The organism is Devosia sp. GW821-FHT12F11 (assembly GCF_058806655.1).
Genome location: NZ_JBXAPX010000007.1, coordinates 220,979 through 334,903, shown reverse-complemented (window position 1 = coordinate 334,903; position 113,925 = coordinate 220,979). Strand labels below are relative to the sequence as shown.

Genomic DNA, 113,925 nt, shown 5'->3' with positions numbered 1-113,925 from the left:
AGCTACGAATACGAGCCGGACGAGGAAGCGATCCTCGAGGATCTGCTGCCGCGCAACATCTCGGTGCAGATCTTCCGGGCACTGCTCGAGAACAACGCTTCGTTCTTCGGCGCGCAGATGAGCGCCATGGACAACGCGACGCGCAACGCCGGCGAGATGATCAAGAAGCTGACGCTGGTCTACAACCGGCAGCGCCAGGCCCAGATCACCAAAGAACTCATCGAAATCATTTCGGGCGCGGAAGCGCTCTAGCAGGAACGAGGTAAATCATGGCCCGCGCAGCAACTGCAGCAAAAGCCCCGGCGACCGACAAGGCTCCCGCCGCCAAGAAAGCCCCGGCCCGCAAGGCCGCGAGCACTCCCGCAGCAGCCGTGGCCGCCGGTACGCCGGTGGGCAAGGTTTCGCAGGTGATCGGCGCCGTGGTGGACGTGACCTTCGAGGGTCACCTGCCGGCGATCCTGAACGCGCTCGAGACCGACAATAACGGCAACCGCCTGGTCCTCGAAGTGGCGCAGCACCTCGGCGAGAACGCCGTGCGCACCATCGCCATGGACACCACCGAAGGCCTGGTCCGCGGTGCCGTGGTGGTCGACACCGGTGCGGCGATCTCGGTGCCGGTCGGCGACGAGACGCTGGGCCGCATCATGAACGTGATCGGCGAACCGGTGGACGAAGCCGGCCCGGTGGTGACCAAGTCGCGCCGCGCCATCCACCAGGATGCGCCTTCGTTCACCGAGCAGGCCTCGGAAGCACAGATCCTCGTCACCGGCATCAAGGTCGTGGACCTGATCGCCCCCTATGCACGCGGCGGCAAGATCGGCCTGTTCGGCGGCGCCGGCGTGGGCAAGACCGTGCTGATCCAGGAGCTGATCAACAACGTCGCCAAGGCGCACGGTGGTTACTCGGTGTTCGCCGGCGTGGGTGAGCGCACCCGCGAGGGCAACGACCTCTACCACGAAATGATCGAATCGGGCGTGAACAAGGACCCGCACGAGAACAACGGCTCGACCGCCGGTTCGAAGTGCGCCCTGGTGTTCGGCCAGATGAACGAGCCCCCGGGGGCGCGTGCCCGCGTGGCGCTCAGCGGCCTTACCGTCGCCGAGCACTTCCGCGACGAAGGCCAGGACGTGCTGTTCTTCGTCGACAACATCTTCCGCTTCACCCAGGCGGGCGCCGAAATGTCGGCTCTGCTCGGCCGTATTCCGTCGGCGGTGGGGTACCAGCCGACGCTCGCCACCGACATGGGCGCGCTGCAGGAACGCATCACCACCACCAACAAGGGCTCGATCACTTCGGTGCAGGCGATTTACGTGCCGGCCGACGACTTGACCGACCCGGCGCCGGCGACTTCGTTCGCGCACCTTGACTCGACGACGACGCTGAACCGCGCCATCTCCGAGAAGGGCATCTACCCGGCCGTGGACCCGCTGGACTCCACCTCGCGCATGCTCTCGGCCAACATCGTCGGCGAAGAGCACTACAACACCGCTCGCCAGGTGCAGCAGATCCTGCAGCGCTACAAGGCGCTCCAGGACATCATCGCGATCCTGGGCATGGACGAGCTTTCCGAAGAGGACAAGCTGACCGTGGCGCGCGCCCGTAAGGTCGAACGCTTCATGAGCCAGCCGTTCCACGTGGCCGAGGCCTTCACCGGTACTCCGGGCGTGTTCGTGCAGCTCGAAGACACCATCAAGGGGTTCAAGGACCTCGTCGATGGCAAGTACGACCACCTGCCGGAAGCCGCGTTCTACATGGTCGGCACCATGGAAGACGCGGTCAAGAAGGCCCAGAAGCTGGCCGCCGCGGCCTAAGCTCATCTGACGAACTCGGGTTCGCCTTCGGGCGGACCCAGCTCAACCCAAAGGCAGGACCATGGCCGAAGGCACCAAACTCGAAATCGTCTCGCCCGAGCGGCTGCTGCTGTCGGAGACCGTGAAGTCGGTGACCGTGCCGGGCGCCGATGGCTATTTCACCGTGCTGGGCGACCACGCGCCGCTGATGACCACGCTGAAGCCGGGCTTCGTGACCGTCGTTCGCAATGACGGGATCAGCCACGTCTACTACGTGCGCGGCGGCTTTGCCGACATCTCGCCCGAAGGGCTGACCATCCTCGCCGAAGAGGCGCAGGATATCGCCGAGTTCGACCGCGCCAAGATCGAGGGGTTGATCGCCGCCGGGCTCACCGCCCAGCAGGCCGCGAATACAGCCGATGAAGAAATGCGCCTGCAGGAAGAGATCGACGGCTGGCGGAACCTCCTGCTCGACGCTGCGGTGGGCACGGGTTCGACCGCGCACTAAGCGGTGCAGGAACGCAAGTTTTGACGGGCGTCCTTCGGGGCGCCCGTTTTGTTTTTGAGGGCATGATCTCCCGCTCCAACTCGGTGTCATCCCTGCGAAAGCAGGGACCCATTCATCCACTTGCGCTGCGGCGCCGGACGAGGGCAAGGCCCTCGCCGTGGGGTCCCTGCTTTCGCAGGGATGACAGCCGGTGGTGGGGCGGGGTTCGAGGGTCCACTCGACACCTCAGGATGGGCCCCGGCCTTCGCCGGGGTGACACCGTGGGGGCGGAGGAACCGGGATCAGGCACAGCCGGATCACGCTGGCATTGCCTAAATGCGCAACCGGAAGCAATTCACCATCCCTTAAGGCAAACTGCGTAATTGTCGATATCGGGAATGCAGCAAGACTAACCGCGCCGGGGCCAGGACAGCCGCGGCCAGTTGTGGAGCCGCGCCCAAGTGATCCCCAGCAAAACGAGGCCGGTCACCGGAAGCAATTCCGGACGCGCTCAGTCATTGCCGCAAGTCGTCCACAACGTCGTCCACTCCAGAAGCAGAGCGAGCGCAGACCAATGAAGATCCGGACCCGCCTTTTCCTTATCGTTGCCATGATGGGCCTGGTGGTCTCGGCGATCGGTGGCCTCGCCATGTATGTGACGGCATCGTTCACCGAGCGTACCGAGCAGCTCGAAGCTGCGTCGCAGCGGGCCTTCAACGGCGAGCACCTCAACCGGCTGGTGACCGCGGTGGTGATGGACGCGCGTGGCATCTATGCTTCGCCCAATGTCGAGAAGGCGGCGCCGTTCGCGGAAGGGCTGCTGAAGTCGCTCGACAAGATCGACGCGCACCTTGCCCAGTGGCAACCGCTGGTGCCGGCGGCCGACCGGCCGGCCTTCGACCAGGTGGTGGCACGCACGGCAGAGTTCCGGCAGTTCCGCGCCGAGACGGCGCGGCTCGCGACGATCGATCCGGCCGAGGCCAATGCGCAGGGCAATAACGACGCCAACCGCGCCAACCGCAAGGCCTACCAGGCCGAGATCGACGCGGTGGTGGAGAACGACCGAGCGCAGTTCGAGGCGATCAAGGCCGATATCGACGGCTTCGAAGCGCTGATCCTGCCGCTGGTGGCAGGCGCCACGCTGCTGGGGCTGCTCGCCGGCGTCGGCGCGGCGCTCTATGTCGGTACGCGCTATGTGTCGAACCCCCTGACCCGGGTGACTGAGACGATGGCGCGGATCGCCGAAGGCGACTTCGTCGACGTGCCCTATGCGGGCGAAAAGAACGAGATCGGCCAGATGGCGGCCGCGGTGCAGGTGTTCAAGGAGAACGGCATTCGCGTCGCCGAGATGAACGAGGACGAACGCAGCCGGCACGAGAAGGCGGCGGAGCGCGCCCAGATGATGCTGGCTTTCCAGAACGCCTTCGACGGCGTGGTGGCGGCGACGCTGAAAGGCGACCTGACGCAGCGCATCGATGCGCATTTCGCCGATGCCGACATCGAGCGCATCGCCAACAACTTCAACGGGCTGATGGATACGGTGGCGGGCGGGCTGAACGAGGCTGGCGACGTGCTCGAGGCGCTGGCCGAGGCCGACCTGACGCGGCGCATGGATGGCGCCTATGAAGGCGAGTTCGCGCGATTGAAGCACAACATCAACACGGTGGCCGAGAAGCTCACCGATATCGTGACGCAGCTGAAGAAGACCTCGTTCGACCTGAAGACGGCGACGGGCGAGATCCTGTCGGGCGCCAATGACCTTTCCGAGCGCACCACCAAGCAGGCGGCAACCATCGAGGAAACCTCGGCGGCGATGGAGCAACTGGCGACCACGGTGCTGGCCAATGCACAGCGCGCCGCAGGTGCGTCGGAGAATGCCGGGCAGGTGACGACAACGGCAGAAGCCGGCGGCGCGGTGATGCTGAGCGCCAATGCGGCGATGGGGCGGATCACCGAGAGCTCGGCCAAGATCTCCAACATCATCGGGCTGATCGACGACATCGCCTTCCAGACCAACCTGCTCGCCCTCAACGCCTCGGTGGAAGCAGCGCGGGCAGGCGATGCCGGCAAGGGTTTTGCGGTAGTGGCCGTGGAAGTGCGGCGCCTGGCGCAGTCTGCGGCGAGCGCATCGGCCGAAGTGAAGGCGCTGATCGAGCAATCGGCGAGCCAAGTGCAGGGCGGCTCGAAGCTGGTGGCGGAAGCCGCCGCAAAGCTCGAGCAGATGCTGGTGGCGGTGCGCGGCAACCGCGAGCTGCTGGAAGGCATTGCGCGCGACAGCCGCGAGCAGGCCTCGGCGATCGAGGAGGTCAATACCGCCGTCCGGCAGATGGACGAGATGACCCAGCACAACGCCGCGCTGGTCGAGCAGACCAATGCGGCGATCGAGCAGACCGAGGCACAGGCCAGCGAGCTCGACCGGATCGTCGCGGTGTTCACCGTCGACGGCAAGGCCGAGGCGGTCTCGCCAGTGGTGGAACTGCCGCCGCAACGCGGCATCAAGGCCCTGGAACAGCGGGTGAAGGCAGCGGCCAAAACCTACCTCAGCCGCGGCAACACCGCGATCAAGGCCGACGACTGGGCGGAGTTCTGAGCAGGTTCTGCTCCAGAAACTGCGCATTAACCATAAGCGCCTAAGCGTTTCTCATTGGGTCTGCGGCGCAGAGAACCAGGAGGTTCGAGATGGCGTTCGGTTTGGGTCGGCTGGGTCAGATGCTCAAAACGGGCATCCCCACCAGAATGGTGGTTATCGCGCTGGGCGTGGTGATCGTCGCCATCGGCGGCATCTACTCTGCGATGACCTTCATGGTGTCGCAGAGCTTCCAGGAAGCCTCCCGCGGCTCGGCCGCGATGATGAGTTCGCTGCGGGCGCACATGACCGCCGACATGCTGCATGACGGGCTGCGCGGCGTGGTGTTCCGGGCAATGTATTCCGGCATCACTTACGACGCGAACGGGGTGGCGGAAGCCGGCACCGAGATCGCCGAGTATGGCGGGGCGATGCGCGAAGCCGTGGCGGCGCAGGCCAGCCTCGACGTACCGCAATCGGTGAAGGAGGCGGCGGCCTCGGTTTCGGAACCGCTCAACGCCTACCTCGAATCGGCCGAGCACGTGGTGAGTTCGGTCGCCAGCGGCAACCTCGGCGGCGCCAAGGCGGCGCTGCCCGGCTTCAACGAGGCGTTCAAGGCGCTGGAAGGCCAGTTGAGTGGGGTGTCGGACGCGATCGAGGCGGCCAATACCACCCTGATGGCCCAAGCAACCCAGACGGCGCGGTTCAGCGATATCGCCAGCCTGGTGGGGCTCGGGATGATCGTGCTGCTCGCCGCGGTGACGCTGATCTTATCCAACGTCCTGTTCCTCAAGCCGCTGGCCGGCATGACGGCCGGGTTCAAGCGGCTGTCGGGCGGCGATCTTGAAGTCGAGGCGACGCGTGGCGGGGTGGTCACCGAGATGGCGATGCTCGGCCATGTGCTGGCCGACTTCCGCCAGGCGCTGGTCGGGCGGGCGCAGATGACGGCCCAGAACGATGCGGCGCAGGCGGTCGAGCGGGTGCGGCAGGAGAAGGGCAATCAACTGGGCGCGCTGCTGGCCGAATATACCGGGGCGGCGATGCGCGGTGACTTCAGCGGGCGGCTGCCGACCGATTTTGACGATGAAAGCCTCGCCGGCATCGCACGGGCCTTCAACGGGCTGTTCGACACGGTGGAGCGCGGGCTCAACGAAACCGGTGGGGTGCTGAATGCGCTCGCCAATACCGACCTGACCAAGCGGGTCGAAGGTCAGTACGAGGGGGCATTCCTTCGATTGAAGGACGACACCAACGCGGTGGGCGACCGGCTGGCCGCGGTGGTGAGCAACCTCAGGGCGACCTCGCGATCGCTCAAGGTCGCGACGGGCGAGATCCTCTCGGGCGCCAACGATCTCTCGGAGCGCACCACCAAGCAGGCGGCGACCATCGAGGAGACCTCGGCGGCGATGGAGCAACTGGCGGTGACGGTGCTCGAGAACGCCAAGCGGGCGGAGTCGGCGAGCAGCAATGCGGCCGATGTGTCGCGGACGGCCGAGCAGGGTGGCGCGGTGATGCGCGAGGCCGAGGCGGCGATGGAGCGGATCACCCAATCTTCGGCGAAGATCTCCAATATCATCGGGCTGATCGACGACATCGCGTTCCAGACCAACCTGCTGGCGCTCAACGCTTCGGTGGAAGCGGCGCGGGCGGGCGATGCGGGCAAGGGCTTCGCCGTGGTCGCGGTGGAAGTGCGGCGCCTGGCGCAATCGGCGGCGAGCGCCTCGAGCGAGGTGAAGGCGCTGATCGAGCAGTCGGGTACCGAAGTGGCCGGCGGATCGCGGCTGGTGGCGGAAGCCGCGAGCAAGCTCGGCGTGATGCTCGAGGGTGCGCGCACCAACTATGAGCTGTTGCAGGGGATTGCCGGCGAGAGCCGGGCGCAGGCTTCCTCGATCGAGGAAGTGAACGTTGCGGTGCGGACGCTCGATGAGATGACGCAGCACAATGCCGCGCTGGTCGAACAGACCAACGCGGCGATCGAGCAGACGGAATCGCAGGCGGGCGAGCTGGATCGGATCGTCGACATCTTCACCGTCGCCGAGACCGGTACGGCGCCGGCGGCGCCGAGGAGCGCCGCGCGGCAGGTCTATCTCAGCCAGGGCAACGCGGCGATCAGCACGGACTGGAATGAGTTCTAGGTTAACGGTCGATGGCCGCAGACTTCACCGAAGGGGCGCCACAAGGCGCCCTTTTTCATTTCTGCAGCGCGCAGCACAGGCAGATGCGGCCAGTTACGCATCACTGCGTATGTGGGCAGTAACTGCTCACGGAGGTGCGAAGGCGCACACCGTCATGGTGTACCGCGCGTTAATACGCATGCCCGGCTTGCAGGTTCCTCAAGCGGATATGCGGTGAAATCGCGCCGCATCCGCAGAAGCGGTTTTTGGGGGCAGAAGTCATGGGTCAGTCTATTTTCGCCGGGTTTGCCGGCGCTTCTCATTCCGATGATCGCAGCAAGGTCGAGGCGATCATGCGCAGCCAGGCGGTGATCGAGTTCAAGCTCGACGGCACCATCGTCACGGCGAATGCCAATTTCCTCGGCGCGACCGGCTATGCACTGGAGGAGATCCAGGGCAAGCACCACCGGCTGTTCGTCGATCCCGTCGAGGCGCAGGGGCTGGACTATGCCGAGTTCTGGCGCTCGCTGGGGGCGGGGCAGTACCAGGCGGGCGAGTATCGCCGCTTCGGCAAGGGTGGCCGGGAGATCTGGCTGCAGGCGAGCTATAATCCGATCCTCGACAAGGCAGGCAAACCGATCAAGGTGATCAAGTTCGCCTCCGATATTACCGAGCAGAAGAATCGCGCCGCCGACATGGCGGGGCAGGTGGCGGCGATCAGCCGCTCGCAGGCGGTGATCGAGTTCAGGCTCGACGGCACCATCCTCACCGCCAACGAGAACTTCCTCGCCACGCTGGGCTATCGGCTGGAAGAGATCCAGGGCCGGCATCACCGGATGTTTGTCGAGCCCGGCTACGGGGCGAGCGCCGAGTATGAGCAGTTCTGGGCCCGGCTGCGCGGCGGCGAGTTCATCGCGTCGGAGTTCAGGCGTTTCGGCAAGGGCGGCAAGGAGGTCTGGATCATGGCCTCCTACAATCCGGTCTTCGATGCTGCCGGCAAGCCGATGAAGGTGGTGAAGTTTGCGTCCGACATCACCGAGCGCAAGAAATCCGAGGCGATCATCGAGCTGCTGAAAACCTCGCTGGCGCGGATGGCCGACGGCGACCTGGGCGGGCGGGTGGATACCCAGTTCACCGGGCAATACGAGGGGTTGCGGCAGGCGTTCAACGCGTCGCTGGAGCGGATCACCGAGATCGTCACCTCGCTGCAGACCACCTCGCGGGCGCTGAAGACGGCAACCGGCGAAATCCTGTCGGGCGCCAATGATCTCAGCGAGCGCACCACCAAGCAGGCGGCGACGATCGAGGAGACTTCGGCGTCGATGGAGCAACTGGCCTCGACCGTGACCGAGAACGCCAAGCGGGCGGCGGATGCCTCGATCAAGGCGCAGGATGTCAGCAAGACGGCGACCGAAGGCGGCGCGGTGATGGAGAAGGCGACCGCGGCGATGGAGCGGATCACCACCTCGTCGGGCAAGATCTCCAACATTATCGGGATGATCGACGACATCGCCTTCCAGACCAACCTCCTTGCCCTCAACGCCTCAGTCGAAGCCGCGCGGGCCGGCGATGCCGGCAAGGGCTTTGCGGTGGTAGCGGTGGAGGTGCGGCGGCTGGCGCAGTCGGCAGCGAGCGCCTCATCGGAGGTGAAGGCGCTGATCGAGCAATCGGGTGCCGAAGTCGCCGGCGGCTCGAAGCTGGTGGCCGAGGCGGCGCAGAAGCTGGTCGCCATGCTGGAGACGGCGCGCGAGAGCTCGAACCTGATCGAAGGCATCGCCACCGCGAGCCGCGAACAGGCGGGCGCCATCGAGGAAGTGAGCTCGGCGGTGCGGGTGCTCGACGAGATGACGCAGCAGAACGCCGCGCTGGTCGAACAGACCAATGCGGCAATCGAGCAGACCGAGGGGCAGGCGACCGAACTCGACAAGATCGTCGACGTGTTCTCGATCGACGAGGGCGGATCGGCGATGTCGATGCCAGTCGAGCCGCGCCCCGGCAGCGTCAAGGCGCTGCAGCAGAAGGTGAAGGCGGCCGCCCGCAGCTATCTCAGCGAGGGCAACGCCGCGGTGGCGAGGGACTGGGCGGAGTTCTGAGGCTCTCCAGCATCGCTGATCATGGACCCCGGTCAGTGCCCGGGGTCTGGTCTTTCTCGCCAGACGCTGCTGCCTAATATTTTGGCATCGGAGCCATCGTGGTTGACCGTTCTTTAACGGCGGACTGCGCTGAATATGCGAGGAAGCACTATTCGGCAGGAGCCGTCCCCGCATGCGTATTCGTTCCCTCTCTCTCAAGGTTGCGCTGCTCGGCGGCGCGGCCCTTACAGCCGTGTTCGCCATCGGTATGACGCTGCTGGTGCAGCAGGTCGGCGGCACCATGGAGGCGCAGACGCGCCAGTTGCAGGCGGAGACCACTGAGGGGATCGCGGCGCAGGTTTCCACCGACCTGCTGCGCGGTGAGCGGGCGGCCGAGGGGATCGTGACGGCGCTGCAGGGGCTGCATACCGCAGGGGTGAAAGACCGCGCCGTGTATGACGCGACCATCCGGCAGTTCCTCGAGCGCAATCCGGGGCTGCTCGGCGCCTGGTCGGGCTGGGAGCCCAATGCGCTGGACGGCAATGACGCCGCCTCGGCGAACAAGCCCGGGCACGACGCGACCGGCCGCTATATCCCGTACTGGAACCGCGGTTCGGGTTCGGTGGTGCTGGAGGCGCTGACCGGCTACGACCAGCCGGGCGCCGGCGACTACTACCTGCAGCCCAAGGCGCTGGGGCGTGCTGTCGCCATCGAGCCCTACAACTACACGGTGGCCGGCAAGGACATGCTGATCATGTCGTTCGGCGCGCCGATCACCGACGGCGCGACCTACCTCGGCACCGGCGGCGTCGACCTGTCGCTGAGCGATATCAACACCCGGATGGCCGAGCTGAAGCCGTTCGGTACCGGCAATGTCGCGGTGGTCTCGGCCAAGGGCATCGTCGTCGCGCACCCCGACCCCCAGATGATCGGCAAGACGCTCGACGCGGCCGATCCGATGAGCAGCATTGTCACCGCAGCGCTGGCCGACAATACCGCCAAGGAAGCCGACAATGCCGATGTCAGGCAGACGGCGGCGCCGTTCAGCGTCGGCGGCACCGAAGATCGCTGGGTGGTGGTGACGAGCGTACCGCTGGCGACGCTGCAGGCGGCGGTCAACGAAGGCCGCACCACGATCATCCTCCTGTCGGCAATCTGCGTGCTGGCGGCCTGTGCGATCCTGTTCGGGCTGATCCGTCAACTGGTCGGCGGGCCGCTCGGGGCGATGGGCCGCACCGTCAAGGTGATGGCGGAAGGCGACTATTCGGTCAGCGTCCAGGGGACCGATCGTGTCGACGAGGTGGGCACGCTGGCGCGGGCGGTGGAAGTGTTCCGCGAGAACGGCAAGAAGGTCGCCGAAATGACCGAGGCCGAAGCCGTGCGCATCATCCGCGACCAGGAAGCGCGGGTGAAGATGATGGCCGAGCTGCAGCAGGCGTTCGGCGGCGTGGTGGACGCGGCGATCGAGGGCGACTTTTCGAAGCGCGTTGCGGCACAATTCCCCGATGCCGAGCTCAACGCGTTGGCGGGCAGCGTCAACTCGCTGGTCGAGACGGTGGACCGCGGGCTGAGCGAGACCGGCGAAGTGCTGTCGGCGCTGGCGCAGACCGACCTGACGCAGCGGGTGCTCGGCCAATATGGCGGCGCCTTCGCGCGGCTGAAGGACGATACCAACGCGGTGGCCGAGCGGCTGACCGAGATCGTCGGGCAGTTGAAGGGCACCTCGCGCTCGCTGAAGACGGCGACCGGCGAGATCCTCTCAGGCGCCAACGACCTCAGCGAACGCACCACCAAGCAGGCAGCGACCATCGAGGAGACCTCGGCGGCGATGGAGCAGCTGGCCTCGACCGTTACGGCCAACGCCGAGAACGCGCAGCAGGCGAGCCAGGCCTCCGGGCGGGTGACGCTGGCGGCCGAGCAGGGCGGCGGGGTGATGCAGGAAGCCAATGCGGCGATGGAGCGGATCACCACCTCATCGGGCAAGATTTCGAACATCATCGGGATGATCGACGACATCGCCTTCCAGACTAACCTGCTGGCGCTCAACGCCTCGGTTGAAGCGGCGCGGGCCGGCGATGCGGGCAAGGGGTTTGCGGTGGTGGCCGTCGAAGTGCGGCGGCTGGCGCAATCGGCTGCCGGGGCCTCCAGCGAAGTGAAGGCGCTGATCGAGCAGTCGGGCGGTGAAGTGAAGGCCGGCTCGCGGCTGGTGGCGGAGGCGGCCGAAAAGCTCGAGGCGATCCTCGTTGCAGCGCGCTCGTCGAACCAGCTGATGGAAAAGATCGCCCGCGACAGCCACGAGCAGGCCTCGGCGATCGAAGAGGTCAACACTGCGGTGCGCCAGATGGACGAGATGACCCAGCACAACGCGGCGCTGGTCGAACAAACCAACGCGGCGATCGAGCAGACCGAAGCGCAGGCCTCGGAACTCGACCGCATCGTCGAGGTGTTCCAGGTGACCGAGCAGGGGCATGGTGGGATGCGGCGGGCGGCTTAGTGACGTTGAGTGAGTAGCGAATAGTGGTCGGATCCACCTTTGCTACTCGCTACTCGCTCAGCCCAATGCCGCCGCCACCAGCGCCTTTGCGTGCAGGTCGGTCGTGTCGTAGGTCGGCAGCGGGCTGACGCTGTCGTCGATCAGCATGCCGATCTCGGTACAGCCGAGGATCACCGCTTCGGCGCCGCGGGCCTGCAGCCTTGTGATAGCGTCGACATAGATCCGGCGGGACTCGTTTCTGACGATGCCCAGGCAGAGTTCCTCGTAGATGATGCCATTGAGGTTGGTGATGCCGACGTCGGGCACCAGCACCTCGAGGCCGCGCTGCTCGAGGCCCTCGATGTAGAAGCGCTTCTCCATGGTGAAGCGGGTGCCGAGCAGCCCGACCTTCTCGATGCCGTCGGCGATGAGCGCATCGGCGGTCGGCGCCGCGATGTGGACGAAGGGCACGCTGAGCGCCGCGACGATCTGCGGGGCGCAGATATGCATGGTGTTGGTGGCGAGGCCGATGACCCCGGCACCCTGGGCTTCGAGCGAGCCGGCGATACCGGCGAGGATTTCACCGGCGCCATCCCAGTTGCCGGCGCGCTGCATCGCTTCGATCGGGGCAAAATCGACCGAGTGGACGATGACCGGGGCGGAGTGCAGGCCGCCCAGGCGGGCCGCCGTCTCGCGGTTGAGGATGGCGTAGTAATGAGCGGTAGATTCCCAGCTCATGCCGCCGATGAGGCCGATGGTTTTCATACCGACGCTTCTAGCGCGACGACCGCCCGACCGGGAGTCTCTGATTTGGCCGCGCTTCCCTGAAACCGCTCTACAGGCGCTTGCGGAACATCGCCACCCGCTTGGTCTCCTCGAAGCCCCAGGCGGCGTGGCTCTGAATGGATGCCGTGTTCCGCAGGTTGACGTCGGAACCGAGCTCCCGGTAGCCGCGGTCGCGAGCCCATTGCTCGGCGAGGGCGATGAAGGCCTGACCGAGGCCGGAGCGGCGATGGGCGGGATCGACGTAGATGCCTTCGACCCAGCCGACCGGTGCGGTGTCGCAGCCATCGCCCCTAAGGCGTTCGCCGACTTCGAGAAAGCCGATCAGGCTATTGCTGTCGAAAGCCCCGAAGGCAGCGAGCCGGCCACCAGAGCCGAGGATTTCGGTGATGTCGGCGTCGAAGCTGTGGCTGCCGTCGCGGGGCCACAGGGCGAGGCGAAGTTTCAGCCATTGCTGCCGGTCGGCTTCGCCGAGCAGGCGCAGCTCAGGCATGGCGGAGCTGTTCGGGGAGATCGGCGAACGCGTCGACGACCTTCAGATATGCCTCGCGCTTGAACGGCACGATGAGGTCCGGCAGGGTTTCGAGCTTCTCCCAGCGCCACTTGTCGAACTCGGCGGGGTGGCCGTCACCGGGGTTGGTGACGTCGATGTCGCTGTCCTTGCCGGTGAAGCGGAAGGCGAACCAGCGCTGGCGCTGGCCGCGATACTTGCCCTTAAGGGCGATGCCGAGAGCTTCGTCGGGCAGGTCGTAGTAGATCCATTCCGGCGCCTCGGCGACCAGTTCAGCGGCACGGATCGAGGTTTCCTCGAACAGTTCGCGCCAGGCGGCTTCGATCGGGGTCTCGCCTTTGTCGATGCCGCCCTGCGGCATCTGCCAGGGAGCGTTGACCTCGGTGCGGTCGGCGGAGCCATCGGGCATGCGGCGTCCGACGAACACCAGCCCCTCGGCGTTGAATACGGCGGCGCCGACGCAATCGCGGTAGGGCATCTCTTCGCGCTTTGGCCTGTCAGAGGGCTTGGGCATCAACTCTGTTCTCCCGCCATCAGGGCGCTGGCCGGCACGATCTCGATACCGCGCTCGCCGAGGCCCCTGGCCCACTCGGTAACCGCTTCGACCGAGACCGGCAAGGCGGAGATGATGCCGATGGCGTAGCCCTTGTCGCGGGCCTGTTGCTCGAGGTCGGAGAGGGCGGCGAGGATGGGGGCACGCGCCGGATTGGCGTCGATCATGGTGTTGACCCGACCGAAGGGGACGCGGTTGGCACGGGCGAGTTGCGGCGCAAGCGAGCGGTTGGATGAGCCATCGTCGAGATAACCGAGGCCACGCGCCCCGAGTTCCTCCATCATCGGGCCGAAATCGGCGCCCGAGGCGGTGAAGCGGGCGCCCATATTGTTGATCAGCCCGACATAGCCGGGGAAGCTGCTCATCACCTTGAAGAGCTTGGAAAGATTGTCGCGCGGCGCCTGGCCGGTGAGCAGGGTATCGGGGCCCGGGTCGTTCTCGGGATAGTCGAATGGCTCGAGCGGCACTTCGAGGAACAACTCGTGACCTTCGGCGCGGGCGGCGCCGACGGTGCGCTCGAGAGTCTTGCCATAGGGGGCGAAGGCCAGCGTCACCTCCTCGGGCAGCTTGCTGATGGCGTCGAGCGTGCCTTCGGTGTTGAGCCCGAGCCCGGAGACGACGATGGCGATCAACGGCTTGCCGCCGGAGGTGGCGGGCGTGTCGGACGGGCGCGAGTAGACATCGAAGGGGCGGATGCCGGTACCGGAGATGCGCGGGATGGCGCCGAACTCGGTTTCCTCGAGCATCTCGGGGTCGAGCGCCGCTGGATCGATCAGCGCGGTGTCGACCGGCTCCGCCACCGCCCCGGCGGGCGGCACCGGGAACATCTCGGGGTCGGCGGTGATGGTGACCTCGCCCGGCGGCACGGCGACGGCGCCGGCGACGCTGTTGGCGGGGGTGCTGCCGGCGATATCGACGGTGGCGCTGGGGCGACCGCCTTCGGGATCATCGACCAGCATGATGCGGGCGGTGACGCCGACGGCGATCAGCGCGACGAGGCCGAGAGCGATGCGAGTGACCGGGATGTGGCGGCGCGGCGGGGTGCCGCCGGCGGCGGCCTCGGCGGCCTTGGCTTGCCTCGCCTTGCGGCGAACGAGGGGCGCGCTGAGGTCGGTCATCGGGTCTGGCCTTCATCCCATGCTGCGAATGGCGACGCGGCCAAACCTGGCCCACGCCCCGGCGGGAATCGAACGGGGCGGCGAATCGCCACCCCGCATCAGGCTCATTGTGTGACGGGCAAAGGGTAAGGAAGCGTTAACCCTGCCGCTTGACGTCTTGTTAACCGGCCGCCTTGGGCGGGAAGGCTTCGTTGGTCTCGAGACCGTCGATCAGCTTGATGGCGTATTGCAGCTGATTGTCCTTTTCCTTCTCGGCGGGCACGTAGACCGAGGAACCGACCGTGGCCTTTTCCTCAGTGCCGCCACCGATTTCGCCCGGCAGTGCGGCTTCGCCGATGATCTCGTCGCGGCCCTTGAACTCCTCGGGGACATCCTGGGTGATGAGGATGTCGGGCTGAATGCCGGAGGCCTGGATCGAGCGGTTATTCGGGGTGTAGTAGCGCGCCGTGGTCAGCCGCATGGCGCCATCGGCGCCGAGCGGAATGATCGACTGCACCGAGCCCTTGCCGAACGAGCGGGTGCCCACGACCGTGGCGCGCTTGTGGTCCTGCAGCGCGCCGGCGACAATCTCGGCGGCAGAGGCGGAGCCACCATTGATCAGCACCACCATCGGCACGTCGGCGAGCTTCTGGTCGAGCGCATCGGGCTTGGCGTCGTAGCGGGCGCTTTCCTGCTCGATACGGCCGCGGGTCAGCACCACGGCGCCCTGCTTGAGGAAGGCATCGGAAACGAACACAGCCTGGTCGACGAGGCCGCCCGGGTTATTGCGCAGATCGAGGATGATGCCCTTGGGAGCCTTGCCGTCGCCGGCCTTGTAGATGTCGTCGATAGCCTTCTGCACGCCGACAAAGGCCTGCTCGGAGAAGCGGGCGAGACGGATGACGCCGACATCGCCTTCCATGGTCATGCGGGCGGCGCGGGTGGCGATGACGTCGCGGGTCAGCTCGAACTTCAGTGGCTCGGTGACGCCTTCCCGCACCACGGTGACGGTGATCTTGGTGCCAACCTGGCCGCGCATCTTCTCGACCGCCTGGTCGAGGGTGAGGCCCTGCACCTGGGTGCCGTCGAGCTCGACGATGAAATCGTTGGCGAGGATGCCGGCCTTGGCCGCCGGGGTGTCGTCGATGGGCGAGACGACCTTGATCACCCCGTCTTCCATCTGCACTTCGATGCCGAGGCCGCCGAACTGGCCGGAGGTATCCTCCTGCACGTCGGAATATTCGACCGGCTCCATATAGCCCGAATGCGGGTCGAGCGAAGTCAGCATGCCCTGCAGCGCCGCGTGGATGAGTTTGCGCTCATCGGGGGCTTCGACATACTCGGCGCGGATGCGGTCGAACACTTCGCCGAACAGGTCGAGATCGGAATACACCTCGTCGGCGCTGCGCGGGGCACTGGCGGGAGCCGTGGCATCAGTGGCGGGCGTCTGGTCCTGCGCGATCAGCGGTGCACAGGCGAGGCCGAGCGTGAACACGGCAGCCATCGAAGCGACTATGCGGAGGGGCGTCAAGCGCATCAAATTCTATCCACTCTGGGTTGGAACAGAAGCCACCGACCACCATCCCGTGGGGTCGACGGGCTCGTTGTTCTTTCGCATTTCAATATAGAGGGTCGGACGGGAGACACCAGCACTGGTCGCGACGGTACGGCCAATTGTCTGTGATCCCATGGTGCCGACGGGTTCTCCCATCATCACGAACTGGCCGATCTGCACATCGACCTTGGCCAGCCCGGCCAGGAGGATCGTGTAATCCTGACCGGCATTGAGGATGACGATTTGGCCATAATTGAGGTAGTCGCCCTGGAACATCACCCAGCCATCGGCAGGTGAGACCACCTGGGCGTCGGCCCGGGTGACCACCGAGAGGCCGCGCGAGATGCCGCCGAAGCCGTCACCGGCGCCATAGTCGATGACCGTGACGCCGCTCGAGGGCATGGTGAGGAAGCCCTTGGCCTGGGCAAACGGCACGGCCGGCTCGGTGCGATCGGTGTTGGCGAGGGCGAGGCGGACGGTGTCCTTGTCGAGCGTCGGGGTGCTGCCGCCGGCGTTCGCCGTGGCAGTCGCCTCGGCGGCGGTAGCGACAGCGGCGGCGCGCTTCTGCAGGTCATCGATCAGCTGCTTCAGCGAAGTGGCCTTGTCGGCCAGCGCCTGGGCCTCCTCCTCTTCCGCGGCCAGCGCGGTGGTGGCGCGGTTCTCGTTCTCCTTGCGCGCGGCAATCAGGGTGCCGATGCGGAGCTGCTCTTCCTCGAGGATCTGGAGATTCGCCTCGAGCTTGCCCTGCTGCTCGAGCGCGTCGGCCTTGATCTTGCCGAGCTCGGTCAGGTCGGACATCACGGTGTCGGCCTTCTTCTGCAGCTCGGGCATGATGGCAGAGAGCAGGATGGCGGAGCGGGCCGAGCCCAGCGCGTCGGAGGGATTGACGATCAGGGCGGGGGGCGGGTTGCGCGAAATCCGCTCGAGCGCGGCGAGCACGTTGGAAATGTTTTCGTCGGCGCCGTCGAGGCGGCCGCGGACTTCGAGCTCCTCTACGATTAGTTCGCCGAGCTTGTCTTCAAGCGCGACGATATCGGCCTCGGCGCGCTTCACCCGCTCGGCCGCGGCGATCAGGGCGGCGTTCTGCTTGGTGCGATCGCCCTGCATGTCGGCGATCTCTTTTTTCAGCGCGTCGGCGCGCTCCTTGGTGACGGAGATCGAAGCCTCGATCTCGTCGAGCGCCTGCTGCTGGGCGGCCATCTCGGGATCGGTGGGCTGACCGGATGTCGCCATGGTGGGCGCCGTGGTATCGACGGCGGGGCGGAGATTGAGGTCGGGGGCAGCGGCCCCGGGGGGCGGAGCATCGGCGGACGTTGCATCGGCAGGAGCGGTGGCCGGCGCAGCAGTGTCGGCGGGAGCAGCGGGCGGCGCCGTTACATCCGGTGCCGCGGCTGGCGCATCAGGCGTCGCCTGCTGAGCCAGCGCGGCGGTGGCAAGCGCCAGCGCCAGAGCGGCGCCCGCGGCGATTGCACGTCTCGACCAGCCCGTTGCCGGCATCAAACTTCCTGGTTCACCCGAATCATGATCACGCGACCATAGCGCAGAGCCCGATAGTCCGGGGGTTTGTCTTTTGGATGGCGGGGCGGGACTCGTTAGCGTGGTCTATCCCCACGCACCGAACGGCACCTCCCCCCTTGTGGGGGAGGTTGGGAGGGGGAGGCCAAGAACACTGACTTCGAGAAGAGTCGCGCCGCGCGGCAGCATCGTGCCTGTGGCCCCACCCCCTCCCGGCCTCCCCAGCAAGGGGGAGGTGGCGGGCTGATGGGTGGGCGGGATGCTGCCCAACAGCAGCCAGGACGCCACGCTCACTCCCGATGGTACGGATGCCCCGAGAGAATCGTCGTGGTGCGATAGAGCTGCTCGGCCAGCATGATGCGAACCAGCTGGTGCGGCCAGGTGAGGGGAGAGAAGCTGAGCGTCAGGTCGGCTTCGCGCACGAAAGCGGGGTCGAGCCCGTCGGCGCCGCCGATGATAAAGCTGACGGCCGGGCGGCCGTCGTCGCGCCAGCGGGCGAGCTGGTTGGCAAAGGCGGCCGACTGCATGGTCTTGCCCTGCTCGTCCAGCGCGATGCGAATGCCTTCGGGGAGGGCAGAGCGGAGCGTCGAGGCTTCGTCTGCCTTGCGGCCCTCAGTGGTGGCGGCGCGCGACTCGGCGAATTCGAGCACATCGAAGCCGGTCAGCGCGAGCGGCTTGCCCGCGGCTTTGGCGCGATCGAGATAGCGCGCGACCAGTTCACGCTCGGGGCCCTGCTTCATCCGGCCGATGGCGGCGATGGCGATGCGCATCGTTCGACAGGCTCACGAAGAGGGCAGAGGCGCCGGCAGACTAGCGACCGTCGGCAGCGAAATCGGCCGCCCACATCTTCTCAATGTTGTAGAACTCGCGCACTTCGGGCCGGAAGATGTGAACGATGACGTCACCGGCATCGACCAGCACCCAGTCGGCGTGCGGCAGTCCTTCGATCCGCGGCTTGCCGAAGCCATGCTCGCGCAGCACCTTGACCAGTTGGTCGGCGACGGCGCTGACGTGACGGTTCGACCGGCCCGAGGTCACCACCATATGGTCGGTGAGCGACGACTTGCCGGTGATGTCGATGGCAACGGTCTGTTCCGCCTTGGCGTCGTCAAGGCTCTGCAGCACCAGATCGATCATGTGGGGTTCCGGCGCTTCTGCAGCCGGGGCGGTTTCGGTCTTCTTTTTGGGCGATGCCATCAAATGGCCTCAGCCCATGCAACACGAGCACGGTTCATGCGTGTTTCAGCTGTCCTTGGTTGTTGGGTCGAAAGGCTAGCGCAAGCGTAGCTATCAATCCTGTCCCATCCTGAGTGGCGAATAACCACTACTCCTTCAATATGACGCTTCGTTTGGCGTTCTGCAAGGCAGCCGGGTTCAATCATTTGACCGAAGCTTGGCTGCGCGCCCGGATGGCGCTCGAAGACTGCGGCGAGGTGATGCCATGCAGATACACCCAGGCGGGGGGCTTGCTGGTCGCCAGCGTCTCGGCGGCCGCTTCGGGCAGGCGATGCTTTTTCAGCGCGATCGCCGCCTTGCTCACCGTGGCGCGGAAGGTCGAGCCGGGGCGGGCGTAGACGGCGATCGGCAGCAGTGCGGCGATATCCTGCCAGCGCTCCCAGCGATCGAACTGCGAAAGGTTGTCGGCGCCCATGATCCAGACGAAGCGGGTATCGGGGCAGGCGGCGACCAGCCACTCGAGCGTATCGACGGTGTAATGGAACCGGTGCGCGGCCTCGACGCCGGTGGGGTAGATGCGCGGGTTGGCGGTAAGCGCCCGCGCGGCGCGGACCCGGGCTTCGAGCGGCGCGAGCTCGGAATGGTCCTTCAGCGGGTTGCCGGGGGAGACCAACAGCCAGACCGCATCGAGATCGAGGCGCTTGAGGCACTGCTCGGCAACGAGGCGGTGGCCCTCATGGATCGGGTTGAAGCTGCCGCCGAACAGGCCGATGCGCAGACCCGAGCCGAAGGGCGGGAGTGCGGTGATGTCGGGGGGGAGAGTCATGTGCAAGCGGCCTCCCCCCTCCCGGCCTCCCCCACAAGGGGGGAGGTGAAGAGTCGAGGTTGCGGCTCGATCGTGCCCAATGAACCGGCAGGCACCTCCCCCCTTGTGGGGGAGGTTGGGAGGGGGGTGGCCAAGCGCGCTGAACTCAAGGCCGGGTCTGCCCCGTGCCTTCGACCAGATACTTGAAGCTCGTCAGCTGCTCGACGCCAACCGGGCCGCGGGCGTGGAACTTGCCGGTGGCGATGCCGATCTCGCCGCCGAAGCCGAACTCGCCGCCATCGGCGAACTGGGTGGAGGCGTTGTGGAGCAGGATGGCGCTGTCGATCTCGTTGAACCAGCGGGCGACCGAGGCAGGATCCTCGGTGATGATCGCCTCGGTGTGGTGCGAGGAGTACTTGCCGATATGGGCGATGGCCTCGCCGACATCGGCGACCACCTTCACAGAGATGATGGCATCCTCATATTCGGTGTGCCAGTCCTGCTCTGTCGCGGCAATGGCCTCGGGGATCAGCGCCATGACGGTCGCATCGCCGCGGATCTCGCAGCCCTTGGCGACCAGCGCCGCGATCACCGGCCGGAGGTGGGTGGCCACCACATCGCGATGCACCAGCAGCGTTTCGGTGGCGCCGCAGACGCCGGTGCGTCGCATCTTGGCATTGAGGGTGACATCGACCGCCATCGGCAGCTCGGCGGACTTGTCGATATAGGTGTGGCAGATGCCTTCGAGATGGGCGAACACCGGGACGCGGGCTTCCGACTGGACGCGGGCGACCAGCGTCTTGCCGCCGCGCGGCACGATGACGTCGATGGCGCCGCCGAGCCCGCCCAGCATCTCGCCGACGGCGGCGCGATCGGTGGTGGGGACGATCTGGATCGCATCGACGGGCAGGCCCGCGGCCCTGAGCCCGGCGACGAGACAGGCGTGGATGGCGCGCGACGAGTTCACGCTGTCCGACCCACCGCGCAGGATCACCGCGTTGCCGGCCTTCAGCGTCAGCGCGCCGGCATCGGCGGTGACATTGGGGCGGCTCTCGAAGATGACGCCGATGACGCCGAGCGGGGTGGCGACGCGGCGGATGGTCATGCCGTTGGGGCGGGTCCATTCGGCCAGTACGCGGCCGACCGGATCGGGCAGCTCGGCAATGGTGCGAAGGCCCTCGATCATCTGATCGATGCGCTTGTCGTTGAGCTGCAGCCGGTCGAGGAAGGCCCTGGAAATGCCCTTGCCTTCGGCGGCGCGCATATCGAGCGCATTGGCCGAGAGGATGTCGTCGCGGCGATCGTCGATGGCGTCGGCGGCAGCGTGCAGTGCCTTCACCTTGCTCTCGGGGCTGGCGAAGGCAAGCACGGCCGCGGCGGCGCGAGCGCGCTGGCCGAGTTCGAGCATGACGGCGGAGAGGTCGACAGCTTCCACAGCGCTCATCAGACTTTGGCCTCCAGGCCCATCAGCACCACCATGTTGTCACGGTGGATGAGTTCCGACCGCGTGCCGATGCCGAGCAGGTCGGAAACGACGCGGGAGTTCTTGCCCTTCACCAGGTCGGCTTCCTCGCGACCCATGCCGGCAAGGCCGCGGGCGATCTCGCGCCCATCGGGGTCGACGATGGCGACGGCATCGCCGCGGCCGAACTCGCCGGTGACCCGGGTGACGCCGATCGGCAACAGGCTCTTGCCGTCGAGCAGCGCACGGGCGGCGCCGGCATCGACATGGATGGCTCCGAGCAGTTCGAGATGCCCCATGATCCAGCGCTTTCGCGCCTGGGCGCGGGATTCGGCGGGGGCAAACAGGGTGTGGCGCACGCCTTCGGTCAGGGCGCGGAGTGGGTGATCCTCGGTGCCCCTCGCGATGATCATGGCGGTGCCGGCCTGGGTGGCGATCTTTCCAGCCTCGACCTTGGTGGTCATGCCGCCGCGGCTCAGATGGCTCGCAGCGCCGCCCGCCATGGCGTCGATTTCCGGCGTGATCGCGGCGACGAAGGGCAGGTGCTCGGCGTTCGGGTCCTTGCTCGGGGGCGCAGTGTAGAGCCCATCGACATCGGAGAGCAGGATCAGGCAGTCGGCCTCGATCATGGTGGCGACGCGGGCCGAGAGGCGATCATTGTCGCCATAGCGGATCTCGGCGGTGGCGACGGAATCGTTCTCGTTGATGATCGGGATGGCGCCCAGGCCCAGGAGGGTCGAGATGGTGGTGCGGGCGTTGAGGAAGTAGCGCCGCTCCTCGGTGATGTTTGGGGTGAGGAGTATCTGGCCGGTGACGATCTGATGCTCGGCGAGCGCGGCGGCCCAGGCCTGGCTGAGCGCGATCTGCCCGGCGCTCGCGGCAGCCTGGCTCTGCTCGAGCGGCAGGCTGCGGGCATCGAGGTTGAGCAGGCGCCGGCCAAGCGCGATGGCGCCCGAGGAGACGATCACCAGCGACACGCCCTGCGCCTTCAGCGCGGCGAGGTCGGCGGCGAGCGAAGCCAGCCAGGCGGCGCGGAGCTTGCCCGTCGTGCCGTCGACCAGCAGCGCCGAGCCGATCTTGATGGTGATGCGCCGATAGGGCGCCAGCGCGTTCGTCATCACGGCACCCAGGTGGGCTCGGCTTTGCGGCGTTCGCGTTCGTCGCGCTCGGCCTTGTCGGCGTCCATCTGCGCGATGATGCGGTAGAGCACCTTGTCGACGCCCTCGCCGGTGACGCCGGAACAGGTGAAGACCTCGGCCTTGCTGGCGCGCTTCAGCACCTTCACCTTTTCCTTCACCTCATCGGGGTCGATCGCATCGATCTTGTTGAGGACGACGATCTCCGGCTTTTCAGCCAGTTCCTCGGCATAGGCGGCAAGCTCGCCGCGGATGGTCTTGTAGGCGGTCTTCACATCCTCCTGCGTGCCATCGATCAAGTGGACGAGGATGGCGCAGCGCTCGACATGGCCAAGGAAGCGGTCACCCAACCCCTGGCCTTCATGCGCGCCCTCGATCAGGCCCGGAATATCGGCCAGCACCAGGTCGCGTTCACCGATAGTGACGACGCCCAGGTTGGGATGGAGCGTGGTGAAGGGGTAGTCGGCGATCTTCGGCTTTGCGGCGGAAACCGCGGCGAGGAAGGTCGACTTACCGGCATTGGGCAGGCCGACGAGACCCGCGTCCGCAATCAGCTTCAGCCGCAGCCAGATCCATTTCTCGGTGCCGAGCAGGCCCGGATTGGCGCGGCGCGGCGCCTGGTTGGCGCTGGTCTTGAAGTGAGCATTTCCGAAGCCGCCATTGCCGCCTTCGAGCAGGACCAGCTCCTGGCCGACCTCGGTGAAATCGGCGATCAGCGTCTCGCCGTCTTCCTCGAACACCTGGGTGCCGACCGGTACCTTGAGGATCGCATCGCCGCCCTTGGCGCCGTGCCGATCCTTGCCCATGCCATGGGTGCCGGTTTCGGCCTTGAAGTGCTGCTGGAAGCGATAATCGATCAGCGTGTTGAGGCCATCGACACAGCGGATGATGACATCGCCGCCGCGCCCGCCATTGCCGCCGTTCGGGCCGCCGAACTCGACGAATTTCTCGCGCAGGAACGATACCGCGCCGGCACCGCCATTGCCGGAGCGCACGAAGACCTTTGCTTGGTCGAGGAATTTCATCTGGTACTTTCTCGGGTGGCCTGCCGGTGGGCCATCCAGGCGGTGCGTGTCAGTTCGGTGTCGATATGGCGCACCTCCTCTCCGCGCGCAAGGCAAAGGCGCGATGAGGTGCCGATCTCGACGAATCCGACCTTCTTCTGGATGGCCAGCGAGGCTTTGTTGAAGTGGAACACCCCGGAGGCGAGAGTTGGCGCCGCCGTGGTCTCGAAATACCAGTCGAGGCTGGCGCGCACCGCTTCGCTCATCAGCCCGCGGTTCCAGAACGGCTGCGCCAGCCAGTAGCCGATCACCGTGCCCTCGATGTCGCGGTGAAAGCCGACATTGCCGATCACCCCCTCGCCGTCGAGGTCGATCATGAAGCCGGTCTCGCCGGCCGGGGTGTCGGGCCGCCAGGAGCGGAGCCAGGCCTTGGCATCGGCGAGCCGGTAGGGGTAGGGCACGCGGCTCAAATTGCCGGCAACGGCAAAGTTGTCGAGGAAGCGGGCGATGCGCGAGGCATCCTCGAGCACCGGCTGGCGGAGCGTGAGGCGCGGCGTGCGGAGCGTTACGTCCATCAGTTGGTCCTCGTTCGCCGTGCCGCTTCGTAGTCGGCGCGGATCAGCGTGGTCTCGACATGCTCGATGTCGCGGTTCTGCGAGCGGACGAAGCGCATGCTGGTCGCTCCGGCATCAATGAATCCGAGTTTTTTCTGCACACCAAGCGACGCCATGTTGCCGACATGCGCGCCCGAATGCACCAGATTGTCCGGCAGGACCGAAAAGTGCCAGTCGAGCAACGCTGCACTGGCCTCGGTCATGATGCCCTGCCCATGGTAGCGGCGGTTCAGCCAGTAGCCCAGCTCCTTGGCGATACCGACAGCGCCAACCATGCCCTCGCCGGGCAATTCAATGGCGAAGTGCGCCGCACCCGGCACGGCGGGCTGCTGCATCCCGACCCAGGCGAGCGCGTCGGCCTCGGCATAGGGGAACGGCACGACGGTAAGGTAGCGGGTGACCTCGTAATCGCTCAGTGCCTCGACAATGGCGGGTGCGTCCGTTTCGCGGATCGGTCGCAGACGCAGGCGCTCGGATTGCAGCTCTAGCTCCATTTCGGCTGCTCCAGTTCGAAGAATAGGATCGGCTGGTCCTTCAGTGTGCCGGCTGGGTCGGTGCCCTCGCCGGTGCGGATGAAGCCGGCCTTCGTTAGAACGTTGAGCGAGCCGGCGTTGCTGGCAAGCGCCCGCGCCCGGATCCGCGGGAACAGGCGCGTGCCGAAGGCCGCCTCGATCAGGCCTTTCACCGCCTCGCTCATGATGCCGCGGCCCCAGTAGGGCTCGCCCAGCCAATAGCCAAGCTCGGGCAACTGGCCGGCCTCGAAGGTGAAGCCAACGACACCGATCAACCCGTCATCGAGGGTGATGGCGTAAGGCCGCTGCGTGGGCTGCTGGGCGATGATCTCGACGAAGCCGATGCCGTCGGCCCGGGTATAGGGATGCGGCAGGCGCGACAGCTTGTCGGCGATCGCCTTGTTGTCCGCGAGCTTTACCAGATCAGGCACATCGCCGCGGATGGGGGCGCGCAACACCAGGCGTGGGGTCTCGATCCGGTGCGGCAGGGCATCGCGCTGGCGGCGGGCCGCCAGCTTCGCGGTGGCCTCGGCCAGCGCCTTGGCCTGGGCGGCAGGGCCCATCAACTGGGTCCGCCGCCGGGGCACGTAGTCGTCATCATCCTCGAGCGTCGTCATCAGGCAATCCTCCGCGTCAGATCCACTGACGCCATCCGGTTCTCGGTCCACACGATCACCTCGCCATCGCGCAGGGCGCGATAGCGGAGGCCTCGACTGCACAGGTGCCTGACGGCTCGTTCGGCCGCGGCACTTTCGGGATGCGGCGAGCGGTAATGCGGCACGATAGCGTGGTCGATCAGCCCGAGGCCGTCCCAGATGGTCTCACGGTCGTAGCCCCTGGGCGCCTCGTCGGGGTCATCGATCAGGTGAATGCCTTCGAGGCTCGGCGCCGCCACGACGGCGCCGGCCGAGAAACCGCCATAGACGATCTCGTCATTGTCGAGCATGTCGACAATCACGTCATCGAATCCCGACTGCTTCATGGCGCGGCGCAGCACAAATGCATTGCCACCGGTGACCCAGACGAGATCGAACTGGCTGAGCCGGGCGCGCAGCCCCTCGGGATCGCCGAAATACTGGCGCAGGTCGAGCGGCGTGGCGACGATACCGAGCGAGCCGAGTTCCGAGACCGGGTCATAGGCTTCGTTGCGATAGAGCTCGCGCGCCGCGGGGGAGATGTTGTCGAGCGCGTTCTCGATGATGGCAGCGTGCCGGCCATTGCCGAGAAGAGCGAGGAGCGAACCGGCGCGGTCGCCGATCCGATAGGAGCTCAGATACAGTCTCATTTTCAGCCGCCCTCACGACGAAAAAGACAAAAGGGGAACCGGATTCCGGCTCCCCTTGGATCTTGTCGCGCGGTCGACTGCCTAGTCGCCTTGCCGGGGAGCTGGTCTCCGGCAGGGGTTGCTAGGCCTCACCGGGTTATTCTGCTGCTTCTGCTGCCGGGAGTACCGACACGTAGACTTTGGCGTTGGCGCGGGTTTTGAACGCCACGGTGCCGGGAATAAGGGCGTAAATGGTATGGTCGATGCCCATACCGACGCCGGTGCCCGGGTGCCATTTGGTGCCGCGTTGACGGATGATGATGTTGCCGCCGATCACAGCTTCGCCGCCGAACTTCTTGACGCCAAGACGTCGGCCAGCCGTATCGCGACCATTGCGGGAGGAACCGCCTGCCTTCTTATGTGCCATCGGTTAGACTCCTTATTCCTTGTCAGCCTTGGGAGCGGCCTTCTTGGCCGCCGGCTTCTTGTCTGCAGCGGGCTTGTCGGCCTTGGGCGCAGCTTCCTTCTTGGGAGCGGCTGCCTTCTTGGCCGGAGCCTTGGTCTCGGTCGCCTCAGCAGCCGGAGCTGCCTTCTTGGCCGGTGCCTTCTTCGCGGCCGGCTTAGCGGCGGCCTTGGGGGCCTCGGTCACGCTGGCCGAAGCCGCAGCGGCGGCAGCGCGCTTTTCGGCGCGGGCCTTGGCAATCTCGTCGACCTTGGTGGTCGGCTTTGCGCCGCCGGTCAGGATCTCGGTGATGCGCACGGTCGACAGACGCTGACGATGGCCGTTGCGGCGATCGTAGTGCTGGCGGCGCTCCTTCTTCAGGATGATGATGGTGCGCTCTTTTTCGGTGGCGATGAACTGGCCTGCGACCAGGGCGCCTTCCACGAGCGGCGCGCCAACGGTGACCGCGTCGCCGTCGCCAACCAGCAGGACCTGGTCGAAGGTGACCACGTCGCCCGGCTGAGCGTCGATCTTCTCGATCTTCACCACGTCATTGGCGGCAACCTTGTACTGCTTGCCACCGGTCTTGATCACTGCAAACGTCATTGTCGTCCCGGGGACCTCCCGGACCTCTTCGTTATCGCGCCCTGTGGCGCCGCAGGCGATGCCTGATCCTGCGGGCTTCGAGATAGGCTGCCGATCCAGGGATCGGCGGCGGCCTCGGACAGCGGTTGAACAAATCAAAAATGCGCGCAGCAGACGCCGCACGCAAGTCGAGCGGCCTTATCGTGGGAAACGCCACGGGAGTCAAGGCCGGAGTCCAGGCGCGCTCAGCTAGTTCGGCCGCACCGCGAGCAGCTTGCTGCGGATCTCTGCGGCGCTTGCTGCCTCGGCTCCGAGGACCCGCGCCTTGTGCTCGGCCTGCCAATGGGACAGCGACCAATCGGCCCCGGTGTTGGAGACGCTGATCGCCGGCAGATAGGCGTCGGCCTCGAACAGATCCTCCTCGACCAGCGCGGCCAACGGGGCGCGTCGGTATTCCTCGCCCTCGAAGGCATCGAGCAGATCACGTTCGAACGGGCTCAGGTCGATCAGCAGTAACCCTTCGGCCGCGGCGCCGGGTGCGCGGATCAGCGCCGGATAGATGCGGCCGGGATAGTGCACGGCGCGCAACCCCGGCGCACGGGCGGCATGCTGGCCGCCGGCGCGCAGCGGGCGGCCGAGCACGGCGGCCAGCAGATCGGGGTCGCGCAGCGTGCCGTAAACAAAGAGCGGAAGAGTCATGCGACGAGCGGCCAAAGAGTGTTGCAGGCTCGATCATGCTATGCCATAAGCCCGCCCGTCTCGACCAGCCGCGGTAACGCGTGTTCGACCTCGCGGAGAGGTGGCAGAGTGGTCGATTGCACCGCACTCGAAATGCGGCATGGGGGCAACTCCATCGGGGGTTCAAATCCCTCCCTCTCCGCCATTCCTTCCTGAAATTGCTATCGGCTCCGGCCGTCGCGGGATGGCAGGCGAAAGGCCTTGCAGTTGCGCACGCATCGGAGAGGCTGGCTTGTGAAACAGCTCTGGCCGGCGAGGACGGCTGGGCAGCCGGCATCGTCGTCCGAGAGGGATCGAAGCCGCCGGCCCTGAGCCAGGCCGGCAGCTTTCGGGCGTCCGGGCTCGTCGGCCCAGACTATTCGGCCATCAGGTATTCGTTGCTGAAGTAGGTCGAGAAGTCAGGCTTCTCCGCCAGCGCTACGCCGTTGCCGTCATGCAGGATGCCCGCGGCGAAAAGATACTGGCCGATGGCTTCCATTTTGGCGGGAGCGATGGTGCCGATCTCGCCGCCAGCGCTCTGCAGATAGTGTCCGTCGATCAAGGCCTGCAGCGAGGCCCGGATCAGCTTCCGATCGGTCAGGACATCGCTATTGGCGGCAATGAGGATGTCCGCGGCCTCGTCCGGATGGTCGACTGCGTAGGCGTAGCCGCGCTGCGTGGCGCCGATGAAAGCCGCTGCGGTTTTCGGGTTGGCGCCGAGGTACGCCTCGCTGGAGCCGATCAGCGTCGTATGCTGGTCGGGGACGCCAAAGTCGGCATAGCGGAAGGCGCGCTGGGCCTTGCCGTCGAGTTCGGCCTTGACCCCCTCCCAGGTATAGACTTCGAGCGTGAAGTCCACCGCGCCATTGGCCAGCGCTTCATAGGCCGAAGTCCCGAGCGTCACGGTCTCGAACGTGCCCTCGCCGCCATCCTCCTTGATCATCGAGGTGATGAGCGCATTCTCCCAGGCGCTGCCGAAGCCGCCATAGGTCAGGCCATCGAGGTCCCGCGGGCGCTGGATATCGGCGCGGTCGGCATTGAACACCAGCCGGCCGGTCTCGGTCTGGGTGACGGCATAGACGCCCTTGAGGTCGGCGCCGGCGGCGCGCTGGGTCATGAAGCCGATGGAACCAACGATGCCGAAGTCGGCGACATGGTTGGCGACGAGCGCGCCCGCAGAGGTGTCGGTATAGGGCAGGATTTCGACGTCGAGCCCGGCCTCGGCATAATAGCCAAGCTCACGCGCCACATAGAGCCCGATGTGGTTGGTGTTGGGGGTCCAATCGAGGGCGATGGTGACGTGCTGCTGCGCGACGACCGGACTGGCGGCGAGGCCAAACAGGCAAGCGGCGGCGAGCGCCAGGCGGCGGAAGTTCATCGTTCAAGTCCTTTGGTTGGGGCGGAGAGGAGCAGATCGAGGACGCCGGTCTCGATGGCGGCGACCGCTGCGCCGGTGCGGCGGGGGCGCGGCAGGGGCACGGCAACTTCAGCGACGACGCGGCCAGGGCGGGCCGACAGCACATAGATGCGGTCGGACAGCAGCACCGCCTCGCGCACGTCATGGGTGACGAGGAGGGTGGTCCAGGCGTGGCGGTTCCACATGGTCTCGAGCCAGCGCTGCATATCGGCGCGGGTGAGGGCGTCGAGCGCGCCGAACGGCTCGTCGAGCAGCAGCATGTCCTTGTCCTGCACCACGGTGCGCAGCAGCGCGGCGCGCTGGCGCATGCCGCCGGAGAGTTCGGCAGGATAGTGGTGCTCGAAGCCGGAAAGGCCGAACTCGGTAAAGAGTGGCGCCACGCGCCGACGCGCTGCGGCGCGCCCGATGCCCTGCACCTCGAGGCCCAATGTCGTGTTGTCGATGATGCGCCGCCAATCCATCAGCGCGTCGCGCTGCGGCATGAAGGCGAAAGGGCGCCGGTCGGGGTGGAGCGGCGCTCCATCGAACAGCATGGCGCCGGCATCGGGGCGCAAGGCTCCGGTCAGCAGCTTGAAGATGGTGGATTTGCCCGAGCCGGATGGGCCGAGAATGGAAACGAATTCGCCTCTGCCAACCGAGATGGATACATCGCCAAGCACAGAGAGATCGCCGAAGGCTTTGGCGATGCCGCGCAGTTCGAGGCGCGCGGCGCTCATGGCTTGTCGCTCCCGGACAGGTGCAGCCAGGGCATCGACAGGCGCTGGATCAGTACGGTCGCCCCGAACAGCAGCAGCGTCAGGCTGGCGCTGACCATGACCGCGGCAAGCACCAGGTCGGGGCGAAAGTTGTTCTTGGCGTTGAGGATATAGATGCCGAGCCCTTTGGCCGCGCCGGCATACTCGGAGAAGATCGCGCCGACCACGGCATAGGTGATGGAGATCCTGAGGCCGGCGAAGAAGAAGGGCAGGGCCGAAGGCAGGCGGGCGATGAGGAAGACGCGCCAGCGTGGCGCCCCCATCGAGGCCACCAGTTGTTCGATTTCGTCGGCTGTCGAGGCATAGCCCTGCAGCAGCGCGATCAGCATGGGAAAGAAGGTGACCAGCGCCACCAGCATGATCTTGGGGGTGAGGCCGAAGCCGAACCACAGCACCACCAGCGGCGCGATGGCGATCATCGGCAGGGTCTGGCTGATGACAAAGACCGGCAGCAGGGCGCGCCGCAGCGGCCGGAAGAAGTCGATCAGCACCGAAAAGGCGAAAGCGGCAGAGACCGAGCAGGCGAAACCGAGCAGGGTGGCGCTGATGGTGGGGAGCGTGTTGTCCCACAGCGCCCGATATTGCAACGCGCCCTGCGCCAGTACCCGGGAGGGCGAGGGCAGCGTCGTCGGTGGAATACCCGAAAACCGGGCATAGGCCTCCCATAGGAGGATCAGGCCACCGACCGACAGCAGGGCGGGCCATAGACGGCTGAAAGCTGTTGCGGCGCGTGCCGCGACCGGGCGGATGAAGGGCATCGACATGAACCTTGAAGGGAAAGCGGCCGCGCCCCAGAGCGCTTTCAGGAAAGGCTGCAGACCTTTCCGGTTCGAAAGCGCGACCAAAACAAAGACTCTAGCGGGCGGTCGGGCTGTTCGCGGAAACGGTCAGGTCGATGGTGACGTGCCCTTCGGGCGGGCCGAACCGGCAGAAGGCTTCGGCGAGCGTCGCAAACACCGGACCGGCATCGCCCCGCAGCACCGAGCAGAAGTGCTTGGAGCGATCGAACACACCTGAGCTCTTCAGGAAGTCGATGCAGCCATAGATCTCGTCCATGTGCTGGCCGGTGCCCATCACGTAGAGCGAGAACTGGGCGGCTATGGTTTGGCCGGTTTCTGCGGCCGAGGCGACGGCCTGATGGGCGGCCGCCTGGCGGGCGGCCAGCGGTTCGAGCGGACCGGCGAGGGCGTCGGTGTTGCAGATCGCCTCATCGGGCTCGCCGGGACAGCCGCGTGAAATGGCGGCTGAGAAGGTCACATGCCTGCCGGCCTGCGCTGCCGCGACGAAGAGGTCGCGCATGGCCGGAAACAGCACCTCCGGCGGCCCGACCAGGAGGGTCGAGATGTCGTCGGTCTCGATCCGCAGCCGGTCCCGATAGGGATCGAGCGCACCGAGCGCCGAAAGGATGACGCCGACGAAATCGTCGGTCATGGGATAAAGGGAAATCTGTGCGCCAGAAAACATCGCCCGCCTCGCTCCGCTGGTATTACCCAGATCAGCTTTAGGGTCCGCGCACTTGGCGTGCCGCATCTCAGCCCCGGCAATACGGAGCACCCCTGTGGATGGCGTTGCTTAGACCACGGTTGGGGAGGGATTGGAAGAGGCGGTTTTTGGATTTGGGTTGATTGGCGCGGGCGCGCCCATCATTGGCCGGACGCAGTATGCGCCGGGTTGACGCGGGCCGGCTTCGTACTCGCTCGGTCCGGCTAGCGCATGCTGCGACCGCGGAAGATCGCCTTGTCGATAACGGCATGGACGCCGAAGTTGCCGTCCGCAACCTGGGTCACGCCGAAATCGACGGCGAGCGACATGATGGTCAGCGCCTCGTCTTCGTTCAGTCCGTAGACGTCCATCAGGAACCGGCGCGTCTGCCGGAAGGCGTTGCGCAGCGCCAGGTCCACGGTCGACTTCTGATATACCTCAGCCTGGGCATTGCGACCGAGATCGCGCAGGTAGTTGAGGTGGCTGAAGCTCTGGATCACCCAGCTGTCGGGGGTCTCGATCAACGGCGCCTTGAGGCCGGTGACGCAGGCCGCTGCGTCGGCGGCTCCGGCCTTGTGGAGGCGGATGCGGATGTCACCGGTCAGCGAGCATTCAAGCCCGGTGCCGTTGATCTCGCCGTCGGACAGGGCGAAGTGCCCGTCGCCCATCGAGAGCAGGCCGCCCTCCACCGATACCGGCAGGTAGATCCGGGACCCCTTGCCGGCGCGCCAATTGTCGATGTTGCCGCCGAAATAGCTCGGCGGGATAGAATCGACGAGTTCGGACTCCCGCGGCGCCAGCGCCACGAAGCCGAAATGCAGGCGCGCCGGAATGGCGATACCTTCGAGCACGGTGCGATGCTCGACCAGAGTGTGGTCGACCGGCACGCCGGGATAATCCATGGTCTTGTGCATGACGCCGAACGGATCGACCTGCGGCTGCCACACGTAGCTGTAGAGCGGACGAGCCTCTTGGGGGCGCTCGAGATCGATCTCGAAGATGGTGACGGTCTCGCGCTTCGCCCGGTCGAGCAGATCACCATACTGGTACCCCCACCAGGCCGAGGCGTTCGAGGCGAAGGCCTTGCCGGTGTGCAGCGGATTGCCGCTGGGCCGGGGCCGGATGTCGATGATTTCAACCTCGATCACGTCGCCGGGCTCCGCCCCGCGCACGTAGATGGGGCCGGTGCAGATATGCACCCCGAACCCTTCGCCCGCGCCGCGCCCGAACACCGAGGCGTTCATCGGTCCGGCCCCGCGCCGGTCGATGTTCTTGCCTTCACTCGTCCAGCCGAAGACGCTTTCGGCGCCAGCATCCCCCGCCACCATCCGATCCCAGTCGTCGCCGGAATGCTGGGTGAGCGTCTCGATCGTGACGGTGGCCCCCGGCTCAACCCTCAGCACCGGCGGCAGCGTGCGACTGACATAGCCCCAGTGTACCGTGTCGGCGGTCGCCGGCAGGTGATGCCGATCACCGGGCCACGGCTCAGGCGCGGGCCTCGTTGCCTCCTGCGGCCCGGCAGGCGGAGCTTTCGCGGGCGGTACAGGCTGGTGCGTCGTTGGCCTGCCACGCTGGGAGTAGCCGTCATCGACCGGCACGGCGGCGCGGCGCATCTCCGTGGGGGTCATGCGGAAAGCCGTGCTGAAGGCGCGGCTGAAATGCGCCTGATCCCGAAAACCCCAGCGCTGGCCTATGGCGGCAACGCTTTCGCGTGCGTGGTTCGGATCGAGCAGGTCCACCTTGCAGCGCTGCAGCCGCAACTGCCGTACATGGTCGGAGAAATTCTCGCCCCGCCCTTCGAACAGCCGCTGCAGGTAGCGCGCCGACATCCCCTCCTGGCGGGCGATATCGGTGAGCCCCAGATCGGCGTTGGTGAGCTGGCTGTCGATCGCGGCCGAGACTCTTCGGAAATGCGCCGCCTGCACCTGGGTCAGCCCGCCGTCCGGGGCGTTTGCCTCACCGAGCAAGGCGCTTGCCACCAGTTCGGTGAGCGCGATCTCGCCGGCGGCCAGATCGGCCTGGCCGAGATTCTCAATATCGGCGGCCAGCGTCCGCAACAGCGGCCGAGCCGCGGCGGCCGCCACCGTGCGGCCCAGCACGACCGGCAGCCGCACCGGCACGCGGCCCAGCCGCGCCGCCAGGGGCCCGCGTTGCAGTCGCAGCAATACGGCACGGAAATCGGTACGCCAGTGCATCTGCCAGGCTGTGCTCATCTCGAGCGCGACGAGGTCTCCGTCGGCCAGCTCGAGCGCGGTTCGCCCGGCGGTGAGCCGCGCCCTGCCTCTGCCGACGAGCAGCAGGAGCATCGGCGCCCCAGGCCCGTGCGCAACACTCTCGAGTGCCTGCGCTTCACCGGCGAGATCGGCGAGCAGAGCACCGGAGCTGGAGGGCGAAGCCGCGATAGTGCCGCTGGCTCCGCTGGCCTGCAGCCCCAGTTGCGCGAGCCGCTCCAGCCATGCGGCGCGGCGGCGGTCGAGGGGCACGGTTTCGACGCTGAACCGGACGGCGCTCATGGTGTCCCTTCACGCGCCGCAGACTGCGGCGCTGCTTCGGCACCCACCTCGATCAGAGCTTCCCAACCCTGAGCTTAGCATAGCCCGGCCGACCCGCCAGTCTTTGCCGTGAGACGAACAATCTCTTGCCTTTTGGCTGTCAGGCAGGCGCCCGGCAAGGTTCGGCGCGGAGTACTGCTTCCGACGTACATTGTTGATAATACGTCAGAAAATGGAACGACGAAGTGCCAGGAGCCGATCGAGCCGGGGGCCGGACAGCCTATTCGCCCGATTGCCTGAGCCGGGCCTGACCGGGATAGTTGCGCGTAGATGCAACCCCGGCGAAGGACACCCCATGTGCAAAGGCGATGACGTTAACTGCCCTCAGTTCGAGGCCCATTATCGAAGCTTCAAGGAGGATCTCAACGTTGAGCGCCGCAGCTTCCTCAAGAGTGGCTTCCTGGCGGCGGGTGGCCTTGCCGCCCTCGGCGCCGGCGGCGGCATATCGCTGGTCACCCCGGCGCTGGCCCAGGCCTCTGCTGCCCGCCAGCCGCAGCAGCGCGCTTACCACTATCTCCCCGCTACCGCCGACACAGTGCATTGGGGCTTTTTCAGCAAGACGCTGAAGCCGCAGGTCGAGATCGACTCGGGCGACATCGTGACCATCGAGACCCTGACGCACCACGCGGGCGACGATCTCGAGCGCATGGTCGAGGGCGATGAAGGCGCCGAAAGCGTCTACCTCTGGACCAAGGACAAGAAGGGCGTCGACCGGCGCGGCGCCGGCCCGACCGACCCGGCCGTCTACAAGAAGGGCTCGGGCGAAGGCATGGGCGTCCACATCCTCACCGGCCCGGTGTTCGTGCGCGACGCCGAACCGGGCGACATCCTCGAGGTCCGCATCCTCGACTGCACCCCGCGGCCTTCTGCCAACCCGAAATTCGCGGGCAAGTCCTATGGCTCGAACGCCGCGGCGAACTGGGGCTTCCACTACAACGACATGCTCGAGGGCAAGAAGCGTGAGGTGATCACCATCTATGAAGTGGACGTCACCGGCAGCAAGAGCTGGGCAGAAGCGGTCTATAATTTCCCCTGGGTGCCGCAGACCGATCCGTTCGGTGTTACCCACACCACCATCGACTATCCCGGCGTGCCGGTCGACCACGCGCTGACGACGCGCAACTACGACGTGCTGAAGGGCATTCGGCTGCCTATTCGCCCGCATTTCGGCACGCTTGGCCTGGCTCCCGCCGAAGCCGATTTCGTCGACACCGTGCCGCCCAGCTATACTGGCGGCAACATCGACAATTGGCGCATCGGCAAGGGCGCGACGATGTACTACCCGGTCGCCGTCGAAGGCGCGATGATGTCGGTCGGCGACCCCCATGCCAGCCAGGGCGACAGCGAACTCTGCGGCACGGCGATCGAATGCTCCCTCACCGGCACCTTTCAGTTCATCCTGCACAAGAAGGCCGACCTGGCCGGCACCCCGCTGGAAGAGCTCAACTATCCTATGCTGGAGACCCAGACCGACTGGCTCGTACACGGCTTCTCGTTTGCCAACTACCTCGAGGAGTTGGGCCCCTCGGCGCAGAGCGACATCTACTCGAAGTCGTCGGTTGACCTCGCGCTGCGCGACGCGTTCCGCAAGATGCGGCACTTCCTGATGACGACCAAGGGGCTGACCGAGGACGAAGCGGTGTCGCTTATGTCGATCGGCGTCGATTTCGGCGTCACCCAAGTCGTTGACGGCAACTGGGGCGTCCATGCGATCGTCAAGAAGGACATCTTCGCCGGTCGCGGCTGACCCCGGGATATGTGCACCGGGGGCTGGTACCGCTACAGCGGCAGGTAGCCGGTAAAGCCGGCGATCTTCCAGGCCTCATGCTCGCGGCGGAGGTGGAATACCGAGCGCCAGGCGAGGATCATGGCGTCCCCGGATTGGCGCCGGATCTGGCCATCGATGCGCTTATGCGCGAGCGCCGCGTCGCCGTTGATGTCGATGCGGTCGATCGATTGGCTGCGGAACCAGGCGGCCCGCAGCGGCTCGGCGAACTCGGCCGGGTTCCAGCGGGCGGCGATGGCGGCATCGCGATAGGCGGTAACCGACGCATAGGCCGGGCGCCAGTCGGCCGGATCGAGCGACAGCGCGGCATCGATGCCGAGAAAGCCGGTCTCGACATAGTCGGCGGCAACCAGCGACCAGTCGCTGCTCAAGAAGAAATCGCTGTCGCGCCGGACCAGCATTTCCCAGATGGCGAAGCGGTCGGCGTCGTCGGCTGCGTGGGGGTTGGTCTCGCTCATCCCGTCTGAATGTCCAGCGGCAGGGGGAAATGTGGTTCGGGCAGGGTACCGCCCATCGACTCCGAGATTCTGCGGGCGGCGCGGTAGAGCATGATGGCGGCATCATCGAAGGGAACGATGATCTGCTGGCTGGTGAGGAACGGCATAGTCAGCGCCGCAATCGAGATCCCGGCGGTGTTGATGATGGGGAAGCTTAGGTCGGTCACCCCTTGCACCATCTCGCCTTCGATCCGCTCGTAGCCGCGCTTGGCAATGATCTCGATCCGGCCGCGGTAGCGCTTGGCCTGGTCGGGCGGCAACAGCGCTTCCGATTGGCCGAGGATCCAGGCCTGCACCGGGGCAGGTTGAAAGGCGATGATGGTGCGGCCCGAGGTGCCGCGGATGGCCGGGCTCGCCGCGCCGACCCGCAGGCGGATGGCGATGGGGGCCGGGCTGTCGACCTGGGCGATGATGCGCTGGTTGAGCCCATCGAGCACCGCCATGTGGATGGCCTGCGAGGTTTCGAGCGCCAGGGCGTTCATGATCGGCTGGGCGGCGTCGACGACGCGACGGAACGGCGGGAACAGCGTTGCAAGGCCATAGAGCTGGGTCGAGAGCACCAGCGCTTCTTCGCCGGGCGGCCGGATCAGGTAGCCGCGGCGCTCGAGCGCCATCACCATGCGATAGACCTCTGACAGCGAACGGCCAAGGCGCTGGGCAATCTGGCTTGGGGTGACCGGCACGGTGAGCGTCGCCAAGAGCTCGAGCACGTCAAGGCCCTTTTCGAGCGCCGGTGCGGTGTATTCTGCCTTTGGAACGGGCTTGCGGCGCTTGCGCGATCCCTTGGCGGCCGGCGCACCGTCTTCAGCTGCTGCCATGCTCCCCCCGCTCGCTCGTTTCGGCGACGATGTCCACTAACACCGCGCCAGTCGGCCCGCCACCATGGGGGCGGACCGGGGCACAGGAAATCGCGAGCTCAGTCCCAGAGCAGCAGCCAGCCCGCGCCCGGGCAGTCGAACAGATGCTCAACGCCGGTCGGAACCCCGTTGGCGAGCGGCAGCGCCTTTACCGCGCCGGAATCCCAACCGGCGACCAGCACGTGGCTTTCAGTGACCAGCAAATGCTGCGGCCATTGTGTCTGGCTGCCGCGTTCGGCGACCAGCGTTGGGGTGGCGCCTGAGACGTCGAAGGTCGAGATGGTGTCGAGGCTGCGGTTGGCGAAGTAGACGTGGCGCCCATCCAGGGCGCGCTGGATATCGCCGGGATAGTTGCGGCTCCAGCGGGTCTTGCCCGGGCCAGTCTGCTGCGTCGCCCTGACATTGGCCCAACTGGACGCCGGATCGCCGAGGCGGCCAACCACGAGGTTGGAGCCGAGCTCGCCACTGACCGCCAGCCGCCCATCGGGCAGCACTACGGCGTGACGCGGCCCGGTGTTGGCAGGGACCGCCGTCGCCCGGACCTGGGTCAGGGCGTCGGTGCCGGGTTTTGTGAGGTCGAGGCTGAACTCGCGCACCAGGTCGGCGCCGAGGTCGATCACCACCAGCGTCTCGCCGATGAAGAAGGCCTGGTGCGGGTGGGCGTCGTCCTGCCGCTCGAGCTCGGGGCCACCGCCGCTGAGCTTCAGTTGCACGATCGGCCCCTCGAAGCTGCCATCGGCGGCGAGGCGCTGCAGGCCGAGCATGCTGGTGGTGTAGTTGGTGACGATGAGCAGCCGGCCGCTCGGGTCGACGACGAGGTGGCAGGGCTCGGCGCCCTCGCTCGACTTCTCGCCGAGGGTAATCGCCGTGTCGCCCTCGACCCGCCAGGCATGGACATCGCCCTCCATGCCGACCCGCGAGGTGCCGTAGATCACCGGCAGCGTGGGGTGGCGCGTCAGGCTCGACAGCTGGTTGACGCGGGCCAGGGTCTTGCCCCGCCACTTGCCGTCCTGCTGCACCCAGCGGGTCAGCCCATGCAGTTCGAATACGCCGCGCGATGCGACCAGCAGCGACTGCCCCTCGGCCAGTTTGAACTCCGACATCGTTCCCCCCAAAAAAACTATTCGGATGCGCCGGGACCGAAACCGTCCCAATGCGCCACGACCTTGCCGTTCTCGACCACATTGGCGCGACGCAGCATGGCGAAGGCCATGCAGACATGGTTCGGCACGATCTCCAACCGTGTCCCCACTGGTAGCGGCATCGGCGCGCCCTGGCCATGCCAACGCAGCCAGCCGTGCTCTTCCGACATCTTCTCGATCACCCAGCCCGGCGCATTGACGATCAAGCCCATGCCGGGGAATTCGTCGCGATGCGCCGAAGCCGGCACCAGGTCGGTGCTCAGCGATTTCGAGCCCGCATCGATGCAGGCGCGCTCGGGGTCGGGATGGCTGACCACGGTGGCGATGACGCGGATGGCGGTGGTCTCGAGGCTGGCATTGCCGAGCGCGATCTGGCCGACATCGTTGAAGGCATAGATGCCGGGGCGGATCTGGGTGACGCCGGGCACATGCGCCACTTCGCGCGCCGACGCGGAGGCGCCGAGCGAGACGATCGGCAATGGCACGCCGCGGGCCCGGATCGTCTCGGCGACGCCGACCATGAACGCCCCGGCGGCCTTGGCGCGGCTCGCGAGATCGGGGTGGTCCTTGGCGCCATAGGTGGTGCCTTCGTGGGTATAGATGCCGACGAGCTCGACGCCCGGCAGGGCGTGGACGGCCGCCGCGACGTCTGGCGCCTGGTTGGCGGCAACACCTTCGCGACCGAGGCCCGAGTCGATGGCCAGCATCATCCGCGCGGTGGCGCCGGCGGCGGCGAAGACTGCGCCGATGCTGGCGGCGGCGGCCTCGCTGTCGGTGGCGAGCGTCAGGTCGACCCGTCGCGACAGGGCGAGGGCGCGTTCGGCCTTGTCGGGGCCGACGATCGGGTTGGCGACAAACAGCCGCTGCACCCCGGCCGCGGCGAAGGCCTCGGCCTCGCCGAGCTTGGCGACGCAGAGGCCATCGGCGCCGTGCGCCACCTGGCGGAGGCCGATCTCGGCCATGCGGTGGGTCTTGGCATGTGGAAACAGCTCGACCTTGGCCGAGCGGGCGATCGCCGCCATCTCGTCAAGGTTGCGGTCGAGCACGGCGAGATCGAGCACCAGGCCGGGCGTCGCGACCGGCAGCTCGGCCCAGCTCGGGCCTGCGGCGTCGTTGGCGATGGAGATGGCGGTTGCGGCCATGGTCAGGCTCCCAGCCTCAGCGCCCGGCCGGCGCGGTGGCCGGTGACGCGGTTGTTCTCGACGGCGAATTGGCCGTTGACCAGCACATGGACGATGCCGGTGGCGGCCTGTCGCGGATGCTCGTAGGTGGCGTTGGCCTTGACGTTGGCGGCATCGAAGACGACCAGATCGGCCTTGGCGCCGGCGGCGATACGGCCGCGATCAGTGAGCCGCAGCCGGTCGGCGGCGGAGCTGGTCATGTGGCGCACGCACTCCTCCAGCGTCAGCACCTTTTCCTCGCGCACATAGGTTTCGAGCATGCGCGGGAAGGTGCCCCAGGAGCGCGGATGCGGCCGATCGCCGACGAGGATGCCGTCGCTGCCGACCGTGTGTTCCTCGCGCTGCATCAGGGTGCGGACATGCTCCTCGATGCCGATGAAGAACACGCAAGGGGCGGCGCGCTCGGTGGCGATCAGTACGTCGAGGGCCAGTTCGGCGGGGGAGGTGTTGAGCTTGCGGGCTGCGTCGGCGAGGTTACCCTCCATCATCCATTCCATCTCGGGCGCACCGGGGAGGCCCGCCAGATAGACGCTCGACCAGTTGACGGTGAGGCCCTGGTGGCCGTCCGAGCCGATGACGTCGAGCGCCTCGATGATGCGCTTGCGGGTTTCCGGATCCCGGAGCCGCGCCATCTGCTCGTCACCGCTGCCGGACAGCGCCCAACTGGGCAGTTGCGAGAGGAGCGTCGTCATGCCGGCGAGGTAGGGATAGGCGTCGAAACTCAGATCGACGCCGTCGGCGATGGCGTCGTCGAACATCTTGAGCAGTTGCGGCAGCTTGCCCTTGTTGGCCTCGAAGCTCAGGTGCGTGTGCGCCAGGTGCAGCGCCACGCCGGAGCGCCGGGCGATTTCGAAGCACTCGCCATAACCGCCCAGCGCGTCGGTGCCGTAATTGCGGTGGTGCGGGCAGTAGAAGCCGCCATATTCGGCCACCACTTCGCAGAGCGCCACCAGTTCGTCGGTATCGGAATACATCGCCGGCACATAGGTGAGGCCGGTCGAAAGCCCGACACCGCCTTCTTCCAGAGCGGTGCGGAGCAGCGCCTTCATCTGTTCGAGCTCGTCGGGGGTGGCAAGCCGCGGAGCATTGCCCATCACCAGCATGCGGAGGTTCCCGTGCGGCACGAGGTAGGCGCAGTTGACCCCGACGTTGCCGTCGAGGCGTTTCAGGTATTCGGCGACGCTGCGCCAGTTCCAGTCGAAGCCCGGCGGGTCGTCGTTCCAGCCCTTGATCTGGCTGCGCATCTCGATGAGCGTCGCATCGTCGATCGGGGCGTAGCTCAGGCCGTCCTGGCCGAGCACCTCGGTGGTGACACCCTGGCTGAGCTTCGACGTGTGATCGGGGTTCACCAGCACCTGCAGATCGGAATGGGTGTGCATGTCGATGAAGCCCGGCGCGATGCAGAGGCCATCGATGGCGACGATACGATCGGCCTCAGGGCGGCGGGCGCCCCTGAAGATGCCGGCGATGCGGTCGCCGATGACGAGCACGTCGCCGCGCACGGGCGGCTTGCCGAGGCCGTCGACGACGAGGCCGCCGGTAAACAGGGTAGAGGTGCTCATAGGTTTTCGACTTGCAGTTTCTGGTTGGTCTTGGCGCTGAGATAGATGGCGTCGGTGACGGCGACGACGTGCGCCGCGAGACGGGCGGTGAGGCCGGCGGGAGCAGCAGCGCCGAGGGCGCAGGCGATCAGCGCCTTGGTGGGCGCGCCCGGATCATAGACGCCGGAGGCGTCCGGGGCGCCAAACTCGACCACTTCGCCGCTCGCACGGACGAGACGCAGCGTGTCGGCGACCGAGTCGGCCCAGAGCTGGCCGCGATTGCCATAGAGCGCCATGTGCCATTGCGGGCGCGCCAGGTACGGGTGGGTGGAGGCGGCGCTGATCGCCGCCGAGCCGCCACCGGCGAATTCGGCGTTGACCGTGGTGTGGAGGTCGATATCGCTCCTCGGTGGGAAGGTGCTGGCGTTGAGCGCGACGATCGGCTCGCCCACCAGCCACTCGACCATGCCCAGCTCGTGCGACATGGTCACCGCCGCCGAACCGCCGCCGGAAATGGCCTTGTCGGTATAGGTTGCGGTGTTCGACTCGGCCTTGCCGCCCCAGCCGCCATCGGTGCTGCCCGAGAGCAGGGCCCGGGTGTTGACCGCAAGGTGCATGGTCAGGTGTTCGACGGAGCCGATCTCGCCGGCCTCGATCAGCTTGCGGCTCAGCGCAAAGATCGGCGCCGCCGGCCAGCCGAAGCCGACGAGCAGCGCCTTTTGCAGCCGCTCGGCGGTGTCGCGCATCCGCCGGGCCGGCCCGGCGCTCAGCGCGAAGGGCTTTTCGACCAGCACATGCGCGCCCGCTTCGAGCGCCGCGATCACCTGTTCCTCATGGGCAACGGGTGGGCTCGAGACGACGACGATGTCGGGGCCGAGCGCCAGCGCTTCGCTCCAGTCGGCGAAGTGCGGGGCACCGAACTGCGCCCCGAGGCTTGCCGCCATTTCGGCATTGGGGCTCGAGAGCGCCACCAGCTTGACGCGCGGGTCGGCCGTGAGCGCCGGCAGGTGGCTCGACTGCGACCAGGCGCCGGCGCTGAGCACGGCGGCCTTGATGGTTGAACTCATTTGCCCACCCCGGCAGTAAGGGCGCCGACGACGTGGCGCTGGAAGATCAGCACCAGCACGGTCGGCGGCAGCATCGACATGACGGTGGCTGCGGCCAGCGCGTTCCAGTTGAACTGCTGCACCGACTGGAAGCCGGCCAGCAGCGGCGGCACGGTCAGCTGGTTGGTGAGCACCAGCGCGTAGAAGAATTCGCTCCAGGCTTCGAGGAAGATCAGCACACCGGCTGCGACGAGGCCCGGCCGGGCAATCGGCACGATGATGATCCACAGCGTCTGCAGGCGGGTGGCGCCGTCGATCTTGGCCGCCTCCTCGATCTCGCGCGGCAACTGATCGAAGTAGTTCTTGAGGATCATGATGGCGAGCGGCAGGGTGAAGACGTTGTAGCTGATGACCAGCGCCCACGGGGTGTTGAGCACGCCGATGACACGGAACGCCACGAAGAACGGGCCGATAATGGCGATGGCGGGGACGATCCGGGTGGCAATCACCGACAGTTCGAACGCGCGGGCGCCGCGGAACGGATAGCGCGACAGCCCGTAGGCGGCGGCCCCGGCGATGAACAGGTTCAATACCACCAGGATCGAGCTGACGAGGAGGCTCTGGCCGATCGTCGGCACCAGGCGGGTGCCCATGTCGGTGCTGCCGATGCCCTTGCCGCCGGTATTGCCGAACAGCACCGCCGCATAGTTGTCGAGCGTGATGCTGGAGGGCACCAGCGGGAAGGGTTTGACACCCAGCTGCGAAGGGGTGATCAGGCTCGAGACCACCAGGTACCAGACCGGCAGCAGGATCCAGATGGCGAACACCAGCACACCCAGATAGATGGCGATGCTGGTGGCGAGGCTGCGGCGCCGGCCGCGCTCGAAGGCGGAGGACGCCATCAGTGCATCTCCCTGCGATAAAACAGCCGGACGATGGTCAGCCCGCCGATCAGCGCCACGACGCCGAGGATGACGGCGAGCGCCGAACCGAGACCGATATTGGTGTTCACGAACAGCTGCCGGTAGATCAGGATGCTGAGCACCTGCGTGGTGTCGCCTGGTCCGCCCTGCGTCATGGCGAAGACCACGTCGAACTGCAGGAAGGCATAGATCACGTTGAACACGGTGACGGTGATCAGCACCGGCCGCAGCCAGGGCAGGGTGATGTTGGAAAAGCGCTGCCACCAGTTGGCGCCGTCGAGCTGGGCCGCTTCGTTCAGTTCCTCGGGCAGGGTCTGCAGCCCCGCCAGTAGCAGGATGCCGGCAAAGCTCGCCTGCCGCCACACCGCGGCGAGCACGGTGATCGGCAGCGCGGTGTTCGGGTCGGACAGGAACGGGTGATAGTCGCTGGTCAACCCCAGCATCATCAGCACGGCGTTGAGCCCGCCGACGCTGCCATCGGCAAACCATTTCCAGAGGATGCCGATGACCAGCCACGGCGTCGCCCACGGAATGATCAAGAGGGCGCGCGCCAGCCCGCGGCCGATGAAGCGCTGATTGAGCAGCATCGCCATGGCCAGCCCGATCACCGTCGAGAGGATGACGAAGCCGACCGAGAAGGTGAGCGTCACCTGCGCCGAGCGCCAGAACACCGGGCTCGAAAAGATGATGGTGAAGTTCTCGAGGCCGACGAACGGCCCGAAGCTCGAGCCGCTCGCGGGCACATCGTGGAAGCTATAGACCAAGGTGAGCAGGGTCGGCAGGGCCAGCAGCACGATCAGGATGATCATCGCCGGCGCCACGAGCTTCAGCCCGAATGCGCGATCGGCCTTCGGTCCGAGTAGGTCAGCTGCTCCTGCCATGGGCTCCCGCGTCCTGTTGCTTGGTCATGACTATTCACCCCCGCGGCCTCGCGGTGGATCGGTGTGCCACCGCCCCGAGAGGGGCGATGGCGGGGTTCGATCTGGATCAGAGCGTCCGGCCGCCCTGTGCGCCCTTGGCGGCAGCGGTCAGGTCCTCGACGGTCTTCTGCGCCGTCGCCTGGCCGAGCAGCAGGGCGTGGACGATGTCGCCGACCTTGGCCTGGAAATCCGGGTACCAGGGCAGGGTGCGGGCCGGCACGACGTTCGACTTGGTGGCGAAGGTGTCGGACAGCAGAGCGAGATCGTAATAGTCGGGGAACGAAGCGACCACTTCGGGGTCGGTGAAGAAGCCGGCATAGGGGGCGGCGAGGCCGGCGGCCTTGGCCCACTGGTTGAACACCTTGAACTTCCCGTCGGTGTCCTTCCAGCCGTAGTACTTCATCAGGTCCCAGGTCGCGAGGCGCTCGTCGTCGCTGTCGGACTGGCCCATCTGCAGCACTTCGCCGATCTGCAGCGTCGACGGGCCTGCCGGCGCCGTCTTGACGTTGGCCGATTGCGGGCCTTCGAGCGAGCGGATCGAGGTCAGGAAGTAGTGGTGCAGCACGTAGAAGGCGGCGTTGCCCTGCGCCATCTCGTTGCTCAGCTTACCCGGATCGTCGGTCAGCAGCGACTTGGGGGCGAGGCCTTCCTGGTACATCGCCTGCCACCACTCGAACACGCCCACCGTCTTGGGATCGTCGGCGAACACCGGCTGGCCGGCATCGTCGAAAGCGGTGATCTCTTCGTTGAGCAGGTAGGTGTGGAGGTATTCCTCGCAGAATTCCTTCACCCAGTAGGCGACGTAGGGCGAGGCGACGGTCGACTGCAGCGACTTCGAGGCGTCGTAGATTTCCTTCAGCGTCGTCGGCACGGCGAGGCCGGCATCGGCGAGGAACTTCTCGTTGTAGTGCAGCATGTGCACGGCCGAGAAATACGGGGCGCTGATGATGTCGCCGGCGGCGTTGACGTGGCGGCCGCGGGCGCTCTCGAACATGTCGGCGATCATGTCGTCGACGCCGGGCAGGCCGTTCAACGTCTTGGCCCAGCCCTCGTTGACGAACTTCTGCGAGTTGTAGGCGAAGTTGTAATAGAGGTCGATCTTGTCGCCGCCGCGCAGACGGGTCTGCAGCGCCGGGGTGTAGCCGAGGTTCGGGATCACGGCGACATTGACCGCGGGGTTGCCCGCTGCCGTCCATTCACCGACCAGCGACTTGATGGTGTCGGGCTGGAAATCCCAGGCCAGCATATCGAGCGTGCCCGAGTAAGCGGCCTTGGCCGTGCCGGTCATCAGACCCGGCAGGAGGCTGGCGGCCAGCGCCGATGCGCCGCCGGCCTTGAGGAAGGAGCGGCGGTTCAGCGAACCGAAGCCCCGGGTGGCGTTAGTGGTCGTCATAGCTTTCCCTCCTAGACGAACTGAACCGACAACACGTCGCAAACGACGTTCCGATCTCCTGCAACCACCGGTTACAGGCCTTCCGGGTCCGGCCCGACGGACCCGCTCTTCGACATCTCAGCCGAGCTATCTGGCCCAACCGATCGGCAGGCGAAGCGCTTCCCTGTTGCCTCGCTGCCTGTCGTCAGATCGCAACGTTATGACGGCTGCAATCATATATCAATACGACTTTTCGCATATGAAAAGTCCCACGCTATCGCAGAGTTTTCATAACGATTTCAGCGGTTTCGAGCGTCCGATCGATATCCGCATCGGTATGCGCGGCGCTGATGTGGTTGCGCTTGATCGGCATGGGCAGCATGAAGATGCCGCGCTCGCACATGCCCTGGCGGAAGGCGAGATCGCGCGCCGTGTCGTTGACCAAGAGGTCCTCGTAGCGCTCGATCTTGCCGCTCATAAAGTAGGGGGTGAACACCGAGCCGAAGCCGGCCGACACCATCTCGATGCCGAGCCGGCCGGCGATTTCCGCGAGCCCGGCGCGCATCCGGTCGCCGAGCCGAAAGGTGCGCTCGTAGACCGTGCCGTCCTCGAGCGCCGCGATGGTGGCCAGCGCCGCGGCCGAGCCGACCGGATGACCGTTATAAGTGCCGCCGACGAACACCTTGCCGCCCGGCGCGGTCGAGAACTGCAGCATCAATTCGCGTTTGCCCGCGATGATGGCGCAGGGATAGCCATTGGCGATGGCCTTCGCGAAGGTGCTGATATCGGGCTTCACCCCGAGCACCGACTGATAGCCGCCGAGCCCGTGGCGGAAACCGGTGATCACCTCGTCGAAAACCAGCACGATGCCGTGCGTATCGCAAAGCCGGCGCAGCCCCTCGACGAAATCCTGCCGCGGCAGCACGCAGCCGATATTGTGCGGGATCGCTTCCATGAAGATAGCGGCGATCTGGCCGGGGTGGTCGAGGATCGCCTGCTCGGTGGCGGCGAGGTCGTTGAACGGCACGATGATGGTGTTGTCGATGGCGTCGGCGAGCTGGCCGGCGCTGCCTGGATCTTTCTTCCCGATCTTGTCGGGTGGGCTCGCGATATTCATCAGCAGGTAGTCGTGCCAGCCGTGGAAGGTGCCCTGGAACTTGATCAGTTTCTCACGCCCGGTGACGCCGCGCGCCAGCCGCACCGCCATGTAGGTGGCTTCCGAGCCCGAGGAGAAGGCGAGCGCCATTTCGGCCGAGGGCACGTGCTGCACCACCTTTTCGGCGAGGGCGATCTCCTGCTCGGTGATGCCGACCCCGACCATGTCGGGACCGGTCAGCGCCTTGGCGACGGCGGCATTCACGGTGGGGTCGTTATGGCCGAGGACGATCGGGCCGAACGCGGCGTGATAGTCGAGATAGGTGTTGCCATCGACGTCGCGAATATAGGCGCCCTCGGCCCATTCCCAGGCATAGGGCTGGTTCAGCCGGCGCGTCGCAGAGTTGACGCCGCCAGGAATGACCTTGGTGGCGCGTTCGGTGATGCTCTTGGATTTTTCGATATGCATGGGAAACCGGGAACTGTCTTAGGAAAGGCCGAGCAGCGTGAGGCTGTCGCGGTGGATGATCTGTTCGATCTTGTCGGCGGGAACGCGCGGCAGCGCCGTACCTTCGACGATGGCATTGACGGTGCGCAGCGCGTGCAGCGTCTCGGCCGGAGTGGTGATCGGGTAGTCCGAGGCGAACAGCAGCTTGTCGAGCACGTTCCACTCGGTGGCTTTGATCATCCCCTCATAGAAAGTGTAGGGCCGGTAGAGCAGGCCCGAGACGTCGGCATAGACATTGGGGTGCTTGCGGATCACCACCGCGGTATCGACCGTCCAGGGATGACCCATATGGGCCATGATGATCTTGAGGTTCGGGTAGCGCATGGCGATCTCGTCGACCACCAGCGGGTGGGCGTATTTGATCGGCGCGGTGCGGACCGGCGAGGTGCCGATGTGAAAGAGGATCGGCAGCCCGTGCCGTTCGGCCTCGCGGTAGATGGCCAGCGCCCGGCTCTCGAGTGGCTCGAACACCTGGTAGTTGGCGCCCATCTTGATGCCTTTGAGGCCGAGGTCGGTGCGCGAGCGCTCGATCTCCTCGAGTGCCTTGGGATCGTGCGGATGCACCGACATGAAGCCGATGAGGCGATCGGGGTGCGCCAGCGTAAAGGCCGAGGTGGCATCATTGACGCCAACCGCCACGTCGCCCGGCTCGTTGAAGCCGTTGACCCCACCGGTAACTTCGCCCGGCGCCCAGGCGACACCGAAGACGATCGACTTGTCCGCCGGCTGCTGCGCCGCGAGGAAATCGTTCCAGCTATAGACGGAATCGACGGAGCGGTCGGGCCGCCAGGTGTGGTGCAGGCGCCGGTTTTCCGGCGGCACGGCATGGCGGAACTGCGGGGTGTGCGAGTGGACGTCGATGATCATGGAGCGGTGGCTTTCTCAGAGCGTTTAGGGGCGCCGAGTTCTTCGGAAATGGCGAGCGCGCAGGCCTCGACGGCCTTGGCGAGTTCGCCGAGACCATCCTGGGTGACGCGGGTGGTGGGGCCGGAAATGCTGACGGCGGCCACGACGGCGCCGGAGTGGTCGCGGATGGGAGCCGCGACGCAACGCAACCCCTGCTCGATTTCCTCGTCGTCGATGGCATAGCCGCGCGCCCGGATCTCGACGATCTGCTCGGCGAGCCGCTTGGGGTCCGTAATGGTGTGCGGCGTGTGCGGTTCGAAGCGCATGCGCGCCATCAGCTGCCGGCGCACCGGCTCGTCCTGGAAAGCCAGCAGCGCCTTGCCGACGCCGCTGCAATGCAGCGGGTCGAGGAAGCCGATGAAGCTCGCCATGCGCATCGAGCGCGAGGCATCGAGCTTGTCGACGCAGAGCGCATTGTCCTCGCTGAGGATCGAGAGGTGCACGGTCTCCCCGGTGCTGGCGACGAGACTCTCGAGATGCGCGCGGGCCGAGCGGCGAAGATCGAGCTCGCCCATGGCCCGCGCACCGATCACCAGTGACAGCATGCCGAGCCGATAGGTCTGGCTCTGCTCATCGCGATCCAAGAGCCGCCGCGCCGTCAGCGTCGCGAGAATGCGGAACACCGTGCTCTTGGGCAGTCCGGTCTCCATAACGATCCCGTCCACGGTCAGCAGACCGTTCTTCCCCGCTACCGCGGCGAGAATATCGACGGCCCGATCCACGGACCGAATGGCGTAACGATCGTCTGAAGAATTCACCAGATGAACTCACAGTTTGGATAGTGAACTGAGTACAGCTGGAATCCGGGGCGGCGTCAAGCGGGCGCTGCGGAGAGCGCGGGGCGATGGACGGAAACGAGAAGGAGCCGGCGATTGCCTGTTGGTGTCTTTGGCAGGCTGGCGGGCCTGCTTCGCTCGACATCCGGCACGCCCACAACGTGCTCCGAGCTGCCGCTTCGCGCCGATGAACAGTGCCATCAGTCAGGGTTCAGCCAAGGGCTCCGATGCTGTTCTCTATCTGGCATTGCCCAGGCATCTGAGAGGAGCTGATCATGACCAACCGGCGATCCGTGTTGCTCGTCGCCCTGCTTGTTTCCGGTCTTTCCGCAACCCCGCCCAGCAAGGCAGTCGATGTCACCGTCGAGTCCGGCGCCTGTGACAGTGCGCTCTCCTGGCAGCAGGTCGCCAATGCCGGTGTCACCCGCATCCGCAGTATTCGCGGAACCAACATGCTGCGCCGCTACGTTGGTCAGATGAACTGGCAGGGCCAGCGGATGGTGGTCGGCGCCGAGGTGCATATGTTCACCTGTGAGCTGACCAACCTGGTCGCTCCAGTCACGCGTGACACGCCGATCTTCGGTCGCTACGCGCGGACGGGAGGATTTGGCGGTTAATCTCCGCCCGTTGCGAGCGTTGCGGTCTGGCGTGCCCCGGCCAGCTCGAGCGCCGCCGGCAGGCGCAGGGTGATGTCGTTCTGGTCGATGGGAATCTGGTGGCGCCTGAGGTGGGCGGAGCGGATGAGGGCGGCGTATTCGGGAAGCTGGATATAGGGCTGACCGGCCAGCCATTCCGGATCGAAGGCAGGGATGGCGAATTGGCCGCGATGCAGTTCGATCAGCGGCTTTGCGGTCGGGAGCAAAGCGAGGAGGTTGGGCCAGTCGATGGCGCCGTCCCCCACTGGCGCCAGGTGGCGGCGGAGATCCGTGTCGCCTTCGAAGCTCAGGGTGGCGTCGTCGATGTGCACCTGCATCACGTGTGGAGCCAGGCGCCGGGCAGCGACGAGCGGCTCCTCGAGCCGGACCAGCATATTGGCGGGGTCGTAGGAGATGCCGAGGGCGTCGGGGCCGACGCGCTCGACCAGCTCGAGACAGTCGTAGGAGGTGATTTCTTCGTGCGTCTTCACCAGGGTTCGCATGCCGAGAGCGGCCAGCACCGGCCTGAGATCAGTGAGCAGCGCCGCGACGGCGTCGAGCTGGGCGCGCCAGTTTGCGGCGCGGTCTTCGAGGGTGCCGATGGTGAAGAACATCTCGCGCATGCCGACCGACGCGCCGGTTTCCAAGAGGCGACGCACACCGCGGGCGAGGTCGCCGTCACCCAGTCGCAGCTCGCGGTCGTGGCGGTCGAGTCGCAGCGGGTTGAGCCAGTCGAGGCTCGCGGCAATGGCAATGCCGAGGGTGTCGGCCTCGGCCTTGAGTTCGCGCAGTACCGCGGGGTCGAGCGTCGGGCTCAGTTCGAACAGGCTGTAGAAGGTGATCTCGCCGGCGCCGAGCGCGGCGGCCTTGCTGATGGCGTCGAGCGGGTCGTTGCCGGCGTCGGGGATGCTGCCGCGCATGAGTGAGAACATCGGAGGCTCCTGGAGTGCTCTGGGGAAGGGTCTGGCATGGCGGCCCAGCGCTCACGGACGTCATTCCCGCGCAGGCGGGAACCTAGTGGGATGCTGCGGCGCTGGCTGCAGTTGAGAGATCCCACTGGGTCCCCGCCTGCGCGGTGATGACGCCGATGGTTAGGGCCGGGCTCGCGCCCGATCATTGGGTAGGTGCAGCCCATCGCAAAGGCGCTCCTAATCGATCGGGAACACGCCGCGGGGAAATCTGGTCAGCCATTCGGCGCCGGTATCGGTCACCAGTGCGACATCGCCGGCACAGACGTGGCCGAGGCTGGGTAGGGTGAAGTTGGGGTGGATCTCGAACACCATGCCCGGTCGCAGCAGCGGGCCGTCAACATCGCGGCTTTTGTCGCGGCGCGGCGACAGTGCTTCGGCGAGGCCGGGCTCGCTGTAATCGAGGCCGAGGGCGTGGCACGACTGGAAGCGGAACGGGTCGCTGTCGCGGCTATAGGGGCACATCGCGTCGATACGGGCTTCGATCAGGTCGACCAGCTCGTGCACCGGACGGCCGGGAACGAGGGCAGCGAGCGCGGCATCCTGGATGTCGAGCAGCCGGGCGGCGGCGTCGCTGAGCTCGGGTGCCGGCTTGCCGCGGCTGCCGATGCGGAGCCCTTGCGCGAAATAGCCTTCGAACGACACCATGGTGCCGAGCTGCACGCGATCGCCGGGTGCGATGCGCGGCGGCAGCTCGAACATCTCGAACCAGGTCACTGGCGGTTCGGGGCCGGTGGAAAGCCAGAGGCGCGAAACATCGGCGCCCAGCGCCCGGCCCGCATGCTCGACTTCGGCCATCAGACGGGCCGGGGTGGCCTCTGGCTCGGTGGCATAGGCGAAGGAGCGGGCCAGCATGGCATCGGAAATCTCCGAAGCGCGGCGGTGCAACGCGGTTTCGGCCGGGTCGCGGTCGAGGCGCATGGACTGGAGGAGCGGATCGATCCGCACCATGCGCGGGAAGGACGAGGCGAAGGTGGTGGCGAGCTTCGCCGTCATCTCGTCGGCGCCGGCAACGCCGACGCGCCACCGGTTGGAGTGCGCGATGGCCGAGGCGCGGGCGACGAGGCCGGCCGGCCCGGCGATCTCGACTTCGTAGAGGCTTCCGACACGGGTGTTGAACAGCCGGGCCTCGTTCTTGCCGGGGGCGATGATCACTGCGTCGGTCAGCGTGATCACCAGCATCGAGGGCGCCCACATCGGGGTGAAGTTGGTGAACCAGCCGATATTGCCACTCGATTGGGTGGCGGCGGCAAGGCCGCGCGGCGCCGAGAAAGCGACGATGGCGTCGAGGCCATGCCGCTCGAGCAGCTCGCGACCGGCGCTTAGCCGTTGTTCAAGCAGGGCGATCGGCAGGGCGGTGGTCATGGCTCGTCCACAAGGTGAGTGAGGCGGTTTTGCTTGGTCGCGAGATCGAACCGGAAAGGTCTGCAACTTTTCCTGATCACGCTCCGGCTGTGCCGCTTGACAATACGTTCGGGATGGTTCGATATCAGACTGTAAGGAAAGTTACCAGACGGTCTCAGATGGACATGCAGATCCTCTCCGGCAGCCCCCGGTTGCTGCGAAACCTCAACGAGAAAGCCGTGTTGCAGCGGCTGCTCTCGGAGGGGTCGCTGACGCGCATGGAGCTCGAGGCCTTCACCGGGCTGTCGAAGCCGGCGATGTCGGATCTGCTGCGCCGGCTGGAAGCCGCAAACCTTATCCGTCGCGACGGAGAGAAGGCCGGCACCTATGGCCCTAAGGCTGGCCTGTGGAGTCTCGAACCACGCTCCGGCTTCGTCGCAGGCATCGATGTCGGCTCCCACGGCATCGATGCCGCCATTTCCGATATCACCGGCAACACCATTGCCAGCTTCCGGCACGCCGCCGAGCCGGGCGATCGCTATGACGCGCATGAGCGGCTGACATCGGTGCTCAACAGCGTCACCCGGGAAGCCGGGATCACGGTGCGCGACATCGACCAGCTGGCGGTGGGTCTCCCCGGTATCGTCGACATCCGGGCCGGGAACCTCCGCAAGGGCCAGCAGCTCCCCAACTGGGAGGGCTACCACATCCCGGAGGCGCTCGAGAGCGTGCTCGGGCATCGGCATGTGCTGATCGAAAACGACGTGAACCTTGTCGCCATCGAGGAGATGGCGTGCGGCGCCGCCAATGGCGTGCAGTCGTTCATCCTCTTCTGGGTCGGCGATGGCGTCGGCGCCGGCGTGGTGATCGGCGGGCGGCTGATGCATGGCTCCACCGGCACGGCAGGCGAACTGGGCGGCGCCATAGTGCCCGACCGGATGGCGAAGCCCGGCGAGCCGGTAAAGATGGCGCTGGTTGAAGCGCTGCTGGACGTGCCGGCGATCGACGCGCTGGTCGCGGCGCACCAGTTGCGCGGGCCGGACAGTGCAGAGGCAATCCGCCAGGCAGCGCTCAGCGACAAGCATCCGAAATTCTTCGCCGAACTCGGCTACCGCGTCGCCGCGGCGCTGACCGGCGCGATCGGCATTCTCGACCCGGAGATGGTGGTGTTGGGCGGGGCCATCGGCCGCGCCGGAGGACGGGCGCTGGCCGACAGCGTCGCCGATATCCTCAAGACCCTGCCGATCGCCATTCCACAGATTGTCCCGACCGCGGTGAGCAGCAATGCCGTGCGGGCGGGGGCCGTAGAACTCGCGCTCGAGCATGCTCGAGAACGTGTGTTCACGGGAGGCAGCGCGGCACGCGGCCTCCCGTGAGGAGATTGGACCACTTGATGAGAAGCACCCATTCCCCGGAGATGATTATGCATCCCAATTCAGTGCCTAAGAAGCCCTCCCCGGGCTTGATCAGACGTTTGCACACAAGCCTTCGCGCCCTGGCGCTTGGGGCGCTGGCCAGCGTATCCGCCTTCGCCGTCACCGCTCCGGCGCTCGCGGAAGTCCCGCTCGACCAGCTGGTCCGGATCGTGGCCGAGGGCGGCAACAGCTTTACCCGCACCTTCAACCCGTTCTCGCCGACGGCGCGCTGGGTCAGCACGCGTACCATGTATGAGCCGCTGATGATCCAGAACTATGCCACCGGCAAGCTCGATCCGTGGCTGGCGACGGCCTATGAATGGTCGGCTGATGCGCTGAGCCTGACGCTCACCCTGCGCGACGACGTGAAGTGGTCGGACGGCCAGCCGTTCAGCGCCGACGACGTCAAGTTCACCTTCGAGCTGATGAAGGCCAACCCCGGCTTGATCGGGCCGGCATCCGGCGCCTTCGGGCAGTACCTCGCCTCAGTCGAGGCGGTTGACGCCAAGACGGTGAAGTTCACCTTCTCCTCGACCTATACCCCCGGCCTCTATTCGCTGGTCGACCAGTTCATCGTGCCGCAGCATGTCTGGAAAGACGTTGCCGACCCGGTGACCTTCGAGAACCCCGATCCGGTCGGCACGGGTCCGTTCACCACCATCGATGCCTTCGGCACCGATCGTTACCAGGTGACCAAGAACCCGAATTACTGGCAGCCGCTCAACATCGAGGGCGTGTTCGTCCAGGGTTTTAACGGCAACGACCAGGTCAGCGCCGCGACGCTCTCGGGCAATCTCGATTGGGGTGGGCTGGTGCCCGACCCGGACGTGACCTTCGTGCCGCTCGATCCCGAGCATTTCGGCTACTGGTGGCCGCGCACGTCGGTGGTGCTGCTGCTCGCCAATACCACTGACGGGGCGCTGGGCGACCCGGTGGTGCGCAAGGCCATGAGCATGGCGCTCGATCGGCAGCGCATGATCAATACCGGCGTCTGGGGCAAATCGGTTGCCGCCAACGCCACCGGCCTGCCGGAAGCGCCGTTCAAGGATTGGCTCGACCCCAAGGTGATCGCCGACGGCGCTTCATGGGTCAGCATCGACCCCGATGCCGCCAACAAGATGCTCGACGAGGCCGGCTACGCCAAGGGCGCCGATGGGGTCCGTGTCGGCAAGGACGGGAAGCCCCTTAAGTACGACATCATCGTGCCCTCGGGCTGGAATGACTGGGTGTCGGCCTGCCAGATCGTCGCCGAGAACCTTAAGGATATCGGCATCGACGTGACGCTCCGCACCACCACGGCGGACAGCTGGACCAACTCGACCTTTACCGGCCAGTTCCAGCTGTCGCTCGGCACGGCGCAGCGGACGGCGACGCCGTTCGAGTTCTATCGCAACAACATGGCGACCACTTCGGTGAAGCCGGTTGGCGAAGCCTCGCCGAACAACCAGCAGCGCTATGGCGACCCCAAGGTCGATGAGCTCTTGGCCAAGTTCGCCGCTTCGACCGATGCGGCCGAGCAAAAGGCGATCATCGCCGAGCTCGAAGGCATGTTCTCGGCCGCCGCGCCGGCCATCCCGCTCTACGAGCAGCCGGACTGGGGTCTCTACAACACCCGTCGCTTCACCGGCTTCCCCAACGAGCAGGACCCGTACGCGCCGCTCAGCCTGCAGATGACCAATGGTCCGCTGCTCGTCTGGCCGCACCTGGCTCGCCGCGCCGAATAACGCGCCGCGCGTCTCGACTACGTGACACGGAGCTCCCGCCCTTGGCGGGTGGGAGCCTCAGCCACCGGCCTCTCAGTGTTCCTCCACCGCGTAGCGGGGGAGGGGGACCAGCGAAGCTGGTGGAGGGGGCGACCCCAAACACCGGCGCGTGCCGCCGCCCCCTCCACCGCCTTCGGCGGTCCCCCTCCCCCGTTTCACGGTGGAGGAACACTGAGAGGCCGGCGCGAAACGCCACATGCGATAGCCTCGTCCCCGGAGCCTGCCGATGTATTACATTGCGAAGCGATTGGCGTTCTATGTGCTGGCAGCGTTCGTCGCCATCACCGTCAACTTCTTCCTACCGCGGCTCACCCCGGGCGACCCGGCGTCGACCATCGTCGCCACCTATTCGACCTCGCTCAACGCCGAGTCGCTGGCGGCGCTGAAGGCCGCCTACGGGCTCACCGACGAGCCGCTGCTGCAGCAATACCTGGCCTATCTGGGCAATGTGCTGCGTGGTGATTTCGGCCGCTCGCTCTCCAATTTTCCAGCGCCGGTGATGGCGGTGATCGGCGCCGGGTTCGGCTGGTCGATCCTCCTCGGTCTCACCTCGGTGCTGCTCAGTTTCGTGCTCGGCTCGGTGCTCGGCGCCATCGCGGCGTGGCGGCGCGGCGGCTGGTTCGACCGGCTGACGCCGCCGGTGCTGCTGTTCCTCGGCTCGTTCCCCTACTTCTTCCTGGCGCTACTGCTGTTCTACGTTTTCTGCTTCAAGCTCGGCTGGTTCCCGATGGGCAACGCCTATTCGAGCGTCAACCCGCCGGCGCTGAACCTCGCTGGTGTAGGCGACATCCTGATGCACCTGATCGCGCCGGCCTTCACCATCGTCCTGGTGTCGCTGGGGCCGTGGACGCTCAACATGCGCAACGCCATGATCGGCGTGTTGAGCGAGGACTATTTGACCCTCGCTGAGGCCAAGGGGCTGAAGCCGCGCCGGGTGCTGCTGTCGCATGCGGTGCGCACGGCGCTCCTCCCCAACATCACGGCGCTCGGCGCGGCGGTGGGGGCGGTGTTCTCGGGGCAGCTCCTGACCGAGATCGTCTTCACCTATCCCGGCCTTGGCTATTCGCTGATGCGCGCTGTCAGCGCCGTCGATTACCCGCTGATGCAGGCGCTGTTCCTCATCATCACCCTGTCGGTACTGGCGGCGAACTTCTTCGTCGACACGCTCTACGTGCTGCTCGATCCGCGGGTGCGGACGGGCGGGGAGGCCTAGATGTCGCTCAGCGAAACCTTCGGCGCCAAGGCGCGCCGGCAACTCCTCGGCTCGATCCCGGTAACGGTCGGGCTGGTCATCCTAGGCGCCCTGGTCGCGGCCAGCGTGCTGGCGCAGCTGATCGCGCCCTATAACCCCAAGCGCGCCACCGGCGGCATCAACGAGCCGCCCTCGCTCGCCCATCTGTTCGGTACCACCGGGCAGGGGCAGGATGTGCTCAGCCAGTTTCTCTATGGCGGACAGAACACCCTGTGGGTTGCCTTCTCCATCGCGGTGCTCACCACCCTGCTGGCGCTGATCGTGGCGCTCACCGCCGCCTATTTCCGCGGCTGGGTCGATGACGTGCTGACCCTCGTCACCAATGTCTTCCTCGTCATCCCCGGCCTGCCGCTGGTGGTGGTGCTGGCGGCGTTTCTGCCGCCCGGGCCGCTGACCATGATCATGGTGCTGACCATTACCGGCTGGGCCTTCGGGGCGCGCTTGTTCCGCTCGCAAGCGCTCAGCCTCAGGGAGCGCGAGTTCATCGCTGCCGCCGAAGACGTGGGTGAAAGCCGCTGGCGCATCGTCGCCATCGAGCTCTTGCCGAACATGGGGTCGGTGGTTGCCGCCTATTTCGTCAACCAGGTGATCTTCGCCATCACCGCGCAGGCGTCGCTGGAATTCCTCGGGCTGGGCGATGGCGGGCAGATCACCTGGGGCTCGATGCTGTTCTGGGCGCAGAACAGTTCCGCGCTGATCCGCGGCGCCTGGTGGACCTTCGTCGTGCCCGGCATGGCCATCGCGCTCACCGCCTTCTCGCTGGCGCTGATCAACAATGCGGTCGACGAGATCGGCAACCCGCGGCTGCGCGCCGACCGGCTGCTGCGCCGGGCCGGCGTCAGGAAACCGAGCGCCACGCTCATGACCCCGGTGAAGCGCGATGCTTGACGTTCCCGCCCTCGATATCGTCGATCTCAGCGTCGGCTATGCCGGCGAGAACGGCATCATCCCGGCAGTCGATCGGGTGTCGTTCAACATCGCGCCGGGCGAGTTCATGGGGCTCGCCGGGGAATCCGGCTGCGGCAAGTCGACGATCGCGCAGTCGATCCTGCGGCTGCTGCGGGCGCCCGGCATCATCACCGGCGGCGAGATCCGCATTGCCGGCAACGACATGCTGTCGGAGGACGATAATGCGGTGCGGGCGTTGCGCTGGCGCACCGCCTCGATCGTGTTGCAGAACTCGCTGACCTCGCTCAATCCGGTGAAGCGGATCGAGTGGCAGTTGCAGGAGGCGCTCAATCGTGGCGGCTCCGCCGTGCGGCGGACGCCGGCCGAACTGCTGCAGATGGTCGATATCGACCCCAAGCGTCTGAGGGCCTTTCCGCACGAGCTGTCGGGCGGGCAACGGCAGCGGGTGGTGATCGCCATGGCGCTGGCGCTTGAACCCAAGCTGATCATCCTCGACGAGCCGACCACGGCGCTCGATGTGATCGTGCAGAAGGAAATCTTCGTCACGGTGAAGGCGCTGCAGCGGCAGATGGGCTTTGCCGTGCTGCTGATCACCCACGACCTGCCGCTGCTGTTCGAAGTGGCCGACCGCATCGCGGTGATGAAGGACGGCAAGATCGTCGAGACGGCGCCGGTGGCGAGGTTCCGGCAGCATCAGGAGCACCCGTATTCGCGGGCGCTGCTGACGGCGTCGCCGAAGGTGGATTTCACCACCCCGCCGGTGGCGCGACCGAAATCGGTGGCGCATCCGGTGCTGGAGACGGCGCACCTTACCAAGGCCTATGGCACGAACCCGCTCACCGGGCGCTCGGCCCTCGTGGCGGTCAACGATGTGTCGTTCCGGCTGGCGCCGGGCGAGATCGTGGCACTGGTCGGCGCTTCGGGCAGCGGCAAATCGACTTTCGGGCGCATCGTTACGGGCCTCACCCGTCCGAGCTCCGGCGACGTGCTGGTCGATGGCCGGACGCCGGTGCCGGTATCGCGCCGCCGGCCGCATCAGCCGCGCGCCGCGCAGATGGTGTTCCAGGATGTTTATGGTTCGCTCAACCCGCTGCACACTATCGGCCACCACCTGCGCCGGGCGGTGATCTCGGCGCCCGGCGGCGACAAGACCGATGTCGAGGGGCGGGTGGCGGCGCTCCTCACCGAAGTCGGGTTGACCCCGACCGCCAGCTATCTCGACCGCCGGCCGCATGAGCTCTCGGGCGGGCAGCGCCAGCGCGTCGGCCTCGCCCGGGCGCTCGCCGCCTCGCCGAAATTGCTGGTTGCGGACGAGCCGGTATCGATGCTCGACGTGTCGATCCGGCGCGACATCCTCAACCTGATCGCCCGGCTGCGCGACGAGCAGGGCGTCGCCGTCCTCTACATCACCCATGACGTGGTCAGCGCCGGTTCCATCGCCGACCGCATCGCGGTGATGCATCGCGGCCAGATCGTCGAAGAGGGGCTGGCCAAGGCCGTCCTCGCCAATCCGCAGCACGACTATACGCGCCAGCTCATCGCCGCCGTCCCCGGCGGCCTCGGGCTCGAAACCCCCACCGCTAACCCGGTTCCCGCATCATGACAGTGACTTCTCAAATTCCCGAAATTCGCGTCGGCATCGACGGACGGAAGTTTCCCCGCGCCGCCGAGCTCGGCCCGATCAAACTCCTCGAGCGCTGCGCCGAACTCGGCCATGCCGGGGTGTTCTTCCGCACCGTACTCGACGTCTCGCCAACGCTCGATGCGGGGTTCCTCGCCGCAGTGAAGCAGCGGGCCGACGAGCTCGGGCTCTACCTCGAAATGGGGCTGGGCAAGATCAACCCCTACAACACGCCCGAGGCGCCCGAGGTCCGCGATGTCGGCAAGGGCGACTACCTCCTCGGCATGACGAGGATGATCGAGGCGACCACCGCGATCGGCTGCACGGCGCTATGGGGCGATACCGCGAACTACCAACGGCACGAGTGGGGACTACACGCTATCGACCGCTACCGCACCGATGTCGACTGGGCCGACCAGCTCGAGGCGACGCGCAAATTCCTTTTGAAGCTGAAGCCGGTGCTCCGGGATCGCGGCGCTGTCATTGCGGTCGAGACGCATGAGGAGATCACCACGGCGGAGATCGTCCGGCTGGTCGAACAGGTCGGCGCCGACATACTGGGGGTGACGCTTGATCTCGCCAATGTGGTGGTGCGCGGCGAGGACCCGGTGGCGGCGACCCGCCGGGTCGCGCCCTACGTGAAAAAGACCCACATGCGCGACATCGTGCTGTTCGCCCGCCCGCTCGGGCTGGAGCGGCAGACGCGAGCCTGCGGCGATGGGGTGATCGACTGGCAGGCGGTGCTGGGCGCGCTGTTCGCCGCCGGCAGTTTCCCCAACTTCACCATCGAGAATGTCTGGGGCTCGGACAAGAACCAGATCCCGCTGTTCGATCCGGACTGGCAGGCCCGCCAGCCCGATGCCGAGATGGGCGAAATCCTCGAGCTGATCCGCCTGTCGCGGCTGTTCGAGGACGGCGTTGCTGCGGGCAAGATGATCGCCCCCGACGACTATTTCTCAGAGCACCCCGACCTCGACGAACTCGAAGGGTTCGTCACGCGCAGTGGCGCGACCCTCAAGGCGGCAGCCGATGCGCTCCGCAATGCTATTTCAAAGGAGTAAGCCGCAAATGAATTATCCGCTCAAAGTGCTCGTCGTCGAAGCCCATCCCGACGAAGCGGAAATGTACTCCGGCGGCACCATGCGGCTCCTCGCCGATAAGGGCGCGGCCATCAAGTTCATGTCGCTGACCAATGGCGACGCCGGCCACTACCAGATGGACCGCGAGCCGCTGAAGCGTCGCCGGGCCCGCGAGGCCTATACCGCCGCCCGCCATCTCGGGGTGCTCGACTACGAGATCCTCGATATCCACGATGGCGAGCTGGTGCCGGACCTGGCACTGCGCACCGCGGTGATCTCGGCGATCCGCCGCTGGCAGGCCGATATCGTCATTACCTTCCATGACGATTGCCCCGGCCACCTCGATAACCGTGTCGCCGGCCGCGCCGTGCGCGAGGCCTCGGGCTTCTGCACCAATGGCAATATCGTGCCGGAGGTGCCGCCCCTCGCCGATGCACCGATCTGCCTGAAGATGACCGATTACGGCGCCATCGACGTGCACAAGCACGATGTGGTGGTGGATGTCGGCGCCTCGATCGATGCCAAGCTCAAGGCCTGCGCGGCGCATGCGACGCAGTTCTACGAGTTCGCCCCGTTCGAGCGTGGCTTCCTCAACGAAGCGCCTCAGATCGGCGACTGGGCGGCGGAACGCGCCTTCATCCTGAAATACTGGCCGGAGTTCATGTACACGCAGCCGGGCATGTCTGGCGCAGGCGAGTTCGCCGAGAGCTTCCAGCTGGCGGAGTATGGAAGGAAGGTCACGGCGCAGGAGGTCTCGGCACTGCTCGGGGTCTAGGGCGGGGTACACCACCGGCGTTGGAGTGGTTGCCTTCTCCCCTTGTGGGAGAAGGTGCCCGAAGGGCGGATGAGGGGTATCTCTCCGCGTCCTATGTCGCCCGTCGCTACGCTCCGGTCGCGCTACACTGCGTTTCGCGAACCCCTCATCCGGCCTTCGGCCACCTTCTCCCACAAGGGGAGAAGGCACTCCCTCGACAACCGGTGGCCCTTCACATGCGACCTCCAGCGGGCGTGGAAGCGTAGGGGAGGGGAGCACCAAGTACCTGCCCACGTGCCTAACGATACGTTGGTATCCGCGTTTGCGCCGAAGGTGAACTTGTCCGGGACGGTACCGGAAAACATGCTGATCCTCGTCGCCAATCGGGCCTGGAAGCGACCTCCTCCCTGCTTTCAGGCACGAACTGGCCTCCAATTTTGGAAGAGAGGATCAGTATGTCCAAACGCAGAGTCCTGCCGCTTGCCGCGGCGCTGCTGACTGCCGTTGCCTCGAGCGTCGCATTGCCCGCCATCGCTCAGACACAGTTCGCTCCCACGCCGCTCAGCCCCGACCAGGTCGGCTCGGGCCCGCGGCTGATTTACCTGCATCACGAATATCCCGCGACGCTCGACCCGCAGAACACCTCGGCGTTCGTCGGCCAGCTGGCGATGGAGTTCTTCGATACGCTGGTGACCTACGAGATCGATCCGGCGACCGGCATTGCCGACCAGACCAAGATCGTGCCGCGGCTCGCGAGTTCCTGGGACATTTCCGCCGACAACAAGGTGCTGACCTTCCACCTCAACCCGGCAGCCAAGTTCTGGGACGGCTCGCCCGTCACCGCCGACGATGTCTATTGGTCGATCGAGCGGGCGCTGGTGGGGCGCATGGGCTGGGGTACCACGCAGATCGAAACCGGCGGCATCTTCAAGGTCGACCAGATGAAGGTGGTCGACCCGCAGACCCTCGAGATCACCTATCCGGATGGGCTCGGCCGCTACGCGTTGCGCAACTTCGCTTCGATGTCGCTGACAGTGATGTCGAAGGCTGCCTGCGAAGCCGGCCGCACTGCCGAGGACACCTGGTGCGTCGAGTGGATCAAGAAGAACGCCATGGGTTCCGGCCCCTACATGCTGGGCGAGCAGCGGAACGGCGAGTACCTGACCGCCGTCGCCAACAAGAACTACTGGGGCGACGCCAAGCCGTTCTATTCGGAGGTGATGTTCCGGGTGGTGCCGGACGCGCAGACCCGCATGCTGCTGATGGAAAGCGGTGAGGCGGATATCGCCTTCATGACCCCCAACGAATACGCGGTGCTGTCGAAATCGCCGAACACCAAGGTGTTCTCGGTGCCCTCGCAGCAGGACGTAGCGGTGCTGCGCTGGAAGCCGGACGTGCCGCCGTTCGATGATCCGAAAATCCGCGAAGCGGTGATCAAGGCGATCCCCTATGAGCGGCTGGTGACCGAAGTGTGCAAGGGCTTCTGTACCCCGGTGCAGAACCTCGTCGGCGTCAACACGCCCGGCTATGTCGCTGACCCGGAATTCACCACCGATGTCGAGGCTGCCAAGCAGTTAGTGGCGGAGAGCAAGTATGCCGGGAACGTCCCCTCGTTCGAGGTGCCGGTGGTGCAGGGCTCGGGCAACATGACGGCCGGCGTCATCATCCAGGATGCGTTGCGCGGCATCGGGCTCGACATGCAGATCAAGCCGCTGACCCAGAACGCCTTCGACGATATCGCCTGGGGCAAGCGCGACCTCAAGGTCTCCATCCACTCGATGGGGCCGTGGTGGAACGACTTCATGTACTGGGCCTACTGGATGTACCGCACCGACAGCGCCACCAACCACATCCAGTTCTCCAACGCGACGCTGGACAAGGACGTGCTGGCGGCCCTGCTGGTGCCGCAGGATGACACCGAGACCTACGGCAAGCTGCAGACCGAAGTGCTCGGCATCCTCAATGGCGAGCACCTGGCCGCGCCGCTCTACCAGGTGAACTGGAACGCCGCGGTCTCCAGCCGGATCTGCAACGTCAACAAGTTCCCCTGGGGCACCATCACCTTCTCCTGGTTGCGCCCCTGCGCCTGACTCGCCCGTGATCTGCTGTCCCGGCCCCGGTCGGGACGGCTTCTTCCGACCATCCGGTGACCACCATGCGCCTTCCACCAATCCTGCTGTACATTATGAGGCGCTTGGCGATCGGCCTCGTCGTGCTGTTCGGCATCAGCGCGGTGGCCTTCTCGATGGCCTATCTGCTGCCGTCCGATCCGGTGACCAGCCGCTACCCCGATATCACCAACGAGCAGCGGGCCGAGATGCGGCGCCAGATGGGGCTCGATCAGCCGCTGGTGGTGCAATATGCGCGCTATATGGAGTCGGTGTTCCGCGGCGAGTTCGGCCGCTCCTTCGGCACCGGCAACAGTGTCGGGCAGGATCTGGCGCAGCGCATCCCGGCCACGCTCGAGCTCGCAAGTTTCGGTATCGCCTTCGGCGTGCTGGTCGGCATCCCGCTCGGGTTGCTCGCTGCCGTCCGACGCGGCAAGCCCACCGACCACCTGGTGCGGGTGGTCAATATCGCCATCCAGTCGGTACCGGCGTTCTGGCTCGGCGTGGTGCTGATCTTCCTACTATATTTCCAATGGCGGCTGGTGCCGTCGCCGATCGGCCGGCTGTCGCCGATGTTCATCTCGCCGCCGCCGGTCACCGGATTCCTGACCATCGACGCGCTGCTGGCCGGCAAACCTGACATTGCCTTTGCCGCCTTGCGCCAACTGATGCTGCCGGCGCTGGTGCTGGGCCTGGGCGTGATCTCGCCATTGGCGCGGATTACCCGCTCGGCCATGGGCGAGTCGCTGGGCGAAGACTATGTCACCTTCGGCCGGGCGCTGGGGCTGAGGTCACGCCAGGTGGTGCTGGGCGATGCGTTCCGTGGCGCGCTGGTGCCGATCGTCACCACCCTCGGTTTCGTCGTCGCCAACGTGCTGGCCGGCGCCGCCATCGTCGAGACGGTGTTCGCCTGGCCGGGGATCGGCCGCTACGCCGTCACCGCCATCACTACCTCTGACATGGCGCCGGTCTCGACCTGCATCCTGTTGATCGCCTCCAGCGTCGCCATCACCAACCTGCTTGTCGACCTCTCCTATGCCCTCATCGACCCCCGGATCCGGCATGAATATGCAAGGTGATCACATCGTGCCGCTCATGGCATCCCGCCCCCGACCGAGCCTCAGCTGGCGGAAGCTCTATTTCGGCGCCTTCGGCGGCGACCCGCTCGGCGTCGTCGGGGTGCTGCTGCTCGCCGTCCTGCTGCTGACGTCGTTGTTCGGACCGTTCCTCGTCACCCACGACCCGATTCTCACCACGCCCGACGTGCTGCTGCCACCTTCGGCGGCGCACTGGTTGGGCACCGATCATTTCGGCCGCGACGTATTCTCGCGCACCATCACCTCGCTGAGGATCGACTTCATCGTAGCCGGGGTCGGGGTCAGCGGCGCCATCGTCATCGGCTCGCTGATCGGGCTGATCTGTGGCTATGTCGGCGGCTGGTTCGATGACCTGGTGATGCGGCTGGTCGACATCATCCAGTCGTTTCCGCTGATCCTCGTCGCGATGATCCTGGTGCTGGTGCTCGGCCCGGGCGTCGAGAGCATCGTCATCGTCACGGTGCTGATCAACATTCCGCTCTATGCCAGGGTGATCCGCGGCCAGACGCTGAGTAAGAAGAGCCTCGAGTATATTGATGCGGCGCGCTGCTCGGGCGCCTCGGAGATGTCGATCCTGTTCCGGCACCTCCTCCCCAACACCGTCAACCCGATCGTCATCCATGGCAGCCTCAACCTCGCGGCGGCGGTGGGCAATGTCGCCGTGCTGTCGTTCCTCGGCATCGGCATCCGTCCGCCGACCCCCGACCTCGGGGTGATGGTGGCCGAAGGCACGAACTATCTTGTGCAGGGCGCCTGGTGGATGAGCATCTGCCCTGGCCTCGTTCTCGCCACCACGATTTTCAGCCTCAACCTGATGGGCGATGCGCTCGAGGCCCGCCTCGATCCGCGCCGGGGGAGCGAGTGATGGGCGAGAAACTGTTCGAAATCCGCGACCTGTCGATCGACACCACGCGCGGTGGGGTCACCCGGCGCATCGTCGAGAACATGAACCTCGCGGTGGAGCGCGGGCAGATTTACGGGCTCGTCGGCGAAAGCGGCTCGGGCAAATCGATCTCGATGATGGCGAGCGTCGGCCTCGCCGCGCCGGGCCTGCTGGTCAGGAGCGGCGAGGTCAGCTTCGGTGGCAAGCGGCTTGCCGCAGCCGACCAGAAAGGCTTGCGCGGCAACCTCTCGCATGGCGTGTCGCTGCTGTTCCAGAATGCCAAGGGGGCGCTGAGCCCGTTCCTCACCACCGGCCGACAGGTCGAGCGGGTGCTGGCGCAGCGGCAAGTGCACAAGGCGGCGCGGCCGAAGGAGATCGCCGAGCTATTCCGGCTGGTCGGGCTCAATTTCGGCGATCTCGGCGAAAAATACCCGCACCAGATCAGCGGCGGGCAGGCGCAGCGCGTCGCCATGGCCTGCGCCATGGCCACCAACCCGGCGCTGCTGATCGCGGATGAGCCGACCACGGCGCTCGATGTCACCACCGAACGCGAGCTGCTGCGTTTCCTCGCCCGCATCTGCCGGGAGCGTGACATGGCGATCGTTCTCATCGCGCATAACCTATCGTTGGTGTCGGAATATTGCTCCGGCCTCACCATCATGCATGCGGGGCAGGTGGTGGAGGAGGGCGCGCTGCGCTCGATCTTCGCCACCCCGCTTCATCCCTATACCCAGGGGCTGATCGCGGCAGTGCCGGATGTCGACGAGCCGCACGAACTGGTGCCGCTCAAGGGCAGCGTCTGGGGCGGACGCAGCGACATCGTGCGCTGCCGGTTCTCGCATCGCTGTCCGCATGTGCGGCCGCAATGCGAGGCTGGGCTTCCACCGGCCGTCGCGCGCGGCGAACACCAGGTGCATTGCGTGCTCTATGAGGGAGAGGCGGCATGAGCGCTCCGGCACTTAGCGTTCGCACGCTGATCAAGCTGTTCCACAACCCGGCGGCGCCCGAGGCGATGCCCGTGGGGGTGCGCGGCGTGTCGTTCGATGTCCAGCCCGGCGAAGTGGTCGGGCTGATCGGCGAAAGCGGCTGCGGCAAGACAACCCTCGGCCGCTGTGTCGTCGGGCTGCAATCGGCCGACGCTGGCGAGATCGTCGTCAACGCCACCAATTTCTCGGCGCTGCGCGGTGACGCCAAGCGCCGCTTCCGGAAGAACGTGCAGATCGTCTTCCAGCGCCCCGAAACCTGCCTCAACCCGCGGATGACGGTCGCGACTTTCGTCACCCAGGCGCTGCGCAACTTCCACACCGTGTCGCGCCAGGGCGAGCGGGCCCGGCTGATCGAGCTCGCAACGCTCGTCGGCCTCCGCGAAGAAACGCTGGAGCGCTACCCGCACCAGTTGTCGGGAGGCGAGCGGCAGCGCGTCGCCATCATGCGGGCGCTGGCCTGCGAGCCGCAGGTGATCGTGCTGGACGAGCCGACCTCGGCGCTCGATGTCTCGGTGCAGGCGCAAGTGCTGCGCACGCTCAAGGACCTGCAGGTGGCGGTCGGCACATCGATGCTGTTCATCAGCCACGACGTGGCGGTGGTCCGCTACATCTGCAGCCGCGTCATGGTGATGTATCTGGGCGTCATCGTCGAGGAAGGGCCGGCCGACGCGGTGTTCTCGGCGCCCTCCCATCCCTATACGCGCGCCCTGCTCGGCGCGGCGCCGCGGATCAAGCCGAAGCCGGATGACGGCATCGCGATGCGCGGCGAGCTGGTGCTCGGCGAGGTGAAGCCGGGCGAATGCCCGGTGCGCGCCCGCTGTCCGCTGGCGCATGAGCGCTGCCACACCGCCCCTCCCGTCGTCGAACTGGGCGGCGGCCATCGTGCCGCCTGCTGGCTCAGCGGCGAAACTCCTATCCGACTGTCAAACCAGACTGCCAACCAAGTCGATCAGAAAGCGGCATCATGACTATCAGTGAGTCCTTCTACGAACGGTCGATGGAACTGCCCTCCGAGCTCCTCGTCGGCGCCATCGACAGCCACGTCCATGCCGGACCGGTGCTGCGCTCCAATCCGGGGCACCAGGATCCGTTCGAAGTGGCCATCGAAGCGCGCGAGGCCGGCATGCGCGCCATCGTCTACTATGACGTGTTCGGCTGGGCCTCGGGCACGGCCTGGATGGTCAATCGCCATGTGCCGGGGATCAAGACCTTCGGCGGCTACCTGATGAACTCGGCGCATGGCGGGCTCAACCCGCGCTCGGTGCGCACCGCGCTCTATATGGAGGAAGGGTGCCGGTTCATCAGCTTCGGCTCGCACTGCACCTATTTCTCGGCCAGTCGGGAGTCGACGATCATCGATGGGCAACTCGTGCCGTTCAAGGATGCCTATCCGGAGTTCGTCAAGGAGGAGCTGAGCCGCGCCATCCGCATCCCCGAGGAAGGGCCGATCTCCGACGATCTGGCCGAGATCCTGCAGATGGTTGCCGACCATCCGGATGTCTATCTCAACACCGGCCATGTGTCGGGGCCGGAGGTGCTGCGCATCCTCGATCTCGCCGAGGAGTTCGGCATCCACAAGGTGCTGATTGCCCATCCGGCGCGCCAGCAGCTCAGTATCGAGCAGCAGAAGGATGCGGCGCGCCGCGGCTTCTTCCTCGAGGGGTGCCTGGTCGACTGGCTCTACCCGCACGCACCGCGCACCCATTACTACGTCGAAAAGAAGTACATGGACCGCTCGGGCGACCTGCCACGGCTGAGGCGCACCGCGACGCAGTGGATGAGCGATATCCGCGAAGTCGGACCGGAGCATTTCGTCTTGGGCACCGATTACGGCATTCGCGCCGCCTCGAGCCCGGTGCAGGGCATGCGTACGATGATCACGACGCTGCTCGACTACGAGTTCACCCCCGAAGAAATCCGCACCATGACGGCGCACAATCCGGCGCGCCTCATCGGCCTCGACCCGATCTGAGGACAGCTCATGGCGACCTACGAACCCTTCTACAACCGAACCATGGAACTGCCCGAGGAGCTCTTGGTCGGCGCCATCGACAGCCATGTCCATGCCGGACCGGTGCTGCGCTCCAATCCCGGGCATTTCGACCCGATCCAGGTGGCGGAGATGGCGCGTGCCGCCGGCATGCGCACCATCCTCTACTACGACGTGTTCGGCTGGGCCTCGGGCACCGCCTGGATGGTCAACCGCTACATGAAGGATTTCCGCACCTTCGGCGGCTACCTGATGAACTCGTCGCATGGCGGGCTCAACCCGCGCGCCGTGCGCACCGCGCTGAACCTCGGCGATGGCTGCAGGATGATCAGCTTCGGCTCGCACTGCACCTACCATTCGGCCTCGACGGAATCGACGCTGGTCGATGGCAAGCTGGTGCCGTTCAAGGATGCGATCCCCGGCTTTGCGGAAAAGGAGCTGAGCCGCGCTGTCCGCATCCCGACGGAAGGGCCGATCCAGGACGAGCTCAAAGAGATCCTCGACATGGTGGCCGAGCGACCCGAGGTCTACCTCAACACCGGCCACGTCTCGGGGCCGGAAGTGCTGCGGATCGTCGAACTGGCCGAGGAATACGGAATCAAGAAAGTGCTGGTGGCGCATCCGGCGCGCCAGCTGCTCACCGTCGAGCAGCAGAAGGAGATTGCCCGCAAGGGCTTCTTCCTCGAAGCTTGCGCGGTGGATTTCGGCGGGCCGTGGATGCCGCAGACGCACTATTATGTCGAGCGTGAACTGATGGACATGGGATCCTTGGTGCACGGCCGGGCGATGAGCTGGCTGCAGGGCATCCGCGATGTCGGGCCGGAGCAGTTCGTGCTCGCCACCGATTACGGCGTGCGTGTGCTACCGTCGCCGATCGAAGGCATGCGGATGATGATCTCGATGCTGCTGTATTTCGGTTTTTCGGTGGAGGAAGTGCAGACCATGACGGCGATCAACCCGGCCCGGATGATCGGTCTCGACTAATGCCGGTTCCCGATCTCTATGTCCGCAATGCGACGCTCGCCACCGACGAACAGGCGTTCGTCGGTGGCATCGTCATTGCGGGCGAACGCATCGCCGAAGTCGTCACCGGCAATCCCGAACGAGCGGCGACCCGGAGCATAGACGCAACCGGGCTGCTGCTTCTGCCCGGCCTCGTCGATGCGCATGTGCATTTCTCCGAGCCCGGACGCGGGCATTGGGAAGGGTTCGAGACTGGCAGTCAGGCGGCAGCGGCCGGCGGCATCACCAGCTTCGTCGAAATGCCGCTCAACGCCCATCCGCCGACCACCGACGCGGCCTCGCTGGCGCTGAAACAGGCGGCCGCCAGCGTCAGCCATGTCGACTATGCGCTATGGGGCGGGCTGGTCGACGACAACCTCATGCACCTGAGCGAACTGCAGCGCGGCGGAGTGGTGGGCTACAAGGCCTTCATGGTGACGGCGACCGATTTCGCCCGCTCCGATCGCCGCATCCTCAAAGCCGGCATGGAGCAGATCGCCCGGTTCGGCTCGTTCCTCGCGGTGCATGCCGAGGACGAGGCGATGACGCTCGAACTCACTGCGGCGCTCCGCGCCAAGGGACGGCGCGACCGCCTCGCCTGGGGTGAGGGCCGGCCAATAGAAGCGGAACTCGCGGCGATCGACGAAGCCATTGCGCTGGCCGAGGCGACGGGGGCCCGGCTTCATATCGTCCATGTCTCCTGCGCCGCCGGCATCGACCGGATCAGCGCCGCCAAGGCGCGCGGCGTAAAGGTGACGGCGGAAACCTGTCCGCATTATCTGTTCTTCGATGTCGACGATCTGGTGCGGCTTGGGCCGGTGGCCAAATGCGCGCCGCCGCTGCGCTCGCCCGGCGAGCGCGAAATGCTGTGGGACCGGGTGCTGGCAGGAGAGATCGACGTCATCGCGTCCGACCATTCGCCCTGCCTATGGGAAGAAAAGACTGCCGGCGACGACGACATCTATGCCGCCTGGGGCGGCATCTCCGGGCTGCAGTCGACGCTGCCGGTGCTGTTCACCGAGGGGGTGCGGCGGCGTGGCCTGAGGCTCAGCGAACTGGTGCGGATGACGGCAAGCGGTCCAGCCCGGCTGTTCGGCTTTGACGACCGGAAGGGGCGGCTCCTCGCAGGCGCCGATGCCGACCTGGTGCTGGTCGATCCGGAAGCCGAGTTCACCCTCGAGGCCACGGATCTGTTCTATCGCAACCCGCACAGCGCCTATGTCGGTGCTCACTTCGTAGGCAGTGTCCAAAGAACGATCAGCCGCGGGTTGACTGTCTATCAGGAGGGGCGAATGATCGGTCCATCCGGACATGGTAGGCGGCTCGACGGAGCAGGTCTCCGCGATGCTGCCAGCTCGGAAAAACGCTTGTTCAGGGTTTGAGGGCGATGGGTTTTTCGGCGGGCGACTCGACCATTGACAGCGGCGCTCCGCTCGCCCGCCCGCTCTATCGCGACGACGACGACGGCATGCAGTCGCTGCGTTTGAAGCACCTGCTCACCACCGATATCGACCCCGCCGAAAAAGGCCGACTGATCGAGCGGCTCGACCGTTCGCTGGTTGTGACCGGGGCCCGCTGGGCGGCGTTGCTGGTCACCGGCGAGCGTGGACTGCAGGTACTGGTGGCAGGTGAGATTCCGCCGTCGATCCACAGGCAGCTGGGCGAGCTCAGGGTGCGCCGTGGCGAGGCGCTGAGTTTTCCGGTGCATGTCACCAATCGCGCCGCCAGCCAGGGCTATGCGGTCGAAGGGGCGGTGGTCGCCGGGCGGGATGCGCCGCAAGGGCACGTGGTTCTGGGTTTCCCGCTGGCGGAGCGCGGTTCGGCGCGCCGCATCGACCTGGTCAAGCTAGTGGCCGACGATCTCAGCGGCCTGCTCGAAGGCAATGCGCTGGCCGCGCAGATGGAACATATCCGCAGCCACTTGTCGCTGGTGCACCGGCTGGGGCAGCAGGTGACCTCGATCCATGACCGGGGCGAGCTGTTCGAAGAGATCACCCGGCTTATTCATCGCTCGCTCGGCTACGAACACATCCAGCTGCTGCTGACCAACGAGGCATCCGGGCGGATCGAGCTGATCCATGCCAGCGGGCCGTTCGCGCCGCAGTTGATGACGGCGGGGTTCAGCGAGGCGATCGGCCGCGGCATTATCGGCCGGGTGGCCGAGACCGGGCGGACGCGGATGTCGGCCGACGTGACGCTCGACAACCACTTCGTCTCGCATGCCATGCTGCCCAACACCGCATCGGAACTGGCGCTGCCGCTGCGGCTGGGGGCACGGGTGGTCGGCGTACTTGATATCCAGAGCGACCGCCGCGATGCGTTCCGCCGCGACGACGTGATCCTGTTGCAGACCATCGCCGACCAGATCGCCCCGGCGATCGAGCAGAACCGGCTGTTCGCGGCCGAGCGGCAGGAACGTGAACTGGCCGATACGCTTGCCGATGTGTCGCGGATCATTTCCTCGAGCCTCGATTCCTCCCACGTGCTGGAAGCGGTGCTGCAGGAGTTGCGCCGGGTGGTGCCGCATCGCGGCTGCCGGGTGACGTTGCGCGGCGATGACGGGATGATGCGGGTGGTCGCCGCCAGGGGCTATCCGGATGACGAGCTGGTGCGCCGGGTGGCGTTCCGGCAGGAGGACGCGCCGCTCAGCGAACCGGTAATGCGCGACCATCGCACGCTGATCATCGGCGACGTGACGCGCGAGGCCGATTGGGTGTGGCAGCCGGGCACCGAGCAGGTGCGTTCGTGGTGCAGCGCCCCGCTGGTCTTGGGCGACGAGTGCCTCGGGTGGCTCTGCATCGATTGGCCGGAGCCCGATTTCTACAACACGGAGCACGGGCGGATCGTCCGCACCTTTGCCGACCAGGCTGTGGTGGCGATCGGCAATGCAAGGCTGTTCGCCCGGGTGAAAGAGCTGAGCGAAGTGCTCGAGCAGAAGGTCGCCGACCGCACCGCGCAGCTCCGCGACGCGCGCGACGAGATCGAGCGCAAGGCGCGCGAACTGCAGGCGCTGCTGCGCCGGCTGGTCGGGGTGCAGGAAGAGGAGCGCCGGCGCATCGCCTATGACCTGCATGACAGCGTGGCGCAGTCGATCCTCGCCTCGACCTACGAGCTGCAGGCGCTGCGCCGCCGGGTGGGCGACAGCCCCGACCTCGACCAGCGCTTGACGCAGTGCCAGCGGCTGCTCGATTCCACCTTGCGCGAGATGAAGCAGATCATTTACGCGCTGCGCCCCACCGTGCTCGACGAGCTCGGCCTGATCCCGGCGCTCGAGAACTACCTCGCCTCGCTGCCGGCCAGCGTGCCGATCGCCACCGATATCCGCATCGACGGCACCCCGTTCACGCTCGGGCCAGAAGCTGACCTGGCGGTCTACCGGATCGTCCAGGAAGCCTGCCAGAACGCCGTCCGGCATGCCGGGGCGCGCTCGTTCGGGCTGGTGCTCAGTTTCAGCGAGACGTGGCTTGAAGTTTCCATTCGCGACGATGGTTGCGGCTTCACCATCGACGCGGCGGAGAATGGGCTGGGGCTGGTGGGGATCCGGGAGCGGGCCAGCGCCGTCGGCGGCGAAGTCACCATCGACAGCAGCCCCGGCCTCGGAACCAACATCGTCATTGGAGTGCCAAGTGGTGCAACCGCGCATTAAGGTGATGATCGTCGACGATCATGAGATCTTCCGCCGCGGCGTCAGGAGTCTGCTGGAAGGCGAGGACGACATGCATGTCGTCGCCGAGGCCGGCAATGCCACGGATGCCCTCACCGAACTCGGCAAGCGCAAGCCCGAAGTCGTCACCATCGATATCCGGCTTGGCACCATGGATGGCATCCAGCTGGTGCGGCTGATCAAGGCGCGCCCCGATGCGCCACGCTGCATCATCCTCTCGACCTATGACGACCGGCAGTACCTGGTCGGGGCGCTCGAGGCCGGGGCGGACGCATACCTGTTAAAGACCAACTCCTACGAGACGCTGGCGCAGGCGATCCGCTCGATCCATGCCGGCGAGCGCATGCTGTCGCCCGAGCTGATCCCCACCATGATGGAAGAGTACCGCCGGGTGGCAGCGCAGCAGATCCAGCGCGACAGCGGGCTGACGCCACAGGAAGTGCGCATGCTGCGGCTGCTCGCCGATGGCGGCCGCTCGCAGGATATCGCCAGCGAACTGGCGCTGACCGAGATCACGGTGAAGCGCAAGGTGCAGGAGATCACCACCAAGCTCAACGCTTCCAACCGGGTGCAGGCGGTAGCCGAGGCGATCCGGCGTGGGGTGATTTAGGGGTACGGGCCGGATATAGGGCGCGCTACCTGCCTCACCCACAGTGTCACCCCGGCCTACGCGCATACGCGCTAAGTTACGATCGTGCCCACCGAGTTTGGGGCGCCGCCGGGTAGCAAGTTCGCCGATGGGCGCTGCATAAGGGCGGGAGGGGACGAACCCGATCAGGCACTGAAAACCAGCTACACTCGCTTGGTCGACAGCACGTCGAACGTCCGTTCGATCGTCGCCACGGCGCGGTCGTAGTCGGCCAGCGCCAGGGCGGCGATCAGGGCGTCGATGATGGCGAGCTGGGCGATGCGGCTGGTCATCGCTTCGGTGCGGAACTGGGTTTCGCGGGCGAGCGTGTTGAGCACGATATCGGCGTGGCTGAGGATCGGCGACTTGCCGAAATTGGTGACGGCGATGGTGGTGGCGCCGGCCTCCTTGGCGAGGCGGGTGGCGGTCAGCGTCTCGATGGTCGAGCCCGAATGCGAGATGGTGAGCACCGTGACATCGGGAGTGCAGAGCGCCGCGGTGATCGCCTGCACATGGCTGTCGACTGTGGCGCGCGAATTGATGCCGATGCGCAAGAGCCGGTAGTTGGCGTCTTCGGCGATGGTGGCGGCGCTGCCGATGCCGAACACTTCGACGCGGCTCGCCTTGCGGATGGCAGCGACGGCGCGGCTCAACTGACCGAGGTCGAGCGCCTTCTGGGTATCGTGCAGCGCCTGGAGGTCGGAACGAAAGATCTTTTCGACCACGGTCGCGAGGTCATCATCGGGCTCGAGATCCTCATGGATGAACTGCACCGGCTGCACCAGGTCGCGCGCGATGGCGATCTTGACCTGCTGGAAGCCGCGGGCGCCGAGCTGTTGGCAGAGGCTGATGACGCTGCCTTCGCTGGAGCCGGAACGCTCCGCCACTTCGGTCACCGACATGTGGACGACGTCGGAGGCATTGGCGGTGATGAAATCGGCGATGCGGCCGGCCGTGGGCGGCAGGTTCGGCCGGAGCGCTGCGATGCGGTCGAGGATGCCGGAGAGCTGGCCCGGTTCGGTGCGGTCGGTGCTCATGCGGGCATGAGCTCGCGCAAAGCCTCGTTCAACCCACCGGGCACGGCCTGCCAGAAGGTCATGCCGAGGGCCCGGGAGCCGGCGCCGTCGGTCAGGGGATTGTCGCCGATCATCACACCCTCTTCCGGCTCGATGCCGAGCCGCTCGCAGCCGAGCCGGAACAGCGCCGGCTCGGGCTTGCCGATCACCGTATGCGGCACGGGACCGGCGCAGGCAAGCACGGCCGCGGCCAGGGCGCCGGCCTCGGGTACTGGCTGGCCGCCGGGGCCGGGATGGGTGGTATCGGGGCAGGCGACGACCAGCTCGGCGCCGCGCGCCATTGCCTCGGCGGCGGCGGCGAGCTTGCCGTAGTTGAAGCGCCGGTCGCGCGCCACCAGCACAACGTCGGCTTCAGGCTGGTCGACGTCGAGGCCCAGCCGCCGCGCATAGGCGCGGAGCGGGGTCGAGCCGAGCACCATTACCCGGGCGCGCGGCTGGCGCCGGGCGATGGTTTCGAGGGCGCAAGTGCCGGCGAGGATGATGCGGTCGGCCGGGATAGCGATGCCGAGGTCGGCGAAGCGGCTCGTGAGCTGCGGCGGGGTGTGCTCGGAATCGTTGGAGACGATGGCGAAGCGGCCCTCGAGCCGGCTCAGCAGCTCGCGGGCTCCCGGCAAAAGGTGCCGGCCGCTCATCAAGGTTCCGTCCAGGTCGATGAGGTAGCCGCGTGCGGAATGCACATTGGGCAGCAAGGCGTAAACTCCCCAGAGCGAGATCAGGAAAAGTTGCAGACTTTTCCGGTTCGATCTCGCGACAAACAAGGACTTGGGAGCAGGAGGGCGGTTCAGCGAAGCGCCATCGTGCTCCTGTTTTGCATGCAGAATCTGGACTGAGCTTGTCTCAGTGTCAAGCTCTGGAAATACTGAGGAAGTTTCATAAGACTGTCACACAGCGGGGCTATCGGTTGGGCAGCAACGAGAGGGCCGAGCCATGAAGATCGCGATCATTACCGACATCCATCACGGCCCGCAGTCGCACACCAAGGAGCCCGGTTGGGATGCATTGCAGGTAATGCGCGACTGCATCTGGCATGCCGGCGAGCAGGGCGCCGACCTGTTGCTCGACCTCGGCGACCGCATCTCCGACACCAGCCGCGAGGGCGACCGGCAGGTGGCGGCGGAAGTCGCTGCGACCTTCGCGACGTTCAACGGGCCGCGCTATCACGTGCTCGGCAATCACGACGTCGCCAACATGAGCATCGCGGACAACGAGGAGATCCTCGGCCAGTCGATGGAGAGCTCGGTGGTCGATCTCGGCGAAGCGCGGCTGATCCTGTGGCAGCCGGGCGTCAAGATCGAGTGGCCGACGGGTTTCCCGCACGCCGCGGCCAACCTCGACTGGCTGGTCGAGACGCTCAGCGCCGATAGCAAGCCCGCAATCATCGCCACCCACGTGCCGCTCTCGGGGCATCTGCAGGTGGGCAACTATTACTTCGAGCGCAACCCGCAATTCTCCACCTATCCGGACCACGTGACGGTGCGCGAGGCGGTCGAGGCGACCGGCAATGCGGCGCTCTGGCTCTCGGGCCATGTGCACTGGAACACCGTCACCAATATGCGCGGCCTGCCGCATATCACCGTGCAGTCGGTGAGCGAGCGCTTCACCACTTTCCCGCAAGGCGCTGCCGCGTTTGCCATGCTCGAGATCGCCGACGGCAAGTTCTCGCTCGAGGTGCATGGCCGAGACCCGTTCGCCGTTTCGATGCCGTTCCGCCGCTCCGGCGAGCGGCCGTGGATGCCGGCGCTGGCGCCGTTCACGGCGCGCGACGTGCCGGCGGAGCGGGAGGCAGAACGTGCTTGATTTCCTCACCCGGCGCACGCTCGGCTCGCTCGCGACGCTGATCGTCGTGGTGGTGGCGGTGTTTTTCGCCACACGCCTCTCCGGCAACGCCATGGACTACATGCTGCCGCCGGGGATCGACACCGAGACCAAGGCGGCGATGGTGAAGCATTTCGGCCTCGACCAGCCGTTGTGGCTGCAGTTCTGGCGCTATGTCACGGGGCTGTTCAGTGGCGATGTCGGGATCAGCCTGTTCGAGCGCCGCTCGGTGGTGGCGATCTATGCCGAGCGGCTGCCCAATACGGTGATGCTGTTCAGCTATGCGCTCTTCCTTTCTGTCGCCCTCGGCGTGCCGCTGGGGATTGCCGCGGCGCTCAACCGCCGCAACCCGCTGGGCTCGGCGATCATGGCGGTAGCGTTTGTCGGCTACGCGACGCCGAACTTCGTCCTCGCCATCGTGATGATCCTGATCTTCTCGTTCAACCTCCACTGGTTGCCGAGCTCGGGCGACGCGACGCCGCTGCATTTCCTGATGCCGTCGCTTGTCCTCGCGGCGCCGATGCTGGCCGAGATCGTCCGCTTCACCCGCAACGCGCTGCTCGATGTGCTGAGCCAGGATTATCTCCGCACCGCCAGGGCCAAGGGGCTGCCGGAATGGCTGGTGATCGTCAAGCATGCGCTGCGCAATGCCGCGATCCCGGTGGTGACCATTATCGGGCTGCAGGTGGCCGGCATGGTGGCGCGCTGCGTGCTGGTCGAAGCGGTGTTCGCCACCAAGGGCATCGGTGACCTCGTGGTGTTTGCCACCATGCAGCGCGATTACCCGGTGCTGCAGTTCGGCGTGATCCTCATCGCCGCCCTGGTGGTGGTCGTCTCGCTGGTCGTCGACCTGCTCTACGCCGCCATCGATCCTCGCGTGAAGGTGACAGCATGACCGACCTTGCCGCTCCCCTGCCTGGCCTCGCGCCGGCCCCCAACACCCGCAACAAGGCTCGTAACAGCCGGCGTGGCCAGGGCACGCTCGCCATGCTGTGGCGCAAGGCCAACTGGCTGATGCGCCTCTATATCGGGCTGTTCGTCTTGATCCTCCTCGTGGCGTTGTTCGCGCCGCTGCTGGCGCCGTACGATCCGAACGCCCAGACGCTACTGGCGCGGCTGCGTCCGCCGGTCGGCTTCGATCGGGCCATGGCGGCGCATCCGCTCGGCACTGACCAGCTCGGCCGCGATATGCTGTCGCGCACGCTTTACGGGTTGCAGCTGACCATGCTCATCGCCCTCGTCGGCAGCCTCATCTCGATGCTGCTTGGCACGGCGCTCGGCGTCCTTGCCGGCTATGTCCGTGGGCCGCTCGGGGCGCTGATCATGGCGCTGGTCGATATCCAGATCGCCGTGCCGTTCACGCTGATTGCGCTGCTGGTGATCGCGATCTTTGGCAACTCGCTGCCGGTGTTGATCACGGTGATCGGCATCGCCGGCTGGGAAGCCTATGCCCGAGTGGTGCGGGCCCAGGTGCTGACGGTGTCGCGCATGCCGTTCGTCGAGGCGACGATCGCCGCCGGCGCCACGCACTCGCGCATCCTGCTGAAGCATATCCTGCCCAATATCGTCTCGCCCATCATCGTGATGTGGACGATGACCTTCTCGGCGCTGATCCTCCTCGAAAGCTCGATGTCATTCCTCGGGCTCGGGGTGCAGCCGCCCACCGCTACGCTCGGCTCCATGGTCGGTCTCGGTCGCGATTATCTCGCCTCCAACCCTTGGATCGCCGTCGTGCCATCGCTTGCCATCATGTTCGTCTCGCTGCTCGTCCTCCTCATCGGCGATTGGCTGCGCGACGCGCTGGACGTCAAGCTCAAGTAACCGGGGCCAACCCGGCAACCCGGCTGTCGCGGTCTCCCAATCCCCGCGCCCGCCTGTCACCACCCCGCGCGTCAGTCCTCTGTCCGATAATCCATCGGCCGGCCGGGAGGGCGCATGTCAAAAACAGGATGCTGTCATGCACAAGACCCTGCTCATCGCCCTCGCCACGACCACCATGCTGGTGGCCCCTAGCCACGCGCTCGACCTCAAGGTCGCGGTGCAGAACCTGCCGGCCACGCTCGACCCCGGCAAGGACCACTCCAACACCGGCTCGCAGATCTACTACAACGCCTTCGATCCGCTGATCGAGAAGGACTATGCCGCGGCCGAAGTCAGCTTCAAGCCGGGCATCGCCACCGAGTGGAAGCAGGTCGAACCCACCATCTTCGAGGTGAAGCTGCGCGACGGCGTCAAGTTCCATAACGGCGCCACCGTGACCGCCGAGGACGTGGTGTTCTCGTTCGAGCGCATCATCAACGAAGCGACGCCCGAGTTCGGCTCGGTGAAGAAGCAGTTCTTCAACAATTTCGAGAAGGTCGAGGCGGTCGACGCCAACACCGTGCGCTTCACCACCTTCAAGCCTGAGCCGCTGTTCGAGACCTTGCTCAATACCTCGGAAGGCTCGATCGTCCCCAAGGCCTATATCGCCGGCCTCTCGGGCGACCCCGCCGTGGTCGAACCCTCGGACTTCGACGCCTTCGGCCTCGCGCCGGTCGGCACCGGCCCCTACTCGATCCAGAACTTCCAGCCCGGTGAGGGCCTGACCTATGTGAAGTTCGCCGATTACTGGGGCGACAAGGCGCCGCTCGATAGCGCCGAACTCCGCCGCATCCCCGAGATGGCGACCCGCATCACGGCGCTCGCCAATGGCGAAGTCGACCTCATCACCAACGTGCCGCCCGACCAGCTGGCGACCATCGAAGCCAACCCGAACCTCAAGGTCGAGGGGGCGGTGACGCCGCTGTTCCACGTGGTGTTCTTCAATACCGAGAACCCGAAGCTGGCCGACAAGCGCGTTCGCCAAGCGCTCAGCATGGCGATCGACCGGGACCTGCTCAACGAAGCGCTGTGGCTGGGCAAGGCCGTGGTGCCCTCGACCCACACCTACCCGCAATATGGCGAGCTCTACATGCCGGAGCTCCAGACCTTCGAGTACAACCCGGAAAAGGCCAAGGAACTGCTGAAGGAAGCCGGCTTCGAGGGCCAGACGGTCCGCTACGACACCGATCCGGTCTACTACACCAATGGCCTCCTCGCCGCGCAGGCGATCAAGGAGATGTGGGCAGCGGTCGGCGTCACCATGGACCTGAAGGTCGATCCCAAGTGGACCGGCGACGACAAGGACATGGAATCGCGCAACTGGTCGAACCCGATGTACTTCGCCGACCCGGCGGGTTCGTTCGGCACGATGTGGAGCCCGACCGGCGCCCGCATCACCGGCGGCTCGTGGAAGCCGAACGAGGCCTATTCCGGGATGTGGGAACGCTTCCGCTACTCGACCGATATCGAGACTCGCAAGGCCGCCTATGCCGAGATCATGGCCTATGTGAAGGAAGAGGCGCCGTTCCTGGTGCTGTACCAGCCGTATGAATCCTACGGCATGAGCAAGTCGCTCGAGTGGAAGCCGCTGCCGGGCCACATCCCCTACGTGCTCGACTTCCGCGCCGGCGCCGTCGCCTTCAACGACTGATTGTTTATGCCGGCGGGGAGCGATCTCCGCCGGCCTCTTTTATTTGAACGGAGCCCACGATGAGCAACACCGCCATCCTCGACGTCGACAGCCTGAAGGTCGTGTTCGAAACCGATAACGGCCCGGTGGTCGCCGTCGACGGGCTGAGCTTCGAGATCCGCTCGGGCGAGTGCGTCGCGGTGGTGGGCGAATCCGGTTCGGGCAAGTCGGTGACGGCGATGTCGATCCTCGGGCTCGGCAAGTTCTCCGGTGGCCGGATCGCCGAAGGCTCCATCCGTTTCCGCCGCAAGGACGCGAGAGTGGTCGACCTCGCCGCGGCCGACGAAGGCTTGCTGCGCGCCATTCGCGGCAACGAGATTGCCATGGTGTTCCAGGAGCCGATGACCTCGCTGAACCCGGTGTTCACCGTCGGCGAGCAGATCGCCGAGGTGATCCGGCTGCACCAGAAGGCCGATGCCGCCGACGCGGCGCGCCAGGCGGTGGAGCTGTTGAAGCGGGTGCGTATCCCGGAGCCGGAACGGCGCTTCACGCAATATCCGCATGAGCTGTCGGGCGGTATGCGGCAGCGCGTGGTGATCGCCATCGCGCTCGCCTGTTCGCCGCGCCTGCTCATCGCCGACGAGCCGACGACGGCGCTCGACGTAACGATCCAGGCGCAGATCCTCGAGTTGGTGCGCAGCCTCGCCGCCGAGGGCGATATGGCGGTGCTGTTCATCACCCACGACATGGGCGTCGTTGCCGAAATGGCCGACCGCGTGGTGGTGATGCGACACGGCAGGAAGGTCGAGGAGGCGGCGACGCGCGAACTCTTCGCCCGGCCGCGCGAAGCCTATACCCAGCAGTTGCTCGCCGCGGTGCCGCGGCTCGGCTCGATGCAGGGGGCCAGCCGGCCGGCAAAGTTCGGCGAGGCGCTGGCGCACGATGCGCCCCCGACGCATCGGCCGCTGCTCGAGGTGAAGCACCTCATCACCCGCTTTCCGGTGAAGAAGGGCGTGCTGCAGCGCCATGTCGCCAATGTGCACGCGGTGGACGACGTGTCGTTCAGCATCGGCAGCGGCGAGACGCTGGCGCTGGTCGGCGAATCCGGGTGCGGCAAGTCGACCACCGGCCGCTCGCTGCTGCGGCTGGTCGAGCCGAAATCGGGCAGCGTGACGCTCGAGGGCGACGAACTCACGCGCCTCTCCGGCGACGCGTTGCGCAAGAAACGCCGCGATATGCAGATCATCTTCCAGGACCCCTACGCGGCGCTCGATCCGCGGCTCACTGCCTTCGAGCAGGTGGCCGAGCCGCTGGTGATCCATGGCGTCGAAGCGGGCTCGGCACTGCGCGACCGGGTGGTCGGGCTGATCCGGCGCGTCGGGCTTTCCGACGAACAGCTCGAACGCTATCCGCACGAATTCTCGGGCGGCCAACGCCAGCGGCTCTGCATTGCGCGAGCCCTGACCCTGTCACCCAAGCTGATCGTTGCCGATGAGCCGGTGTCGGCGCTCGATGTCTCGATCCAGGCGCAGGTGGTCAACCTGATGATCGAGCTGCAGCAGGAGCTGGGGCTGAGCTACCTGTTCATTTCGCATGACATGGCGGTGGTGGAGCGGGTCAGCCACCGCGTCGCGGTGATGCATATGGGCCGGATCGTCGAGATGGGGCCGCGCAACGCGGTGTTCGGCGACCCGCGCCATCCCTATACGCGCACCTTGCTCGCCGCTGTGCCCAACCCCGATCCGACCGCCTCGCGGCGGCCGGTGCCGCCGGCCGGCCTGCTGCCTTCGCCGATCTATCCGGTCGGCCATGACCCGGCGCCGCCGCGCTATGACGAGGTCGGGGCCAACCATTTCGTTCTCGCCGCCTGAGTTAAGCCATTGATTTTGTCGCGCTTTCGAACCGGAAAAGTCTGCAACTTTTCCTGAACGCGCTCGAGCTTCGGAGACCACTATGCTTTCGGCTTTTTCCGCCCCCGGCCGCTTCTGGAAGGGGAACCTCCACACCCACTCGAACCGCTCGGACGGCGCGCTCGATCCGGCAGAGGTCTGCCGCCGCTATCGCGAGGCGGGCTATGATTTCCTCTGCCTCTCCGATCACTTCCTGCCGCAGTTCAGCTTTCCGCTGACCGACACGCGCGACTATCGCACCGAGGCTTTCACCACGCTGATCGGCGCCGAACTGCATGCACCGGCGACGCATCTGGGCGATCTCTGGCACATCTTGGCCGTCGGCCTGCCGCACGACTTCGCCGCGACACCCGAGGGCGAGGATGGTCCAGCGCTGGCCCGGCGCGCCGCGGCGGCCGGCGCCTTTGTCGGCATCGCGCACCCGCAATGGTACGGGCTCGATTTCACCGACGGGCTGGCGCTCGATGCTGCGCACGCGGTCGAGATCTACAACCACACCTGCGAGATGCTGTCGGCCCGGCCCGACGGCGTGGTGCTGTTCGACGACCTGATGACGCGCGGTAAGAAGCTCAGCGGCTTTGCTTCCGACGACGCGCATTTCCATTCTAACGACAGCTTTGGCGGCTGGGTGCAGGTGAAGTCCGAAACGCTGGAGCCCGAAGCGCTGCTCGCGGCGCTGAAGGCCGGCAATTACTACGCCAGCACCGGCCCGGAGATCGTCTCGATCGAACGCGATGGCGACAGGCTGAGCGTTGCCGCCTCGCCGGTGCGCAGCATCGTCCTGGCCGGCCCCGGCGCCAAATCGGCGGTGGTGCATGGTGAGGCCATCACCACGGCCGAGCTCGATCTTTCCCGCTTCGCCGGCGGCTGGTGCCGCGTCGTCGTCACCGACATCAACGGCAAGCGCGCCTGGGCGCAGCCGTTCGAGGTTTAGGTCGCTTCAGGGATGGGTGGGTCGCCGGCTGCGGGAGGTGAGCTGGCCGGATACGGCGGACGAGATGGTCCACCGGCTCGCCTCCCCACCGGATGTCATCCCAGCGAAAGCTGGGACCCATTTCAAAGCCCACGCCGACGGCGAGTTGGGTCCCAGCTTTCGCTGGGATGACACCGAGTTGGTGGGGCAAACGGTGCCCCATTGAGGAGATGTCCCTACGAGAAAAATCACTGCCGCTTGCCGATCTCGGCGCTGTCCACCGTCCACGCCACGGCCTGATCGCTGAGCGTAAACCCGAGGCCGGGGCGGTCGGAGACGAGCATGCGGCCGTCCTTGATTTCGAGATGCTCGTTGAACAGCGGGTCGAGCCAGTCGAAATGCTCGACCCAGGTGTCGTGGGCATAGGCGGCGGCGAGATGCAGATGGATCTCCATGGCGAAGTGCGGCGCCATTTTGAGATATTTCTGCTCGGCGATGGTGGCGATCTTCAGGAACTGGGTAATGCCGCCGACCCGCGGCGCGTCGGGCTGGATAAAATCCACGGCGTCGTGCTGGATCAGATTGAGATGCTCGGCAACGCTGGTCAGCATTTCGCCCGAGGCGATCGGCGTTACCAGTTGCGCGGCCAGCCGGGCATGGCCCTCGACATCGTAGGCATCGAGCGGCTCTTCGATCCAGACCAGGTTGAACTCCTCCAGCGCCCGCCCGACGCGCTCGGCGGTCGGGCGGTCCCATTGCTGGTTGGCGTCGACCATCAGCGGTACGCGATCGCCGACGACCTTGCGCACCGCATCGAGCCGGGCGAGATCGGCCGTCGGGTCGGGCTAGCCGACCTTGATCTTGAGGCCACCGATGCCGGCGGCAATCGAGGCTTCGCAGTTCTCGACCAACTGCTCGACCGGGGTGGAGAGGAACCCGCCCGAGGTATTGTAGCAGCGCACCGCGTCGCGCCGCGCTCCGAGGAGCTTGGCCAGCGGCAGGCCGGCGCGCTTGGCCTTCATGTCCCACAACGCGACGTCGAAGGCGGCGATGGCCTGGGTCGCGAGCCCGCTGCGGCCGACCGAGGCGCCGGCCCAGACCAGCTTGTCCCAGAGCCGGGCGATGTCATTGGGGTCTTCGCCGATCAGGTTGGGCGCGACCTCCCTGGCATGGGCGTAGAGCCCATAGCCACCGGCGCGCTTGGAGTAGGAAAAGCCGATGCCGTGGTGGCCGCGCTCGCTCTCGATTTCGGCGAACAGCATCGCTACTTCGGTCAGCGGTTTCTGCCGTCCGGTGAGCACCTTGGCGTCGCTGATCGGCGCCTTGAGCGGCAACAGGATCAGCGACAGTTTTATCCAGGCGATGCGGTCGGTGGTCGCCGCTCCGGGAGCCAGGCCGGCGAGGGGGGCGGCGGCAGGGATGTTTGTCGTCATCGGGAGACTCCGGGGTCAGGCGTCGTCTTCAGGGCTTGAGAGCCCACGTCCCGCCGCGCTGTCGGTGAAAGGGCTGCAGAGTCATATGATAAGCTAGGGCGTATTGGCCTGGATCAGCGCGCGATAGCGCTGCTGGCTGCCCTTGAGGTGCTTGCGCATCGCCTCGCGCGCCGCGGCCTCGTCGGCATTGGCGATGGCCTGGGCGATCTGGCGATGCTCGTCGAGAATGCGGTCGAGATAGGAAGCGCGCACCGCCTCCGCGCCGTTGGCCTGGATGGCGAAGCGGGGGATGGCCGCCTGGCCCAGCAGGTCGAGGAATTCCGGGAAGCGCGGGTTGTTGGTGGCGGCGGCAATGGCGCGGTGGAAGGCGAAGTCCGCCTCGTTGGAGCGCTCGCCGCGGGCGATCTGGGCGGCCACCACATTATGGGTGCGGAAGATCTCCTCCTCCTGCTGCGGCGAGCGGCGCAGCGCTGCAAGGCCGGCAGCCTCGATCTCGACCGCGGCGCGCAGCTCAAGTGTTTCGAGGATCGAAGAAATCCGCGCCGGATCGATGCTCTGGAAGGCGAAGGCAATGGGCGCGGTGCGGGCCGTGACGAAGACGCCGGCGCCCTGGTGGGATTCGACGATGCCGTCGGCCTGGAGGCTGGCCACCGCTTCGCGCACCACGGTGCGGCTGACGGCGAAGCGCTCGGTGAGGTGCGACTGCGAGGGCAGCTTGTCGCCGACGCTGAAACGGCCGGAGGCGATTTCGGCGCGCAACTCCTCGCTGACCTGTTTGACCAGGCTGCCGCGGGCGCGGCCAACCGGCAGCATATCTGTCATGAATTGGCCCCCAGACTGCCGGGACATGAAAGGAATTGCAGCAGCATATAGCGACAGTCGGCGGAAGCAAACCGACTACGTCCAGGTCGTATGACGAGTGTCGATCAGTTGGCGACCCGTGCTGTTCTTCGGTCTAGCCGCTCAGCGTGTCGACTTTGCGCAAGGCTGGGAACAGGCGCGACCAGAGCAGCACCACTGCGAGGGTGCCGATGCCGCCGACGGCGACGGCGGCGACCGGGCCGATGAAGCCGGCGAAGACGCCGGCGCGGAATTCGCCGAGCTGGTTCGAGGTGCCGATGAACAGCGAGTTCACGGCGTTGACGCGGCCGCGCATGTGGTCGGGGGTGAGGAGCTGGACAAGCGAACTCCGCACCACGACGCTCACCGTGTCGGAAGCGCCAAGGATGATCAGCATCACCACCGAGAGCACGATGTTGGTCGAATAGGCGAAGACGATGGTGGCGGCGCCGAAGATGGCGACGGCCACCAGCATCTTGATGCCGACGCGGTGCTGCAGCGGGAAGCGGGCGAGCAGCAGCGACATCACCACGGCGCCGATCGCCGGGGCCATGCGGAGAAAGCCGAGGGCCCAGGGGCCGGCATGGAGGATGTCCCGGGCATAGACCGGCAGCATGGCGGTGGCGCCGCCGAGCAGCACGGCGAAGAGATCGAGCGAGATCGACCCCAGCATCACCGGTTTGCTCTTGATGAACACCACCCCGGCGAACACCGACTCGAAGGTCATCGGGGCACGGGCAGGCAGGGTGGCGGGTTTGTCGATCTTCAGCACATTGTAGCTGGCGACAAGGAACAGCACACCCGAGGCGAGGAACGGCACCACGTCGCCGAAGCCGTAGAGAATGCCGCCCAGCGCCGGGCCGATGATCAGCGCGGTCTGCATGACCGAGGTCGAAGTGGCGACGGCGCTCTGCAGCTGCGCCATGGGGACGATCCCCGGCAGCAGCGCCGCCATGCTGGGGCGCTCGAAGGCCTGCGCGGCGCCGAGCACGGTCACCGCGGCAAAGATCCCCCAGGTCGGCAGCCAGCCCTGCCAGATGCCGAGCGCGATGAAGCCCATGGTGACGGCCTCGATCACCTGGCAGACGAGGCCGATCTGGCGGCGGTCGAACTGGTCGGCGACGTGTCCGGCGAGGAACGTCAGCACCAGCATGGGCAGGAACTGGAACAGCCCGACCAGCCCGAGGTCGAACGGGTTGCGGGTGCGATCGTAGATCAGCCAGCCGATCGCCACCGCCGAACCCTGGAACGCCACGGACGACAGCGCCCGGGACGAGAGGAAATGACGGAACGAGGGGATGTGGATGACGTGGGGCGTAGAGGAGGGCATTGGGCCGACAGGGAACATATCGAGCGGGCTCGCTCAAGCGGGACGATAGTCGTGGAGGCTGAGGCGCGAGCAGGGGCGTCCCCTCTCCCCTCAGGGGAGAGGGCTAGGGTGAGGGGTGAGGCAGTTCAGCGTGCTGGGCGATCCAGCATAACTGAGAGGCTGCACCCCTCACCCTAGCTGCGCTAACTCGCTGGGCGAGGGGACGGGGAGGCTATTCCGGTTTGCCCAACAATCCCCGTACCCCCAACCAGCTCTGCAACATCTCCGCCCACGGATCCGACAACAGCCCCGACTTGCCGAAGCCGAAGCCGTGGGCGCCGTTGCCGAAGACGTGCAGTTCGGCTGGGATGCCGGCATTGTGCCAGGCCTCGTAAAGGCGGACCGAGGAGAGCGGGGCGACCGATTTGTCGTCGTCGGAAATGGCGAGGAACAGCGGCGGCGCATCCGGTGGCAGCGGCAGGCCGGCGCGCCAGGCCGGGTAGATGCCGACGGCGAAATCCGGGCGGCTATCGGCATCATGCTCGAACACCGGCCCCAGGGTGACGGCGCCGCCGGCCGAGAAGCCGCCGATGCCGATGCGGGTGGAGTCGAGGCCCCAGTCGGCGGCGTGCTGGCGGACGAAACGGATCGCCTGCCGGCCGTCTTCCTCGCCCCACAGGCGAGCTTCGGCGATTGCTGGGTTTGACGGCGGCGCGGCACCCATCGGGCCGGGCTGGTGCAGCCGGCGCTGCAGCTCGTTGCGGAAGTCGAGCAGGTCGGCGTCGGCCTCGGGCGTCTGCGCCAGGCGGTATTTCAGCACGAAGGCGGTGATACCGAGCCCGGCCAGCCAGCGGGCCATGTCATAGCCCTCATGATCGATCATCAGGAAATGGAAGGCGCCGCCGGGGGCGACGATCATCGCCGTGCCGGTAGCCTTGCCGGGTTCGGGGAGGAAGGCGGTGAGGCTAGGGATGACGACGTTGCGGGTCAGCCGCCGGCTGGCAGTGGTCCACGGGATCTGCATGGTCGATTCCCGATGCGTCCAGTGCTCCGAACCCGGGGCGCGACCCTCACCCGGCCAGATCCGATAGACGCCGGCGGCGTCGGGTGCCTCTGGCGGCCGCTGCTGGTCGATGGCGTTCATGTCGTCTCCCCTTACGAGCGTAGTCGCCGGTATTCTGGTCAGCCGCGCCGTCAGGGCAAGTGATTTGCAGCATTGGCGGATCGGCGACCCGAACCCTCACTCGAAGCTGCAGGTCGAGCTTCCGATACCGGCAAAATCGACGGTGAGGGTCTGGCCCGGCAGCACCTGCAGGATCGGGGCGCAGGAGCCGGTGGCGACGCTTTCCCCGGCGCTGATCTGGCGGCCGTCGCGAACCAGTTCGTGAGCAAGCCACGCAATCGCCTCGAGCGGATGGCCAGAGATGGCCTTGCCCAGACCGGTCATCATCACCTTGCCGTCGATGCTGGCGGTCATCTCGGCCTGGCCGAGGGACTGCCAGTCGATGCGCACTGCCGGGCCGCAGATGGTCGCCACATGCAGGCCGAAATCAGCGATGGCGGTCGGCGTGTCATGGGGGCCACCGACCACGCGGCGTCCGACGAGGCCGATGGCCGGCCGGCAGGCGACGATGGCTTCACCGACCGAGTGCCGGTCTATGCTTTCGTTGCTGTCGGGATAGCTTCGGCCGATGACGAAGACCAGTTCGCACTGGGCGCCGACGATGCCGCGGGGCAGGCGGATATGCTGCGGACCGGAGAAGAAATCACGCCGTGGAATCGGCCCGTAGATCGGCTGGTCGAGGCCGAGAAACCGCGCACAGGCGGGATTGGTGCCGGCCAGCGCGTAGCCGATCGGCTCGGCCTCGTAGTCGTCGAGTGCCGCGAGTTGCACGGTGTAGGCGTCAACCTTGGCGGTGACGGCGTCGAGCTGCAGCGCCGTGGCGGTGCCGGCCACCCGGTTGCCGGCGAGGCTCGCGGCGATGGTGTCGGTGCTGATCATAGTCGTGAACTCCAGTACTGACGCGGGAGACAGACCCTCGCCGAACCGGAAGTCAAATAGGAATGTCATATGTATTGGCGTCCCCTAGACCGAAGCTACGGAACTTTATGTCGCGGCTATTTCTTTGCTTGGGGCGTCCAATCGAAATCCTACTGGGGCAGTGTCTAGATTGTTGCGGCGGCAGGTCGTCCGGGTGTTGTCCGGAGCCGCTGCGGATTGGCCGGCAGACCGGCCGCAACCAGGACCTTACGAGATGTACACCCCTCGCTACGGCATGCATTACGTCACGCAACAGACCAGCGAAGCGCGGCTCAACGCCATTCGCCAGCACCGGGAGGCCATCATGGGACGGTCCCGTGGCGCGGCGCCTCCATCCATCCATGACGAAGAGTCTGGCGCGCTGTGGCGCATGCTGACGACCGTCGCGGTGGTGTTCGTCGTGGTGCTCGGCGGCGTCGTTGCCATGTGGGCGGCGGGGCTGGCCTGATGCGTAGTGCAATGGTCACCACACCCCCGCACCGGGGCCGCTTCATGGTCGGTCGCGACGACAAGGGCAACTGGATCGTCAGCGACAGCATGGGGCTCACCGGCGGCATTTTCGTAGACCGCCAGTCGGCGGTGCATTTTGCCATGGAAGAATGCGACTACGCCCCAGGCGAAGTCTGCGCCGCCCCCGCCGAAATGGTGCTGAGCGTCGACACGCTCTTCGCCCCGGGGCCGTTGCGCAAGGCCGGGTGAGGTCAGGGTACGCGGCCCGCTTTGGCGGGCTGCGCACCGGGCTGCGCCCGGAGAATTCCTATAGGTTTTTTATTTCTTTTCGGTCGGGTTGTTCTCGAAACCCTATGCCGACCGCGCGCATATCTCTTCCCGCAATTCTGAACAGTTGGCCGCTGCCGCTTCCGGCGGCGGCACTGGTGCTTGTCCCGAAAGACCTGGGATGGGCCGCAACTCACTGGAGTACTGAACGATGGACATAGTCGTTCTAGCGATCGGGTTAGTATTCTTCACCCTCGCGTATGCCTACGTTACCGCCTGCGACAAGCTCTGAGCGAAAGGCCAAGCGATGCTGCTCGATTTTATTCTCGGGGGCGCGGTGGCGCTGTTCCTGCTCGTTTACCTGGTCTTCGCTCTGGTTCGTCCCGAGCGTTTCTAGGCTGTTGTTTTGTCGCGCTTCCGAGGTGGGAAAGTCCTGCAACTTTTCCTCGAAGCGCTTCTAGGGACCGGAAAGATCCTCCCATGACCCTTCTCGGCTGGATTCAGATCCTCGTTTTCTGCGGGATCATCGTTCTGCTCGTCAAACCCCTCGGGGCCTACATGACGCGCGTTTTCAATGGCGAGAGCACCTGGCTGCAGCCGGTGCTCCGCCCCATAGAGCGCGGGCTCTACCGCGTCGCCGGCACCCGCGAGGATGAAGAGCAGAACTGGGTCACCTACGCGGTGGCCATGCTGCTGTTCAACTTCGCGGGCTTCATCATCCTGTACTTGCTGCAACGGTTCCAGGCGGTGTTGCCGCTGAACCCGGCGGGCATGGCCGAGGTCGGTCCCGAGCTCGCCTTCAACACCGCGGCGAGCTTCGTCACCAACACCAATTGGCAGAACTATGGTGGCGAGACCACGATGAGCTACCTGACCCAGATGATGGGCCTGGCGGTGCAGAACTTCGTTTCCGCCGCCACCGGTATTGCCGTCGCCATGGCGGTGATCCGCGCCTTCTCGCGCAAGTCGGTTTCGACACTCGGCAACTTCTGGGTCGACCTGGTACGGGGCACCTTCTACATCCTGCTGCCGATCTGCATCATCGGCACGCTTGTCCTCGTCTGGCAGGGCGTGCCGCAGAACCTCGATGCCTATACGGCTGCCGTGACGCTGGAAGGCACGCAGCAGAGCATCGCGCAGGGCCCGGTGGCCTCGCAGATGATGATCAAGTATCTGGGCACCAACGGTGGCGGCTTCTTCAACGTCAATGCCGCGCATCCGTTCGAGAACCCGACGGCGCTCACCAACCTGATCTCGATGGTGTCGATCTTCGCCATCGGCGCGGCACTGACCAATGTGTTCGGCCGCATGGTCGGCAACCAGAAGCAGGGTTGGGCGATCTTCATCACCATGGGCGTGCTGTTCCTGGTTGGCGTCACCGTCTGCTACTGGGCAGAAGCCGCGGGCAACCCGCTGGTGCATGCGCTCGGCATCGACGGCGGCAATATGGAGGGCAAGGAAGTCCGCTTCGGCGTGCCGCTTTCCGCGCTGTTCGCGGTGGTCACTACGGCGGCCTCGTGCGGTGCAGTCAATGCCATGCACGACAGCTTCATGGCGCTCGGCGGCATGATCCCGATGATCAACATGATGCTGGGTGAGATCATCATCGGCGGCGTCGGCGCCGGTTTCTACGGCATCGTGCTGTTCGTAGTCGTCGCCATCTTCGTCGCCGGGCTGATGGTCGGCCGCACGCCCGAATACCTGGGCAAGAAGATCGAGGCCAAGGAAGTAAAGATGGCGATGCTCGCTATCCTCTGCCTGCCGCTCGCCATGCTCGGCTTCACCGCCATCAGTGTCGTACTGCCGTTCGGGGTGTCGTCGATCTGGAACCCCGGCCCGCACGGCTTCTCCGAGGTGCTCTACGCCTATACCTCGGCGGCGGCGAACAATGGTTCGGCCTTCGGCGGGCTCTCGGGCAATACGCCCTGGTACAACATCACGCTCGGTATCGGCATGCTGATGGGGCGGTTCCTGGTGATCATCCCCGCCTTGGCGCTGGCCGGCTCGCTGGTGCAGAAGAAGACCGTTCCGGCTTCCGCCGGCACGCTGCCCACGCATGGCATGCTGTTCATCGGGCTGCTGCTCGGCGTCATCCTGGTGGTCGGCGGGCTCACCTTCATCCCGGCACTGGCACTCGGCCCGATCGTCGAGCACCTAGCGATGCTCGGCGGCCAGACCTTCTGATGCTCACCCTCACATATCCAGCGCGGCGCTCGCATGAGCCCGCCGCGCCCCAAGGAACCCACTGGAGCCTCTCATGAGCCAGTTGAAATCGGCGAGCCTGTTCGACACTCGCATCCTCGTCCCCGCCATCGGCGGCGCGTTCAGGAAACTGAACCCGAAAAGTCTGATCAAGAACCCGGTGATGTTCGTCGTCGCCGTCGTCTCCGCCTTCACCACCGTGTTGTTCGTCAAGGACCTGGTGACCGGTTCGGGCAATCTGGGCTTCTCGTTCCAGATCAACCTGTGGCTGTGGTTCACCGTGCTGTTCGCCAACTTCGCCGAAGCGGTGGCCGAAGGCCGCGGCAAGGCGCAGGCGGATTCGCTGCGCCGGGCGCGGACCGAAACGCAGGCCAAGCTGCTGCCGCCCGAGGGGCGCGGCAGCTTCCGAATGGTGCCGGGCACCAGCCTCAAGGTCGGCGATACCGTTTTGGTCGAAGCCGGCGACATCATTCCGTCCGACGGCGAAGTGATCGAAGGCATCGCCTCGGTCAACGAGGCGGCGATCACCGGTGAGTCAGCTCCCGTCATCCGCGAGTCGGGCGGCGACCGCTCGGCGGTCACCGGCGGCACCCAGGTGCTCAGCGACTGGATCCGGGTGCGCATCACCGCGGCCCCGGGTTCGACCTTCCTCGATCGCATGATTTCGCTGGTGGAAGGCGCCGAGCGGCAGAAGACGCCGAACGAGATCGCGCTCAACATCCTGCTCGCCGGCATGACGCTGATCTTCGTGCTCGCCGTCGCCACCATTCCGGGCTTCGTCGCCTATGCCGGCGGCAACGTGCCGATGGTGGTGCTGGTGGCGCTGTTCGTGACACTGATTCCGACCACCATCGGGGCACTGCTCTCGGCCATCGGCATTGCCGGCATGGACCGGCTGGTGCGCTTCAACGTCTTGGCCATGTCGGGCCGCGCCGTCGAGGCGGCGGGCGACGTCGATACGCTGCTGCTCGACAAGACCGGCACGATCACGCTCGGCAACCGGCAGGCGACGGCGTTCCATCCGGTCGCCGGGGTCAGCGAGGCCGAACTCGCAGATGCGGCGCAGCTCGCCTCGCTGGCCGACGAGACGCCGGAGGGTCGCTCGATCGTCGTTCTTGCCAAGGACAAATACGGCATCCGTGGCCGCGACATGCAAAGCCTCAATGCCAGCTTCGTGCCGTTCACGGCGCAGAGCCGGATGAGCGGCGTCGATGTCGGCGGCTCGTCGATCCGCAAGGGTGCGGTCGATGCGGTGCTGAAATATGTCGGGGAAGGCGCGGCCAACAGCGCCGACACCATCCGCGAGCTCCGCACGATTTCTGACGAGATCGCCAAATCCGGCGCGACGCCTCTGGCGGTGGCCCGCGATGGCAAGCTCCTCGGCATCGTGCAGCTCAAGGACATCGTCAAGGGCGGCATCCGCGAACGCTTTGCGGAACTGCGCCGTATGGGCATCCGCACCGTGATGATCACCGGCGACAACCCGATGACCGCCGCGGCGATCGCGGCGGAAGCGGGCGTCGACGACTTTCTCGCCCAGGCGACGCCGGAGAACAAGCTGAGCCTGATCCGCGAGGAGCAGGCCAAAGGTAAGCTCGTTGCCATGTGCGGCGACGGTACCAACGACGCACCGGCGCTGGCGCAGGCCGATGTCGGCGTCGCGATGAACACCGGTACGGTGGCGGCGCGCGAAGCCGGCAACATGGTCGACCTCGACAGCGACCCGACCAAGCTGATCGAGATCGTCGAGATCGGCAAGCAGTTGCTGATGACCCGCGGGGCGCTGACGACCTTCTCGATCGCCAACGACATCGCCAAGTATTTCGCCATCATCCCGGCGATGTTCCTGGCGTTCTACCCGCAGCTCGGCGCGCTCAACGTCATGGGGCTGGCAACGCCCGAGAGCGCCATCCTCTCGGCCATCATCTTCAACGCCCTGATCATCGTGGCGCTGATCCCGCTGTCGCTGCGCGGCGTGAAGTACCGGGCGGTTGGCGCCGGGGCGCTCTTGAGCCGCAACCTCCTCGTCTACGGGCTGGGCGGCATCATCGTGCCGTTCGCCGGCATCAAGGCCATCGACATGGCGATCACCGCCATCGGCCTCGCGTAAGGATCTTTCGAAATGCTGAAGCAACTGAGACCCGCACTCATCATGATCGTCGCGCTGACGGTGATCACCGGGCTGCTCTATCCGGTCGCCATGACCGGGCTGTCGCAGGCGCTGTTCCCTTCTCAGGCGCATGGCAGCCTGGTCGAGAAGGACGGACAGGTGATCGGCTCGGAACTGATCGGCCAGGCGTTCACTGCGCCGCGCTACTTCCATGGCCGTCCCTCGGCCGCCGGCGATGGCTACAACGCCGCCGCCTCGTCGGGCTCCAATCTGGGGCCGACCAACCCGGCGCTGCTCGAACGCATCAAGACCGAGGCCGCGGCACTCAAGGCCGAGAACCCCAACGCGCCGGTGCCGATGGACCTCGTCACCACCTCGGGCAGCGGGCTCGATCCGCATATCACCCCGGAGGCCGCTTACTTTCAGGTGCCGCGCGTCGCCCAGGCCCGTGGCATGGACGAAGCCGCGGTTACCGAGCTGGTGCGCCAGCATGTCGAGGCGCCGTTGCTCGGCTTCATGGGCGAGCCGGTGGTCAATGTGCTGAAACTCAACCTGGCGCTCGATGGCGCCAGCGCATCCTGAGCGAGAGCAGGAAAAGTTGCAGACTTTTCCGGTTCGGTCTCGCGACCAGACAATGACCTGGAGCTGGAGTGCGATTCAACGAAACGCAATCCTGCTCCAACACGATATAGGTGGGGTGCCGGTGTTGACCGCGCCCTGCCGTTCGCCGCGGCAGGCGGAGATGCTTGATGAATAACGGCCGACCCTCCCCCGATGCGCTGCTCGAGCAGGCCGAACGCGAAAACCGCGGTCGGCTGAAGATCTTTCTCGGCGCGGCGCCGGGCGTGGGCAAGACCTACGAGATGCTGCTGTCAGGGCGGGCCAAGCTCGCCGAGGGCGTCGACGTGGTGATCGGCGTGGTCGAGACGCATGGACGCAAGGAGACCGAGGCGCTGGTTCTGGGCTTCGAGGTCATCCCTCGGGTGCAGATCGACTACAAGGGGCGGCTGCTCGAGGAGATGGACCTCGACGCCATCCTCAATCGCCGCCCGCAGCTGGTGCTGGTCGACGAGCTGGCGCATACCAACGCCGCCGGCAGCCGCCATCCCAAGCGCTATCTCGATGTCGAGGAGCTGTTGTCGCGCGGCATCGATGTCTACACCACCGTCAACGTGCAGCATGTCGAAAGCCTCAACGACGTGGTGGCGCAGATCACCCGGATCCGGGTACGCGAGACGGTGCCGGATTCGATTATCGACCGCGCCGACGATGTCGAGATCATCGACATCACGCCGGACGACCTGTTGAAACGGCTCAGCGACGGCAAGGTCTATGTGCCGACCACGGCGCGGCGCGCCGTCGAGAATTACTTCTCGCCGGGCAACCTCACGGCGCTGCGCGAGCTGGCGCTGCGGCGCACGGCGCAGCGGGTCGACGACCAGTTGCTCAGCCATATGCAGAGCCACGCCATCAATGGCCCATGGGCGGCCGGCGAGCGAGTGCTGGTCTGTGTCGACGAACATGCGCGCGGGCCCTCGCTGGTGCGCTACGCCCGGCGGCTGGCCGACCGGCTGCGCGGGCCGTTCGTGGCGCTCAACATCGAGACGATCCGCACGGCGGGCGTCTCGGATGCCGGCAAGGACCAACTGGCCGCCAGCCTCCGGCTCGCCGAGCAACTGGGGGGAGAGGCGGTGGTGCTGCCCGGTCAGCACATCGCCACCGAGATCGTGCGCTATGCCGCCGCCAACAACGTCACCCACATCGTCATCGGCAAGCCGGTAAAGCCGCAATGGCGCGAGTGGCTGCAGGGTTCGGTGTCGCACGACCTGATCCGCCACGCCGGCGACATCAGCGTGCACGTCATCGCCGGCACGGTCGAAAAGGGCATAAAGCCTGCGTCAGGCCTGATCCAGGTCACGCCGCCGCGCTTCGAGCTGCTGCCGTACCTGTGGAGCGTCGGCTTCGTGGCGGTGGCGCTCGGCGCCGGCCTGCTGCTCGATCGGGTACTCGATGTCACCAATATCGCGCTGGTGTTCCTGATGGCGGTGCTGGCGGCAGCACTGAGCTTCGGGCTCGGCGCGGCTTTGTTCGCCTCGTTGATCAGCGCGTTGCTGCTGAACTTCTTCTTCCTGCCGCCGCTCTATACGCTCAACATCAGCGACCCCGAAAGCGTCATCGCGCTCGGCTTCTTTCTCGGTGTGGCGTTCATCGCCAGCAACCTGACCTCGCGGGTGCAGCGGCAGGCCGCGGCAGCGCGGCAGCGGGCCCGCACCACCGAGGATCTCTACCTGTTTTCGAAGAAGCTCGCCGGCGCCGGCACACTCGACGACGTGCTGTGGGCCACCGCCTACCAGATCGCCTCGATGCTGAAGCTGCGCGTGGTGCTGTTGTTGCCGGAGAACGGCAGTATCGCCGTAAAGGCCGGCTATCCGCCCGACGATACGTTCGATGAGGCCGATGTCGCCGCCGCCCGCTGGGCCTGGGAGAACGACCGCGCGGCCGGCCGTGGCGCCGACACGCTGCCCGGCGCCAAGCGGCTCTATCTGCCGCTGAAGACCGGCCGCGTCCCGGTCGGCGTGGTGGGGCTCGACAATGACAAGCCGGGGCCGCTGCTCACCCCGGACCAGCGCCGGCTGCTCGATGCACTGACCGACCAGGCGGCGCTCGCCATCGAACGCATCCAGCTGGTTGACGACGTCGAGCGCGCCAAACTCGCGGCCGAAGCCGACCGGCTGCGCTCGGCGCTCCTGACCTCGATCTCGCATGACCTGAAGACCCCGCTGGCCGCCATACTCGCCGCCGCCGGGATGCTGCGCGAGCCGCCCGATGGGCTCGCCAAGGACGATGAGGCGGAACTGCTGGGCACCGTGGTGGACGAATCTGAGCGGCTCAACCGCTTCATCGCCAATCTGCTCGATATGACGCGGATCGAATCGGGGGCGACAGCGCCCAATGCGGGGCTGAACTTCGTCGGCGATATCGTCGGTACCGCGTTGCAGCGCACGCAGAAGATCACCGCCGGGCACACCGTCGCCGTCGATATCCCGGCCGACCTGCCGATGATCAATGTCGATCCGGTGCTGTTCGAGCAGGTGCTGTTCAACCTCATCGACAACGCTGCGAAATATGCGCCGGAGGGAACGACCATCGGGCTCAAGGGCTGGGTCGACAGTGCTTCGGTGGTGCTGCAGGTGATCGACGAGGGGCCGGGCATCCCGGCCGAGGATCTCGAACGGGTGTTCGACAGCTTCTACCGGGTGCGGAAAGTCGATCAGGTGCGGGCGGGGACCGGGCTCGGCCTATCGATCTGCCGCGGTTTCGTCGAGGCGATGGGCGGGACGATTTCCGCCGCGAACCGGCAGGACCGCTCGGGCGCACTCTTCACCATCAGGATGCCGCTCCCCTCTGGGGTATCCGACCTCAACGCGCCAGACATGGGTGAGCTGAAATGAGCAACTCGGCCGTGAAGATCCTCGTCATCGACGACGAGCCGCCCATCCGCAAGCTGTTGCGGATGGGGCTCGGCGCGCAGGGCTATGCGATCACTGAGGCGGGCAGTGCCAGGTTCGCGCTCGAAGCGCTGAAGGCGGAGCGGCCCGACCTGATCCTGCTGGACCTCGGGCTGCCTGACATTTCCGGCCATGATCTGCTGGCGCGCTGGCGCGACGAGGGGCGCGACCTGCCGGTGGTGGTGCTGTCGAGCCGTACCGACGAGGCGGGGATCGTCAAGGCGCTCGAGCTCGGCGCCGACGACTATGTGACCAAGCCCTTCGGCATGAACGAGTTGGCCGCCCGCATCCGGGTGGCGCTGCGGCACCGGCTGCAGCAGCAGGGCGAACGCCCGGTGTTCGTCACCGGCGGGCTGTCGGTCGACCTGGTCAAGCGGATCGTCAAGGTCGACGGCAAGGAGGTGAAGCTCTCGCCCAAGGAATACGACATCCTGCGCCTCCTGGTGCAGCACGCTGGCAGGGTGCTGACCCACCACTTTCTGCTCGAGCAGGTGTGGGACGGCACCACCGATGTGCAGTATCTGCGCGTTTATGTCCGGCAGCTCAGGCAAAAGATCGAACAAACGCCCGATCAGCCGCGCTATATCACCACCGAAACCGGCGTGGGCTACCGCCTGCACGAGGCCGACCCGATCGAGCCGGCGCCGGCCGGCCAGAACTAGAGTGACCAGATGAATATCGCCGAACTGCTTCGACCGGAAAACGTGCTGGTCGATCTGGACGCGTCATCCAAATCGCAATTGCTGCAGCAGCTGTCGGACCGCGCCGCCCGGGCTACCGGTCTCGACCAGGCGGTGGTGCTTAACGGGCTCAGCCATCGCGAGACGCTCGGCTCGACCGGTATCGGGCAGGGGATCGCCATCCCGCACACCGCGCCTGCCGGGCTCGATGTACCGTTCGCGCTGCTGGCGCGAACGGCGAAACCGGTGGAGTTCGACGCTGTCGACGATCGACCGGTCGACCTTATCTTCCTGCTGCTGTCGCCGGCCGATCGGACCTCGCATCTCAAGGCGCTGTCGGTGGTGTCGCGGCAGCTGCGGTCAGCCGGGGTGACGGAAAGGCTGCGGCGGGCGCGGACGGCAGCGGAAATGTATACGGCAATGACGGCGGAGTAAGAGGGCCTTCAGTCGGGAACCCCTCCCCCCCGCAAGCGGGAGGGGGCGCCCGACTGCCGCCTCAGCGGAAAGTGGGGGCGTGTTGCCGGTCCGCAGCGGTTGGCATATCGGTCTCAGCGAACTCGACCACGGAGGACCACCGCCATGCCCACACCCCGCCGCGTCTATCTCGGGGCGCTCGTCGTGGCGGCGCTGCTCGGCGGCTTCGGGCTCATCGCCGACGCGGTGACCGATGGCGATACGCTCGGCCTCGACAATGCGGTGCTGATGGCGCTGCGCACCCCTGGAGATCCGGCCGATCCGATCGGGCCGGCCTGGCTCGAGGAGGCGGTGCGCGACATCACGGCGCTCGGCAGCTTCTCGGTGCTCGGCATCATCGTCGTACTGGTGTTTGCCTATCTGCTGCTGGTGGGCAAGCACCGCACCGGCTGGTTCATGGTATTCGCGGTGGTGGGCGGCACCATCATCAGCACGGTATTGAAGATGCTGTTCGACCGGCCGCGGCCTGACCTCATCGGGGCCCCCGAGGTGTTCACCGCCAGTTTTCCAAGCGGACATGCGACGGTCTCGGCCGTGGTGTTCCTCACCATCGGCGCCATGCTGGCGGAATCATCGCCCGAGCAGCAGCTGAAGCGTTTCTTCGTCGGGGTGGCGATTGCGCTCACGCTGCTGGTCGGGGTGAGCCGGATCTACCTGGGCGTCCACTACCCCACCGACGTGCTGGCTGGCTGGTCGCTCGGCGCCGCCTGGGCCCTGCTCTGCACCACGGCCGCGCATTTTCTGCGGGAGCGGGCGGGGCGTTAGTCGCGATCTCGCAGTCGTCGCTTCCCCTCCCCCTTGAGGGGAGGGATTGAGGGAGGGGGTGGTTCTGTGATCACCGATGGACCCCCACCCCCAACCCCTCCCCTCAAGGGGGAGGGGCCGACTAATCCAGCCCCAGCGGATCAGCATCCAGCGGCCAGATCGGGCGGGTCAGGCGCTTGAACGGGAGCTCGGACCAGTTGGGGTTGCTGGTGCCCGGGGTGGCGACGAACAGCTGGGCCCGGGTGTTGGTCGTGAACAGGTCCTTGTGCTTGTAGAGGTTCTTGATCGAGACGACCTGCTTGTCGTCGAACGTTATGCCGTGCAGCGAGAACAGGCTAAGGGTGTAGAGATTGGTGCGCAGCGTCGTCAGCAGCACCTCGATGCCTTCGACCCGCACCACGGCGACATCGCCGATCTCGATGCGCTCGCCGGGCAGGTGGTCCTGGTGGGCGTTGCGCTTCAAAAACAGCACCTCGGCCTCGGCATCGAGCGGTGGGCCGGAATGCGGCTCGAACTTGCCGCCGATCCTGAGCTTCAGTTTCGCCCCGACCCCGACCTGGAAGCAGATCTTGACCGCCGAGGGATCCCAGAGCGGCGCCACGACGGCGTTGCGGATGCCGGCGTCGATGAAAGCCCTGAGCACATAGGTGGTGTCGCCGGGCGCGCCGCTGCCGATCTGGTCGGAGGTGTCGGCAATCAATAGCGGCTTGTCGCCCTTGAGCTTCGCCTGCTCGATCGCCTCCTTGAACGGGGTGAAGGGCAGCGTCGCCTGGGCGCGGATGCGGTAGAAGGCCTCGCCATAGTGTTTGGCGGCACGGTCGGCGATGGCCTGGTCGCGATCGGCGACCGCCAGCATCTTGGCGCCGGCCAGCGGTACGTCGGCCCAGGGGAAGCCGTGGTTGAGCGACAGCGACAGCACGCCGTCCTTGCCTTCCCCATCGTAGAGCGACTGGGTGAAGGCGATCATCGGGCCCTCCATGGTGGTCGGGAACAGCCCCATGGTCTTGCAATCGAACAGCGCCATTTTCGGCTCGATCTCGCCCTTCAGCGTGCGTTCCATCAGGGCGAACAGATCCTCGGCGCGCTCGGCGTGGTCGATATGCGGGTAAGTCTTGTAGATGACGATCAGGTCGGCATTGTCGACGATGGTGTTGTCGACATGACCATGCAGGTCGAGCTCGATGCCGATGCGGGTCGTCTCTCCCACCAGCGCGCGGGTGCGCTGTACCAGGTCGCCTTCGCAATCGTCGTAGCCGTCGGCGATCATCGCGCCGTGGAGGTAATAGAGCACCGCATCGACCGGGCCGGCAGCGCGCAGGTCGTCGAGGATGCGATCGCGCATCGCTTCGTAGTCGGCCTTGATGGTCGGGCCGGCCGGATTGGCGAAGGCGAAGAGGCTCTGGACCACCTCCCAGCCGCGCTCGAGACCGCGCTCGCGCCAGATCTGCGGCGGCGCCGACCAGGGCGAGGGGGCGAAGGTTTCGACATTGCGGTCGGCCCAGAAGCACTCCTTGAAATCGTCGATGCCGGTGGGGAACGAGGCGAAGGTGTTGGTCTCGGTGCCGAGGGTCGCGATGAACAGGCGCATGGCAGTGGCGGTTCCAGATGAAAGGGCTGGCGGCAGCTTGGAAGGCTGGCCCGAGAGGGTCAATCGCCACCGGTTCCGCAGCGTGGAACATCGGTGGTGGCATCGATCTCGCTGGAGGAGTGCGAATTGCTACAGTCGTTGCAAGAATCAGAACATGTTGGCGTGAGATTGTAAAATTGGAGTAGATCATGCTATGATGCTAATGGATAATAGCATGAGGCTGTCATGTCGAACTGCAGTCCGGATCGGGTCTGGCGCAGCCGGGCCATTGCCCTGCTCGAGGCCGAGGGCAGGCGTTCGGCGGATACGCATCTGATCGCGCTGAACCTGCCGTCGCTCGATGGCATCGACATCTACCTCAAGGACGAATCCTCGCATCCGACCGGCAGCCTGAAGCACCGGCTGGCGCGCTCGCTGTTCCTCTACGGCATCTGCAGCGGCCGAATCCGCGAGGGCGTGACGCTGGTCGAAGCCTCGTCCGGTTCGACCGCGGTGAGCGAAGCCTATTATGCCCGGCTGCTCGGGCTCGATTTCTGCGCCGTGCTGCCGCGCACCACCAGCGCCAGCAAGGTCGAGGCGATCGAGCAGCAGGGCGGGCGCTGCCATTTCGTCGAGCAGCCGGCGGCGATCTATGCGCGGGCAGCCGAGCTGGCGGCGGAGTGCGGCGGGCATTATCTCGACCAGTTCACCTTTGCCGAACGCGCCACCGACTGGCGCGGCAACAACAACATCGCCGAGTCGATCTTTCGGCAGATGGAGCAGGAGAGGCATCCGGTGCCGGAGTGGGTCGTGATGGGCGCCGGGACCGGCGGTACCTCGGCGACCATCGGCCGCTACATCCGCTATCGCTGTCTCGATACCCGGCTCTGCGTGCCCGATGTCGAGTTCTCCGCTTTCTATGACGGGTGGCTGCGGACCGACCGCACGGCTACGGCGTCCCGCGGCTCGCGCATCGAAGGGATCGGGCGGCCGCGGGTGGAGGCTTCGTTCATCGGCGAGGTGATCGACGAGATGATCCGGGTGCCGGACGCCGTGTCGCTGGCCGGCATGCAAGTCTTATCGCGGCTGCTCGGCCGCCGCGTCGGCGCCTCCACCGGCAGCAACTTTGTCGGGGTCTGCTGGGCCGCCAGCCGGATGCGCGACGAAGGGCGCAGCGGCTCGATCGTCTCGCTGATCTGCGACAGCGGCGAGCGCTATGCCGAGAGCTATTACAACCCGGCCTGGCTCAAGGCGCAGGGGCTGGATCCTGCGCCATATGTGGCGAGGCTTGAGAGCTTTGTCGCGGGTGGTGGTTTTGCGCCTGAGTTGTTGATGGAGTCAGCGGTGGCCAGCTGCGCGGCCTAGCTCCCTTCCCCTCAAGGGGGAGGGAGGCGATCGCCTCGGGCATCCAGTTTACCCGCGGAACCGCTACTTCCGCACAAACAGCCCACCCGCGCCCACCGACATATTTGTCAGCTCGCGCTCGCCCGAGCTCAGTCGCCAATCGAGCATCTTGCGGGCGTAGTCGAGCGCCACCTCGGTGTAAGCCGGGTCCTCGGCGAGGTTCAGCTGTTCGCGTGGGTCGTTGGCGATGTCGAACAACAGTGGCGGCAGGGCGGCGAAGTGGACGTACTTGAACCGGTCGTCGCGGATCGCCGCATAGGCGCACTGGTCGGAGGCGATGCCGAGCGCGGTTTCCGGCTTCTGGGTGCGCACGTCGCGGAAGTCGTGCTCGAAATACACCGCGTTGCGCCAGTCTGGCGGGGCCTCGCCGCGCAGGAACGGGGTTAGCGACGCACCGTCGCAACTGCGTGGAATGTCGAGCCCGAGCCAATCGAGCACCGTCGGCATCACGTCGATCGCCTGGGTGAACGCGGTGACGCGCCGGCCGCGCGCCGCGTCGGCCTCCGGCCGCGGGTCGCGGATCACCAGCGGCAGGTGGAAGGCTGCATCGAAGTAGATTTCCTTGCCCCAGACATAGTGCTCGCCCAGCACCTCACCGTGGTCGGAGGTGACGATGATCAGCGTGCGGTCATACTGGCCGGTGTCCTTCAGATGCTGGACGATGCGCCCCAGCTGCGCATCCACTTCAGCGATCAGCCCGTAATAGGTCGCCCGCATCTGGCGGATCTCGAGTTCGTCGGCGGCGACCAGGTCCTGAGGGTTGTGCTCGTCATAGGTGCTGGGCTGGCGGAGCGTCTCGATGGCGTAATCGAGCAGCGGGTGCTGCTTGCCTTCCTCAGACGGCGAGGCGGCGCGGATGGGGAATTCCACATCGGCGGGGTGCACCATGCCGTTATACGGCTCGGGCGCGATCAGCGGCGGGTGCGGGCGGTAGAAGACGAAATGCGCGAACCACGGCTTGTCGCGTCGCACCAGCAGCCACTTGAGGAACTCGTCGGTGAGGAAAGCGGTCTCGCTTTCCTCGGCCTTGAAGACGGTCGGGATGTAGCGGAAGCCACGATCGGCGGGCTTCTCGAACCCCGGACGAGGGCGGAACACATCGGCGCGGCCACCGGGGAGGTCGTAACCCTTGGAGATGAGGTCCGAGACCCACTGGTCCATGTCCTCGGGCAGGTGTAGCGGGGTCGAAAAGCCCGGCATTACCCCCTCGTCATAGGCAGTCAGCGCCGGGTCGTTCGGGTGCAGGCCGCGTGGATCGGGGGTGGTGTCGGTGTAGCCGAACAAAGCGGGGTCGTAGCCGGCCTTGCGCGCCTCGAGCGCGATATTGGTGTGGCGCCGATCGAGCGGCGTGCCGTTCCGCCCCGAGCGGTGGTTCATCAGGTACTGCCCGGTAAGGAGGCTGGTGCGCGACGGCCCGCACGGCGTGCACTGGCCGAAATGCCTGGTGAAGGTCACCGCGTCAGCCATCAGCGCGTCGAGGTTGGGCGTCCTGGCGTTCTTGTGCCCGAGCGCCGAGATGCAGTCGCCGCGCCACTGGTCGGCGCAAATCAACAGGATATTGGGACGGTCGGTCATCGGGCTCTCGGCTAGAGCGAGATCAGGAAAAGTTGCAGACTTTTCCGGTTCGATCTCGCGACAAAACAAGGACTGGAGCTGGAGTGCGGTTCAACGAACCGCAATTCTGCTCCAGCGGGAGCATTGATGCCCTAAAGTCGATGCTTCGGGGAGTAGGGGCTGTCGGGATTGACGTCGAAATCGACGCTCTCGATGCAGGACTGCAAGGCCGAATGGCTGCCGCCGGTGCGCCAGGGGCCATCGCGCAGTTCGACGTCGCTGACCTTGCTGAGGGTGAGGCAGCGCCACTCGCCGCCCGCCGGCAGCGCGCTGCTGGTGTCGCCACCGAACTGGTAGATCAGCGCCTTCTCCTCGCCACGCGTGTGCCCGAGGATCACCGCGCAGACTTCGCGGCGAAGGCCATTATAGGTGCAGACGATCTGCCGTCTTGCCGCCATCGCCTCGCGGAACAGCTCGTAGGTCGGGCTGGGCATCAGCAGGCCGGGACGTTGACGGCGAGGCCGCCCTGGCTGGTTTCCTTGTAGCGCTCACTCATGTCCTCGCCGGTTTGCCGCATGGTCTCGACGCAGATATCGAGCGACACCTTGTGCGTGCCGTCGCCCTTCATCGCCAGCGAGGCGGCGGTCACCGCCTTCACCGCGCCAAAGGCGTTGCGCTCGATGCAAGGGATCTGCACCAGTCCGGCAACCGGGTCGCAGGTCATCCCCAGGTGATGCTCGAGCGCGATCTCGGCGGCATTCTCCACCTGCGCGGGGGTGCCGCCCATGGCGGCGCAGAGTGCTGCCGCAGCCATGGCCGAGGCTGAGCCGACCTCGCCCTGGCAGCCGACTTCGGCGCCGGAGATCGAGGCGTTGTGCTTGATGATGCCGCCGATGGCAGCGGCGGTCAGCAGCATGTCATGGATGCTGGCCCGCGACGCGCCGGCCTCGAACTGCTGGTGGTATTTCAGCACGGCAGGAATGACCCCAGCGGCGCCATTGGTCGGCGCCGTCACCACGCGGCTGCCGGCGGCATTCTCCTCGTTCACCGCCATGGCGAAGACGCTGAGCCAGTCATTTCCGGCAAGCGGGCCGAGTTCGTTGCGCTGCCAGGCCGTCTGCAACTGCTGGTGGATCGCCTTGGCACGGCGGCTGACGTTGAGCCCCCCTGGCATGATGCCGTCGGTGCGCAAGCCCCGCTCGATGCAGCCATCCATCGCGGCCCAGAGCCGGTCGAGCCCTTGCTCGAGGGCGCGGCGGCCGATCCGCGCTTCCTCGTTGGCGCGCTTCATCTGGGCGATGGAGAGGCCGGAATCGCGGGCCATGGCAAGCATCTGAGCCGCATCGCCGAAGGGGTAGGGGACCTCGACCGCGTCGGCTTTGACCTCGCCGCGCGCCAGCTCCGCCTCGCTGACGACGAAGCCGCCGCCGATCGAATAGTAGACCCGGCGCAGCAGCAGCGCGCCGTCGGCATCATAGGCGTAGAACTGCAGCCCGTTGGTGTGGCCGGGCAGCCGCTCCTTCTTGTCGTAGATCAGGTCGAGCGCCGGCCGGAACCGGTAGGCCGGGTGTCCCTCGGGATGCACCATGCCCTCGGCCTCGACCCCGGCGACGATCGCATCGATCTGGTCGGGGTCGACGCTGTGGGGCGCGTAGCCGCAAAGCCCCAGCACCACGGCGCGGCCGGTGCCGTGCCCGACCCCGGTGAAGGCCAAGGAGCCATGCAGGCTCGCCTTCAGCGAAGTCACCACGGCGTGGCGCGGCCGTGGCCAATCGCCGGTGCGGAGCTCGTCGAGGAACCGGTTGGCGGCCGTCATCGGCCCAATGGTATGCGAACTCGATGGCCCGATGCCGATCTTGAAGACGTCGAAAACCGAGAGGAACATCAGGCCTCACATATGGTGCGGCCGCACCATAGCGGCAACGCCGCCGACCCGCTACTCGTGCGGCTTCAGCGTCTGCATCAGCTTGGTCGGATCGGTCGAGGGGGTCGGGATGGCGACGCCAATGGCGGTAAGGGTGTAGCGCACCCGGCGCAAAGCCTCGCGGCCGCGCGCGCCGAGCTTCTGCGCCACGCCCGAGGCGATGGTGTCGATCACCGCCATATGGGCGTAGCGCGACGGCGTCGGCACCAAGACGTTGTCATCCTCGGGGATGACGATGGGAATGACGATGCCGGCGGCCTTGGCCAGCGGGGAGCCGGGGCGGGTCAGCGCGATGGTGGTGGCGCCGAACGAGGCGGCGATCTGGATCGCTTCGACCACGGCTTTCGATTGCCCGCTATTGGAGATGGCGAAGGCCACATCGCCCGGCTGCAGGGTCGAGGCCGACATGCGCTGCTGGTGGCCATCGGTGTAGGCGGCAACCGGAATGCCGAGCCGGAACAGCCGGAGCTTGGCGTCCTCGGCCATTACCGCCGAGCCGCCGCCCTGGCCGTAGATATCGAGCCGGCGCCCTTCGGCGATGGCGTCGATGGCGCGGCCGACCGCGGCAGTGTCGAGCTGCTCGAGACAGGCCTGCACGGCATTGGCGGCGCGCAGCATCACCGATTGGGCGAGCTGGCCGATATCGTCGGAGAACACCCGGTCGGAGCGGAGATAGACCGCTGCCACCGTCATGGTGCTGGCGAGGCTGATCTTGAAATCGTTGAACGAGGCGCAGCCGACCGAGCGGCAGAAGCGGGTGACCGTCGGCTGGCTGACCCCGGCTTTGGCTGCGAGATCGGCGATGGTCAGCCGCGTCGCCGCTTCGAAATCGAGCTGCACCGCCGCTGCCACCTGTCGCTCGGCCGGCGACAGCTCGGGCTCGGCCCGCTGGATGCGCGAGACGATGTCGATGGCCGGTTCTTCGGTTACGTCCCTCGCAGCGCGCCTCTGCATGTCGATCGCTCCAGCTCTGAAATTCAATTACAGCATTGCGCCGGATGTGACCAGATCGATCGTCGGCCGATCCACAGGGTGGAATGCCTCCATGTGGTTAGCGAGGGCCATCCGATAGCAGGAAGCCTGTCTTGTTTAAGACTTTTGGCGGCTGGCGCAGAATCCGGTTGCGAGCCTTTCGGTTCTGTAACATGATTTCAGAATTGGGGAGTTAGGCAGGGGAGCAGCGTCATGGCGACATTCGAGTTCGACCATGTGGGGATCACGACGACGGTGCCCCAGCCCAGGGAAGACTGGGTCGAGGCAAGCCGGATCTGGGTCACCAACCCGCGCCATCACCCCGAGCATATCGAGTTCCTGCGCTACGAGCCGGACAGCACGGTGCCGGCCGAAGTGCGCGACAACCCACATGTCGCCTATCGGGTCGATGACCTCGCGCCGCACCTTGCCGCACCCGGCGTCGAGATCCTGATCCCGCCGTTCATCGTCGGCGATTTCCTCGAAGTGGTGTTCGTCAAGAAGCACGGCATGGTGTTCGAGTACATGCGCTACCTGAAGGACGGATGGTTCGGGAATTGAGGGGCATACTCATCGCGTCCAGCCAAGAACGGTGTGAGAGCGCCTGCCACGCTGATGAACTGTTGCACGCTGATGAACTGTTGAAGGAGCAAAAATGACCGCCGCATTCACCGGCAAGACCATCGCCATCACCGGCGCCGCGGGCGGCATCGGCCAGTGGCTCTGCCGCTTCTTCGGCGAGGAAGGCGCGACCATCGCGGCGCTCGATCGCAGCGACAAGGTGCACGCGCTGGCCGAGACGCTCGGCAAGGACGGCATCACGGTGAAGCCGGCGGTGGCCGACATCGCCGATGCGGCCTCGGTAGCTGCTGCGTTCAAGGGGTTCGGCGAGGTGCACATCCTCGTCAACAATGCCGGTATCACGCGCCACGCCACCTTCGAGAAGACCGACCCGGCCGGCTGGGACGAGGACATGGCCGCCAATGTCGGCGGCGCCTATGCCTGCGCGCATGCGGTGCTGCCGCAGATGGTGGAACGGCGCTCCGGAAACATCGTCAATGTCGGTTCGGTCAACGGCCTCGCGGCCCTGGGCGATCCGGCCTACAGCGCCGCGAAGGCGGCGATGATCTCGCTGACCCGCTCGCTGGCGCAGGAATATGGCCGTTACGGCATCCGCGCCAATATCGTGTTGCCCGGTACGGTACGCACCCCGGTCTGGGACGAGCGCAAGGCCAAGGATCCGAACGTGTTGAAGACACTGGAGCGCTGGTACCCGCTCGGTCGCATCGTCGAGCCCTATGAGGTGGCGCGGGTGATCGCCTTCCTCGCCTCCGATGCGGCCAGCGCTGTCACCGGCGCGGCGATCCCGGTCGATTGCGGGCTCACTTCGGGCAACATCGTGATGGCGCGCGAGCTGACGCTCGAGGATTTTTAGGCAATCTCATTTGAGGGGGTAGTTTTGGACAAGCTGCGTATCGGCATTATCGGGCTCGGCTGGTTTGGGGAAATCCACGCCGAGACCATCATGGGCGTGCCTAACCTCGAACTGGCGGCGCTCTGCACCCGCACCGAGGATCGGCTCACGGCTTTGGGCGACAAGTTCGGCGTCAAGAAGCTCTATCGCGACTATCACGACATGCTCGCCGATCCGGAGATCGACGCGGTGTCGATCTGCACCATGTGGGACCAGCATACCGAGCTGGCGATCGCCGCGCTCCAGGCCGGCAAGCATGTGTTCCTCGAAAAGCCGATCGCTTCGACGGTCGAGGACGCCAACAAGATCATCGCCGCCTCGAAGGGGGCCAAGGGCATCCTGTTCATCGGCCATATCGTGCGCTTCAACCCGCGCTACCGGATGGCGAAGCAAGCGATCGCCGAGGGCCGCATCGGCAAGGTAGTGGCGCTGTCGTCGCGCCGCAACATCCCGGCCGCCTGGACCCCGACCATCCTCAACAAGATCGGCCCGATCGTCGGCGACGCCATCCACGACACCGACATCATGCTGTGGCTGACCGGCGACAAGATCGTCTCGGCTTATGCGCAGACGGTCGACGTGCGCGGGCTGAAGCACCCCGATATCGGCCAGACCATGTTCCGCTTCGCCGGCGGCGCCACCGCGACGCTCGAAACGGTGTGGTGCATGCCGACGCAGACGCCGTTCGATATCGACGAGCGCATGTCGATCATCGGCACCGAAGGCATCATCCACGTCCAGGACACCTTCCCACCGCTCGGCATCGTCGATGCCAACAAGCTGCACTCACCCGATATCACCTATTGGCCGATGTTCGACGGGGTGCGCGGCGGAGCGCTGCGCGAGGAGTTCAACTATTTCACCGGCTGCGCCCTGAGCGGCACCACGCCGAAGATCGGCGTGCCGGAAGATGCCGCGGCGGCATTGCAGGCGACGCTGGCGGCCGAGGAGTCGGCGCGGACGGGGAATGTGGTGCGGATTGGGTAGTGGGGCCAACCTCACCAGGGCTGGGCTCCCCTCCCCCTTGAGGGGAGGGGTTGGGGGTGGGGGGCCATCGGTGATCACCGCACCACCCCCTCCCTCAATCCCTCCCCTCAAGGGGGAGGGAGGCGACGACTGATAGCGCCGTGACCTAGCCTAAGCCTCAGTGCTCATGCCCGTGATGCCCGCCGATGAGGAAGCTCTCCTCGAACGGGCGGCGGCTGACTTCCATCGACTTTCCGCCCAGGTACACCGACACCGGCTGCAGCAGGCTCGACCCCTGGCGGCGTTTGCCGACCACGTCCTGGAACATGTAGTTGCTGTCGTATTGCTTGAGCACAGTGATGTCGGCGACGGCGCCGACGCCGAGGTGGCCGAGTTCGGGCCGCCGGATCGCCAAAGCCGGGCGGTTGGCCGACATGCCGATCACTTCGGGCAGCGACAGGCCGCAATTGAGCAGCTTGCTCATGGTGTGCAGCAGGTCGTAACCCGGGCCCTCGACGGCAATGACATGCACGTCCGACGAGATCAGGTCGGGCTTGAAACCATCCTGCAATGCCGCTTCGGCGCTGTCATAGCCGAAGGCACCCATGCCGTGGGCGATGTCGAACAGCACGCCGCGTTGCCGCGCCTCGAGCACCGCGTCGATCACCTTGCCGTCGGGGCCGATGGCCGAGTTGGGGTCGGGGCGGTAGCAATGGGTGAGAATGTCGCCTGGGCGCAGCATGTCGACCACGTCGGCATAGCTCGGCGGCGCGGTGCCGATATGGGTCATCAGCGGCAGGTTCAGCGCGTTGGCGGCCTCGAGCGCCATTTCCAGGGCGCCGAGCCCCAGTTCGCCGGTGACCGGGCCGCCGATGCGGACCTTCACGCCGATGATGCGGTCGCGGTTGGCCTCGACCTTCTGGACGCATTTATCCACCGGCAGCATCGAGCGCAGCGTCGCCTCGCCGATCGAGACGCCCTTGTCGAAGCCGAAAATGCCGGGGAACGAGATGTTGAGGAAGGCGAAGATCCGGTAGGGCGAATGGATCATCACGTAGTCGCGAAAGCCGTCATAATTGCCGGCGCCGGCGCTGCCGGCATCGACCAGCGTGGTGCAGGCGGAACGGCGGGCGATGAAGCCGGGGTCGACGCTGAGTGAAGTCGCCTTGTGGTAGACATGGGTATGGATGTCGATCAGCCCCGGCGCGACGATGGCGCCGCTGACATCCTCGACCCTGGCCCCCGATGTCGCGAGGTCCTTGCCGACCGCGGCGATCCTGCCGGCCTTGATCGCGACATCGAGCACCCCGTCGACGCCGTTGCGCTCATCAAGGACGCGGCCGCCCCTGAGCACGATATCGAAGCCCTGTCCGGCTGCCGGTGAAGTCATCGATGGTCTCCGCTTGGGGAATGGGGCGACAGCGGCGGGCAACTGCCCGCCGGGTTCCATCGCGTGAGTGAGTTGGCTCAGGCCAGTTCGACGACGCGCTTCTCGTTGATCGACTGCTCGGCGGCAAGCACGATCCTCAGGCTGTTCACCGCCGCATCCATCGACTCGGTGAGGTCGAGATCCTCCTGGATGGCTTTCAAAAAGAACGCCTGCTCGCGGTCGCAGAGCTCCTGGTGGTTGGGCTCGTCGGTCATGACGAAGATCTCGTCTTTGCGGACGAAGCTCTTGTCCCCCGGCTGCACCTCGGCGTGGTGGTACTGGATGGCGTCGGTCTTGGTATGCTGGTCGATATTGGAGGAGTCCGACACGCCTTCCTTATGCGCCTTGGGGTTGGGGACGATGGAGACGGCGCCCTTGGGGCCGACCACGTCCTTCACGAAATAGGCAACCTCGCTCATCATCGGGCCCCAGCCGGCTTCGTACCAGCCGACCGAACCGTCATCGAACTCGACATGCAGGTGGCCGTAGTTCTGCTTGTCGGCTTCGGCCCAGAGCTTGGCGCCGATGCCGTGCACGCGCACCGGCTTCGCCTTGGTCATCTGGCACATCACGTCGACATAGTGGACGCCGCAATCGACGATCGGGATCAGCGAGTCGATCAGGTTCTTGTGCCAGTCATAGGTCGGGCCGCCCGACTGCTGGTTGAGGTTGAGCCGCATGACGAGGGGCTTGCCCAGCGTCTGCGCCAGTTCGGTGAACTTCATCCAGCTGGGGTGGACGCGCAGGATATAGCCCAGCACTAGCTTTCGGTTCTTCTCGCGCGCCAGCTTCACCACCGCTTCGGCGTCGGCAATGTTGGTGGCGAGCGGCTTTTCCATGAACACATGGGCGCCGGCATTGATCGCCTTGATGGCGTATTCGGCATGGCTGTTGGGCCAGGAGTTGATCGACACCGCGTCGGGCTTGGCCACCCGCAGCGCCTCGTCATAATCCTCGAACAGCGGATAGCCCTTGAGCTCGTCCGGAACGGGCTTGGATTTGATCGAGCGGCTCATCAGCCCGACGATCTCGAAGCCGGGATTGCGGTGATAGGCGCTCGCATGGGAGGCGCCCATATTGCCGAGCCCGACGACCAGAACTTTTACCGTGTTGGCCATCCGGCCCTCCCCATCCGCTTATGCGTGCTCGGCCGTCTGGCCGATCGTTGAACTCGAAAACCCGCAACCTTCACCCCTGTCATTCCCGCGAAAGCGGGGATCCACCTCTCCGCAGGCGCGTGGGGCTAAATGGATCCCCGCTTTCGCGGGGATGACGCCGGTGAAGGGGCGCTTGAAGGGTGCGGGCGGCCAGCGTCGTCCGCACCCCGAAGTCACATCAGATCAGGCCGGCACGGCCTGATCGAACAGGTGCGCCTTGACGTTGTCGACGTCGATCGCCTTGAAGGCGTCGCTCAGCGCGTAACCATCGGCATCGGCCTTGACCTTGTCGTGGTCGAAGTCGTTGGCGGCGGCGATGCAGTCGTTGGTGCAGACGTCCTCGGCCTTTACCGGCTTGGTGATCTGCTTGAGCTCATAGATCTTGTCGAAGAAGGTCTGCCAGGCCGCCATGTCGTGGTCGCCCCAGCCCTTGCGCTTCGACATGTCGCCGCGGAAGACGTTGATCTGCTGCAGGATCGAGGTAGTGCCCAGCTCCGGCCCGATATTGGAGGCGAGAGTCGGGAACTGCTCGAACACCGCCTCAACCGCGGCGCGCGGGTTGTGGTAGGCGAACTCGAGACCCATCGCCCAACCCTTCAGATACTTGTCGAGGAAGGCCTTCTTGTCGGGATCGTCGAGGTCGGCGGCGCGGACCACGAAGGTGTTGGCAAAGAGCGGCGACTTCTGCACGCCCAGCCAGTACTCGAACTCCAGCCCGTTGCCGATCCACTCGGCGCGCAGGCCCTCCCAGCTCAGCGCGGCATCGCCCTGGCCGGCGGCCAAAGCCGTGCCCCAGGTCGGCCAGCCGGCTTCGACATATTTCACCTTGGTGATGTCGACGCCCTGCACGGCCAGCATCGGATCGACGATCGACTGCCAGGCGGCAGAGCCGAGGAGGATGGTCTTGCCCTCGAGCGTCTTCAGGTCATTGGTGCCGGTGCCCTTGCGGAAGGCGAGGCTGAAAGTGTCGAGCGCGCCCATGTGGAAGGCCGACTTCAGCTTCATGCCGTTTTCGAGCGCGAACGAGAACACGCCCGGCGAGGGGAAGCCCATATCGGCCTGGCCGACATCGACGAACTTCACCGTGGCGGTGCCGTCGGACGGGCCGGGCTGCATGTCGGTCGCCACCTCGAGGCCATCGAAATAGCCCATCTTCTTGCCGATCCAGTACGGATAGTCGTCGAGCACTTCGAGCGTGCCGCGCGGCGAGATCCAGGTGAACTTCGGATAGGGCGCGGCGCTGGCGCGGCCGATGCCGCCGAGCGCCGCAGCGGTTACCACGCCGGCGGCGGAAACCGTGAGGAAGGTGCGGCGGTTCATGCCGCCTGAGAACTTGGTCATTCAATCATACCCCTGTTGATGGATCGTCCCGTAGTCCTTGTTCCTGCCGCCATTCCCTCCGGCGGCAGGCAGTGCCTCAGGCCTCCCAGCTCGCGTATTTCTTCCCGAGCAGGAAGAAGAGCACGTAGATCAGGATGCCCAGGATGGAGAGGATCAAGACCACCGCGAAGAACTGCGGCATCTGGATCATGGATGAGTAGGAGGTGAGCCGGTTGCCCAGCCCGAAACCGCCGCCGACCATTTCGGCGCCGACCGCGGTCAGGAGCCCGAAGATCGAGCCGACCATCAGGCCGACGAAGATCATCGGCAGCGCCATCGGAGCGCGCACCTTCCAGAAGATCTGCAGGGTCGAAGCGCCATAGGAGCGAGCCAGCGCGATCTTGCCGCGGTCGACCCGGCGGAAGCCGGTGGCGGCGTTGATCATCACCATCGGGCCGGAGGCAAGCGCCACGGCGATGATGCGCGGCTCGTAGCCGAAGCCGAAGCGCAGGATCAACAGCGGCACCAGCGCCAGCATCGGCGTCGTCACCAGCAGCAGGATGTAGGGCGTGATGATCTTTTCGGCGAAGGGGAACTGGGTAATCACCGCCGCGAGGATCAGCCCGACCACGGCGCCGATGCCGAAGCCGACGAACAGCTCGACCAGCGTGTGCCCCAGATGCGGCAGGATGAACGGGAAGTCGGTATAGAGCGCGACAGCGATCTCGCTCGGCTTGGGCAACACGTATTGCGGCACGGCAAAGATGTTCAGCAGCACTTCGGTGCCGCCGACGATGAACACCGCGACCAGCACGATCGCCAGCACCTCGCCCATCGACTTGATGCCGGGGCCGGAGGTGAGGGCGGACATGTTGGTGATGCCGACCTCGCTGGCGCCGCCGGCGGATTTCTTGAATTCGGGAATGGCGTCGGTTTCGCTCATCTGATCCTCACTGCACCGCGACAGGCGCCGAAGCGGCGGATGCTATCGGCAGCGCGGCTGCCTGAGGGAAACGGCTCTGCTGCGTGCCGACGATTTCCGCCTTGATGGCGTTGGTGAGGTCGAACACCTCCTTGGTCGACATGATCTCGAGCGAGCGCGGTCGCGGGAACGGCACCTCGTGGATATTGGCGACCCGGCCGGGGCGCGGGCTCATCACCACCACGCGGTCGGAGAGGAAGATGGCTTCCTCGATCGAGTGGGTGATGAGGACGATAGTGGTTTTGGTATCGAGCCAGATTTCCTCGACCAGCCGGTTCATCTCCTCGCGGGTGAAGGCGTCGAGGGCGCCGAACGGCTCGTCCATCAGCAGCACGGAGGGTTTGTAGCTCAGGGCGCGCACCAAGGCGGCGCGCTGCTGCATGCCGCCCGAAAGCTCGCGCGGGAAGCGCCCGCCAAAACCTTCGAGGCCGACGCGGTTCAACAGCTCGTCGATCCAGACGCGATCTGGCTTGGTGCCCTTGATCTCGAAGGGGAAGTTGATGTTGGCGTCGAGATTGCGCCAGGGCAGGAGGTTGGCCTCCTGGAACACCATGCCGATCTCGGGGTTGGGGCCGGTGACCGGCTTGCCGTCGAGCAGCACTTCGCCGGAGGTGAGGCCGTGCAGCCCCGACATTGACCATAGCAGCGTGGTCTTGCCGCAACCGGAAGGGCCGACGATCGAAACGATCTCGCCGTCCATCACATCGAGCGAGCAGCGATCGATCGCCAGCAGGTCGCCCGAGCGGGTGTTGTAGACCTTGGTGGCCCCCTTCACCCGCAGTTTCGGTTGCTTCAACTCCTGAGCTGTCATCGCCCCTCGCGCTGCCCCGTACCAGACTATGGAACGGCTTCCGGGCGCTCCCTGTTGCGCCCTCATCCCCGTCCGGAGCCAGTGTGTAACTATCCTACTTTCTGAGTCAAGCGGCTGTCAGACTAGTTTCATCGTTCGAAGATAACTGCCGCTTTCCCGGGCATCTTGATGCTTGCGTCGCGTGTAAGTTTCCTACATTGTGCCAAGGAAACGGGCGGCGGGACACCGCGGGCGAGGCGTTTTCCGGGGTAGGGCTTTAGCTGGTCAGAAATGATAGAAGTCGCGTCAGACCCAACAGCCGGAAGGCCGGATATGCGCAAGCCCAAGCGCGATGACAGCGAAGCCTACGCCAAGCCGATCCCCGACATCCTGTCGCAGATCAAGGATTCCTACAGCGAGCTCAGGCCGGCCGAACGCCGGGTCGCCGACGTGGTGCTGGCCGACGTCACCTTCTCGGTCGATGCGTCGAACGCCGAGATCGCCAAACGCGCCGAAGTCAGTGAGCCGACCGTCACCCGCTTCTGTCGCGCCATCGGCTGCGACGGGGTGCGCGACTTCAAGCTGAAGCTGGCGCAGAGCGTGGTGGTGGGGCGGCTCTATCTCGCCCCGGCGCCGCCGGCCGGCGAGGTCAGCGCCAATGCCTCACCGCTGTGGACCGAAGTGTTCGGTGAGGCGCGCAACGCGCTCAACCTCGTCGAACGGCAGATCGATCCGCTCGATGTCATCGCCGCAGCCGAACTGGTGGCCAGCGCCCACCAGGTGCTGGTGTTCGGGCTGGGGGGCAGTTCGACTTCGTTGGCGCTCGAAACGCAGAACCGGCTGTTCCGCTATGGTGTGGTGGTCAGCGCGCATTCCGACCCCTACGTGATGAAGATGACGGCTTCGACGCTGAAGCCGAACGATCTGGTGATCGCCATTTCCGGCACCGGCCGCACCCGCGAAGTGGTGGAGGCGGTGCAACTGGCCAAGCACTACCGGGCCAAGGCGCTGTGCA

General features: G+C 66.1%; 101 protein-coding genes, 1 tRNA gene, 1 pseudogene and 1 riboswitch (2 of these 104 only partly in view). Of the genes and pseudogenes, 48 read left to right on the top strand and 55 right to left on the bottom strand.

All coding sequences use genetic code 11. From position 1 onward, the window contains the following. The 7 genes from AC1ROK_RS21300 to AC1ROK_RS21270 all read left to right on the top strand — a co-directional run. Positions 1-252, top strand: the end of a protein-coding gene (locus tag AC1ROK_RS21300) for a F0F1 ATP synthase subunit gamma (RefSeq protein ID WP_492850628.1). The gene continues 627 nt to the left of window position 1, outside the view; 252 of the gene's 879 nt are visible here — the last part of the coding sequence; the start codon falls outside the window, past its left edge; its stop codon occupies positions 250-252. A gap of 17 nt (positions 253-269) precedes the next feature. Then, entirely contained in the window at positions 270-1,811 is a 1,542-nt protein-coding gene (gene atpD / locus AC1ROK_RS21295; RefSeq protein WP_492850626.1) for a F0F1 ATP synthase subunit beta, read from the top strand. Between the two features lie 61 nt (positions 1,812-1,872). Next, complete coding sequence (locus AC1ROK_RS21290; RefSeq protein ID WP_492850624.1) at positions 1,873-2,298, top strand: F0F1 ATP synthase subunit epsilon; 426 nt, start codon at positions 1,873-1,875, stop codon at positions 2,296-2,298. 553 nt (positions 2,299-2,851) lie between these two features. Further along, positions 2,852-4,867 carry a methyl-accepting chemotaxis protein gene (locus tag AC1ROK_RS21285; RefSeq protein ID WP_492850622.1) on the top strand — a complete coding sequence of 672 codons (2,016 nt, stop codon included), beginning with the start codon at positions 2,852-2,854 and terminating at the stop codon, positions 4,865-4,867. Between the two features lie 89 nt (positions 4,868-4,956). Next, entirely contained in the window at positions 4,957-6,978 is a 2,022-nt protein-coding gene (locus AC1ROK_RS21280) for a methyl-accepting chemotaxis protein (RefSeq protein WP_492850620.1), read from the top strand. Positions 6,979-7,238: 260 nt separating this feature from the next. Then, a complete protein-coding gene (locus AC1ROK_RS21275; RefSeq protein ID WP_492850618.1) occupies positions 7,239-9,050 on the top strand; it encodes a methyl-accepting chemotaxis protein in 1,812 nt (603 codons plus the stop codon). Between the two features lie 172 nt (positions 9,051-9,222). Next, a complete protein-coding gene (locus tag AC1ROK_RS21270; RefSeq protein WP_492850616.1) occupies positions 9,223-11,523 on the top strand; it encodes a methyl-accepting chemotaxis protein in 2,301 nt (766 codons plus the stop codon). Between the two features lie 57 nt (positions 11,524-11,580). Here AC1ROK_RS21270 and AC1ROK_RS21265 read toward each other — a convergent pair whose 3' ends face one another. The 19 genes from AC1ROK_RS21265 to AC1ROK_RS21175 all read right to left on the bottom strand — a co-directional run bounded on the left by AC1ROK_RS21265 (position 11,581) and on the right by AC1ROK_RS21175 (position 27,215). After that, positions 11,581-12,267 (bottom strand): aspartate/glutamate racemase family protein, encoded by a 687-nt coding sequence (locus AC1ROK_RS21265; RefSeq protein ID WP_492850614.1) that lies wholly within the window; start codon positions 12,265-12,267, stop codon positions 11,581-11,583. A gap of 70 nt (positions 12,268-12,337) precedes the next feature. Then, a complete protein-coding gene (locus tag AC1ROK_RS21260; RefSeq protein ID WP_492850612.1) occupies positions 12,338-12,778 on the bottom strand; it encodes a GNAT family N-acetyltransferase in 441 nt (146 codons plus the stop codon). After that, positions 12,771-13,310: an RNA pyrophosphohydrolase gene (locus AC1ROK_RS21255; RefSeq protein WP_492850610.1), complete on the bottom strand. Its 540-nt coding sequence runs from the start codon at positions 13,308-13,310 to the stop codon at positions 12,771-12,773. Before AC1ROK_RS21255 ends, AC1ROK_RS21260 begins: the two co-directional genes overlap by 8 nt. After that, positions 13,310-14,467: a divergent polysaccharide deacetylase family protein gene (locus AC1ROK_RS21250; RefSeq protein WP_492850608.1), complete on the bottom strand. Its 1,158-nt coding sequence runs from the start codon at positions 14,465-14,467 to the stop codon at positions 13,310-13,312. The genes AC1ROK_RS21255 and AC1ROK_RS21250 overlap by 1 nt, the downstream gene beginning before the upstream one ends. 160 nt (positions 14,468-14,627) lie before the next feature. After that, complete coding sequence (locus tag AC1ROK_RS21245; RefSeq protein WP_492850606.1) at positions 14,628-15,983, bottom strand: S41 family peptidase; 1,356 nt, start codon at positions 15,981-15,983, stop codon at positions 14,628-14,630. 6 nt (positions 15,984-15,989) lie between these two features. Beyond that, positions 15,990-17,498 (bottom strand): murein hydrolase activator EnvC family protein, encoded by a 1,509-nt coding sequence (locus tag AC1ROK_RS21240; RefSeq protein WP_492850604.1) that lies wholly within the window; start codon positions 17,496-17,498, stop codon positions 15,990-15,992. Positions 17,499-17,806: 308 nt separating this feature from the next. Then, complete coding sequence (rlmH, locus tag AC1ROK_RS21235) at positions 17,807-18,286, bottom strand: 23S rRNA (pseudouridine(1915)-N(3))-methyltransferase RlmH (RefSeq protein WP_492850602.1); 480 nt, start codon at positions 18,284-18,286, stop codon at positions 17,807-17,809. Positions 18,287-18,326: 40 nt separating this feature from the next. Continuing rightward, entirely contained in the window at positions 18,327-18,713 is a 387-nt protein-coding gene (gene rsfS / locus AC1ROK_RS21230; RefSeq protein WP_326871770.1) for a ribosome silencing factor, read from the bottom strand. Between the two features lie 181 nt (positions 18,714-18,894). After that, the gene (locus AC1ROK_RS21225; protein ID WP_492850600.1) at positions 18,895-19,518 is read right to left on the bottom strand and encodes a nicotinate-nucleotide adenylyltransferase; all 624 of its coding nucleotides are present in this window, start codon (positions 19,516-19,518) and stop codon (positions 18,895-18,897) included. Positions 19,519-19,663: 145 nt separating this feature from the next. Further along, the gene (locus AC1ROK_RS21220; protein ID WP_492850598.1) at positions 19,664-20,941 is read right to left on the bottom strand and encodes a glutamate-5-semialdehyde dehydrogenase; all 1,278 of its coding nucleotides are present in this window, start codon (positions 20,939-20,941) and stop codon (positions 19,664-19,666) included. Continuing rightward, positions 20,941-22,077, bottom strand: a complete 1,137-nt coding sequence (proB, locus tag AC1ROK_RS21215; RefSeq protein ID WP_492850596.1) for a glutamate 5-kinase — start codon at positions 22,075-22,077, stop codon at positions 20,941-20,943. Before proB ends, AC1ROK_RS21220 begins: the two co-directional genes overlap by 1 nt. Then, complete coding sequence (gene obgE, locus AC1ROK_RS21210) at positions 22,077-23,120, bottom strand: GTPase ObgE (RefSeq protein ID WP_492850594.1); 1,044 nt, start codon at positions 23,118-23,120, stop codon at positions 22,077-22,079. The genes proB and obgE overlap by 1 nt, the downstream gene beginning before the upstream one ends. Next, positions 23,117-23,674, bottom strand: coding sequence for a GNAT family N-acetyltransferase (locus tag AC1ROK_RS21205; RefSeq protein WP_492850592.1), 558 nt, complete (start codon positions 23,672-23,674; stop codon positions 23,117-23,119). Before AC1ROK_RS21205 ends, obgE begins: the two co-directional genes overlap by 4 nt. Next, entirely contained in the window at positions 23,674-24,207 is a 534-nt protein-coding gene (locus AC1ROK_RS21200) for a GNAT family N-acetyltransferase (RefSeq protein WP_492850591.1), read from the bottom strand. The genes AC1ROK_RS21205 and AC1ROK_RS21200 overlap by 1 nt, the downstream gene beginning before the upstream one ends. Further along, positions 24,198-24,842 (bottom strand): GNAT family N-acetyltransferase, encoded by a 645-nt coding sequence (locus AC1ROK_RS21195; protein ID WP_492850589.1) that lies wholly within the window; start codon positions 24,840-24,842, stop codon positions 24,198-24,200. The genes AC1ROK_RS21200 and AC1ROK_RS21195 overlap by 10 nt, the downstream gene beginning before the upstream one ends. After that, the gene (locus AC1ROK_RS21190; RefSeq protein WP_492850587.1) at positions 24,842-25,510 is read right to left on the bottom strand and encodes a Type 1 glutamine amidotransferase-like domain-containing protein; all 669 of its coding nucleotides are present in this window, start codon (positions 25,508-25,510) and stop codon (positions 24,842-24,844) included. Before AC1ROK_RS21190 ends, AC1ROK_RS21195 begins: the two co-directional genes overlap by 1 nt. A gap of 136 nt (positions 25,511-25,646) precedes the next feature. Beyond that, positions 25,647-25,916 (bottom strand): 50S ribosomal protein L27, encoded by a 270-nt coding sequence (gene rpmA / locus AC1ROK_RS21185; RefSeq protein ID WP_055875668.1) that lies wholly within the window; start codon positions 25,914-25,916, stop codon positions 25,647-25,649. 12 nt (positions 25,917-25,928) lie between these two features. Next, positions 25,929-26,537, bottom strand: coding sequence for a 50S ribosomal protein L21 (gene rplU, locus AC1ROK_RS21180; protein ID WP_492850585.1), 609 nt, complete (start codon positions 26,535-26,537; stop codon positions 25,929-25,931). Positions 26,538-26,765: 228 nt separating this feature from the next. Beyond that, entirely contained in the window at positions 26,766-27,215 is a 450-nt protein-coding gene (locus AC1ROK_RS21175; RefSeq protein ID WP_492850583.1) for a gamma-glutamylcyclotransferase family protein, read from the bottom strand. Positions 27,216-27,309: 94 nt separating this feature from the next. On the opposite strand from AC1ROK_RS21175, the gene AC1ROK_RS21170 reads away from it, so the two are divergent. Continuing rightward, positions 27,310-27,399 (top strand) — tRNA-Ser (locus AC1ROK_RS21170). A gap of 210 nt (positions 27,400-27,609) precedes the next feature. On the opposite strand, the gene AC1ROK_RS21165 is transcribed toward AC1ROK_RS21170, so the two are convergent. The 5 genes from AC1ROK_RS21165 to AC1ROK_RS21145 all read right to left on the bottom strand — a co-directional run bounded on the left by AC1ROK_RS21165 (position 27,610) and on the right by AC1ROK_RS21145 (position 33,400). After that, on the bottom strand, positions 27,610-28,611 hold the full coding sequence (locus AC1ROK_RS21165) for an ABC transporter substrate-binding protein (RefSeq protein WP_492850581.1): 1,002 nt from the start codon (positions 28,609-28,611) through the stop codon (positions 27,610-27,612). Then, the gene (locus tag AC1ROK_RS21160) at positions 28,608-29,366 is read right to left on the bottom strand and encodes an ABC transporter ATP-binding protein (RefSeq protein ID WP_492850580.1); all 759 of its coding nucleotides are present in this window, start codon (positions 29,364-29,366) and stop codon (positions 28,608-28,610) included. The genes AC1ROK_RS21165 and AC1ROK_RS21160 overlap by 4 nt, the downstream gene beginning before the upstream one ends. Continuing rightward, positions 29,363-30,169, bottom strand: coding sequence for an ABC transporter permease (locus AC1ROK_RS21155; RefSeq protein ID WP_492850579.1), 807 nt, complete (start codon positions 30,167-30,169; stop codon positions 29,363-29,365). The genes AC1ROK_RS21160 and AC1ROK_RS21155 overlap by 4 nt, the downstream gene beginning before the upstream one ends. A gap of 91 nt (positions 30,170-30,260) precedes the next feature. After that, positions 30,261-30,869: a YkoF family thiamine/hydroxymethylpyrimidine-binding protein gene (locus tag AC1ROK_RS21150; RefSeq protein WP_492850578.1), complete on the bottom strand. Its 609-nt coding sequence runs from the start codon at positions 30,867-30,869 to the stop codon at positions 30,261-30,263. Next, positions 30,860-30,973, bottom strand: a riboswitch (TPP riboswitch). Its footprint overlaps the gene before it by 10 nt. A gap of 138 nt (positions 30,974-31,111) precedes the next feature. Next, positions 31,112-33,400, bottom strand: coding sequence for an acetamidase/formamidase family protein (locus tag AC1ROK_RS21145; protein ID WP_492850576.1), 2,289 nt, complete (start codon positions 33,398-33,400; stop codon positions 31,112-31,114). Positions 33,401-33,734: 334 nt separating this feature from the next. Between AC1ROK_RS21145 and AC1ROK_RS21140 the strand changes: the two genes are divergently transcribed. Then, positions 33,735-35,186: an acetamidase/formamidase family protein gene (locus tag AC1ROK_RS21140; protein ID WP_055875742.1), complete on the top strand. Its 1,452-nt coding sequence runs from the start codon at positions 33,735-33,737 to the stop codon at positions 35,184-35,186. 32 nt (positions 35,187-35,218) lie between these two features. Here the strand turns inward: AC1ROK_RS21140 and AC1ROK_RS21135 are convergent, their stop codons facing one another. The 12 genes from AC1ROK_RS21135 to AC1ROK_RS21080 form a co-directional block, all read right to left on the bottom strand. Further along, the gene (locus AC1ROK_RS21135) at positions 35,219-35,683 is read right to left on the bottom strand and encodes a hypothetical protein (protein ID WP_492850574.1); all 465 of its coding nucleotides are present in this window, start codon (positions 35,681-35,683) and stop codon (positions 35,219-35,221) included. Continuing rightward, complete coding sequence (locus AC1ROK_RS21130) at positions 35,680-36,540, bottom strand: IclR family transcriptional regulator (RefSeq protein WP_492850572.1); 861 nt, start codon at positions 36,538-36,540, stop codon at positions 35,680-35,682. The genes AC1ROK_RS21135 and AC1ROK_RS21130 overlap by 4 nt, the downstream gene beginning before the upstream one ends. Before the next feature lie 98 nt (positions 36,541-36,638). Then, the gene (locus AC1ROK_RS21125; protein ID WP_492850570.1) at positions 36,639-37,682 is read right to left on the bottom strand and encodes a lactonase family protein; all 1,044 of its coding nucleotides are present in this window, start codon (positions 37,680-37,682) and stop codon (positions 36,639-36,641) included. A 17-nt stretch (positions 37,683-37,699) separates the two neighbouring features. Continuing rightward, on the bottom strand, positions 37,700-38,863 hold the full coding sequence (locus tag AC1ROK_RS21120; RefSeq protein ID WP_492850568.1) for an alanine racemase: 1,164 nt from the start codon (positions 38,861-38,863) through the stop codon (positions 37,700-37,702). A 2-nt stretch (positions 38,864-38,865) separates the two neighbouring features. Beyond that, positions 38,866-40,464: an N-acyl-D-amino-acid deacylase family protein gene (locus tag AC1ROK_RS21115; protein ID WP_492850566.1), complete on the bottom strand. Its 1,599-nt coding sequence runs from the start codon at positions 40,462-40,464 to the stop codon at positions 38,866-38,868. Then, the gene (locus tag AC1ROK_RS21110) at positions 40,461-41,510 is read right to left on the bottom strand and encodes a Gfo/Idh/MocA family protein (RefSeq protein ID WP_492850564.1); all 1,050 of its coding nucleotides are present in this window, start codon (positions 41,508-41,510) and stop codon (positions 40,461-40,463) included. Before AC1ROK_RS21110 ends, AC1ROK_RS21115 begins: the two co-directional genes overlap by 4 nt. Then, a complete protein-coding gene (locus AC1ROK_RS21105) occupies positions 41,507-42,391 on the bottom strand; it encodes a carbohydrate ABC transporter permease (protein WP_492850562.1) in 885 nt (294 codons plus the stop codon). The genes AC1ROK_RS21110 and AC1ROK_RS21105 overlap by 4 nt, the downstream gene beginning before the upstream one ends. Continuing rightward, positions 42,391-43,293, bottom strand: coding sequence for a carbohydrate ABC transporter permease (locus tag AC1ROK_RS21100; RefSeq protein WP_492850560.1), 903 nt, complete (start codon positions 43,291-43,293; stop codon positions 42,391-42,393). Before AC1ROK_RS21100 ends, AC1ROK_RS21105 begins: the two co-directional genes overlap by 1 nt. A 106-nt stretch (positions 43,294-43,399) precedes the next feature. Continuing rightward, positions 43,400-44,725: an ABC transporter substrate-binding protein gene (locus tag AC1ROK_RS21095; RefSeq protein WP_492850558.1), complete on the bottom strand. Its 1,326-nt coding sequence runs from the start codon at positions 44,723-44,725 to the stop codon at positions 43,400-43,402. 253 nt (positions 44,726-44,978) lie between these two features. Further along, entirely contained in the window at positions 44,979-46,268 is a 1,290-nt protein-coding gene (locus tag AC1ROK_RS21090; protein WP_492850556.1) for an aspartate aminotransferase family protein, read from the bottom strand. A gap of 18 nt (positions 46,269-46,286) precedes the next feature. Next, entirely contained in the window at positions 46,287-47,174 is an 888-nt protein-coding gene (locus AC1ROK_RS21085; protein ID WP_492850554.1) for an amidohydrolase family protein, read from the bottom strand. Further along, positions 47,171-47,971 carry an IclR family transcriptional regulator gene (locus tag AC1ROK_RS21080; protein ID WP_492850552.1) on the bottom strand — a complete coding sequence of 267 codons (801 nt, stop codon included), beginning with the start codon at positions 47,969-47,971 and terminating at the stop codon, positions 47,171-47,173. The genes AC1ROK_RS21085 and AC1ROK_RS21080 overlap by 4 nt, the downstream gene beginning before the upstream one ends. Before the next feature lie 293 nt (positions 47,972-48,264). Between AC1ROK_RS21080 and AC1ROK_RS21075 the strand changes: the two genes are divergently transcribed. Then, positions 48,265-48,606 carry a hypothetical protein gene (locus tag AC1ROK_RS21075; protein WP_492850550.1) on the top strand — a complete coding sequence of 114 codons (342 nt, stop codon included), beginning with the start codon at positions 48,265-48,267 and terminating at the stop codon, positions 48,604-48,606. On the opposite strand, the gene AC1ROK_RS21070 is transcribed toward AC1ROK_RS21075, so the two are convergent. Together AC1ROK_RS21070 and AC1ROK_RS21065 are read right to left on the bottom strand one after the other, a co-directional pair. After that, positions 48,603-49,556 carry a sugar phosphate isomerase/epimerase family protein gene (locus tag AC1ROK_RS21070; RefSeq protein WP_492850548.1) on the bottom strand — a complete coding sequence of 318 codons (954 nt, stop codon included), beginning with the start codon at positions 49,554-49,556 and terminating at the stop codon, positions 48,603-48,605. The two genes, AC1ROK_RS21075 and AC1ROK_RS21070, sit on opposite strands and share 4 nt — an antisense overlap. Before the next feature lie 216 nt (positions 49,557-49,772). Continuing rightward, positions 49,773-50,957 carry a M24 family metallopeptidase gene (locus AC1ROK_RS21065; RefSeq protein ID WP_492850546.1) on the bottom strand — a complete coding sequence of 395 codons (1,185 nt, stop codon included), beginning with the start codon at positions 50,955-50,957 and terminating at the stop codon, positions 49,773-49,775. Positions 50,958-51,115: 158 nt separating this feature from the next. Here AC1ROK_RS21065 and AC1ROK_RS21060 point away from each other — a divergent pair, with 158 nt between their 5' ends. From AC1ROK_RS21060 to AC1ROK_RS20980, 17 genes are all read left to right on the top strand, one after another. Further along, the gene (locus AC1ROK_RS21060; protein WP_492850544.1) at positions 51,116-52,312 is read left to right on the top strand and encodes an ROK family transcriptional regulator; all 1,197 of its coding nucleotides are present in this window, start codon (positions 51,116-51,118) and stop codon (positions 52,310-52,312) included. Between the two features lie 98 nt (positions 52,313-52,410). Beyond that, positions 52,411-54,075 carry an ABC transporter substrate-binding protein gene (locus AC1ROK_RS21055; protein WP_492850542.1) on the top strand — a complete coding sequence of 555 codons (1,665 nt, stop codon included), beginning with the start codon at positions 52,411-52,413 and terminating at the stop codon, positions 54,073-54,075. Positions 54,076-54,340: 265 nt separating this feature from the next. Beyond that, positions 54,341-55,327 carry an ABC transporter permease gene (locus tag AC1ROK_RS21050; protein WP_492850540.1) on the top strand — a complete coding sequence of 329 codons (987 nt, stop codon included), beginning with the start codon at positions 54,341-54,343 and terminating at the stop codon, positions 55,325-55,327. Continuing rightward, positions 55,328-56,254 carry an ABC transporter permease gene (locus tag AC1ROK_RS21045; RefSeq protein ID WP_492850538.1) on the top strand — a complete coding sequence of 309 codons (927 nt, stop codon included), beginning with the start codon at positions 55,328-55,330 and terminating at the stop codon, positions 56,252-56,254. Further along, complete coding sequence (locus tag AC1ROK_RS21040; protein ID WP_492850536.1) at positions 56,247-57,878, top strand: dipeptide ABC transporter ATP-binding protein; 1,632 nt, start codon at positions 56,247-56,249, stop codon at positions 57,876-57,878. The genes AC1ROK_RS21045 and AC1ROK_RS21040 overlap by 8 nt, the downstream gene beginning before the upstream one ends. Then, a complete protein-coding gene (locus AC1ROK_RS21035; RefSeq protein ID WP_492850534.1) occupies positions 57,875-58,957 on the top strand; it encodes a sugar phosphate isomerase/epimerase family protein in 1,083 nt (360 codons plus the stop codon). The genes AC1ROK_RS21040 and AC1ROK_RS21035 overlap by 4 nt, the downstream gene beginning before the upstream one ends. A 7-nt stretch (positions 58,958-58,964) precedes the next feature. Continuing rightward, positions 58,965-59,750 carry a PIG-L deacetylase family protein gene (locus AC1ROK_RS21030; protein WP_492850533.1) on the top strand — a complete coding sequence of 262 codons (786 nt, stop codon included), beginning with the start codon at positions 58,965-58,967 and terminating at the stop codon, positions 59,748-59,750. Between the two features lie 434 nt (positions 59,751-60,184). Beyond that, entirely contained in the window at positions 60,185-61,819 is a 1,635-nt protein-coding gene (locus tag AC1ROK_RS21025) for an ABC transporter substrate-binding protein (RefSeq protein WP_492850531.1), read from the top strand. A 95-nt stretch (positions 61,820-61,914) separates the two neighbouring features. Beyond that, positions 61,915-62,916, top strand: coding sequence for an ABC transporter permease (locus AC1ROK_RS21020; RefSeq protein ID WP_492850529.1), 1,002 nt, complete (start codon positions 61,915-61,917; stop codon positions 62,914-62,916). Next, a complete protein-coding gene (locus tag AC1ROK_RS21015) occupies positions 62,900-63,799 on the top strand; it encodes an ABC transporter permease (RefSeq protein ID WP_492850527.1) in 900 nt (299 codons plus the stop codon). The genes AC1ROK_RS21020 and AC1ROK_RS21015 overlap by 17 nt, the downstream gene beginning before the upstream one ends. Next, complete coding sequence (locus tag AC1ROK_RS21010; RefSeq protein WP_492850525.1) at positions 63,799-64,764, top strand: ABC transporter ATP-binding protein; 966 nt, start codon at positions 63,799-63,801, stop codon at positions 64,762-64,764. The genes AC1ROK_RS21015 and AC1ROK_RS21010 overlap by 1 nt, the downstream gene beginning before the upstream one ends. Next, a complete protein-coding gene (locus AC1ROK_RS21005; RefSeq protein ID WP_492850523.1) occupies positions 64,761-65,771 on the top strand; it encodes an oligopeptide/dipeptide ABC transporter ATP-binding protein in 1,011 nt (336 codons plus the stop codon). The genes AC1ROK_RS21010 and AC1ROK_RS21005 overlap by 4 nt, the downstream gene beginning before the upstream one ends. Further along, complete coding sequence (locus AC1ROK_RS21000; RefSeq protein WP_055875815.1) at positions 65,768-66,775, top strand: DUF6282 family protein; 1,008 nt, start codon at positions 65,768-65,770, stop codon at positions 66,773-66,775. Before AC1ROK_RS21005 ends, AC1ROK_RS21000 begins: the two co-directional genes overlap by 4 nt. Before the next feature lie 9 nt (positions 66,776-66,784). Continuing rightward, a complete protein-coding gene (locus AC1ROK_RS20995; RefSeq protein ID WP_492850521.1) occupies positions 66,785-67,777 on the top strand; it encodes a DUF6282 family protein in 993 nt (330 codons plus the stop codon). Further along, positions 67,777-69,177, top strand: a complete 1,401-nt coding sequence (gene allB / locus AC1ROK_RS20990) for an allantoinase AllB (protein ID WP_492850519.1) — start codon at positions 67,777-67,779, stop codon at positions 69,175-69,177. Before AC1ROK_RS20995 ends, allB begins: the two co-directional genes overlap by 1 nt. 5 nt (positions 69,178-69,182) lie before the next feature. Then, positions 69,183-71,441 carry a GAF domain-containing sensor histidine kinase gene (locus AC1ROK_RS20985; RefSeq protein ID WP_492850517.1) on the top strand — a complete coding sequence of 753 codons (2,259 nt, stop codon included), beginning with the start codon at positions 69,183-69,185 and terminating at the stop codon, positions 71,439-71,441. Further along, positions 71,425-72,069, top strand: coding sequence for a response regulator (locus AC1ROK_RS20980; protein ID WP_492850515.1), 645 nt, complete (start codon positions 71,425-71,427; stop codon positions 72,067-72,069). The genes AC1ROK_RS20985 and AC1ROK_RS20980 overlap by 17 nt, the downstream gene beginning before the upstream one ends. 182 nt (positions 72,070-72,251) lie before the next feature. Here the strand turns inward: AC1ROK_RS20980 and AC1ROK_RS20975 are convergent, their stop codons facing one another. Together AC1ROK_RS20975 and AC1ROK_RS20970 are read right to left on the bottom strand one after the other, a co-directional pair. Then, entirely contained in the window at positions 72,252-73,124 is an 873-nt protein-coding gene (locus tag AC1ROK_RS20975; RefSeq protein WP_492850513.1) for a MurR/RpiR family transcriptional regulator, read from the bottom strand. Beyond that, entirely contained in the window at positions 73,121-73,840 is a 720-nt protein-coding gene (locus AC1ROK_RS20970) for an HAD-IIA family hydrolase (RefSeq protein ID WP_492850683.1), read from the bottom strand. The genes AC1ROK_RS20975 and AC1ROK_RS20970 overlap by 4 nt, the downstream gene beginning before the upstream one ends. Before the next feature lie 250 nt (positions 73,841-74,090). Between AC1ROK_RS20970 and AC1ROK_RS20965 the strand changes: the two genes are divergently transcribed. From AC1ROK_RS20965 to AC1ROK_RS20940, 6 genes are all read left to right on the top strand, one after another. Beyond that, positions 74,091-74,960, top strand: coding sequence for a metallophosphoesterase family protein (locus AC1ROK_RS20965; RefSeq protein ID WP_492850511.1), 870 nt, complete (start codon positions 74,091-74,093; stop codon positions 74,958-74,960). Continuing rightward, on the top strand, positions 74,953-75,873 hold the full coding sequence (locus AC1ROK_RS20960; protein ID WP_492850509.1) for an ABC transporter permease: 921 nt from the start codon (positions 74,953-74,955) through the stop codon (positions 75,871-75,873). The genes AC1ROK_RS20965 and AC1ROK_RS20960 overlap by 8 nt, the downstream gene beginning before the upstream one ends. After that, positions 75,870-76,799, top strand: coding sequence for an ABC transporter permease (locus AC1ROK_RS20955; RefSeq protein ID WP_492850507.1), 930 nt, complete (start codon positions 75,870-75,872; stop codon positions 76,797-76,799). The genes AC1ROK_RS20960 and AC1ROK_RS20955 overlap by 4 nt, the downstream gene beginning before the upstream one ends. A gap of 136 nt (positions 76,800-76,935) precedes the next feature. Then, positions 76,936-78,489 carry an ABC transporter substrate-binding protein gene (locus tag AC1ROK_RS20950; RefSeq protein WP_492850505.1) on the top strand — a complete coding sequence of 518 codons (1,554 nt, stop codon included), beginning with the start codon at positions 76,936-76,938 and terminating at the stop codon, positions 78,487-78,489. A gap of 59 nt (positions 78,490-78,548) precedes the next feature. Further along, positions 78,549-80,339 carry an ABC transporter ATP-binding protein gene (locus tag AC1ROK_RS20945; RefSeq protein WP_492850503.1) on the top strand — a complete coding sequence of 597 codons (1,791 nt, stop codon included), beginning with the start codon at positions 78,549-78,551 and terminating at the stop codon, positions 80,337-80,339. An 82-nt stretch (positions 80,340-80,421) separates the two neighbouring features. Then, positions 80,422-81,312, top strand: coding sequence for a CehA/McbA family metallohydrolase (locus tag AC1ROK_RS20940; protein ID WP_492850501.1), 891 nt, complete (start codon positions 80,422-80,424; stop codon positions 81,310-81,312). A 227-nt stretch (positions 81,313-81,539) separates the two neighbouring features. Here the strand turns inward: AC1ROK_RS20940 and AC1ROK_RS20935 are convergent. From AC1ROK_RS20935 to AC1ROK_RS20915, 5 genes and pseudogenes are all read right to left on the bottom strand, one after another. Next, positions 81,540-82,724: pseudogene (locus tag AC1ROK_RS20935) on the bottom strand (L-talarate/galactarate dehydratase). Positions 82,725-82,817: 93 nt separating this feature from the next. After that, complete coding sequence (locus tag AC1ROK_RS20930) at positions 82,818-83,546, bottom strand: FadR/GntR family transcriptional regulator (protein WP_492850499.1); 729 nt, start codon at positions 83,544-83,546, stop codon at positions 82,818-82,820. 133 nt (positions 83,547-83,679) lie between these two features. Beyond that, on the bottom strand, positions 83,680-84,894 hold the full coding sequence (locus tag AC1ROK_RS20925) for an MFS transporter (protein ID WP_492850497.1): 1,215 nt from the start codon (positions 84,892-84,894) through the stop codon (positions 83,680-83,682). 211 nt (positions 84,895-85,105) lie between these two features. After that, complete coding sequence (locus tag AC1ROK_RS20920; protein WP_492850495.1) at positions 85,106-86,017, bottom strand: alpha/beta hydrolase; 912 nt, start codon at positions 86,015-86,017, stop codon at positions 85,106-85,108. A 96-nt stretch (positions 86,018-86,113) separates the two neighbouring features. Beyond that, positions 86,114-86,875 (bottom strand): 2-keto-4-pentenoate hydratase, encoded by a 762-nt coding sequence (locus tag AC1ROK_RS20915; protein WP_492850493.1) that lies wholly within the window; start codon positions 86,873-86,875, stop codon positions 86,114-86,116. 253 nt (positions 86,876-87,128) lie between these two features. Between AC1ROK_RS20915 and AC1ROK_RS20910 the strand changes: the two genes are divergently transcribed. The 10 genes from AC1ROK_RS20910 (at position 87,129) to AC1ROK_RS20865 (ending at position 97,371) form a co-directional block, all read left to right on the top strand. Continuing rightward, positions 87,129-87,362 carry a hypothetical protein gene (locus tag AC1ROK_RS20910; protein ID WP_492850491.1) on the top strand — a complete coding sequence of 78 codons (234 nt, stop codon included), beginning with the start codon at positions 87,129-87,131 and terminating at the stop codon, positions 87,360-87,362. Between the two features lie 11 nt (positions 87,363-87,373). Beyond that, entirely contained in the window at positions 87,374-87,613 is a 240-nt protein-coding gene (locus AC1ROK_RS20905) for a hypothetical protein (protein ID WP_492850489.1), read from the top strand. 325 nt (positions 87,614-87,938) lie between these two features. Further along, positions 87,939-88,028, top strand: a complete 90-nt coding sequence (gene kdpF / locus AC1ROK_RS20900) for a K(+)-transporting ATPase subunit F (RefSeq protein ID WP_492850487.1) — start codon at positions 87,939-87,941, stop codon at positions 88,026-88,028. A gap of 83 nt (positions 88,029-88,111) precedes the next feature. Then, complete coding sequence (gene kdpA, locus AC1ROK_RS20895) at positions 88,112-89,815, top strand: potassium-transporting ATPase subunit KdpA (protein WP_492850485.1); 1,704 nt, start codon at positions 88,112-88,114, stop codon at positions 89,813-89,815. Between the two features lie 73 nt (positions 89,816-89,888). Next, complete coding sequence (gene kdpB, locus AC1ROK_RS20890) at positions 89,889-91,943, top strand: potassium-transporting ATPase subunit KdpB (protein ID WP_492850483.1); 2,055 nt, start codon at positions 89,889-89,891, stop codon at positions 91,941-91,943. Between the two features lie 12 nt (positions 91,944-91,955). Further along, the gene (gene kdpC / locus AC1ROK_RS20885) at positions 91,956-92,525 is read left to right on the top strand and encodes a potassium-transporting ATPase subunit KdpC (RefSeq protein WP_492850481.1); all 570 of its coding nucleotides are present in this window, start codon (positions 91,956-91,958) and stop codon (positions 92,523-92,525) included. A gap of 167 nt (positions 92,526-92,692) precedes the next feature. Beyond that, entirely contained in the window at positions 92,693-95,395 is a 2,703-nt protein-coding gene (locus tag AC1ROK_RS20880) for a DUF4118 domain-containing protein (RefSeq protein WP_492850479.1), read from the top strand. Next, the gene (locus AC1ROK_RS20875; RefSeq protein WP_492850477.1) at positions 95,392-96,114 is read left to right on the top strand and encodes a response regulator transcription factor; all 723 of its coding nucleotides are present in this window, start codon (positions 95,392-95,394) and stop codon (positions 96,112-96,114) included. The genes AC1ROK_RS20880 and AC1ROK_RS20875 overlap by 4 nt, the downstream gene beginning before the upstream one ends. Before the next feature lie 9 nt (positions 96,115-96,123). Beyond that, a complete protein-coding gene (locus tag AC1ROK_RS20870) occupies positions 96,124-96,567 on the top strand; it encodes a PTS sugar transporter subunit IIA (RefSeq protein WP_492850475.1) in 444 nt (147 codons plus the stop codon). A 144-nt stretch (positions 96,568-96,711) separates the two neighbouring features. Continuing rightward, a complete protein-coding gene (locus AC1ROK_RS20865; RefSeq protein ID WP_492850473.1) occupies positions 96,712-97,371 on the top strand; it encodes a phosphatase PAP2 family protein in 660 nt (219 codons plus the stop codon). Positions 97,372-97,492: 121 nt separating this feature from the next. On the opposite strand, the gene AC1ROK_RS20860 is transcribed toward AC1ROK_RS20865, so the two are convergent. Then, positions 97,493-98,959, bottom strand: a complete 1,467-nt coding sequence (locus tag AC1ROK_RS20860) for a M81 family metallopeptidase (protein ID WP_492850471.1) — start codon at positions 98,957-98,959, stop codon at positions 97,493-97,495. A 225-nt stretch (positions 98,960-99,184) separates the two neighbouring features. Here AC1ROK_RS20860 and AC1ROK_RS20855 point away from each other — a divergent pair, with 225 nt between their 5' ends. Next, positions 99,185-100,303, top strand: coding sequence for a PLP-dependent cysteine synthase family protein (locus tag AC1ROK_RS20855; RefSeq protein WP_492850469.1), 1,119 nt, complete (start codon positions 99,185-99,187; stop codon positions 100,301-100,303). Positions 100,304-100,366: 63 nt separating this feature from the next. On the opposite strand, the gene AC1ROK_RS20850 is transcribed toward AC1ROK_RS20855, so the two are convergent. From AC1ROK_RS20850 to AC1ROK_RS20835, 4 genes are all read right to left on the bottom strand, one after another. After that, positions 100,367-101,917 carry an alkaline phosphatase family protein gene (locus tag AC1ROK_RS20850; protein WP_492850467.1) on the bottom strand — a complete coding sequence of 517 codons (1,551 nt, stop codon included), beginning with the start codon at positions 101,915-101,917 and terminating at the stop codon, positions 100,367-100,369. 131 nt (positions 101,918-102,048) lie between these two features. After that, positions 102,049-102,390 carry a hypothetical protein gene (locus AC1ROK_RS20845; RefSeq protein ID WP_492850465.1) on the bottom strand — a complete coding sequence of 114 codons (342 nt, stop codon included), beginning with the start codon at positions 102,388-102,390 and terminating at the stop codon, positions 102,049-102,051. Next, positions 102,390-103,781 (bottom strand): L-serine ammonia-lyase, encoded by a 1,392-nt coding sequence (locus AC1ROK_RS20840; protein ID WP_492850463.1) that lies wholly within the window; start codon positions 103,779-103,781, stop codon positions 102,390-102,392. The genes AC1ROK_RS20845 and AC1ROK_RS20840 overlap by 1 nt, the downstream gene beginning before the upstream one ends. 51 nt (positions 103,782-103,832) lie before the next feature. Beyond that, positions 103,833-104,774, bottom strand: coding sequence for a MurR/RpiR family transcriptional regulator (locus tag AC1ROK_RS20835; protein WP_492850461.1), 942 nt, complete (start codon positions 104,772-104,774; stop codon positions 103,833-103,835). Positions 104,775-105,005: 231 nt separating this feature from the next. On the opposite strand from AC1ROK_RS20835, the gene AC1ROK_RS20830 reads away from it, so the two are divergent. The 3 genes from AC1ROK_RS20830 to AC1ROK_RS20820 all read left to right on the top strand — a co-directional run bounded on the left by AC1ROK_RS20830 (position 105,006) and on the right by AC1ROK_RS20820 (position 107,253). Beyond that, on the top strand, positions 105,006-105,353 hold the full coding sequence (locus tag AC1ROK_RS20830) for a hypothetical protein (RefSeq protein WP_492850459.1): 348 nt from the start codon (positions 105,006-105,008) through the stop codon (positions 105,351-105,353). A gap of 94 nt (positions 105,354-105,447) precedes the next feature. Next, positions 105,448-106,227, top strand: a complete 780-nt coding sequence (locus AC1ROK_RS20825) for an SDR family oxidoreductase (RefSeq protein ID WP_492850457.1) — start codon at positions 105,448-105,450, stop codon at positions 106,225-106,227. 24 nt (positions 106,228-106,251) lie between these two features. Then, positions 106,252-107,253, top strand: coding sequence for a Gfo/Idh/MocA family protein (locus AC1ROK_RS20820; RefSeq protein WP_492850455.1), 1,002 nt, complete (start codon positions 106,252-106,254; stop codon positions 107,251-107,253). A gap of 157 nt (positions 107,254-107,410) precedes the next feature. Here AC1ROK_RS20820 and AC1ROK_RS20815 read toward each other — a convergent pair whose 3' ends face one another. From AC1ROK_RS20815 to AC1ROK_RS20795, 5 genes are all read right to left on the bottom strand, one after another. Next, positions 107,411-108,622: an amidohydrolase/deacetylase family metallohydrolase gene (locus AC1ROK_RS20815; RefSeq protein WP_492850453.1), complete on the bottom strand. Its 1,212-nt coding sequence runs from the start codon at positions 108,620-108,622 to the stop codon at positions 107,411-107,413. Positions 108,623-108,699: 77 nt separating this feature from the next. Continuing rightward, positions 108,700-109,779 carry a Gfo/Idh/MocA family protein gene (locus tag AC1ROK_RS20810; protein WP_492850451.1) on the bottom strand — a complete coding sequence of 360 codons (1,080 nt, stop codon included), beginning with the start codon at positions 109,777-109,779 and terminating at the stop codon, positions 108,700-108,702. 222 nt (positions 109,780-110,001) lie between these two features. Further along, positions 110,002-111,159 (bottom strand): ABC transporter substrate-binding protein, encoded by a 1,158-nt coding sequence (locus tag AC1ROK_RS20805; protein ID WP_492850449.1) that lies wholly within the window; start codon positions 111,157-111,159, stop codon positions 110,002-110,004. A 76-nt stretch (positions 111,160-111,235) separates the two neighbouring features. Further along, on the bottom strand, positions 111,236-112,081 hold the full coding sequence (locus tag AC1ROK_RS20800) for an ABC transporter permease (RefSeq protein WP_492850447.1): 846 nt from the start codon (positions 112,079-112,081) through the stop codon (positions 111,236-111,238). Between the two features lie 7 nt (positions 112,082-112,088). Next, a complete protein-coding gene (locus AC1ROK_RS20795; RefSeq protein WP_492850445.1) occupies positions 112,089-112,916 on the bottom strand; it encodes an ABC transporter ATP-binding protein in 828 nt (275 codons plus the stop codon). 327 nt (positions 112,917-113,243) lie between these two features. Between AC1ROK_RS20795 and AC1ROK_RS20790 the strand changes: the two genes are divergently transcribed. After that, positions 113,244-113,925, top strand: the 5' portion of a protein-coding gene (locus AC1ROK_RS20790; protein ID WP_492850443.1) for a MurR/RpiR family transcriptional regulator. 242 nt of this gene lie beyond the right edge of the window; 682 of the gene's 924 nt are visible here — the first part of the coding sequence; the start codon lies at positions 113,244-113,246; its stop codon lies beyond the right edge, outside the window.

Coding starts and splice junctions, on each gene's coding strand:
- atpD (WP_492850626.1), top strand. CDS start 270: ATGGCCCGCGCAGCAACTGCAGCAAAAGCCCCGGCGACCGACAAGGCT.
- AC1ROK_RS21290 (WP_492850624.1), top strand. CDS start 1,873: ATGGCCGAAGGCACCAAACTCGAAATCGTCTCGCCCGAGCGGCTGCTG.
- AC1ROK_RS21285 (WP_492850622.1), top strand. CDS start 2,852: ATGAAGATCCGGACCCGCCTTTTCCTTATCGTTGCCATGATGGGCCTG.
- AC1ROK_RS21280 (WP_492850620.1), top strand. CDS start 4,957: ATGGCGTTCGGTTTGGGTCGGCTGGGTCAGATGCTCAAAACGGGCATC.
- AC1ROK_RS21275 (WP_492850618.1), top strand. CDS start 7,239: ATGGGTCAGTCTATTTTCGCCGGGTTTGCCGGCGCTTCTCATTCCGAT.
- AC1ROK_RS21270 (WP_492850616.1), top strand. CDS start 9,223: ATGCGTATTCGTTCCCTCTCTCTCAAGGTTGCGCTGCTCGGCGGCGCG.
- AC1ROK_RS21265 (WP_492850614.1), bottom strand. CDS start 12,267: ATGAAAACCATCGGCCTCATCGGCGGCATGAGCTGGGAATCTACCGCT.
- AC1ROK_RS21260 (WP_492850612.1), bottom strand. CDS start 12,778: ATGCCTGAGCTGCGCCTGCTCGGCGAAGCCGACCGGCAGCAATGGCTG.
- AC1ROK_RS21255 (WP_492850610.1), bottom strand. CDS start 13,310: ATGCCCAAGCCCTCTGACAGGCCAAAGCGCGAAGAGATGCCCTACCGC.
- AC1ROK_RS21250 (WP_492850608.1), bottom strand. CDS start 14,467: ATGACCGACCTCAGCGCGCCCCTCGTTCGCCGCAAGGCGAGGCAAGCC.
- AC1ROK_RS21245 (WP_492850606.1), bottom strand. CDS start 15,983: ATGCGCTTGACGCCCCTCCGCATAGTCGCTTCGATGGCTGCCGTGTTC.
- AC1ROK_RS21240 (WP_492850604.1), bottom strand. CDS start 17,498: ATGCCGGCAACGGGCTGGTCGAGACGTGCAATCGCCGCGGGCGCCGCT.
- rlmH (WP_492850602.1), bottom strand. CDS start 18,286: ATGCGCATCGCCATCGCCGCCATCGGCCGGATGAAGCAGGGCCCCGAG.
- rsfS (WP_326871770.1), bottom strand. CDS start 18,713: ATGGCATCGCCCAAAAAGAAGACCGAAACCGCCCCGGCTGCAGAAGCG.
- AC1ROK_RS21225 (WP_492850600.1), bottom strand. CDS start 19,518: ATGACTCTCCCCCCCGACATCACCGCACTCCCGCCCTTCGGCTCGGGT.
- AC1ROK_RS21220 (WP_492850598.1), bottom strand. CDS start 20,941: ATGAGCGCTGTGGAAGCTGTCGACCTCTCCGCCGTCATGCTCGAACTC.
- proB (WP_492850596.1), bottom strand. CDS start 22,077: ATGACGAACGCGCTGGCGCCCTATCGGCGCATCACCATCAAGATCGGC.
- obgE (WP_492850594.1), bottom strand. CDS start 23,120: ATGAAATTCCTCGACCAAGCAAAGGTCTTCGTGCGCTCCGGCAATGGC.
- AC1ROK_RS21205 (WP_492850592.1), bottom strand. CDS start 23,674: ATGGACGTAACGCTCCGCACGCCGCGCCTCACGCTCCGCCAGCCGGTG.
- AC1ROK_RS21200 (WP_492850591.1), bottom strand. CDS start 24,207: ATGGAGCTAGAGCTGCAATCCGAGCGCCTGCGTCTGCGACCGATCCGC.
- AC1ROK_RS21195 (WP_492850589.1), bottom strand. CDS start 24,842: ATGACGACGCTCGAGGATGATGACGACTACGTGCCCCGGCGGCGGACC.
- AC1ROK_RS21190 (WP_492850587.1), bottom strand. CDS start 25,510: ATGAGACTGTATCTGAGCTCCTATCGGATCGGCGACCGCGCCGGTTCG.
- rpmA (WP_055875668.1), bottom strand. CDS start 25,916: ATGGCACATAAGAAGGCAGGCGGTTCCTCCCGCAATGGTCGCGATACG.
- rplU (WP_492850585.1), bottom strand. CDS start 26,537: ATGACGTTTGCAGTGATCAAGACCGGTGGCAAGCAGTACAAGGTTGCC.
- AC1ROK_RS21175 (WP_492850583.1), bottom strand. CDS start 27,215: ATGACTCTTCCGCTCTTTGTTTACGGCACGCTGCGCGACCCCGATCTG.
- AC1ROK_RS21165 (WP_492850581.1), bottom strand. CDS start 28,611: ATGAACTTCCGCCGCCTGGCGCTCGCCGCCGCTTGCCTGTTTGGCCTC.
- AC1ROK_RS21160 (WP_492850580.1), bottom strand. CDS start 29,366: ATGAGCGCCGCGCGCCTCGAACTGCGCGGCATCGCCAAAGCCTTCGGC.
- AC1ROK_RS21155 (WP_492850579.1), bottom strand. CDS start 30,169: ATGTCGATGCCCTTCATCCGCCCGGTCGCGGCACGCGCCGCAACAGCT.
- AC1ROK_RS21150 (WP_492850578.1), bottom strand. CDS start 30,869: ATGTTTTCTGGCGCACAGATTTCCCTTTATCCCATGACCGACGATTTC.
- AC1ROK_RS21145 (WP_492850576.1), bottom strand. CDS start 33,400: ATGAGCGCCGTCCGGTTCAGCGTCGAAACCGTGCCCCTCGACCGCCGC.
- AC1ROK_RS21140 (WP_055875742.1), top strand. CDS start 33,735: ATGTGCAAAGGCGATGACGTTAACTGCCCTCAGTTCGAGGCCCATTAT.
- AC1ROK_RS21135 (WP_492850574.1), bottom strand. CDS start 35,683: ATGAGCGAGACCAACCCCCACGCAGCCGACGACGCCGACCGCTTCGCC.
- AC1ROK_RS21130 (WP_492850572.1), bottom strand. CDS start 36,540: ATGGCAGCAGCTGAAGACGGTGCGCCGGCCGCCAAGGGATCGCGCAAG.
- AC1ROK_RS21125 (WP_492850570.1), bottom strand. CDS start 37,682: ATGTCGGAGTTCAAACTGGCCGAGGGGCAGTCGCTGCTGGTCGCATCG.
- AC1ROK_RS21120 (WP_492850568.1), bottom strand. CDS start 38,863: ATGGCCGCAACCGCCATCTCCATCGCCAACGACGCCGCAGGCCCGAGC.
- AC1ROK_RS21115 (WP_492850566.1), bottom strand. CDS start 40,464: ATGAGCACCTCTACCCTGTTTACCGGCGGCCTCGTCGTCGACGGCCTC.
- AC1ROK_RS21110 (WP_492850564.1), bottom strand. CDS start 41,510: ATGAGTTCAACCATCAAGGCCGCCGTGCTCAGCGCCGGCGCCTGGTCG.
- AC1ROK_RS21105 (WP_492850562.1), bottom strand. CDS start 42,391: ATGGCGTCCTCCGCCTTCGAGCGCGGCCGGCGCCGCAGCCTCGCCACC.
- AC1ROK_RS21100 (WP_492850560.1), bottom strand. CDS start 43,293: ATGGCAGGAGCAGCTGACCTACTCGGACCGAAGGCCGATCGCGCATTC.
- AC1ROK_RS21095 (WP_492850558.1), bottom strand. CDS start 44,725: ATGACGACCACTAACGCCACCCGGGGCTTCGGTTCGCTGAACCGCCGC.
- AC1ROK_RS21090 (WP_492850556.1), bottom strand. CDS start 46,268: ATGCATATCGAAAAATCCAAGAGCATCACCGAACGCGCCACCAAGGTC.
- AC1ROK_RS21085 (WP_492850554.1), bottom strand. CDS start 47,174: ATGATCATCGACGTCCACTCGCACACCCCGCAGTTCCGCCATGCCGTG.
- AC1ROK_RS21075 (WP_492850550.1), top strand. CDS start 48,265: ATGACCAACCGGCGATCCGTGTTGCTCGTCGCCCTGCTTGTTTCCGGT.
- AC1ROK_RS21070 (WP_492850548.1), bottom strand. CDS start 49,556: ATGTTCTCACTCATGCGCGGCAGCATCCCCGACGCCGGCAACGACCCG.
- AC1ROK_RS21065 (WP_492850546.1), bottom strand. CDS start 50,957: ATGACCACCGCCCTGCCGATCGCCCTGCTTGAACAACGGCTAAGCGCC.
- AC1ROK_RS21060 (WP_492850544.1), top strand. CDS start 51,116: ATGGACATGCAGATCCTCTCCGGCAGCCCCCGGTTGCTGCGAAACCTC.
- AC1ROK_RS21050 (WP_492850540.1), top strand. CDS start 54,341: ATGTATTACATTGCGAAGCGATTGGCGTTCTATGTGCTGGCAGCGTTC.
- AC1ROK_RS21045 (WP_492850538.1), top strand. CDS start 55,328: ATGTCGCTCAGCGAAACCTTCGGCGCCAAGGCGCGCCGGCAACTCCTC.
- AC1ROK_RS21040 (WP_492850536.1), top strand. CDS start 56,247: ATGCTTGACGTTCCCGCCCTCGATATCGTCGATCTCAGCGTCGGCTAT.
- AC1ROK_RS21035 (WP_492850534.1), top strand. CDS start 57,875: ATGACAGTGACTTCTCAAATTCCCGAAATTCGCGTCGGCATCGACGGA.
- AC1ROK_RS21030 (WP_492850533.1), top strand. CDS start 58,965: ATGAATTATCCGCTCAAAGTGCTCGTCGTCGAAGCCCATCCCGACGAA.
- AC1ROK_RS21025 (WP_492850531.1), top strand. CDS start 60,185: ATGTCCAAACGCAGAGTCCTGCCGCTTGCCGCGGCGCTGCTGACTGCC.
- AC1ROK_RS21020 (WP_492850529.1), top strand. CDS start 61,915: ATGAGGCGCTTGGCGATCGGCCTCGTCGTGCTGTTCGGCATCAGCGCG.
- AC1ROK_RS21015 (WP_492850527.1), top strand. CDS start 62,900: ATGAATATGCAAGGTGATCACATCGTGCCGCTCATGGCATCCCGCCCC.
- AC1ROK_RS21010 (WP_492850525.1), top strand. CDS start 63,799: ATGGGCGAGAAACTGTTCGAAATCCGCGACCTGTCGATCGACACCACG.
- AC1ROK_RS21005 (WP_492850523.1), top strand. CDS start 64,761: ATGAGCGCTCCGGCACTTAGCGTTCGCACGCTGATCAAGCTGTTCCAC.
- AC1ROK_RS21000 (WP_055875815.1), top strand. CDS start 65,768: ATGACTATCAGTGAGTCCTTCTACGAACGGTCGATGGAACTGCCCTCC.
- AC1ROK_RS20995 (WP_492850521.1), top strand. CDS start 66,785: ATGGCGACCTACGAACCCTTCTACAACCGAACCATGGAACTGCCCGAG.
- allB (WP_492850519.1), top strand. CDS start 67,777: ATGCCGGTTCCCGATCTCTATGTCCGCAATGCGACGCTCGCCACCGAC.
- AC1ROK_RS20985 (WP_492850517.1), top strand. CDS start 69,183: ATGGGTTTTTCGGCGGGCGACTCGACCATTGACAGCGGCGCTCCGCTC.
- AC1ROK_RS20975 (WP_492850513.1), bottom strand. CDS start 73,124: ATGAGCACCGACCGCACCGAACCGGGCCAGCTCTCCGGCATCCTCGAC.
- AC1ROK_RS20965 (WP_492850511.1), top strand. CDS start 74,091: ATGAAGATCGCGATCATTACCGACATCCATCACGGCCCGCAGTCGCAC.
- AC1ROK_RS20955 (WP_492850507.1), top strand. CDS start 75,870: ATGACCGACCTTGCCGCTCCCCTGCCTGGCCTCGCGCCGGCCCCCAAC.
- AC1ROK_RS20950 (WP_492850505.1), top strand. CDS start 76,936: ATGCACAAGACCCTGCTCATCGCCCTCGCCACGACCACCATGCTGGTG.
- AC1ROK_RS20945 (WP_492850503.1), top strand. CDS start 78,549: ATGAGCAACACCGCCATCCTCGACGTCGACAGCCTGAAGGTCGTGTTC.
- AC1ROK_RS20940 (WP_492850501.1), top strand. CDS start 80,422: ATGCTTTCGGCTTTTTCCGCCCCCGGCCGCTTCTGGAAGGGGAACCTC.
- AC1ROK_RS20930 (WP_492850499.1), bottom strand. CDS start 83,546: ATGACAGATATGCTGCCGGTTGGCCGCGCCCGCGGCAGCCTGGTCAAA.
- AC1ROK_RS20925 (WP_492850497.1), bottom strand. CDS start 84,894: ATGCCCTCCTCTACGCCCCACGTCATCCACATCCCCTCGTTCCGTCAT.
- AC1ROK_RS20920 (WP_492850495.1), bottom strand. CDS start 86,017: ATGAACGCCATCGACCAGCAGCGGCCGCCAGAGGCACCCGACGCCGCC.
- AC1ROK_RS20915 (WP_492850493.1), bottom strand. CDS start 86,875: ATGATCAGCACCGACACCATCGCCGCGAGCCTCGCCGGCAACCGGGTG.
- AC1ROK_RS20910 (WP_492850491.1), top strand. CDS start 87,129: ATGTACACCCCTCGCTACGGCATGCATTACGTCACGCAACAGACCAGC.
- AC1ROK_RS20905 (WP_492850489.1), top strand. CDS start 87,374: ATGGTCACCACACCCCCGCACCGGGGCCGCTTCATGGTCGGTCGCGAC.
- kdpF (WP_492850487.1), top strand. CDS start 87,939: ATGCTGCTCGATTTTATTCTCGGGGGCGCGGTGGCGCTGTTCCTGCTC.
- kdpA (WP_492850485.1), top strand. CDS start 88,112: ATGACCCTTCTCGGCTGGATTCAGATCCTCGTTTTCTGCGGGATCATC.
- kdpB (WP_492850483.1), top strand. CDS start 89,889: ATGAGCCAGTTGAAATCGGCGAGCCTGTTCGACACTCGCATCCTCGTC.
- kdpC (WP_492850481.1), top strand. CDS start 91,956: ATGCTGAAGCAACTGAGACCCGCACTCATCATGATCGTCGCGCTGACG.
- AC1ROK_RS20880 (WP_492850479.1), top strand. CDS start 92,693: ATGAATAACGGCCGACCCTCCCCCGATGCGCTGCTCGAGCAGGCCGAA.
- AC1ROK_RS20875 (WP_492850477.1), top strand. CDS start 95,392: ATGAGCAACTCGGCCGTGAAGATCCTCGTCATCGACGACGAGCCGCCC.
- AC1ROK_RS20870 (WP_492850475.1), top strand. CDS start 96,124: ATGAATATCGCCGAACTGCTTCGACCGGAAAACGTGCTGGTCGATCTG.
- AC1ROK_RS20865 (WP_492850473.1), top strand. CDS start 96,712: ATGCCCACACCCCGCCGCGTCTATCTCGGGGCGCTCGTCGTGGCGGCG.
- AC1ROK_RS20860 (WP_492850471.1), bottom strand. CDS start 98,959: ATGCGCCTGTTCATCGCGACCCTCGGCACCGAGACCAACACCTTCGCC.
- AC1ROK_RS20855 (WP_492850469.1), top strand. CDS start 99,185: ATGTCGAACTGCAGTCCGGATCGGGTCTGGCGCAGCCGGGCCATTGCC.
- AC1ROK_RS20850 (WP_492850467.1), bottom strand. CDS start 101,917: ATGACCGACCGTCCCAATATCCTGTTGATTTGCGCCGACCAGTGGCGC.
- AC1ROK_RS20845 (WP_492850465.1), bottom strand. CDS start 102,390: ATGCCCAGCCCGACCTACGAGCTGTTCCGCGAGGCGATGGCGGCAAGA.
- AC1ROK_RS20840 (WP_492850463.1), bottom strand. CDS start 103,781: ATGTTCCTCTCGGTTTTCGACGTCTTCAAGATCGGCATCGGGCCATCG.
- AC1ROK_RS20835 (WP_492850461.1), bottom strand. CDS start 104,774: ATGCAGAGGCGCGCTGCGAGGGACGTAACCGAAGAACCGGCCATCGAC.
- AC1ROK_RS20830 (WP_492850459.1), top strand. CDS start 105,006: ATGGCGACATTCGAGTTCGACCATGTGGGGATCACGACGACGGTGCCC.
- AC1ROK_RS20825 (WP_492850457.1), top strand. CDS start 105,448: ATGACCGCCGCATTCACCGGCAAGACCATCGCCATCACCGGCGCCGCG.
- AC1ROK_RS20815 (WP_492850453.1), bottom strand. CDS start 108,622: ATGACTTCACCGGCAGCCGGACAGGGCTTCGATATCGTGCTCAGGGGC.
- AC1ROK_RS20810 (WP_492850451.1), bottom strand. CDS start 109,779: ATGGCCAACACGGTAAAAGTTCTGGTCGTCGGGCTCGGCAATATGGGC.
- AC1ROK_RS20805 (WP_492850449.1), bottom strand. CDS start 111,159: ATGACCAAGTTCTCAGGCGGCATGAACCGCCGCACCTTCCTCACGGTT.
- AC1ROK_RS20800 (WP_492850447.1), bottom strand. CDS start 112,081: ATGAGCGAAACCGACGCCATTCCCGAATTCAAGAAATCCGCCGGCGGC.